This is a genomic window from Bradyrhizobium sp. Tv2a-2 (genome assembly GCF_000472425.1).
GTDB lineage: Bacteria > Pseudomonadota > Alphaproteobacteria > Rhizobiales > Xanthobacteraceae > Bradyrhizobium.
In genome coordinates this window covers 1-111,130 of record NZ_AXAI01000001.1, presented here as the reverse complement: position 1 = coordinate 111,130, position 111,130 = coordinate 1, and the positions used below count along the sequence as shown (strand labels likewise).

The window sequence follows — 111,130 nt, the reverse complement described above, 5'->3', positions numbered from 1 at the left end:
ATTTTGGTGGTCAGGGCGGTTGTCATCCTCAGAAAAATCCTCGAATTCAGCTGCTTGCGGTGGGCGAAACCCGACGCTATAAGCCGCGGACTAAAGTCGGAGTGTGGCTCAGCCCGGTAGAGCACTGCGTTCGGGACGCAGGGGTCGTAGGTTCGAATCCTACCACTCCGACCAATAAAATCAGGGGCTTACCCGATCTCCCTGGTCTGCGTGGTACTCCTACCCGGTCTTACCCCGTCCCACCCTCTATACAGGATCGCGCCGGGCCGGGAAGCTCCAGCTCAGAACTGGTCGGCCACGAGGGCAAATGCCGGGTGCTGGCGGTTCGTCACCCTAGCCCGAATCGCAGATTCGCGGCTGGTGGCAGTGTTCCCGGTGCTTCGACACCAGCCCCTCCAGGCCACAGAGGGTGAGGGCGCTCGCGACGAAGAAGAGTGCACGCCCCTGGGGGCCCGGAGCGCGGCTGCGCCGGCGCGCAGTTCATGTTCATGCCGGGCGGCCGTGCGCGCGGCGTGCGTTGCGCGCTTTGTGGCGCCGCACATAGGGTGCCCCGTTCACGGCTCTCGGGCCGTCGCCTGTTCGTGACTGCGTCCCTGCCCCGCCCTCACGCTGAGATCACGATACGCTTCGCACTATTGTCCTACCAAGGGTGGTTCAGGACCATCCGTCAGATGGGGCCAAAATGAGTGCTGAGTCAGTTATTTATTATCTGAATCGCCAGCCAGGCAGCGAGCCGGTTGAGGATACCGAATGGCTGTTTTCGGCTTTGGGCCAGTTCACGGGAGCCGAGCTCCGCGAACTGCTTTATGTTGCACAGGAGCCCGAGTTTTTTGAACTCATGCGCGGGCTTTTCGCACTGTCCGACGAGAGCCGGGCAGCCCTGCTGGAATTTCTGGCCGATTCCGACTCCCGGCCGCCCAAGGTGGTCATTGAGGGGGACGGTCGCTGTGTCCTGTCCCGCATTGCGCCCGGGGAGAATGGGAAAGCCTCGCTCAAGGTCGTCTCTTAGGACCTGCAACTCTTAAAGACCTGCAACGCCCTAGAGTTGTGCTAAGGTCGTTCCCTTAACACGAGCTCAGGAGCTTTAGCGATGCCAGGGAGGAAGCCTGATCCGCTCGACGCCATGGTGGGCGCCAAGATTCGTGTGATCCGCGTCAGTCGCGGACTGAGCCAGAGCGATCTGGCCGACCAGATAGGGATAACGTTCCAGCAGGTGCAGAAATACGAGAAGGGCGCCAACCGGGTCGGCGCCAGCCGCCTGTCGCAGATCGCCACTGTGCTCGGCATTTCCGTGGGTGAATTGTTCGAGCAGTCGCGGCAAAGGCCGGGTGATTCCGATTCACCATTCAAGCTGCTGGTCGAGCCGGGCGCGGTGCGCGTCCTCAAGGCCTATGTGCAGACAACAGACCCGCGGCTGCGGCGCGCCATCGTCAACCTGATTGAGGGGATTGCCAGTCGCTCGGCGTCGCGGCGGGGAGCGAGGCTTGGTGAGGAGCGCCGGCGAACGTCGCTGGCCCGGAACTGAGCCAGCGCAGGTCGCACATCATGCGGTGGCCCGCAGCGCGACCCGTTTGACCGGCCCGCTGGTCGGAAAAAACTCGCCGATCCAGCCGTGCCGCCGGCCTTCGATGTGCCAGGCCATCGCTTCCGCCGAGGACGGCGCGGGATCCGGAATATCCTTGCGGATTTCCTTGCCGTCGAGCCAGCCGCAGCTGTGCGAGTAGCGCGTCTCGCAGATCAGGCGGATGTCATCGCGCTGCTGCAGCACCGCGTAGCCATCGGCGGGAAAGAAGGTGCCGGCAAGCTCGATCGGCATCGGCAATTGGCGCACCAGGAGAAAGGTGCTGGTCGCGTCGGTCTCGGACTCCGATGCCAGCACCGCGACCATGCTGTGACGGGGCCGGATCGCCTCCGGCGCGCGCGGGCCGCTCCCGTCGAGCAGGGTTCCCGTGGTCGCAATCGACAGATACTCGCCTTCGGGTCCCCAACGGCAGGCGATGAGCCATTCCCGGCTGCGGGTGCGGATCAGGCTTGGCTTCGCATAGTCCGACCGGGCAATATCCGCAGACATGGCAATGACGAAGGCTTTGGCAGGCATACGTTCCTCCGACTCAGCGGTCGAAATTCACCCCGCCACAAAACTGTTCTGCCGGGCGTGAGAACACCGTGAGTGAATGCAAGATTGAATTTGATGGCTAGGCTATTTGCGACCGCGGCTGCGCTGCTGCGCGGTCTACAACCAGAAGATGCCGGGGTTCGAGAGGCAGAAGCCCTGTTGCAGGAGCTCGGCTATGCGGCGGGTCCTGACGACGAGGCGCTGCATCGCGCCCGGCTCCTGGAGGCGGTTGGCCAATTCGCCCGCTTTTTCGAGCTCGGCGCACCCGAGGCACCCGGCCTGTTCTGCTTCGGTGCCGAGGTCGATCCGGCGTCCATCGACCCGATCCATCGCGGCAGCGCAATGCTCGGCGTCTCCGGCGTCGGCCTTTCCATGCAGGAGGCGTTTCAGCGCTGCGCAGGCGAGGGGATCGAATATCTCTCGCAGTTGCAGAGTGGCGACGACCGGTTGCTGCCCTCGGGCGCGACCGCCGGACGGGCTCTCCTTTCGCCTGACGTCGTGGCGCGGCTTGCCGGCCGCCCCGACGCGCAATTGTCATGGTATCCGGCGCGGCGCCTCATGGACGGAGCCGAGGTGCTGCTCCCGGCAGACCTCTGCCTGCGGCGGCCGGAGGCGGAACGGGATTTTCTCGTCCCGTTCCCGCTCAGCATCGGCTCGGCGGCCGGCCCCTCGCTTGACGGCGCGTTGCTGCACGGCCTGCTTGAGCTGATCGAGCGCGATGCGGCGAGCCTGTGGTGGCGCGGCGGCCGGCTCCCTTGTGCGATCGACGCGAACGCCGTCGGCGGGGACGCGCTCCTGCGAAAGCTCCGACCGGCGGGCGTTGCGCGGCGGCGCAGCTGGCTGCTCGACATTACGACCGACATCGGGGTTCCCACGGTGGCTGCGGTGTCCTGCGGCTCGGACGGCCATGGCTTTGCCTTCGGGCTCGCGACCCGGCCGACGCTTGCGTCCGCCGCGCGCTCGGCGATGCTCGAGATGTGCCAGCTGGAACTCGCCTATTCAGTGATCGAAGCCAAGCGCCGCGAGCGCGGCGAAGCTGGGCTGAATGCCAGGGACCGCCTCCATCTCGACCGCGCGACGCGGATCGATGCAGATCGGTGCCAATTGCTGCAGCCTTCCGGTGAGCAGGCGGAGCATATCGCAATCGATGCTTCGGAGCCGGCTGCGGCGCGCGCGGCAATCGTGCGCCGGCTGGAATCGCTCGGAATTGAAGCGTACTTTATCGATCTGACGCGTCCACGTTTCGCCGTTCCGGTGGCGCGCGTGATTGTGCCGGCGCTGCAGATCGAGCCGTCCGAAATTGTGACACCGAGGCTTGCTGAAATCATCGCGCAGACTGGCGGTGGCGCGGTCTATACTGGCGGCGTTGCTCTGTTATAGCTGTTCCGATGCATGCACGCCGTGGCGAGATCGTTTTGGTAGAAGGTACGGCGGGCGCCTCCGCGGCAAAGCCGATGGAAGGCGCGCCCGACAGCGCGCCGCGCCTTGCGCTGTCGCTGGTGGGGCGCCTCTCGATCCGCTTCCGGGGGCGGCCGGTGGAGCTACGCACGCGCAAGGCCGCTGCTGTTCTCGGCTATCTCGCGCTGTCCGAGACCAAGCAGGAGAGCCGCGAGCGGCTGGTCGGCCTGCTGTGGAGTCGCTCGGACGAGGAGAAGGCGCGCGCCTCGCTGCGCCAGGTCATTCGCGAATTGCGCACCGTGCTCGGCGAGGCAGGCTTCGACGGCCTTGCCGCGGGGCGGCTCTCGGTCGGCTTCGATCTCGACCAGGTCGCTGTCGATGTCGACAGCGTGCTGCAGCTTGCCGAGCGCGCGCGCGTCCACACTTTGCTGCTCGACACGCCGAGGCTCGACGAGCGGATCCTTGAAGGCATGGACGACCTCGATCCGTCGTTCCGGGTCTGGGTGCTGGCCAAGCGCCAGACAATTCATGAGCGGCTGATGCGCGGCCTCGATGCCGGCCTCGGCACACCAGGCGTCGCGCCGGAGATGCGCAAGAAGATTGCATCCGCCATCGTCAATCTCGATCCGACGCATGAGCAGGCCTGTTGCTATCTGATGCAGGCGCATGCCGAAGAGGGCGACATTGCCGGTGCCTTGCGCATCTACAAGGCGCTGTGGGACCTGTTGGACCAGGACTACGGCATGGAGCCGTCGAAAGCGACCGAGGAGCTCGTCGCGTGCATCAAGCTCGGCGTCTTCGACAGGCCACTGTCCGAACGCCGCACGGCACTCGTGAGCGCCGGACGCGATGTGAGCCGGTCCTTCGAAATAGAGCTGCAACCGGCAACCTTTGCCGCTGCGCCCGCGGGCGCCACGGCCAAGCCGCGCCTGGTGCTGCAGCCCTTCGCGATGCATGGCATCGATGCCGGCCGCGCCCATCTCGTGCAGGGATTCAGCCTGCATCTGGCGGCATCGCTGGTGCGCTTCCGCGAATGGAGCGTGGTCGACCGTCCGCCTGCGGCCATGGTGCTGCCCAAGCTCGACTCCGCGCCGCAATACTGCATCGAAACCACCGCCTACCAGGCAGGCGACGAGATCAACATGGTGATGGTGCTCAAGGACGATTCCACCGGCATCTTCGTCTGGAGCGAAAGCTTTCGCCTGAGCCTGACCAACTGGTTCGAGGCGCAGCAGCGCATCATCCGCCGCATCGCGACCGCGCTCAATGTGCAGCTGTCGGCGGAACGGCTGAAGCGCCTTGCGGGCGAGGCCGACGTGTCGCTCGACGTCTACGATCGCTGGCTGCGCGGGCAGAGCCTGATGATGCGCTTCGATTCCGAAAGCTGGCACCGCGCGGTCACCATCTTCCGCGACGCGATCCGCGACGATCCGACCTTCTCGCCGGGCTACTCAAGCCTGGTGCAGATGAACAATATCGAGCATTTCGTGCATCCGGGCGATTTTCGCGACCTGGTCAAGGCGAGGGCGACGCTCGAACTCGCGAAGAAGGCGGTTGAACTCGATCCGGTCGATTCCAGGGCGCATCTGTGCTGCGGCTGGTCCTATGCGATGGCGCTGCGGGAGACCGAGGCTGCGGCACATATGGAGCTCGCCTGCGACCTCAACGACAACGATCCCTGGACGCTGTTGTCCTCTGCCCATTATGACGCGTTCTGCGGCTCGATCGAACAGGCGCGGCGGCGTGCCGAACTGTCGCTGTCCCTGTCGCCGATCCCCTCCTATCTCGAGTGGAGCTATCACGGCATCACGCGCTTCCTGTGCGGCGATTATGCCGGCGCCATCGAGGCCTGTGACCGCGCAAGCAATGCGGTGAAGATCCTGCCGGCCTGGCGGACGGCGGCATTTTTCCATCTCGGGCAGGCGGCCATGGCGCGCGAAGAGGCCGACCGTTTCCTCAACGGCATTCGTTCTTTCTGGGTCGGGGCCGAGGCCCCGACGGACGAAGCCGTGGTGCGCTGGGTGCTGCAGGCTCATCCGATCAGCGTAAGCTCGCGATGGGAAGCCCTGCGCGACGGTCTGGGCGGCGCAGGGCTTCCTGTCGATGGAATCGTACGATTATCTTCGCTTTCTGATTCGAATCACGCGCAGAGGCTGATCGTGTAGTCGCCGATGCGCTCGGCATGCACCTTGAACTTCTCGCTCTCCGGGATGACCGGGTCGGCGCCGTTGAACAGACGCTTGTAGAACGGCGGAATCGGATAGGTCGAGCCGGGCTCGCTCAGCATCGCCTCGGAATCCTCGATCATGACCTTGGGCGGCAGCTTGAGCAGCAGCGTGTCCTGCTCCGACGTCACGAACTGGATGTGCTTGAAGCGCTCCGGCACGGTCGCAAACACCTGTGCCTTGGCAAGCTGCTCCTTGAACTGCTCGACGGTTTCCGGCACCGGATACTCGTTGTCGTCATCTAGATAGTTCTTGCCTGTCGACCAGGTCTTCACCAGCCTGCCCCAACGCTCGTGATTGGTGATCTGCAGCCGTTCAATACGCATGTTCGACTCCTCCGGGGTTGCGTGAGGCGGAACAATTCCGCCTCACAAAAATGCGGGCACGGCTTGCTTCAAGTCGGCAATTTCAGCGGTCCATTCCACCAGCTGCGCCATGCTTGCGATGTCGGGGATTTCCGAGAAAACATTTGCGGCGTAGTAATTCCTGGAGAGTTGCGCGAGTTGCGCGGCAAGTGGTCCTGCGGCATATCCAACGGAGGCGCGCGCACCTTCGAGCGCAGCAAAGATCACCTCGGCTGTTATGATCGAGCCGAGCGGGCCTAGATGGAGGCCGGCTGCGCTCTCCTGTTGCATCGCTTCGAACAGGATGAAAAACGGCAGCGGCGGGTCGTTCGAGATGGTCTCGATGTCGTCGTCGCCGAGGTTGCCATAAGTCGGAGCCGAGCTAAGCCATTGGCGCAGAGCGCCGACCCGGTAGGCGCGATCGGCCAGCAGTCGCGATTGAGCGACGAAATCGGGCCTGCGCCGCCCGATCTCGGCGATCAGCGCATCGACCGACCACATGCCGGCGAGCGAAGCACCAAGGAGGTCGCGATAAAGCAGGCCGACGCGCTCGGTCGCATCGAAAGCATAGAAGATCTGGTCGTTGCCGAGTGCGTCGCTGAGGTAGGGACCGATGCGGCGGCTGAAATTCGGCTCGGAGTCGTTGATGGGAAAGAACCGCGACCACTGCACCATCCAGGTGTCGTCGAGTGGCATGTTGAGCGGATCGTTCGCGCTGGACTTTTCCAGAGTGTTGTTGAGGTCGTGCCTCGACTGGTCGTTGATGCGGTATTCTGGCCGCACCATGGCGTGGCCGAAGCGGAACGCGCCATGGGAGAACTCGAACGGGATCTCCCAGTCGCCGGCCGAATGCCGATCCATGAACCACGGATTGGCGCCGGCATAGGCGGCATGGATCGCAGGGTGAAGCACACGGCGCATCACATCGGTGCGGATGATGTGGTGGTAGATCGCAGTCAGCGCGTCGCGTGCGCAAAGGAAGCGCTTGTACGCTGCGCCGAAGCGGCCGTTCGCGTGGCTCACCGGTTCGCCGCGGCGGGCGATGTCGGTCAGGCCGTTATGCAGCAACGCAAACAGCGCCGTCAGCTGCGAAATGATGGCATGATCATCGTTGCGCGGGTCGGCGACTAGCGCCTCAGTCAGCGCGACGCGGGCGCCCCTGTCGCGATCGATTCCGGTGAGGTCTTCGACGCGCGTTCGTGCGATGTCGCGGAACGGGCATTTCATGTTGTTGGTGTTGTCCTTTGACCCATCGCCATTGGCGAACTTCCAACGCATGCGGCCCAATCGCAGCTTGGTGCGGCGGTCGTCGGTGGGGGCGTCGAGTGCATAGAGATGCGGCGATCCGACCGGGCCGTGGCCGTAGAAGCTCTCGAGCAGGAGCGGCGCGCGGCGTGCATTGGCAACTGCGCCAAGCTCGCCAGTGATCGACAGCGGCATCGCGGAGTGCACGAGATCGTGGGCGATGAACTGCAGGAGATATGTATAGCCCGAGGGAATCGTCGGATTTTCCCAATGCTCGATCGACGGGTCCCCGTGCTGCGGCCAGCGGATCTCGGCATCCATCCGCCGCGAGAGGCGGTTCATCAGCGCGCGAATTTCAGAAAGATGCGCCGGCGATACCAGCGGATCGATGCCGAACACGCGGAAGCGCTGTGAAGCAAGCGGCGTGTCGAGAAAATGGCGAAATCCGGAAGCCATTGCGGGTTGCGGATTTGCAGTGCCGGCATCGCTGCCAACCGATGCATCGGCGGCAGCTTTGAGAGAGGATGCATCGATGCTGTGCACGGTCATCACAGATCTTTCGCAATTGTCGCGCACCTTTGCGTGTTTCGCACTCCAACGTGTCTCTTGCTCGCCGGAGCGTTTGCTGCACGCAGGTGTGTCTCCTGCACGTTGGTGCTGAGATTGCGTAGCTTGCCGTGAAATTATCGTGATTTTTGGCCTGTTTTTTGACAGACTGCCCTTGACCTCATGCGGAGCGGCTCAGCGATGCGCGCCGCTTTGATGGCGCATTTTCGATCCGTGATGGCTCCGATGTGACGCGCAGTGTGATGTAGTCGAAAGGTGTGCGTCGTCGCGCACGAGATGCGTCCGACGGCGCGCGATCTGCTCTATTGCCTAATCAGGCTGCAGACCTCGTGCAGATTGCGGGCAATGCACAGGCACAGGCTCTGCATTTCGGAATCCGGCGCGAGCAGGTCGGGGACCATGACGGTCATCATGCCCGCGCGGGATGCCGCTCGTACGCCGTTGTGGGAGTCTTCGAGCGCAAGGCACAGCGCGGGATCGACGCCGAGCCGCTCGGCGGCCTTCAGAAATGGATCGGGATTTGGCTTGCCCTGCGCGTAGTCGCCATGCGCGACGATGGCATGGAAGCGATCATGCAGGCCGTGTGTGTCGAGATGGTGCCGCGCGTCCTCGTGGCGCGAGGACGTCGCGATGGCGCGCGGCAATTGCAACTCGTCCAGCAGGTCGAGCAGCTCGATCACGCCGGCCTTGAGGTAAAGCTGCGCGGCGGTGGCTTCGCGAAAGCGCTGCGTCGAAGCCGACCAGAAGCCGTCGAAGTCGAAGGCGTTACCGAACAGCTCGCCGAAGCGGGCCCGCGTCGCTTCGCCGGGCAGGCCGATGGTGGCCAGGTAGAAGTCGAGCGGCAGCTGATAGCCGGCTTCGCGCGCCACACTGATGGTCGCATCACGATAGATCGCTTCGGTATTGAAGAGCAGGCCGTCCATGTCGAAGACGACGGCCTGGGCCTTGCGGGGAAGGGTCATGTTTCCTTCAATCGCCTGTAGCGAAAATCGCAGTGGCTGGCGCCCTGCATGATGGTTTGCGTGCGCGTGAGCTTGATGTCGGGATCGAATCCCGCGGCCGTATCGAAATCCGCGCCGCAGACCAGCAGGAATCCGAGCTCGGGTTCGCCCAGTTCCTTGTAGAACTCGGCATATCTGCATCCCGTAACGTCGATCTCAAAGACATCCTGCGACTGCTCGATCACGCTATAATCAAGCGCGTCGTCGCGGGCGTAAGTGGCGAACGCAGATGCCATGGTCTTGCCGAGGTTCTTGTCGTTCTTCGCTCGCCAGAATTCTTCGCCGTAACGGCGATAGGTCTCACCGAGGGCACTCCGAACAAGGGCATTTGCCCGTTCCTCGCCCAATTCCACCTGCAACGTCTTAATGAGAGGGACCAGGATCTGGGCCTGGATTTTGGCTTGCTCAATGACGGGAACGCTCACGATCGATCTCCCGCGAATACTAGTTGAAGGCCATGCCGCCGCTCATGGCAACGGTCTGGCCGGTCATGTAGGGGTTGTCAATCAGCATCATCACCGCCTTGGACACCTCTTCAGGTTGGCCTAATCGGCCGAGCGGAATGCGGCTGGCGAGATTGGGCTGGCCCTTCATCATGTCGGTCTCGATCAGCGACGGCGCGACCGCATTGACGGTGATGCCTTCCTTGACGAGGCGCGCGGCATAGCCGCGCGTCAGGCCCTCCATGCCGGCTTTCGAGGCATTGTAGTGCGGGCCGATCGCGCCGGCGCCGCGCGCCGCGCCCGAGGATATGTTGACGATGCGTCCCCATTTCCTCTGCCGCATCATCGGCAGCACCGCCTGCGTGCACAGGAAGACCGACTTCAGGTTCACCGCGATGGTCTGGTCGAAGTGGGCCTCGGTGAGATCATCGACGCCGCGGGTGAGGGCGATACCGGCATTGTTGACCAGGATGTCGATCGGGCCAAGCTCGGACGTCACGCGCGCGACCATCTTTGCGACCTCGGCCGTCTGCGAGACGTCGGCCTGAACAGCGATCGCCTTCGCGCCGGCACGCCGCAGCGCTTCGACCACGGCATTGGCCTCGTCGGCCCGGGCGCGATAATTGACGGCGACAGCGGCACCTGCGCGCGCGAGGTCCTGTGCGATCGCCGCGCCGATCCCGCGCGACCCGCCGGTCACCAGCGCCACTCGTCCTTTTAATGTCTCTGCGGTCATCGTCCATCTCCCGGACAATCAAGATTGTGCCGCGTAATCTATGGCGGCGAGATGCATCGGCAAGGGCCGCTACCGCCAGCGGTCCCGCATCCGCGCGGCCAGATCGATCCGCGGGCCCTGGCTTGCGGCTCTTGCTGCGGCTTCCGCCGCCTTCGGCCAGCTGGTGCGCTCGAACAATTGCAGCAGGCCTTCCGGAATGAAGCGGGTGCGGGCAGCGTACAGGTGGCGGTCGCCTTGCGCACTCTGGTTATGAGTGAAGAAGCGCTGCGGCACGACCAGATGCAGATCATCCTTGGCGCGGGTCATCGCGACATAAAGCAGGCGGCGCTCCTCCTCCATCTCGGCCGAGGTGCCGACGCCGAGATCCGACGGGATGCAGCCGTCGACCACGTTGAGCACGAACACCTGCTTCCACTCCTGGCCCTTGGCGGAATGGATGGTGGAGAGGATGAGATAATCCTCGTCGAGCAGCGGCACGCCGGCCTGGTCGCTGGTGGCGTCAGGCGGGTCGAGCGTGAGCTCGGTCAGGAAGCGCTCGCGCGAGGCATAGCCGCTTGCGATCTGCTCCAGCTGCACGAGATCGGCGCGACGCGTTTCCGCGTCGTCATGGATGCGCTCGAGATGCGGCTGGTACCAGAGGCGGGCGAGCTCGAGATCGGTCGGCCAGCGGCAATCGCGCAAGCCCGTAACCGTTTCGACAAAACAGGCCCAGTCGCCGCCGGCGCGCTGCGGCGCAGGCATCGCGCCAAGCGCTGCGGCCGGGTCGGCGGCATCTGCGATGGCGTCGAGCACTTTCTGCGCGGTCGCGGGACCGACGCCGGGCAAGAGATGCAGGATACGGAAGCCTGCGATGCGGTCGCGCGGGTTCTCGGCAAAGCGCAGCAGAGCCAGCACGTCCTTGACATGGGCGGCATCGAGGAATTTCAGGCCGCCGAATTTCACGAAGGGAATGTTGCGGCGGGTCAGCTCGATCTCCAGCGGGCCCGAATGCGAGGAGGTGCGGAACAGCACCGCCTGCTGCTTCAACAGCGAGCCCTGCTCGCGATGCTCAAGCACCTTTTCGACTACATAACGCGCCTGGTCGGCCTCGTCGCGCACCGCGACGAGATAAGGCTTTTGCGCCGAGGTCCGCTCGGTCCAGAGGTTCTTGGTGAACCGCTCCTTTGCCAGGCTGATGACGCCGTTGGCGGCAGCGAGGATTGATTGCGTCGAACGATAGTTGCGGTCGAGCGTGACGATCTCGGCGCGCGGGGTGAAGTGGTCGGGGAAGTCGAGGATGTTACGTACGGTGGCGGCACGAAACGAATAAATTGACTGCGCATCGTCGCCGACCACTGTGAGGCCATGTCCCTGCGGCCGCAGCGCCAGCAGGATCGAGGACTGCAGGCGGTTGGTGTCCTGATACTCGTCGACCAGCACATGGTCGAAGCGTTCGCCGACTTCCGATGCGAGCGTTGCATCTGACATCATCTGCGCCCAGTACAGGAGCAGGTCGTCGTAATCGAGCACTTTTTGCGCCTGCTTGGCCTCGACATAGGCGGAAAACAGCTGCTTCAGCTCGCCGGCCCAGCCGGCACACCAGGGGTACGCGAGCCCCAGCACCTTCTCCAGCGATGTGTCGGCATTGACGCAACGGGAATAGATCGCAACGCAGGTGCCCTTGGCCGGGAAGCGTCGCTCGGTTTTGGAGAAGCCGAGGTCGTGGCGGACCAGGTTCATCAGGTCGGCGGAATCCTCGCGGTCGTGGATGGTGAAGACGGGATCGAGTCCGATCCGCTCGGCATGCTCGCGCAACAGCCGCGCGCCGATGCCGTGAAAAGTGCCGGCCCAGGTCAACGCGTCCGTCATTGCCGACGAGGTCTCGCCGATCACCTTGCGCGCGATGCGCTCGACGCGGGCCTTCATCTCGCTCGCCGCGCGGCGCGAGAAAGTCATGAGCAGGATGCGCCTGGGATCGGCGCCGTTCACCATCAGATGTGCGACACGATGGGCGAGGGTGTTGGTCTTGCCGGAGCCGGCGCCGGCAATCACGAGCAGGGGGCGTGCCACCGCGTCATCGCCGACGCCGTGCTCGACAGCACGGCGCTGCGCGGAATTCAGTCCATCAAGATATGTCGCTGCCGTGGCCTGCACGAATCGCCCCTTCGAACCAGAATCAGCGATTCCACCGGCGAGAGCAAATGCGCGTCGGGCGCCACGGATCTTTATCTTTCGTAAGACATCAGATCGCCATGCTGGCACGCTTTACGCGCGCGTGCCTCACGCATGTCGTATTTTCCCGCAAGTTAGCGGAATCGAAGCTGCGAGGCTCGTTGCAATAAGGCGGAAATGCGGCGTGACATCATCTGATGTCCCGTAATGATACTGGTTTCCGGCTGTTATAAATCGATTTGCGGATGTTGTTGCCTTGGCGTGACAGAAGCGAATCACGGTTGTGCTAGTCTCACTGTACTCAACCGGACAGATCGTGCGATCCCGGAAGGGGTTTGCGTCGGTCGGTTCGCAAGGGGGGGACCTCGGAATGAACCAGCTGTTCCGGCCGTTGCCTTGTCTGTTTGTGTTGGCCGTTCTCGCCAGTCCGTCGAGCGATGCGATCGCCGCGAGCCGCCACAAGCCAGTATCTCACGAGAAGAAAGCCGAGGCTGCGCGCGATGCGCGCCACGAGCACAGTTCTTCGCCGAAGCAAGAGGCCGGTCTCAAGAAGGGCAAGAAGGAACGCATCGCCGACAAGCGGCGCAAGAAGGACAAGTCCGACGAGGAAGACGCGCCGCGCTTCACCGGCGATCTCGGCGTGCTGAAGGACGTCATCGACCTGTCGCGGCAGGGCAAGACGTCGGACGCGACGGTCGCGGAAAAGACCATTGCCGATCCTGCTGCACGCAAGCTCGCCGAGTGGTTCATCCTGCGCCACCCGGACTCGCAGGCGCCGTTCGGCCGCTATGCGTCCTTCATTGTGGACAATTCGGATTGGCCCGGCGTCACCCTGATGCGCCGCCGCGCCGAGGCGCGGCTGTGGCAGGAGAAGGCCGATGCGGCTACCGTGCACAATTTCACCAGCGATCGTCCGTTCACCGCCAAGGGCAAGTTCGCGCTGGCGCGCGTCCGTCTGAACGAAGGCGACCGCGACGGGGCGCAGCGCCTGATAAGCGAGGCCTGGCGCTCCGAGGAATTGACCGAACGCAGCGAAGGCGAGGTGCTGGACGCGTTTGGTAATCTCCTGACACGTGAAGATTTCCAGGCGCGCATGGACAAGCGCATCGGCGCCAAGGACTTTGGCGCCGCGATGCGCGCCGCGCATCATGTCGACGACAATGCGGTCGCGATCGTGAAGGCCTGCAGCACGGTAAAGGGCAATGACGACAAGGCCGGCGACCGGCTCGAGGACGTCGCGTCAGGCGCTCGCGATGATCTCGGCTATGTCTTGTGCCGCGTGCAATGGCTGATGAAGAAGGACAAAATCGTGGAGGCGAGCCGGCTGGTGCTCGCGGCCCCGCAGGCGACCATGCCGCTGCAGGACACTGATGAATGGTGGCGTGTTCGGCGCCTGCTGGCGCGCAAGCTGCTTGATCAGGGTGACGTCCAGGGGGCCTACGAGCTGGCGCGCACGGCAGCGACGCCAGCCAGTGACAACTACCGCGCCGACCAACATTTCATGTCGGGCTGGATCGCGCTGCGCTACCTCAACGATCCGCGCACGGCGATGGCGCATTTCATCCATATCGACGAGGGCTGTGCCAACCCGATCACGCTTGCCCGCGCGAATTACTGGCGCGGCCGGGCGGCCGAAGCGGTCGGCGATCTCTTGACCATGCGGGCGAACTATGAGGCCGCCGCGCGGCAATCGACGGCTTATTACGGCCAGCTGGCGCGCGCGCGGCTCGGCATGAATCGCATGGAGGTGCGCGAGCCGCAGGGCGACGAGGCGCAGCGGGCACAGCCTTCGGACGAGATCGTCCGCGCCGCCGACATGCTCTATACCCTCGGCGAACGCGAGGTGCTTGTGAGCTTCGTCATCGACCTCGCCGAGGACTCCAACGACGTCGCGACATTGTCGGCGGTGGCCGACGTCACCGGCCGCCACAATGACGCGCGCGCCATGCTCGAGCTCGGCAAGACCGCGCTCGGGCGCGGGCTGCCGGTGGACGCCTATGCGTTCCCGACCATCGGTATCCCGGCGCACACGCCGGTGGGGCCGGCGATCGATCGCAGCATCATCTACTCGGTTGCTCGCACCGAGAGCGCCTTCAACCAGAAGGACAAGTCCTCGGCCAACGCCGTCGGCCTGATGCAGGTCACCCCGGAAGCCGGGCGCGACACCGCCAAGCGTTTCGGCGTCGAATATGACTGGGACCGCATGGTCTCCGATCCCGTCTACAACACCCAGATGGGTGCAGCCGAGCTCAGCGCGTTATTGTCCGAATACAAGGGCTCGCAGATCATGACCTTTGCCGGCTACAATGCCGGCCGCGGCCGGGTGCGCGACTGGATCAAGGCCTATGGCGATCCGCGCGATCCCAATGTCGATCCGGTCGACTGGGTCGAGCGTATCCCCTTCTCCGAGACGCGTAACTACGTGCAGCGGGTGATGGAGAATCTCGCAGTCTATCGCGCCCGCTTCGGCAACGGCGGTCCGCTGATCGCAAACACCGACCAGCGCGCGATCTCGCAGGAAGCGACAGCATCGGGCCAGACGCCGTAGCGGAGGGGCTGGCAGATCCGTCATCGGACGACACCCAGCTGCGCGAGCGCGACGCCGAGCACGGTCAGCTGGGTCGTCAGTGACGAGACGGCCAGGGAGAGCCCGCACGCCCCGACCGCAATTCCGATCGCATTGAGCATGCCGACGCGTCGGACAATGGCGCCGGCTCCGAGCACGCCGACAAGGAACCCGATCGCGTTGACCGCGTACAGCAGGCTGTGGGTCCGAGGCAGCAGCAAAACGCAAGCGAAACGGCAGAGACCAAGCGCAATCGTGGCCAAGCCGCAGGTTGGCCAGGCCGAACAAGAATAGATTTGCGAGTAATCGGTGGGCATTCGAAAGGTTCCTTGCTGGCAAAACTGACCCGGATTCGCGATGCGCGGCCGGGATCGACAAATGGAGTGTGAAGTGGTGAGCCGGCGAGCTTGGCTCGCGCGGATCATCGCGGCATCCTTTCTGGTTCCATGCGCAGCCGCGCGAGACGCGGGCGACGATGAACCGAACATGCCAGTCGATTGACCTAAAGACTCTGAGGGTTGCTTGATTTTACCTTCAGATCAGCTTGTTTGTTGCATGAGGCGCCGACCTGACGTGCAATTTCTCTTTTCCAATCATGTACTTGACACGGACCGTCGAGAGCTGAGCAGCGCAGGGCGGGTGATCCCCGTCGAACCCCAGGTTTTCGATCTGCTCGTGCATCTCCTTGAAAATCGCGACCGCGTCGTCAGCAAGGATGACCTGATCGACAAGATCTGGGGCGGGCGGATCGTCTCCGAGTCCACGCTGACCAGCCGCATCAATGCTGCACGTAAGGCGATTGGCGACAGCGGCGTCGAGCAAAACCTCATTCGCACGGTTCCGCGCAAAGGCGTTCGCTTCGTGAGCGCTGTCGTGACGCAGTTGCGCAGCGCGGGTGCGGAGGCAGCCGCGCCCGCGCCCGCAAATCAGGTCAGACCGGGGCTGCCGCTGCCGGACCGGCCGGCCATTGCCGTTCTGCCTTTTGCCAATATGAGCGGCGACCGCGAGCAGGACTATTTTTCCGACGGGATCAGCGAGGACATCATCACCGCACTATCCAAGCTGCGCTGGCTTTTCGTCATCGCCCGCAACTCGTCATTCATCTACAAGGGCAGGTCAGTCCAAATCGGCCTGATCGCGCAGGAGCTCGGGGTTCGTTACGTTGTCGAAGGCAGCGTGCGCAGGAGTGGCGAGCGCATCAGGATTTCCGTGCAGCTCACCGATGTTTCGACGGGCAGTCATATCTGGGCCGAGCGCTATGATCGCGAGCTGGCGGATGTCTTCGCGCTACAGGACGAGATCACCGAGTCGATCGTCGCAGCCATAGAACCGCAGCTTTACGTGGCAGAGAATTTCCGCGCGCAACGCAAGCCGCCGGGCAGCCTGGATGCCTGGGATCTTGTCGTGCGCGGGCTCTCGCACTTCTGGCGGGTCACGCGGCAGGACAACATGGTGGCGCAGGCGCTGCTGGAGAAGGCGATTGCCATCGATCCGCATTATGGCCAGGCACTCGGCGTGCTCGCGACGAGCCACATTTTTGGTGCCCATATGGGATGGTCGGACATGGGCTCAGTGGTACCGGTTGCCGAGCGCGCGGGGCTGGCGGCCGTCGAGGCCGATACCGAGGACGCGTGGGCCCACCATGGGCTGGCCTACACCTATCTCTTTGAGCGGCGCTTCGACGACGCAATCGCCGAATTCGAACTGGCGCTCCGCCTCAACCCGAATTTCTCTTTTGCGCAAGCCTTCCACGGGGTGGCGCTGTGCTATTCCGGGCGGTGGGAAGAAGGGGACCTGGCGGTTCGTCGCGCGCTGCGGCTGAGCCCGCGCGATCCATCCTCGACGCTGTATTTCGGCATCGCGGCCTATGCCCAATTCATCGGCCGCAACTATGACGAGGCGATTCGCCTTGCGCGCGAGTCGCTGCGTCAGCGCGGCGACTTCGTCGGCGGACACCGTGTGTTGACTGCCGCCGCCGCCATGGCCGGTTATGATGAGGTCGCAAGGACGGCGTTGCAGGAGCTTCGCCGCACCCAGCCCAACGTCTCGCTCGCCTGGATCGAGAGCGAACTGCCGATCAAGCAGCAGGCCGAGCGAGAGCACTATCTGGAAGGCTTTCGGCGCGCCGGGCTGACATAGCCCGACGCACCAACGCATCCAGCCGCCTTATTCCGCCATCATCTCGCCGGAGCCGCCGAACTCGGCTGGAAAATCCTTCAGCTTCGGTAGCCCATCCCGCATCGGCAGCACCGACTCGGCGTAGTTGACGTGAACGCCCGGCGCGAATGCCAGTGTCGGGATGGTCGCCGCGAACACATCGATCATGCCGAGCGGCGGATGGCGCGCCATCAGATGGCCGCCGCACTTCTTGCAGTATTGCCGCTCGCTCATCGGCGTCTTCGCGTAGGTTGCTACGTTTTCCGACCCGGCCGTGATCCTGACAGCCTCGGGCTTCCAGAGGCTGAAGGCGTTGACCGGACCGCCAGACCAGGAGCGGCAGGAACGGCAATGGCAATAACCCATTGCTTCCGGAGCTCCGCTGACCTCGATCTCGACGGCTCCGCAAAAGCAGTTGCCGATATGTTTTGTCATTCACTTCCTCCTGTTCTGCTTTTCTTGATCAAGGCCCGCTCAGGCCGACCGGCGCCATGGTATCAGCATGGACACTTGCTTGCGATAGCGCCGATATTGGTCGCCGAACAGCCCGATCAGATCGCGCTCCTCGAGGAAAATGCCGACGAAGATGTAAAGGGTGGTGACAGTCGCGAACAGGAGATGCCCGAAGCTCATTTCAGGTGTAGCCCAGAATGCGATAATGAAGCCGAGATAGATCGGATGCCGCACGAATTTGTAGTAGACTGGGGTCCGGAATTGCGGTGCCGGGATATCACGGCCGGCGAGATTGGCCGTGACTTGCTGCAGCCCGAACAGCTCGAAATGATTGATGAGGAAGGTGCTGGTGAATACGATGACCCAGCCGACCAGGGACACCGCTGCGACAGCGACTGCGACATCGGGGTTCCTGATCTGCCAAACAATTGCCGGCATCGGCCGCCACTGCCAGAACAACAGCATGAGGCACAGGCTCGCCAGCAGGACATAGGTGCTACGCTCTACCGGCTTGGGGACATATTGCGTCCACCACTCCTTGAACCGCTTGCGGGCCATCAGGCTATGCTGGACGGCGAACAGCAACATCAGGAGCAGGTTCACCAGGAGTGCTTCGGCAGGGGACGTTTCGGGGCCCGTATCGATGGACTTGGGCACGCCAAAGCCGCCGACGAAGCCCATGGCGTAAAGGATCGTGACGAAAAAGGCGAGGTAGGCAACAATTCCGTAGAGAAATGCGATGATTTTTGAAATTCGATGTCCCGATATCTCGGGGTTGATGGATTGAATCTGAGTCATCATTTGCTCCGCAAAGGGCGAAAATTGGGGCCCTGCAGAATGCCGCAACACGGCGCACGCGGCCTTGCCGGGCGCTTGATTTCTCGTTGAGACGGCAATGATTTTTTCTTGAGAGCGGACCCTGGTCCGGGATCGACGTGCGATTTGTCTTTGAAGACCACTCGCTGGACACCGAGCGCCGCGAATTGCTTCGCGGCGGGCTGCCGGTGCCGTTGCAGCCGCAGGTCTTCGACCTTTTGGTCCATTTGATCGGAAATCGCGAGCGTGTCGTCACCCGGGACGATCTGATCTCCGGAGTCTGGGGTGGTCGCATCGTATCGGACTCGACGCTGACCAGCCGCATCAATGCCGCGCGCGAGGCACTTGGCGACAGCGGTAAGGCTCAAAGGCTAATCCGCACCATCTCGCGCAAGGGTTTTCGTTTCGTGGGAGACGTGCGTGAGCAATCGGATGAGGCTCTGCCGGCGGAAACGTCCGAACAGCCGGCCTCACCGCCGCGGGAGGGCGCAGCCGCACCCGATCGGCCGGCAATCGCCGTGCTCGCTCTCGAAAACATGAGCGACGACCCTGAACAGGAATATTTTTGCGACGGTATCAGCGAAGACATTCTCACTGGGTTGTCGAGGGTGAAGTGGTTCTTCGTGATCGCGCGCAACTCGTCGTTCTCCTACAAGGGCCGGTCCGTTCATATCAGAGAGATCGCCCAGCAGCTTTCGGTGCGTTACGTCGTCGAGGGCAGTGTACGCAAGGAGGGCGACCGTGTCAGGATCACGGCCCAGCTCAATGACGTCGCGACCGGGAGCCACATCTGGGCGGAGCGATACGACCGGAATTTGACCGACGTCTTTGCCGTCCAGGACGACATCACCACGTCCATCGTGGCGGCGATCGAGCCGCAGATCTACGCCGCCGAGAATTTTCGCGCGCGGCAGAAGCCGCCGAGCAACCTCGATGCTTGGGACCTGGTCATGCGGGCCTTGTCGCATTTCTGGAAGGTGACAAGGCAGGATCACGCAACCGCGCTAGCCCTTCTGGAGCAGGCGATTGCCATTGATCCGAACTATGGTCAGGCGCTGTCGGTGCTTGCTGCCAGTCACATGCGTGGCGTTCACCTGGGCTGGACGGATATTTCAACCGCGGCGCCGCCGGCCGAACGTGCGGCGCTAAAGGCTGTCGACGTTGCCGGCGATGATGCATGGGCGCGCACGGCGCTCGGCAGCGTGTACTTCTCGACGCGGCGCCTCGAAGCTGCGATTTCAGAGTTCGAGCTGGCGCTGCAGTTGAATCCGAATTTCTGCATGGCCCATGGCTATTATGCGCTGGCGCTGTGCTACAGCGGAAGGACGCAGGATGCCTTCGAGGCGGCCCAGCGCGCAATCCGGCACAGTCCGCGCGATCCTTCGCTGGCAATCTACTATGGCGTCGCGGGCTATGCGCGGTTTATCGAAAAGAGGTACGATGAGGCCATTTCGCTTGCGCGCGAGGCTATCCGCCAGCGCGGCGATCTCACGGGAGCCTACCGCGTGCTGGCCGTCGCCGCCGGCATGGCCGGAGATACGGAGACGGCGGTTGCCGCGTTGCAGGAACTGCGGAGGATCCAGCCGAGCCTCTCGCTCGCCTGGATCGCAGGCCAGTTGCCGTGGGCGCGTGACGCCGATCGCGAGCACTATCTGGAAGGCTTTCGGCGAGCGGGACTTGCCTGAGTGGGAACTTGCCGGAATGCGAGATCAGCCTGCCGTTGTCTGCCTGCCTTGCTCGCCCGCGATCCTCTCCATCGCGATTGCGCGCAGCTTGCCGCGCTGGATCTTCACGCCATTGGCGCTGTCCGTGACGGGGAAGGCGTCGATGAGGAAGATGCGCGCCGGCACCTTGTAGCCGGCGAGGCGCTCGCGCAGCTTTGTGGTCAGCTGTTCCATTTGTGGCGCTTCGCTTCCCGCGATGACAAACGCCGCACAGCGGGCCTGGCCATTGAGCTCGACCGCGACGACCTGCGCGTCCGTGACGCCGGCGCAGGCCTTCAGCTCATCCTCGATCTCGCCCGGCGCGACCAGGAAGCCGCCGAGCCGCATCGCGTCTCCGCCCCGCGTCTCATAGATGAAGGAGCCGTCCTCGCGCATCCGGCCGATATCGCCGGTGCGGAAGAAGCCGTCTTCGGTGGTTGCCTCGCGAGTTGCTTCCGGATTGTTGAAATAGCCCAGGAAGCGCGACGGCGCGCGGATTTCGAGCTCGCCGGAGACGCCGGGACCTGCGATCTCTCCGCTCTCGGGGTCCCGCGCGCGCACGACCGCATCCTCCGACATCGGCCATCCCCCGCATTCGATGCGCTCGGCGAAGGGGGCGTCGCTCCTGCCGATCGAAAACAGCGCCTGCAATTCGCTCGAGCCATAGAGCCCGTGCAGCGGCAGCCCGCGCGCTCCGGCCGCTGCGGCAAACTCGCGCCAGCCCGGCTGGAACGCGGCAAAGCCGAATACCTTGGCCTCCGGGAACGGGCGCGGCGCGTCGGTCAGCGCCAGGATACGGCGGAACATCTCGTCCGAGCCGAAGCTGTGGGTGATCTTCTCCTCGGTCAAAATGCGCAGCGCTGGCGTCGCCTCGAACGCGTCGAGCACATGGACGCTCACGCCCGCAGCCATGAAGGCGAGCAGCGCGCTCATGCCGAACGTGCCGCAGAACGGCAGCATCGCCAGCAGTGAGTCCTGTTGCGGCGACAGCGCGAGCGCTTTGGCGACCGCGCGGGCGTGGCCGGCAAGCGTGCTTTGCGAATGCGCAACCAGCTTTGGCCCCCTGGTCGTGCCCGAAGTCGTGAAGAGCAGCACTGGAGCGTCGACGTCCTGCGGCGATATCGCGGCGGGCGGATAGGATTTTTCGAACGCATCGAAGCGCAGGGACGGCCAGGCGCAATTAAACTTGCCGGTGCCGACCACGGCGACGCGCGCCAGCGCCGGCAGCTCGACGTTGCCGATGCCGGCGAGGATCGCTGCGAAATCGATGGAGCGGAAGGCGGCCTCGACAACCAGCAGCTTCGCGCCCGACAGGCGAAGCAGGTGCGCGACATCGGCACTGCGATAGCGCGTGTTGACCGCGGCGACGATGGCGCCGAGCTTCGCCGCGGCAAACAGCAGCGTCACCCATTCCAGGCGATTGACCAGCCACACAGCGACCACATCGCCGCGTCCGATGCCATGCGCGGCGAGCCAGGCGGCTGTTTCCTCCACGTGCGTTGCGAAATCGGCAGCGGATACCGCGGTGCCGTCGAATATGAAGGCGGGCTCGGCGGCGGCGCCGCTTGCCAGCAGGGACATGAGGGATCGCGCTTCGCCAGGCATGATCCGGTTATAGCAGTGTGGTGGCGAGCAGGAGAAGGGTGGCTTCCGCGGCTTGCTCCAGCGCGCCGAGCACGTCGCCGGTCTGGCCTCCGATCTGGCGCTGCGCAAGCCGCGCCAGGAGGAGGCCGATTGCGGCGAGCGCGACGGCGCCGGTCAGCATCGCCTTGAGGCCAAACCCGATGGCAAGGGCTGCGATGCCAAGCCCCAGCGCGATGGCCGCGCTGACCGGCTGCGGCTGTCCGGCGCTGCTCGAAAGCCCCTCGCTGCGCGCCGGGGGGACAAGGCTCATGAAGGCCGGCAGGACCGCACGTGCCGCGGCATGGGCGACGATCAGCGCAATCGCAACGGACCGGGTGTCGTTCAGGGTGGCGAGCGCACTCCATCGTAACAGCAGCGACAGGCCGAGCGCACAGGCGCCGAACGTGCCGATCCGGCTGTCGCGCATGATCTCGAGCTTTTTCTCGCGCGTCCGGCCGCCGCCCAGACCATCGGCGGCGTCGGCCAGCCCGTCCTCATGCATTGCGCCGCTCAGAAAGATTGTTGCCGCTAGCGCAAGCACGCTGGCGGCGAGCGGCGGAAGATGCAGGCGGTCCGCGATCCAATAGACAGCAGCGCCAATCAGGCCGATCAGCGCACCCGCAATCGGAAAGGCCCAGCTGGCGCGGGCCAAGTCGCCTTCGCCGATCGCGCTGGAAGGAGCGACCGGCAGGCGCGTGCAGAGCGAGATCGCGATCCGTAGATCGCGCAAGAGACCTTCGAGCCGCGCCAGGTAATTTACCCTGTCGTCCGTTGCCATGCGCTACTTCACCCGCATCGGCAGTCCCGCGACCACGAGCTCGACCTCGTCGGCGGCACGCGCGATCATCTGGTTGAGGAAGCCTGCGGCATCGCGGAACTCGCGCGCCAGCGCATTGTCAGGCACGATGCCGGAGCCGACCTCGTTGGTAACCAGCACGACCGGGCTGCGTTGCGCTTTCAGCGCCTCGACCAGCGCTGCCGCTTCCTTCGTCCAATCGCGCCCCTCGTGCATGAGGTTTGAGAGCCAGAGCGTCAGGCAATCGACCAGCCGCGCGCCGCCGCCGTCCGTTGCGTTCAGCGCCGCCACCAGCTCCAGCGGCGTCTCATGCTCGATCCACTCATTGCCGCGGCGCGCGCGGTGTTTTGCGATCCGCTCGCGCATCTCGTGATCGAACCCTTCGGCGGTCGCGATGTAGACCGGCCTGCCGGCAAAATCCTGCGCGCGCGTCTCCGCCCGCGTGCTCTTGCCCGACCGCGCTCCGCCCGTAACCAGGATGGTTGGCATGTCTCCTCCACTGCACCAGACGGCAGTAATCCATTCCGCGCGCGATGACAAAGGACTAATTCGCGGAGCACGGGAGGCTTGCGTTGAGGATGCCTTCTCGCGCAGAGAGGGGGGCGGATACCAGGGGAGCGTGACTTGGATTTTGCGGCTGCCATGATTCTGGCGATGGTCATCGACGGCGTCGCAGGCTGGCCCGGCGCGCTCTACGCACGTATCGGCCATCCGGTCACCTGGCTCGGCCGGCTGATCGGAGCGCTGGATCATCGCTGGAACAGGGATGGCGACACCTTCGGTGCACGCCGTGTCGCGGGCGTGGCCGCCGCTTTGTCGGTGATCGCGCTTGCAAGCGTGGCGGCCTTCGCGCTGCAAGCTTTGATCTCGCCCGGCTGGCTGCGCATCCTGCTGGTCGGGATCCTTGCGTGGCCCTTTGTCGCGCTACGCTCGCTTCACGAGCATGTCGCCGCCGTCGCCAAGCCGTTGCAGGCCGGCGATGTGGACGGCGCGCGCCGCGCCGTGTCGATGATCGTGGGGCGCGATCCGACCAAGCTTGATGAAGCCGGCATCGCGCGCGCGGCGATCGAGAGCCTGGCCGAGAACACTTCCGATGGCGTGGTGGCGCCGATTGTCTGGGGCGTGCTGTTCGGACTGCCCGGTATCGTCGGCTACAAGGCGATCAACACGCTCGATTCCATGATCGGCCATCGCGACGCGCGGCACGAGGCGTTCGGCTGGGCCGCCGCCCGCATCGACGACGTCGCCAATCTGGTGCCGGCGCGCCTCACCGGGCTGTTATTCGCTTTTGCCTCATCACGGCTGCCTGACGCGCTTGCCTGCATGTGGCGCGATGCGCGCCATCACCGGTCGATCAATGCCGGCTGGCCGGAGGCCGCGGTCGCGGGGGCGCTTTCGGTGCGGCTGTGCGGGCCGCGCGTCTATGACGGCGAACTGGCGAAGGAGCCATGGCTCAATGAAGCGGCCCGCGATCCCGCCGGCGGCGATGTCGCGCTGGCGCTGAAACTCTATGGTCGCGCGATGGGGCTGTTCGCGGCCCTTCTTCTCATCCTCGCCCTGGTGTAAGCCTTCGCCCATGATCGACCATGGCGGAAATCTCGATGTTGCGCGCGCGCGCTTTGGCGGCCGGCTTGCGGACTGGGTCGATCTGTCCACCGGCATCAATCGGCGGCCCTATCCTGTGCCGCAACTGCCGGTGCATCATTGGCATGCGCTGCCGTCGCGCGCCGAGATCGAAAGCCTGCATGAGGCGGCGCGCCAGGCCTATCGCACCACCGCGCCGTTGCTCGCCACCGCCGGCGCGCAGGCGGCGATCCAGATGTTGCCGCGGCTGGCCCCGCCAGGCAGCGCCAGAATTCTCGCGCCGACCTATGGCGAGTTCGGCCATGTGCTGCGTGGGGCTGGCTGGACCGTGGAGTACGTCGCCGATCTTGACGCGCTCGTGGGCGCTGATCTTGCTATTGTCGTCAATCCGAACAACCCCGATGGTCAGCGCCATGATCCGGAAGCGCTGCTGGCGCTGGCATCGCGCGTCGGCCGGCTGGTCATCGACGAGAGCTTTGTCGATACCACGCCCGAATTGTCGCTCGCCCCGCAGGCGGGGCGGCCGGGATTTCTGATCCTGCGCTCGTTCGGCAAATTCTATGGGCTTGCCGGACTAAGGCTCGGCTTCGTGCTCGGCAGCGAGACCGATATCGCCGCGCTCGCAAGCATCGCAGGGCCGTGGCCGATCTCGGGCGTTGCCATTGAGATCGGCCGCGTTGCGCTGCTCGACCAGACCTGGGCGAGTGAGACGCGCGCACGCCTGTTTCATGACGCTAGGCGGCAGGATAGGCTCGCGCAGGCGGCAGGCTGGGAGTTGATCGGCGGCACGCCGTTGTTTCGGCTCTATGAGGCTGGCGATGGCCTGCTCGCGCAGGAGCGGATGGCGCGCGCGCAAATCTGGTCGCGCGTGTTCCGGGACATGCCGTCCTGGCTGCGTCTGGGACTGCCGGGCGACGAGACGGAATGGCAGAGACTGGACGCGGCGTTATCGCGCTAACTGTAACAAACCATCCACATTGAGATGCTTCTCGATGTGATCCGCGAGCGCGTCGAGCGCGCTCTCGACCCTGGCGCGGTAGTGCTCGCCCGAAGCTTCCACACCGAGCCGCGCGAGGTAGGCGCGGCGGAAAGTGTCCGATGTGAAGAGGCCGTGGAGATAGGTGCCGTGGACGAGGCCGTCGGCCGACACGGCGCCTTCGGGCTGCCCGTCGATGAAGGAAAACGGTTGCGCGAGGTCGTTACCTTCGCTGCGGCCGATGTGGATCTCGTAGGCATCGAGCGCGGCGCCCGTCGCCGCATGTACGGCGCTGACACGCGTCAGCGCCTTTTCCTGGGTCATCACGGTTGCGACATCGAGCAGGCCGAGCCCTGGCGTCTCGCCGGGTGGTCCCTCGATGCCGTCGGGGTCGGCGACGCTTTTGCCCAGCATCTGATAGCCGCCACAAATGCCGAGCACATGGCCGCCACGGCGATGATGGGCGGCGAGATCAATGTCCCAGCCCTGCGCGCGCAGGAAATCGAGATCGCCGCGCGTCGATTTGGCGCCCGGGAGGATCACAAGCCTCGCATCGCCCGGAATGGCTTCGCCGGGGCGCACCATCACGAGATCGACATCGGGCTCGAGCTTGAGCGGATCGAGATCGTCGAAATTGGCGATCCGCGACAGCGCCAGGAAGGCGATCTTGCAGCGGCCGGGCTTACGCGCGTCAGAAAGTCCGAGTGCGTCCTCCGCCGGCAGCTCCGTGGCGCGCGGAAAATACGGCAGCACGCCAAAGCCGCGCCAGCCGGTGCGGGTCTCGATCAACCTGTAGCCGTCGTCGAACAACGTGGGATCGCCGCGAAATTTGTTGATGATGAAGCCCGTGATCATTGCAGCATCATCCGGGTCGATCACGCTTCTGATGCCGACGAGCTGCGCGATCACCCCGCCGCGATCGATATCGCCGACGATGACGACAGGAACGTCGGCGCGGCGCGCAAAGCCCATATTGGCAATGTCGTTGGCGCGCAAATTGACCTCGGCGGGGCTGCCGGCGCCCTCGACCAGCACGAGGTCGGCCTGCGCCTTCAGGCGCTCAAAGCTTTCCAGCACCGCCGGCATGAGCGATGGCTTCATTTTTGCGTAATCGCGCGCGCGCAAGGTCGCGACGCGGCGGCCCTGCACGACCACCTGCGCGCCGACATCGGTCTCAGGCTTCAGCAGTACCGGGTTCATGTCCGTATGCGGTGCGATGCCGGCCGCGAGCGCCTGCAGCGCCTGCGCGCGGCCGATCTCGCCGCCATCGTCGGTGACCGCCGCATTGTTCGACATGTTCTGTGGCTTGAAGGGGCGCACACGGAGACCCCGGCGCGTCGCGAGACGTGCAAGGCCCGCGACAACAAGCGACTTGCCGACGTCGGAGCCCGCTCCCTGGATCATCAATGCGCGCGCCATGGCAAGCCGGTCGCAAGAATCAGAACTCGACGCCCGGCTGCGCCTTGATGCCGGAGCGGAAAGGATGCTTGACCAGCGTCATTTCCGTGACGAGGTCGGCGAGATCGATCAGCTCCTGCTTTGCGTTTCGCCCGGTGAGCACGACATGGGTGAGCGGCGGCTTCGACTCGCGCAGGAATTCCACGACCTCGTTGATGTCGAGATAGTCGTAGCGCAAGGCGATGTTGATCTCGTCGAGCACGACCATGCGCAAATGCGCATCGCTGATCAGCTCCTTTGCTTTTTCCCAGCCGGCTTTCGCGGCGGCGATGTCGCGGGCGCGATCCTGCGTCTCCCAGGTAAAGCCTTCACCCATGGCGTGGAATTGGCAGAGCTCGCCGAAATGGCCGGTCAGCAGCCGCCGCTCGCCGGTATCCCAGGCGCCCTTGATGAACTGCACGACCGCGCACGGAAAGCCATGAGCGACACAGCGGACGATCATGCCGAAGGCAGAAGAGGATTTTCCCTTGCCGGCGCCGGTGTGGACGATGATCAGGCCCTTCTCGCCGCTCTTCTCCGCCATGATGCGATCGCGCGCGGCCTTCTTCTTGGCCATTTTGGCGGCGTGGCGCGCGTCGAGGGAATCGGATGTCTTATCGTCGGTTTCCTCGGCCAGATCATGATCGGGAGCCATGTTCACTCCTTCGGCTTGACAAGTCACACGCTTGGGCGAATGGTCGCTCCGCGCTGGTTCCTGTCCTATGACAGGCGAAGAGGGAATGCGATAGGGCTTAAATCGCCCGAAAAGCAGCCGCCCCCGCGACCGTGACCGGAGAGATCCCAACTCGCCACTGATATCCCCCAGGGGATTCGGGAAGGCTGGGGTCGGAGGACCGATGTGTCCTGCTCCGCAAGCCGGGAGACCTGCCAGCGCGTGTTTTTGGACGACCGGCGGACGGGGTGTTCCGCGACGGGGAACGAACCGGTCATGCCGGTTCGTCTGCCTCATCGCCTCCGCCGATATCAATTGGGAAGGCGAAATGGCGGTCACGCTTCACGTCTGCATTACCTGCCGCGCAGGTCAAACCATTCCGGAGGGCGAGCCCACGCCTGGCGCGCGCTTGCGCGACGCCATCGTCGAGACGGGCGTGCCTGATGGCGTCAAGCTGGTGCCGGTCGAGTGCCTGTCCGCCTGCAGCCAGGGCTGCTCGGTCGCGCTGAGCGCGCCGGGCCGCTGGGCCTATGTCTATGGCCGGTTGTCCGAGGCCAATGCGCGTGATGTCGTCGCAGGCGCTGCGGCCTATGCGGCTGCGCCCGACGGGCTCGTGCCATGGCGCTCGCGGCCCGAAATTTTCCGCAAGCAATCGCTTGCGCGCATTCCTCCCATGACCGCTTTGCCCGAGGCCGCTGAATGACATCGCTTGCCAAGATTCCTGTTACCGTCATCACCGGCTTTCTCGGCTCGGGCAAGACCACGCTGATCCGCCATCTCATGACCAATGCCAATGGCAAGAAGCTCGCGGTGCTGGTCAATGAGTTCGGCAGCGAGGGCGTCGACGGCGAGATACTGAAATCCTGCGCCGACGCCAATTGTCCCGAGGAGAACATTGTCGAGCTCGCCAACGGCTGTATCTGCTGCACGGTCGCAGATGAATTCATCCCGACCATGCAGAGCCTGCTGGCGCGGCAGGTCCAGCCCGATCACATCCTGATCGAGACTTCGGGCCTTGCTCTGCCGAAGCCGCTTCTGAAGGCGTTCGACTGGCCGGAGATCAAGTCGCGCATCACGGTTGACGGCGTCATTGCGCTTGCCGATGCCGAGGCTGTCGCGGCCGGCCGCTTCGCGCCGGATCCGGCCGCGGTCGACGCGCAACGCGCCGCCGACGAAAGCCTCGATCACGAGACGCCGCTGTCGGAGGTGTTCGAGGACCAGATCGCCTGCGCCGACATCGTGCTGCTGACCAAGGCCGATCTCGCGGGCGAGACCGGCATTGCCGCCGCAAAGCAAGTGATCGCCGCGGAAGCGCCGCGGCCGCTGCCGATGCTGTCGGTCACCGATGGCGCCATCGATCCGCAGGTCATTCTCGGCCTCAATGCGGCAGCCGAGGACGATCTCGCCGCGCGACCCTCGCATCACGACGGCGAGGAGGATCACGAGCACGATGATTTTGCGTCCGTCGTGATCGAGCTGCCTGAGATCACCGACATCGATTCGCTGACCCGTGCCGTCGCACGGCTCGCGCGCGAGCACAACGTGCTGCGGGCGAAAGGCTATCTCGCGGTCGCCGGCAAGCCGATGCGGCTCTTGTTGCAGGCGGTCGGCGAGCGCGTGCGCCACCAGTTTGATCGGCCCTGGGGCGCGGCACCGCGCTGCTCGAAGCTGGTCCTGATCGGCGAGCAGGGCGACATCGACGAAGCGGCGATCAGGGCCGGGCTCGGAATTTAAGGGATGCACGTCGTCTTTCGCGAGAGCCATGGGCTTGAGGAGACCGCCGTACCTGTCGACCTTGCACAGGATACGGCCGATCTCGTCATGCTCTCGTTCTCCGACAGCGACCTTGCGGCCTTTGCAGCGGGATGGCGGCGTGGGCGCAACAGCCTGCCGACGCTGCGGCTCGCCAATCTCGCGAGCCTGAAGCATCCGCTTTCGGTGGATACCTATGTCGAGCGCACGCTTGCCCGTGCGCGCGGCGTGCTGCTGCGGCTGATCGGCGGCGAGAGCTATTGGGCTTACGGCCTCGCAGCATTGCACGCGCTGGCAAAACAGCGCGGCATCGCGCTTGCCGTGCTGCCCGCCGACGGCCGCGAGGATCGCCGGCTCGACGAGCTCTCGACCCTGCCGCGCTCGACGCTGCGGCAATTGAAGGCGCTGTGCGACGCCGGTGGTGCGGTCGCCGCGCAGGCCGCAATCGCGCAGCTCGCGTTGGCGTCCGGGCTTTATGCTGGGCCGGTGCTGGGCGAGCTGACCGTTCCCGAGATGGGCTTTTATGATCCCGTGCGCAGCGTGCTGTTGTCGCTGCCGCAAGCTGATGGCCGGCCGCATGCGCTGGTCACCTTCTATCGCGCCTATGTCACGGCGGCTGATACAGCGCCAATCGACGCGTTGATCACCGCACTCAGGCAAAAGGGCTTTGATGCCTATGGCGCGTTTGCGCCCTCGCTGAAGAGTAACGGCGTCGCTGGCTGGCTGCAGGGCCGCTTTGTAGAGCGGCCGCCTGCCGCTATCATCAATGCCACCGCCTTCTCGGCGATCGGCGATGATGGCGCAACACCGTTCGATGGCGCCTCCTGTCCGGTGTTTCAGGTCGCGCTGTCGACTGCGCGGCGTGAGGATTGGGCGGCATCGTTGCGCGGGCTGTCGGCGGCCGATCTTGCGATGCATGTGGTGCTGCCGGAGGTCGATGGCCGCATCTTCGCGGGCGTCGTCAGCTTCAAGTCACCAGGCGCGCGCGATGAAGATTTGCAAATCGCGCTGGCCGCGCACCAGCCGGATCACGCGCGCGTCAATACAGTCGTCGATCGCGTCGTGGCGTGGTCACGGCTTGCGGCGTTGCCCAACCGTGACAAGCGTCTCGCCATTATCCTCTCCAGCTATCCCGGCCGCCCGCACCAGATCGCGCATGCGGTGGGGCTCGATGCGCTGGCCTCCACCGGGGCGCTGCTATCGGACCTTCGCGCAAGCGGCTTCGACGTCGAACCTGGCGTGCCGCTCGCGCATGCGCTGCAGGACAACAAATTGACCTGGAGCATCGCCGACTACCGCGCGGTGCTGGCTGCGCTGTCGAAGCAGCTGCAGGACGATCTCGCCGGCGCCTGGGGCGCGCCGGAGAACGATCCACAAGCCGTTGACGGCTATTTCCATTTTGCGGCGATCCGGTGTGGCCGCGCGATCATCGCAGTGCAGCCGGAGCGTGGTGACGTCGCAAGCCGTGATGCCGATTATCACGATCTCGCCCGCATTCCCCGTCACGCCTATGTCGCGTTCTATCTCTGGATCCGCAGCCAGGGCATCCACGCGATGATCCATATGGGCGCGCACGGCACGCTGGAATGGCTGCCCGGCAAATCCGTCGCGCTGTCGGAGGCCTGCTGGCCAGAAGCGTTGACCGGCAATCTCCCCGCTATCTATCCCTTCATCGTCAATGATCCGGGCGAGGCGGCGCAGGCCAAGCGGCGGCTTTCCGCCGTCACCATCGGCCATCTTCCGCCGCCGCTCGCCGTGAGCCGATTGCCGGACAATCTGGTGCGGCTGGAGCAATTGCTCGACGAATATTCGACTGCCGACGGTCTCGATCCGGCGCGTCGTGGCCGCCTCGTTGCCGCCATTCGCGACGAGGCGCGCGCCGCGGGTGTGGAGCAGGACCTTGGTCTCGACGCTTCCGCCTCTGCCGCTGAGGCGATCCCGCGCATTGACCGCTTTGTCTGCGACTTGAAGGAAAGCCAGTTCGGCGACGGACTGCACGTGCTCGGCCGTGGCCAATGCGGCGACGACGAACGCCGCGCACTGCTCGATGCGCTCGAAGGGAAACGTGTCGCGCCGGGGCCGGCGGGCTCGCCATTCCGCGGACGGCGCGATGTGCTGCCGACCGGGCGCAATCTCTTTGCGGTCGATCCGCGCGCGGTGCCGACCCGCGTCGCGCATGCGCAAGGGATGAAACTGGCCGAGGAGTTGCTGCGCCGGCATCTGCAGGATCACGGTGACTGGCCGAAGCGCCTGCTGGTCGATCTCTGGGGCTCGGCCACCATGCGCACTGCTGGCGAGGAGTTCGCCATGGCCTTGCAGCTTGCAGGCCTTGCGCCGTGCTGGGACGGGGCGAGCGGTCGCCTCATTGGCTACGAGATCATTCCGCTTGCCCAGCTCGGCCGCCCCCGCATCGATGTGACGCTGCGCATCTCCGGCCTGTTTCGCGATGTCTTCGGAAATCTGGCGCAACTGTTCGAAGCGGCATCCGACGCGCTGGCTGCGCGCGATTTCGAGGGCGAGGAGAACCCATATGCGCGGCGCGGCGCACGCGTGTTCGGTCCGCGGCCCGGCCAATATGGCGTCGGCGGCTTCGCCGCCCGCGATGTGCTGACGCGCGAGGCGCGCAATGCCGCGGGTGAGGCGTGGCTCGCGGCCTCGTCCTGGTCGTTTGCGGCGGATGGCGAGATGAAGCCGGACCGCGCGGGCATCGAAGCGCGGCTCAGGGGCACTGACGCCTTCGTGCACATCCAAGACCTGCCCGAGACGGATTTGCTGCTCGCCGCCGATTATGCCGCGCATGAGGCCGGCCCTGCAGCCGCCGCAGCACGCCTCGGCGCGCCGGTGCCATCGCTCTACCATCTCGACGCGACCCGTCCCGACGCACCGCAGGCGCGATCGCTGCCGGAGGAGATCGCCCGCGTGGTGCGCGCGCGAGCCGCCAACCCCGCATGGATCGCCGGCATGATGCGTCACGGATTTCGTGGCGCTGCCGAGATCGCGGCGACGCTGGAGCATATGGCGGCGTTCGCGCATCTGGCGGATGCCGTGCCGGCGCATCTGTTCGACCTCTATTACGATGCGACGCTGGGCAATGACGAGGTCCGCGCCTTTCTCGGGCGCGAAAATTCGATGGCCTTGTCGGCGATCGAGGATTGCTTCAACCGCTTGCATGACGCCTCGCTCTGGGTCACGCGCCGTAATTCCATCGCCATTTCGCTGCGGAAGGCGTCATGACCGCGGTCGCGATCAAAGGCTGGTGCCCCAGCGCCCATCGCCCGATGCAATCGGGTGACGGGCTGGTCGCGCGCATCCGCCCGAGGGGCGGTCGGCTGTCGGCGGCGCAGGCCGTCGCCCTTGCCGAACTTGCGGAGCGCTATGGCAACGGGCTGATTGATCTGACGGGCCGGGCCAATTTGCAGATGCGCGGCTTGCGCGCGGAGGGCCATGAGCCGCTGGTCGAGGCGTTGGCCGAGCTCACGCTTGTCGATGCGGATGCTGCGATCGAAACCCAGCGTAACGTCCTGGTTGCGCCATTCTGGCGCGATGGCGACGACACGCAATGGCTTGCGGCGGCGCTGGAGCGTGCGCTGGGCGAGCGGTCGCTTGGATTGCCGGAGAAATTCGGTTTTGCGATCGATTGCGGCGAGGCGCGTCTGCTGGCGCAGGCTTCCGCCGATATCCGCATCGAACGCGGTGCGGACGGCGGACTGATCGTTCGTCCGGACGGTGCATCGCATGGTCGCACAGTGACAAGGGCGGATGCGGTCGATCTCGCGCTGTCGCTCGCAAGATGGTTCCTCGGCTCCGGCGGCGCCAGCGGCGGACGGGGGCGTATGGCGGCGCATATTGCTGGCGGTGCGAAACTGCCGGCTGCGTTGGCCGGCGATGCGATCCCGGCCCGCGCTTCGCCGCCGCCGGCTCCCGGCGTTCATGCGAGCGGCGCGCTGGTCGGGATTGCCTTCGGACAGATGCAGAGCGCGACCTTGAAATTCCTTGGCCAGCGGGCGGCGGGGCTGCGACTGACGCCCTGGCGCATGATCCTGATCGAGGGCTTGCGCGAGATGCCCGCGCACGACGGCATCGTCGCCGACGCAGGCGATCCGCTGTTGCGCGTCGTCGCCTGCACCGGTGCGCCCGCCTGCGAAGCCGCCCATGCCGAGACGCGTGCGCTTGGCGCAGCCTTGGCGCCGCATCTGCCGGCGGCGGCGCGGCTCCATGTCTCCGGCTGTGCCAAGGGCTGCGCGTATCCGGGGCTGGCCGACGTCACGCTGGTCGCGACCGGCGGCGGCTTTGATCTCATCCGCAATGGCACCACGCGCGATGCGCCGACACTGGGCGGTTTGAGCCGCGCCGATATCCTCGCCGATCCGCGCGCCGTGCTGGAGCCGCGCTGATGCCGCATGTCTATGAAACCGATGGCGCGGCCATATATAAGAGATCCTTCGCGACGATCCGCGCCGAAGCCGATCTGGCGCGATTTGCGGCTGACGAGGAGCCGGTGGTGGTGCGCATGATCCATGCCGCCGGCATGGTCGGCCTGGAACGCTTCATCCGCTTCACGCCGGGCATGGCGCGCGCCGCGCGCGAAGCGCTCGCTCTCGGCGCGCCGATCCTGTGCGATGCGCGCATGGTCTCGGAAGGCATCACCCGCGCACGATTGCCGCGGAGCAATGCGGTTATCTGCACCCTCGACGATCCGGCAGTCCCTGCGCTCGCGCAGTCCATGGGCAACACCCGCTCCGCGGCGGCGCTTGAACTATGGCGGCCGCATCTGTCAGGCGCGGTGGTCGCGATCGGCAATGCGCCGACGGCGCTATTTCATCTGTTGAACATGCTGGAGCATGACGACTGTCCACCGCCGGCGGCGATCATCGGCTGTCCGGTCGGCTTCGTCGGTGCCGCCGAGTCCAAGGCCGCGTTGATGGCAGCGCCGCCGGCGCCGGCACTCACCGTCGAGGGCAGGCTCGGCGGCTCCGCGATCACGGTTGCCGCCGTGAATGCGCTTGCAAGCAGGAGCGAATAGTCATGGGGCGGATCATCTGCTGCGGACTTGGTCCGGGCGATCCCGATCTGATGAGCGTGCGCGCCGACCGCGAGATCCGCGCCGCCACCCAAATCGCCTATTTCCGGAAAAAAGGGCGGCCCGGCCAGGCGCGCCGCATTGTCGAGGGGATTCTGCCACGCGGCGTCTGCGAATATCCGATGGAATATCCCGTCACGACCGAGCTTGCCTTTGACAGCGACGAATATGTCCGCCTGCTCGCCGATTTCTACGACGAATGGGCCGACCGTCTGGAGCAGCTCGCGCGCGGCAACGATGTCGTCGTGCTCTGTGAGGGTGATCCCTTTTTCTACGGCTCGTTCATGCATCTCTATTCGCGGCTGCAGGGCCGCGCGAAGGTTGACGTCGTCGCCGGCATTCCCGGCATGGCCGGTTGCTGGAACGTGGTCGGGCAGCCGATCGCGCTCGGCGACGATGTGATGACGGTCCTGATGGGGACGCTGTCGGAGGATGAGCTCAATCGCCGCGTCAACAATGAGGACGCGCTGGTAATTATGAAGACCGGACGCAATCTTGCAAAGATCCGCCGCGCGCTGGAAGCGGCGGGGCGTCTCGATGACGCCTGGCTGATCGAGCGCGGCACCATGCCGGGTGAGCGCGTGGCGCGACTGAAGGAGATCGAGCCGTCCGATTGCCCCTATTTCGCAATCGTGCTGGTGCATGGCCGCGGCCGGCGGCGGGAGTTTTGCGAATGACGGGCCGGCTTGCCATCGCAGGCCTCGGGCCGGGCGACGCGGCGCTGATCACGCCGGAGGTTTCGGCTGCGCTTGCGGAGGCAACCGATGTGCTGGGCTATGCGCCCTACGTCGCCCGCGTGCCGGCACGCGAGGGGCTGCGGCTGCATCCGTCCGACAACCGCGTGGAGCTGAACCGCGCGAGCGAAGCGTTGAAGCTTGCCGCAGAGGGACGCTACGTCGTGCTCGTCTCCTCCGGCGATCCCGGTGTGTTTGCGATGGCCGCGGCGGTGTTTGAAGCGTTGGAAGCCGCGCCCGAATGCGGCGACGTCGCGATTCGCGTGCTGCCGGGCGTCACCGCGATGCTGGCGGCGGCCGCGCGCGCTGGTGCTCCGCTCGGCCATGATTTCTGTGCCATGAATCTCTCCGACAATCTGAAGCCGTGGGAGCTGATCGAAAAGCGCCTGCGGCTCGCAGCGGAAGCCGATTTTTCCATCGCACTCTATAACCCGCGCTCGGCGAGTCGGCCCGAGGGCTTTGTGCGGGCGCTGGACGTGTTGCGCACGGCCGGCTGCGGCGAGCGGCTGGTCATCTTTGCCCATGCGGTGACGACGCCGAAGGAGCGCATCGAGACCGTGCCGCTCAAGGATGCCCGGCCCGACATGGCCGACATGGCGACACTCGTTATCATTGGCAATTCGGCGACGCGCCGCGTCGGCCGCTGGGTCTATGCCCCAAGGCGCGCATCATGAGCGAGCCACGCCAGGACATCCCCGACGCGCTCGACGCGCGGCCGCTCCGGCAATTCGGGCCGCGCGATCATGATGACGGGCAGACCGAACTCGCGCGCGGCGTCGATCTTGGCACGCGCTCCGTCGCCGCCGGCATTGCGGGCGACCAGCCATTTGATGCCGCGCGTCTGCATCAGTATACGGTCGTCTTCAAGCGTGAAGGGGCCGCGAGAGACGACAACATCGGCATTTGGCAACGGCAGTGCGGCGCCAGGTGCATCGACAAGGCGCAGCGTATAGGCATGCTGCGGTTTGGCGGCGAACGGCGCGAGATGCTGCCGCCCGATCGCGAGAAACACGCGGCTTGGCGCGTCGGGCAGCGCGGCGACGGCGCCGGCGATGTCGGCGACCTCGATCCAGCGATCCTCCGCGGTGCGCATCCACGGCGCGCGCTCCAGCGCAAGCAGCGGGGTAACAGTCGCGGCGCAGGCCTCGACTGCGTGCCGGCTCATTTCGGCTGCGAAGGGATGGGTGGCGTCGATCACATGTGTGATGGCTTCAGTGCGGATGAAGTCCGCAAGTCCCGCCGCGCCGCCAAAGCCACCAATGCGCGTCGGCAGCGTGTGCGGCAGCGGAATTTTGGTGCGCCCGGCATAGGAATAGATTGCGTCGATCCGCGCGCGCGAGAGAGCGTCGGCGAGCCGGTTGGCATCGCCCGTTCCGCCCAGAATGAGTGCGCGTGTCATGACTGAACCCTGGTTGACCATCATCGGCATCGGCGAAGATGGCCTTTCCGGGCTGTCGGAGGCAAGCCGAAAGGCACTGGCGAAAGCCGAGGTCGTGTTCGGCGGCGAGCGGCACCTGAAGCTTGCCGATATCGGCGGCCGCGGAAAGCCTTGGCCGGTGCCGTTCGACATCGCGCCCGTGCTCGCCTGCCGCGGACGGCCGACGGTGGTGCTCGCCTCGGGCGATCCGTTCTGGCATGGCGCGGGATCCGTACTCGCCGCGGCGCTGTTGCGGGAGGAATGGATCGCGCATCCCGCGCCATCGACTTTCTCGCTGGCTGCGGCGCGGCTCGGCTGGGCGCTGGAGGAGACGATCTGCGTCGCGCTCCATGCCGCGCCGTTCGAGCGGCTGGTGCCGCTGCTGGCGCGCGGTACGCGGATCATCTGCCTCGTTCGCGACGGCAAGGCGGCGGCCGATCTCGCGCAATGGCTCACCACACGCGGCTGGGGCGTATCGCGGCTGTGGGCGTTGTCGGCGCTTGGCGGGCCGCGCGAGCATATTGTCGAGAGCAGGGCGTCTGATTACGTGGATTCCTCTGCGCCGAGCCCACTCGCCATCGCGCTGCTGGCCGATGGCGCGGCCGGCCTGCCGCGCTGCTCGGGGCTATCAGACGATCTTTTTGCCCATGATGGCCAGATCAGCAAGCGCCCCATGCGCGCACTCGCGCTCGCCGCGCTGGCTCCGCGTCCAAACGAGCTGCTCTGGGATATCGGCGCCGGCTCGGGCTCAGTCTCCGTCGAATGGGCGCTCGCGGGTGGGCGCGCGATCGCGATCGAGGCGCGCGAGGATCGCGCCGCGAATATTCGCGCCAATGCCGCGGCCTTTGGGCTTGCGCATCGGATCCAGACGATCACCGGTCGTGCGCCTGACGTTCTGGCCGAGCTGGAGAAGCCGGATGCGGTGTTTTTCGGCGGCGGGCTCGATGCGGCGATGTTCGAGCGCGTCTGGGCGATGCTGTCTTCACACGCCCGCGTCGTTGCGCATTCCGTGACGCTGGAGACCGAGACTCTGCTGACGGAATTGCACAGCCGCCATGGCGGCACGCTCATGCGGATAGAGATCGCGCATGCGGCCCCGCTTGGCGGTTTCCGTTCCTGGGAGGCGTCGCGCCCGGTTGTGCAATGGAGCGCGGCGAAGGGAGCCAGCGCATGACGGTGCATTTCATCGGCGCCGGCCCCGGCGCGCCCGACCTCATCACCTTGCGGGGGCGCGACCTCATCGCGGCTTCTCCGGTTTGCCTCTATGCCGGCTCGCTGGTGCCGGCGGAAATTCTGGCGCATTGCCCTGATGGCGCGCGCATCATCAACACTGCGCCGCTCTCGCTGGATGAGATCATCGACGAGATCAAGGCGGCGCACGCGAAAGGGCAGGACGTCGCGCGGCTGCATTCGGGGGATTTGTCGGTGTGGTCGGCAATGGGCGAGCAGCTGCGCCGCCTGCGCGAGCTTGGCATTCCCTTCACCGTCACGCCCGGCGTGCCGTCCTTCGCTGCTGCCGCCGCTGCGCTTGAAGCCGAGCTAACGCTGCCGGGGCTCGCACAATCGGTGGTGCTGACCCGCACCTCGGGGCGGGCCAGCACGATGCCGGAGGGCGAGACGCTTGCAGCATTTGCCGCAACCGGCGCGGTGCTGGCGATTCATCTCTCCATGCATGTGCTGGACAAGGTGATCGCCGAGCTTACGCCGCATTATGGCGCGGATTGTCCGGTTGCGGTGGTCTGGCGCGCGAGCTGGCCGGACGAGAAAATCGTGCGCGCAACGCTTCGTACCCTCGATGCCGCGCTGGGCGAAAAGCTCGAGCGCACCGCGATCATCCTGGTCGGCCGCACCATCGGTGCGGATGATTTTGCCGAAAGCCGGCTCTATGCCGCCGACTACGACCGTCGCTACCGTCCCGTCGGCGCCGCGCCGCGTTTCCCGGAGCCGACATGATGCCGCGTGCGCTTGTCATCTCCGCGCCGGCTTCGGGCACCGGCAAGACCACGCTGACCCTCGCGTTGGCGCGCGCCTTCGGCGATCGCGGGATTGCCGTACAATGCTTCAAGAGCGGGCCCGATTACATCGATCCTGCTTTCCATGCCGCTGCCACGGGCCGCGTGTCGGTCAATATCGACAGCTGGGCCATGCCGCGTGAGACCATCGACGCTCTGGTCGCGCGGGGGCGGGATGCCGACCTCGTGCTCGCCGAGGGCTCGATGGGCCTGTTCGACGGCGTGGCCGTTCCGGGTCGTTCCGGCTCCGGCGCCAGTGCTGATATCGCGGAGATGATGGGCTGGCCGGTACTGCTGGTGCTTGATCCCGCAGGCCAGGCGCAGACGGCGGCAGCGGTCGCCGCGGGCTTGCGCGATTTTCGACCCGGCGTCCGGATCGCGGGCGTCGTGCTCAATCGCGTCGCAAGCCCGCGGCACGAAGACCTGATCCGGCGCGCGATGGCCGGCGTAAACATTCCGGTGCTCGGCGCGCTGCCGCGCCATGCGCCGATTGCGCTACCGGAGCGGCATCTGGGGCTGGTGCAGGCCGAGGAGCTGCATCGGCTTAACGAATTGATCGGCGAGGCGGCGCGGCTGGTAGCCGAACGCGTTGATCTTGATGCTTTGCTTGCGCTTGCCGGGAACGCGACGGGTTTCGCGAAGCTCAACCCATCCGACAAGGGGCGCATCACGCCGCCGGGCCAGCGGATCGCGCTCGCGCGCGATGCGGCGTTCTCCTTTATCTATCCGCATATCATCGAGGGCTGGCGTGCCGCCGGGGCAGAGATCATGCCGTTCTCGCCGCTGGCCGATGAAGGCCCCAATGGCAATGCCGATGTTGCCTGGCTGCCCGGCGGCTATCCGGAGTTGCATGCGGGCCGACTTGCGGCGAACGACGATTTCCGCAACCGCTTGCGTGTCTTCTCCGAAACGCGCCCGGTGCATGGCGAATGCGGAGGCTATATGGTGCTGGGCGCGGGACTCGTCGACAAGGAGGGGATGCGGCACGCGATGACAGGGCTGCTTGGTCTCGAAACCAGCTTTGCCAGGCGACAGATGCATCTCGGCTATCGCAAGGCCGAGCTACGGTCGCCGATGCCGGGCTTGCCTGCAGGTGCGCAGCTTCGCGGCCACGAATTTCATTATGCGATCATTCTCGTCCAGCCGGATGCGCCGCTCGCAAGCGTGCGCGACGCCAACGGCGCCGATGTCGTCGAGACCGGCTCGCGGCGCGGCAACGTCACTGGCACATTCTTTCATCTCATCGCGGAGGACAGGTGAGCGGCTTTGTTTCCTTTGTCTCGGCGGGTCCCGGCGATCCCGAGCTTCTGACCCTGAAGGCGGCGGCGCGACTGAAGGCAGCCGACGTGGTGCTGTATGACGATCTTGCGTCCGGCGACATCCTGCATCATGCCCGTGAGGGCGCGCGGCTTGTCTCTGTTGGAAAACGCGCCGGGCGGCCGTCCGCGAAGCAGGAGCATGTCAGCCGGCTCCTGGTCGATTATGCCGCGACCGGCGCGACAGTGGTGCGGCTGAAGTCCGGCGATTGCGGCATCTTCGGCCGGCTGGAGGAGGAGATCGAAGCGCTGCGCGCCGCCGGCATCGCTTACGAGATCATCCCCGGCGTCACCGCGGCCTCTGCAGCGGCAGCGGTTGCCGGCATTCCGCTGACGCGGCGGCATACCGCGCGCCGCGTGCAATTCATCACCGGCGCCGATGTGCGCGGCGAATTGCCCGAGGACCTCAACTGGGCGGCGCTGACCGATCCGCATTCGACTACCGCAGTCTACATGGGCAAGCGAACCTTCCCCGCACTTGCCGCGAAGCTGATCGCACAGGGGCTGTCGCCGGATACGCCGGCGCTGCTCGCCGAATCCGTCGGCCACGCTGATCAGCGCTTTGTGCGTTCCACTATTGCAAAGCTTGCCGAGCAGCTTGGAGGTGAGAGCATCACGGCGACCGCCATCATCCTGTTCGGCTCGCTCGCTGCCGAAGAACCATAATGCTCAAGCTCTCCTTGATTGGCATCGGTTGTGGCGATCCCGCGTATCTGACCGGCAAGGCGATCGATGCGATCAACGCCGCCGACCTCATCCTCATCCCGCGCAAGGGCGAGGAGAAGTCCGACCTGGCCGATCTCAGGCGGCAGATCTGTGCCGATGTGCTGACCAATGAAGCGACACGCATGGTCGAATTCGATCTTCCGGTGCGCGACAGCGCGCGCGAAAATTATCGCGCAGGCGTCGACGATTGGCATGACGCCGTTGCGGCGAGCTGGTCGCGCGAGATCGACAAGCATCTCGGCAAGGACGGGCGCGTCGCGCTGCTGATCTGGGGCGATCCCTCGCTCTACGATTCAAGCCTGCGGATCGCGCGACGGCTTGAATCTTTGCCGACGATCGAGGTGATCCCCGGCATCACCGCGATCCAGGCGCTGTGCGCGGCGCACGCGCTGTCGCTCAATGAGATCGGCGAGGCGTTCCTGGTCACCACCGGCCGCCGCCTGCGCGAAGGCGGCTGGCCTGACGGCGTCGACACCGTGGTGGTCATGCTCGACGGCGGCACGGCGTTTGAGGCGCTTGAGCCGGAGGGCATTCACATCTGGTGGGGCGCCTATCTCGGCATGGCCGATGAGATCATCCATTCCGGCGCACTGGCCGATGTTGGCGCCACCATCGTCGCTGCGCGGCGCGCGGCGCGCGAGCGCCATGGCTGGATCATGGACTGCTATATCCTGAAACGCGGATCGGTATGAGTGAGCCCATGCGCGAGAAAAGCTTGCCCGGCTGGGCCTATGACAAATGCCCCGAGTCTTCCGCGCTTCATCGCGAAGCCGCTCGTGCGCGGCAGGACCGATTGACAAAGCCTGCAGGTGCACTGGGGCGGCTGGAGAGTTTGGCGATCGAGCTGGCCGGGTTGCAGCACAGCGAGCGGCCACGTGCGGCCAGCGTGCCGATCACGGTGTTTGCCGGCGACCATGGCATCGTCGCGCAGGGCGTCTCAGCCTATCCGCAGGCCGTGACCATCGCCATGGTGGCGAACTTCTGCGCCGGCGGCGCCGCGATCTCCGTGCTGGCGCGCGAGCTCGGCTCGCGCCTCGAAGTCGTCGATGCCGGCACACTGGCGGAACAGCCCATGCGCGGCGTCGTCGCCGACAAGCCGCGCCGCGGTACGCGCGATTTCAGCCTGGAGGCGGCGCTCGCACCCACAGAGCTCGCCTTTGCCTTCGATTGCGGCAAGCGCGCGGTCGCGCGTGCAGCAGAGGGCAAGCCTGATCTTCTCATTCCCGGCGAGATGGGCATCGGCAACACCACCAGCGCAGCAGCGATTGCCGCCGCGCTGCTGCAGGTCAAAGCGGAGGCAATCGCAGGCCACGGCACCGGAATCGATGCCGCGGGCCGCGTGCACAAGGCGCGCGTGATCGATGCGGCGCTGGCACGGCATGGGCTGGCGGCGGAGATCATCCCCGAGCGCGTGCTGTGTGCCGTCGGCGGGCTCGAGATCGCCGCCATCTCCGGCGCGATCATAGCCGCCGCGCAACAGCGCACTCCGTTGCTCATCGACGGCTTCATCGTCTCGGTCGCGGCGCTTGCGGCTACGCGGCTCAATCCGTCCTGCCGACCCTATCTGATTTTTTCGCACCGCTCGGCCGAGCAGGGGCATCGTATCGTGCTCGACGCGCTGGAGGCGCGTCCCTTGCTCGATCTCGACCTGCGACTCGGCGAAGGCTCAGGCGCCGCGCTCGCGCTGCCGCTGGTGCGCGCGGCCTGCGCGCTCCACAACGGCATGGCGACCTTCGCTGAAGCCGCGGTGCCGGATCGCGGAAGCTAAGAATCGTCCGCGGGCCCGGCCGCGAGGGTTTCGCCGTTTTTCCGGCGGGCCAGCGCCGAGAAGATGTTCCGCTCGGTCAGATCCATCAGGCGATGCATGGCGCGGCGTGCGCCGTCGGGATTGCGAGCCCACAAGGCTGGGAGTGGGGAAAAATCGCGGCCGGCGGATCGCTTGTCATGGCGCCGGTCCTGATCTTCTCGCTCGCGGTCCGGCGTTATCTCGTGAGCGGCCTCACCGCCGGCGCCGTGAAAGGATGAGGTGCGGCGCGCTCAGCCCGCCAGAAAGCCGCCGTCGACCGCGACCACCGTGCCGATCGCCTATTGCGAGGCGGGCATGCACAGGATCACGACCGCATGGAATCCGGGCGCGAGCGAGAAGGAGAGATGCGTCACAATGAACCTCCGTTATTTCGGGGAGCGTGGCGGCGCGGTGGATTCGCGCACAATCAGGGAATAGTCGACCTCGTGGTGCATGATGGTCTGCTCGCCCGCGAGATGCCGCACCAGATATTCGCCGGCGCGCTGCCAGGTCGCGGCGGTCGGCACCTGGATGGTGGTGAGGCTGGGGCGCAAATGCCGGCTCCAGTCGAGATCGTCGAAGCCGACCACCGAGAGGTCGCGCGGCACGGCAAAGCCGGAGCGCTCGGCTTCAAGCAGCACGCCATAGGCGATGACGTCATTGCCGCAGACCACCGCGGTCGGTCTCTCCTTCAAGCTGAGCAGATAGCGCGCGGCCTCGCGGGCATCATCGAGGGTATAGGGCACCTCGACATGCCATTCGGGACGGATCGGCAACTTGTTTTCGGCGAGCGCGCGATGGAAGCCGGCGACCCGCGCGCCGGCGCGGTCGTTGTTGCGCTGGAGAGCGGAGACGATGCCGATCCGCTTGTGCCCGAGCTCGATGACGTGCGACGCGGCGCGATGCGCGGCGCCTTCATTGTCGGTGCCGACGCAGGGGTAAGGGCGATCGGGCCGGTAGACGCCGACATTGATGAAGGGAATCTGATAGTCGGCGAGCATCTTGCGCAGCGCGTCGTGGTGGCAATCGCCACGCAGCACCAGGCCGTCCACGCCGCGGCTGATCAGGCTGCGCGCCTGCTGCAGCTCGACATCGAGGTCGTAGCCGCTGGTGGTGAGGAACAGCATGTAACCGACGGAGGAAAGATATTTCTGCAAGGACGCGATGCCGCGCGCGAACATGGTGTTGTCGATGGTCGGCACGATCGCGCCCAGCGTACGCGAGCGGCGCGAGGACAGCGCACGGGCCGGCGCATGCGGGATGTAGCCGACGTCTTCCACCGCTTGCGCGATGCGCGCGCGCAACGACGCGCTCACCGTGTCGGGGGTGTTGAGCGCGCGCGAGACGGTCGCGATCGACACGCCGGCTTGCGCCGCGACCGCGCGGATGCCCTGCTTGGAAGCTTTCTCAGACGCGAAGGCCATTTCAGGTCAAGCAATGCCAAAAATGTAACGTTACATAGAAAATATTGATCCTCTGCGCTTGCATTGTCCATCAGTATTTCGCGCATAGGTCATGCTTTCGACTGCCTTGACAGTGAAGGCTTGCGGTCTACGATGAAACCGTTTTCAAAATGGCGGGTTAAACCGTTGAAGGGCGAATAACGCCCCGATCAGGGAGGACTGCAATGACAGCCAGGGCCGCTCTCGCGCGCTTCGCCTTTTCGTTTCTCGCGGCCGGCGTGGCCGCGACAGCTGCGCACGCGGCCGATTTCGACTGGAAGAAGTTCCAGGGCAAGACCGTCACCTTCCTCGCCAACAACAATCCGGTCTCGCAGGCGCTCTTGGCGCACAAGGCCGATTTCGAGAAGCTCACCGGAATCACGCTCAAGGTCGACAGCTACCAGGAGCAGCAGATGCGCCAGCGCCTGGTCACCGTGATGAATGCGCACAGCGACGAGGTCGACGTCTTCATGAGCCTGCCCTCGCGCGAGGGCCAGCAATTCGCCGCCGCCGGCTGGTATGCCGATGTCAGTGCGATGACCAAGAACGAGGTCGCGCCCGATTATGATTTTGCGGGGCTGAGCCAGGCGCTGCTGAAAGCCGCGACCTATGACGGCAAACTGACCAGCCTGCCGATGAATATCGAGGGCCCGATCCTCTATTACCGCACCGACGTCTTCAAGAAATGCGGCGTCGGCGAGCCGAAGACCATTGCCGATGTCGAGGCGGCCGCGAAGAAGATCAAGGCTTGCGACAACGTGCTGACGCCCTTCGTCTCGCGCGGGCTGAAGCCGGCGGTCGCCTACACCTTCAGCAACATGCTGCACAATATCGGCGGCAGCTACATCGTGGACGGCAAATCCGCGCTCTGTTCGGCGAAAGACAAGGAGGCGCTTGACACCTATAGCCGACTCTTGCGCGACTATGGCCCGCCCGGTGTCGTCAACTACAGCTTCTACCAGATCTCCGCGCTGTATCGTTCGGGCCGCGCCGCGATGGCCTTCGAATCCTCCAACGAGCTTCGCACGGTGATGGAAGGCGGCGAGCGGCTGAAGGACACCGCGCTGATCCCGTTCCCGGCCGGCGAGGCAGGGCAAGTGCCGACCGCGATCGGCTGGGGCATGGCGGTGTCCGCCTACAGCAAGCAGCCCGATGCCGCATGGTATTTCGTGCAATGGGCGACAAGCCCTGCCGTGCAGAAGCTGATGGCGGTGCAGGGCATCGCGCCGCCGCGCTCATCGGTGGCGAGCGATCCCGACTACCGCAAATGGATCGAGGAGGAGCCGGTGCGCAAACAATGGCAGGCCGCGCTGGATGTTCTGGCGGCAAAGGGTTCGTCCGAAGTCGGCTATCCCATCGTTGCAAACCCGGAATCGCGCGAGTTCATCGGCCAGGCGGTGCAGGATTTGATCCTGAAGCAGAAGAGCGTCGACCAGGCCTGCGCCGATGCCGACAGGGCGCTCGACGCGCTGATTTCCCAGAAATAACACGATGGCGGCGGTCGAAAGCGTCGCGATGGGGGATGGTGCCGATGCGGCAGGCGAGGGGCGGCAGCGGCTGGAGCTAGCCGCGCTGTCGGCGCCGGCCGTGCTGTTCACCGTCGGCATGATCGCTTTTCCGCTCGTCTATACCGTCTGGTTGTCCTTCCAGAGCTTTTCATCGACGGGCAAGCAGTCCTTCGTTGGCCTCGCCAACTACGCCAAGCTGATTTCGGACAACGAGTTCTGGCACGGGCTGTGGGTGACGCTCGCACTCTATGTGCTGTCGCTCGCGCTGCAGCTCGTGCTCGGCGTGTGGCTGGCGCTGGTGCTGTTCCATGCCAGGCGTCTGTCGGGCGTCGTGCGCACGCTCTTCATCTCGCCTTTCATGATGCCGCCGGTTGTTGCCGGCATGATGTGGCTCGTGATCCTCGATCCGTCGCTGGGCGCGGCCAACTACATCCTCACCTCGTTCGGCCTGCCGCCGTCGGACTGGCTGGCCTCGCCCACCTGGGTCATCCCGACGGTGGCGCTGATCGACAGCTGGCAATGGACGCCCTATGTCGCGCTGATCGTGCTGGGCGGCTTGCAATCGCTGCCGCCGAGCGTCTACGAGGCCGCGCAGATCGACGGTGCCTCTGCCTTCAAGACCTTTCAGCGCATCACGCTGCCGCTGTTGTTGCCGACCATCGTTACTGCGACGATCCTGCGCAGCGTCGACCTCCTGCGCTTTTTCGACATCATCTACATCACGACGCAAGGCGGTCCCGGCAATGCGTCGAACACGCTCAACATCTACGGCTTCCGGGTCGGCTTCGAGTTCTTCAACATCGGCTATTCGTCTGCTCTGATGCTGACACTGACCGCGATCGTATTCGGCGCGGTGCTGGCGTTCAACCGCCTGCGCGGCGCGGTGGCGTGGTGAGGGGCTGATGACGGAAAACCCGATCAGCGATGGTCTGCTGCGCCGGTTGAACACGCTGCAGCTCGTGCTTGCCGGCATCATCATCATGGCGCCGATGGCGTGGATGGTACTCTCCTCCTTGAAGCCGTCTTTCGAGGTCACGGCCTATCCGCCGACGCTGGTGTTTTCGCCGACGGCGGAGAACTACAGCCAGCTGATCAAGACCACGCCGTTCTTCTCCTATGCCGTGAACAGCCTGATCGTGACCATCGGCTCCGCCGGACTCGGCCTGCTCTTCGGCATCCCCGCGGCTTTTGCCGTGTCATGGACGCGCATCTCCTGGCCCGCGATCCTGACGCTTGCCGCGCGAATGGCGCCGGGCACGCTGTTTCTATTGCCCTGGTATGTGATGTTCCGGCAGGTCGGCCTGATCGGTTCCTACACCGCGCTGATCCTGAGCCACGCCGTGATCACGCTGCCGATCGTGATCTGGGTGCTCTTGCCGTCCTTCGACAACATTCCGCGCAGCGTATTCGAGGCGGCGCAGGTCGACGGCTGCAGCATCACGCGCATCCTGTGGCGCATCGCGCTACCGCTGGTCGGCTCCGGCGTCGCGGTCGCCGCGATCCTCGCCTTCGTGTTTTCCTGGAACTACTTCCTGTTCGCGCTGGTGCTGTCGAATGGCGACACCAAGACGCTGATCGCGGCTGCGTTCAATTTCGTCGGCGAGGGCTCGACCAATTGGGGCGTGCTGATGGCAGCTGCGACCTTGATCGCACTGCCGCCGCTGGTGCTGGCCACGCTGGTGCAGCGCTGGCTGGTTGCGGGCCTGACGTTAGGGGCGGTGAAAGGTTAGGTGATTGCGATGACGGCTCCTGTGCGTTCGAATTCCATCATGCAGGCCGCGGTCTTTCACGGCCACGAGCGCATCACCATCGAGCGTATCGCGATGCCCGATGTGGCAAAAGGCGAGGTCCTGGTGCGGGTGTCGCGCACCGCGCTCTGCGGCTCGGATTTCAAGCTTTGGCACAAGGGCACGCAGTTCACCGCCGGCCACGAGATATTCGGCGTGGTGGAGCAGCCCGGACATCCCATGCACGGCAAGCGCTGCGCGGTCTATATCCCCGTCCATTGCGACCGTTGCGCGGCCTGCAGGCGCGGCGACACCCAGATGTGCCTGGACGTCTCCAGTCTGATCGGCTGGAACAGGCCTGGCGGCTATGCCGAATACGTGCCGGTGCCGGAGAACTGCCTGCTGCCGGTGCCCGACGACATCGAGGACAGCCTCGCGCCGCTCTTGCTCGACGTGATCGGCACGAGCGGCCACGCCGTGCGCTTCGCAAGCCGCATCGTGCCGTCAGGGGAATCCGGCCCCGTGCTGGTGACGGGCGCGGGTCCCGTCGGGCTCGGCGTCGTGCTGGCGCTGAAGAGCTTCGGCTATGACGACATCCGCATCTCCGATCCCAACACCGCGCGGCTCAACATCGCGCAATCCTTCGGTGCCAGGCCGCACCCGGTCGGCGATACGTCGCAGCGCTTTGCCCTGATCGTGGAATGCTCCGGTGCGCACGCAGCGCGAAATCTCGGCATCGAAGTGGTCCTGCCGCATGGGGCGCTGGTTCTGGTCGGCGAAAATGCCGCGCCTTGGACCATCGCCGAGGGGCCGGTGTTCCGCCGCAAGGATTTCTACATGATCCGCACCTTCTATTTCCCGATCAAAGACTTCGCGCCGAATATCGAGCTGCTCCGTCGCTACAGGGAGGAATATCGCGTCCTCGTCGACGGCGAGTTCGGCCTCGCCACGCTGCCTGAGAATTTCGCCCGCTTCGCGCAGGGTGAGCTGATAAAGCCTGTGCTGGCGCTGGATTGACGACGATGGCTTCGATCTCGATCCGCAATCTCGTCAAGCGCTACGGCAATTTCACCGTGATCCGCGATCTGAACCTCGAGATCGCCGATCACGAGTTTGTCGTGTTCGTTGGCCCCTCCGGCTGCGGCAAATCGACCTTGCTGCGCATTATCGCGGGGCTCGAGCCGATCACATCGGGTGAGCTTTATATCGGCGACGACCGCGTCAACGGCGTGCCGGCGGCCCGGCGCGACATCGCCATGGTGTTCCAGGACTACGCGCTCTATCCGCATATGCGGGTCTACGACAACATGTCGTTCGCGCTGGAATTGCGCGGGGTACCCAAGGCCGAGATCGACGCGCGGGTGAAGCGCGCGGCAGCACTTCTGCACATCGAGCCCTATCTCGACCGCAAGCCGAAGGAGCTTTCCGGCGGTCAGCGCCAGCGTGTCGCCATGGGCCGCGCCATTGTGCGCAACCCGAAAGCGTTCCTGTTCGACGAGCCTTTGTCCAATCTCGACGCCAAGCTGCGCGGGCAGGTGAGGGCTGAGATCAAGGCGCTCTCGCAACAGCTCAAGACGACCATGGTCTTCGTCACCCACGACCAGGTGGAGGCCATGACCATGGCTGACCGCATCGTTGTCTTGCAGAGCGGCAACGTGCAGCAATATGACACTCCGGAAGCGGTCTATGAGCGGCCGTCCAACCAGTTCGTCGCCGGCTTCATCGGCTCGCCGACCATGAACTTCTTTCCCGTCGAGTTGCGCGGCGAGGGCGTGGCGCTGTCGCATGACGGCACGGCGGTTGCGCTCAATGGCGAGAGCAAGGCGCGCCTGAAGAATGCGGGCGGCAAGGGCGTGCTCGGCATCCGGCCCGAGCATTTTGCGATCGCGCCGGATGCGGCCGAAGGCATGCCGGTGGCCATCAAACTGGTCGAGCCGCTCGGCTCGGACACGCTGATCCATTTCGATCTGGCAGGCAGCACCGCGATCGCGCGGGTCGATCCAGCCTTGCGGCCCAGGGTCGGTGATCGCCTCGCACTCCGTCCGCAGCCCGGCAAGACGCATTTGTTTGATGCGGACAATGGTCAGGTGCTGTCGTGATGGCGCAGGCGCCCGCGATCGGCTGGGACGCGTTTGCGGCGCGCGCGGCGGGCGCGCGCATCATCTGCCTCGGGCTCTCCGCGCTTGACGAGGTCTGGCAGGTGGAAAAGCCGTTTGCCGGCGGCAGCGAGAAAATTCGCGCCGTCGAATATACGACAACGGGCGGCGGCATGGCTGCGAACGCAGCGGTGGCCGTGGCGCGGCTCGGCGGGCGCCCGGCGTTCTGGGGACGCGGCGGCGACGACCCCGCCGGACATGAGATGCGCGAGGGCCTGTCGCGTGAAGGCATCGAGGTCAGCCATTTCCGCCTGTTTGCCGGTGGGCGCTCCTCGGTCTCCGGTGTGATCGTCGATCACACGGGCGAGCGGCAGATCGTGAATTTCCGCGGCCGCTTTCCATCGGAAGCCGATTGGCTGCCGCTTGACAAGATCGCAGGCAGCGCCGCTGTGCTCGCCGATCCACGCTGGGTCGAGGGCGCGGTCGCACTGTTCTCCCGCGCGCGACTCTTGGGCATTCCGACCATCCTGGATGCCGACATGGCCGAGCGGGATGTGTTTGAACAGCTGTTGCCGCTGGCCGACCATGCCATCTTCTCCCAGCCGGCGCTGAAGAATTTTGTCGGCACCGCCAACGATGCGGCGCTGAGGAGCCTCACGCGCTTCAATTGCCGCGTCGTCGCGGTGACGCGTGGCCACGAAGGCGTGAGCTATGTCGAGGACGGTCGCCTGCGCGAGCTGCCTGCCATTGCAGTCGAGGCGATCGACACGACCGGCGCCGGCGACGTTTTCCACGGCGCTTACGCCTTTGCCATCGGCGGCGGGCTCACGGTGAACGAAGCCATGACGTTTGCTTCGGCCGCTGCCTCGCTGAAATGCACCCGTACCGGTGGCCGCGCCGCCATTCCCGTCGTTGACGACTGTCTTGCATTCATGAGGACCAAGCGATGAGAACCATTGGAAAGAACCGCGGCCTGGCGCGGCTTGCAGATGCCGACGGCCACTTCCGGATGGTTGCGCTGGACCAGCGCCCGCCATTGTTCGAGGCGATCGCGCAGGCCAAGGGCATCACCAGGGATCAGGTCGAATATGCCGATGTCGCTGCGGCCAAACGGCTGCTGGTCGAGGCGCTTGCGCCGCATTGCAGCTCGATGTTGTTCGATCCGAATTTTGCCGTGCCGGCCGCGATCGATCTGTTGCCGCCGCGCTGCGGCCTGATCGTGACGCTCGAGGAGCACCGTGTCGAGGAGACGCCGGCCGGCCGCAAATCGCGCGCGATTGCCAATTGGAGCGTGGAGAAGATCCGCGCCATCGGCGGCGATGCGGTGAAGGTGCTGGCCTGGTACCGGCCGGATGCCGACAAGGCGATCGTCGAGCATCAGAGGAATTTCGTGCGCGAGATCGGCGAGGATTGCGCGCGCTTCGACATTCCCTATGTGCTGGAGCTCCTGGTCTATCCGTTCCTCGGCAGCGCCAACCACACCGCCGACTACGTTGAATCGCCGGGCAAGCTGCCGCAGCTCGTGATCGACAGCGTGCGCGAGTTCGCAAGGCCTGAGTACGGCGTGGATCTCTTGAAGCTGGAGAGCCCGCTCGCCGCCAACTCGCTGCCGCCGCCTGACGGCGGTGCCGCGGCAGCGGTGGCGCAAAGACAGTTCGACGCCATCGGCGACATCTGCGCCGAGCGGCGCATTCCTTGGGTGCTGCTGTCGGCGGGTGCCGCGCCCGACAGGTTCGAGCGTGTGCTGGACTATGCCTATACGGCTGGCGCCGGTGGCTTCCTCGCAGGGCGCACCATCTGGCTTGATGCCGTACGGCGGCATTTTCCCGATCGCGCCGCAGTTGCGACCAGCCTGCGCAATGATGGCGTCAAGGTGCTGGAAGGCCTCAATGCGCTGACAAAGGCCAAAGCCAAGGCCTGGGCGGCGCATTTCCCGCAGTTCGCGGACATCAAGCAGGAAGGCGACTTCGCGCGGGCTTATTAATTTAACGGGCTTATTAATTTAATCTTCCTGTGCCCGCTCTTCGCGGGAAGAGGAGCGCGCAATCGACCTTAGTCAAATGTCTCCATCAAGAACGCGTGTTGTGCAGAGCACGCACCGAAGCGTTTTCTTGACAGACGCGGCGTGAGCCGTTTCTTTTGTCGCCCACAGGTTTGGGGCGATCGAAGATCAGATGCAGGATGAGCCTCTCACGGTCCGGCGACGGGACCTGCTCTCGTTGATCGGCACGATGGCCGGCAGCGCCGCGATGTACCACGCGATGACGGCGCTCGGTTTCGCCTCGGAATCCCGTTACGAAGGGCCAATCCGGCTGGAAGGCGATCCGAAAGGCGCCTCAGTGCTCATTCTCGGCGCGGGTCTCGCCGGCATGACGGCGGCGCTGGAGCTGCGCAAGGCCGGCTACAAGGTTCAGGTGCTGGAGTTCAACGGTCGCCCCGGTGGACGCAACTGGACGCTGCGCGGTGGCGATACTTTCGTCGAACTCGGCGGCTTCAAGCAGACCTGCGCCTTCGACGACGGCCTCTACCTCAACCCCGGGCCGTGGCGGATTCCCTATCATCACCGCGCGCTGCTGGATTACTGCAAGCGGCTTAACGTGATGCTCGAACCCTTTATCCAGCTCAATCACAACGCGTACTTGCATGCCTCGCGCGCCTTCGGCGGTGTGCCGCAGCGGATCCGCACGGTGAAAGCCGATTTCCAGGGCCAGATTTCGGAGTTGTTGGCGAAAGTCGCAGGCCAGGGCAAGCTGGACGAGGTCGTCTCCAAGGAGGACAAGGAAATCCTTTTGCTCGCGCTGAAATCCTGGGGCGCACTCGATCGCGACTTCAAGTACAAAGCGAGCCTGCTCGCGTCCGAATATCGCGGCTATGCCAAGCCGCCGGGTGGCGGGCTGTCGGCCGCGCCTTTGCCGAGCGACCCGCTGGCGTTGTCGGATATTCTGAGGTCGCGGCTGTGGCGGTATTTGGAGAATTTCGCCAGCTACAATTTCCAGACCACGATGTTCCAGCCGGTCGGCGGCATGGACATGATCGGGAAGGCGTTTGCGCGCGAGGTTGGCGATGTCATTCGCTATCATGCCAAGGTCACGGAGATCTGGCAGAATGACCGCGGCGTCACCGTGACCTATGTCGATGCCAGGGATCCCGCACAACCGCAGAAGGCGACCGCCGACTGGTGCCTGTGCACGATTCCGCTGTCGATCCTGAGCCAGTTGCCGATCAATGTGGGTGCCACGATGAAGGCGGCGATCGACGCCGTGCCTTATGCGGGATCCGTGAAGGTCGGGTTGCAGTTCAGGCGGCGGTTCTGGGAGGAGGATGACGCGATCTATGGCGGCATCAGCTACACCGATCTTCCAATCCGACAGATCGGCTATCCCAACACTGGCTTCAACAAAAGCGGGCGCGGCGTCCTGCTCGGCGCCTACCTGTTCGAGGGCGCCAACTCCTTCGAGTTCACCGCCATGCCACCGGATCAACGCGTGGAGCGCACGGTCGAGTTCGGCGCGGCGATCCATCCGCAATACAAGTCGGAGTTCGAGAACGGCATCGCGGTCGCCTGGCATCGGGTGCCGTTCACGCTTGGCTGCGCCGGCTACTGGTCGGAGGAGGCACGCAAGCAGCACTATCGCAATCTGTGCGAGATTGACGGCCGCATCCTGCTCGCGGGCGAGCACGCCTCAGCGCTGCCAGCCTGGCAGGAAGGCGCGATCCTCTCCTCGCTTGATGCCATCGGCCGGCTGCATGAGCGGGTGATCAAGACATGATGTGGCACGCCAAGACCATGTGGCACGCCAAGACCGGTATGAGACAGGCCGCAGGCGTGGCGTTGGCGGCGCTGTCGTTGCAGCTGATCTGGCCGGCGCAGGGCGCGGACGATTCCCTAGCCCCGAAAAGCCACACCTTCTCATCAGGCTATCGCTTCGTCGAAATGAGCGGCGAGGAGCTTTACGTCAATGTGTGCCGCGGCTGCCACATGGTCGATGCGATGGGAGCGAGCGGCGCCGGCAGCTATCCGTCGCTCGTCGCCAACCGCAATCTCGAAGCGAGCGGCTATGCGATCGATCTCGTGCTCAACGGCCGCCGCGCCATGCCGCCCTTTGGCGAGATGATGAGCGACGACCAGATCGCGGCGGTCGTGAACTATTTGCGCACGCATTTCGGCAACAGCTATCAGGATGCGGTCACTGCGAGGGACGTGCAGAGCGCGCGCAGGTAGCCGTGCCGTGGCGCACCGGCTGGAGCTAAAGCGCGATGAGGTTTGGTTGAATCGTCATCGCGCTTTAGGTCTTTGATTGAGCATGATCTTTTCGGAAAACCGCTACACACTTTTTCCGGATCATGCTGTAGTGTCGCGCGAAACGAAATGAGGTTCGGTTAATCGCCGTTAGGCGTCACCTCTCCCCAGCGGGGAGAGGTGCAGGAGCGTCCCGTTCCCGACTCGAACTGGCTCAAGTTTAAGATGGCTGCGTCCGCTTCTTGCGCCGGCCTGGCTTGGGTTGGGGCTTGGCATAATACGGATTGACCACGCATTGGGCGGCCCGGCCGGATGCCGACGCCTGACACTGTGGGATCGATGTATAGCCGCACTCGAAATAGTAGTGCACCATGTCGTCATAGACCTGAAGGCAGACCGGGTAGTTCGGATCGTAGGTCTGGGAACGCGCAGGCGCGGCCATTGAGACTGCCGCGGCCAGGGTGATCCAGGCCAATGTTCGGACGAGGGTGTGAGGTCGTGTTCGATTCATGCTGAGGTACCGCTTGTTGGCTGCTGGATTCCTGGCTGCCGATTCCAGCTGCTGATTCCTGGCGCCCGATGTAGCGCGCAGTCTAAGCCTGTTCGGAGTGCGTGTTAATTTTTTGTCGCGACGAGCGCGGCGAGCTCCGCGCGCGCCCGCTCGACCACGCTCGCATAGTCGCGGGCCTCGTTCTGCCGGAACAGGCGAACGCTCGGATACCAGGGGCTGTCGTCGCGATCGAGCAGCCAGCGATAGTCTGGCGTGTGGCACAAGAGAACCCAGGTTGGACGGCCGAGGGCCGCGGCGAGGTGGGCGACGCTGGTACAGACCGTGATCACGAGATCGAGGCAGGAGACGAGTGCGGCCGTCTGCACAAAATCGGTGAGATCCGCGCTAACGTCGATGATGGTGGACTCGGCCAGCGCGGCCTTGTCCTGCGGCCTCGGCTCTTTCTGCAGGCTGACGAAGGTGGCATCGACGTCGAGGATCCTGGCTAGTGTCGCAAGCGGCATTGATCGGTTGTGGTCGTTCGCTTGCCGGGGATTGCCTGACCAGACGAGGCCCACGCGCAGCCGGTTTCGGCAGCCGAGGCGGTCTTCCCAGGCCTGCACGCGATCGGCCGGCGGAGGCGGAAGATAGCCGAACCCGTCCGGAATCGTCGTAAGCGTGGTGGCGAAGGCCAGCGGCAGGCTCGAGATCGGGCAATGCAGATCGAAGGCCGGCAGCGCGCCTGATTTCGACACGCATTCCGCGACGCCGGAAATGCCGGAAAGCAGCGGACGGACCGCGTCCGCAACCGCGACAACGACGCGTGCGCCGCGCGCGGCAACGGGCTGAAAATAGCGCGCGAACTGGATGGTGTCGCCAAGTCCCTCGTCGGCATAGAGCAGGATGGTCTTGCCGGCGATATCGCCCTCGCCGAGCCATAACGGCTGGCGGAATTTCGGGTAGGGCGCAGCATGCGAGGGCAGCCGAAAGCGCGCCTCGCGTCCCGCCCAGCCTTCCGCGAAATTCCCCAGCAGCAGGTTCAATAGCGCAAGGTCCCAGGTGGCCTGGGCATTCTCAGGATCGATGTGTCTGACGCGGCCATAGACGGCGACGGCCTCATCGAAGCGATGCAGCTGGGTCAGCGCGAAGGCCTTGTTGTTGAGCGCCTCGACGAAATCGGGCCGCACCTTCAGGGCGGAATCGAACCAGCTCAAGGCTTCCTCGGGACGCCCGAGCTCCGCGAGGTCACGTCCGAGATTGTTTTGAATATGGGGATTTTGCGCATCGAGCGCCTGCGCACGCCGGTTGTCGCTCAAGGCGTCGTCGAACCGCTTGAGGCCATGCAGCGCCATCGCGCGAATGTGCAGTGTCGGGGCATCGTCCGGCTTCAGCCTTTTGCAGATGTCGAGACAGGCCAACGCTTCGTCGAAACGCCGCTGCTGCTGCAACATCACGCCGGCCTTATACGCCGAATCCCAATGGACGGGATCGATCGCAAGCGCGCGCTGAAAGCTGGCAATCGCGTCCGAAAGTCGGTTGCTCTCGATGCAGGCGTTGCCGAGATTGTTCCACAGCGATGCGTCGTCCGGCCTGAGCTGCACCGCCTTGTCGAACACAAGCAGCGCGTCGTCGTGCCGCCTGAGATTGAGCAGCGCGGTGCCAAGCAGCGTCAAATAGGCCGGCCGCGGGTCTTTTCGGATCGCCTGCGAAATCCATTCGATGGCATGGTCGAACTGCCCGGCGTTGAAGCAGACCAGCGCCATGAGATGCAGAGTCTCGGCGTTTTCAGGATCTCGTTCAAGCGCCTGCCGGCAGCTGAGCCGGGCGTCCAGATGCCGCCCCGCACGCAAATGGCCGAGAACGGTCTGGTAGAGGGTAACGCCCACGGCCGCCGCAGGAGCGGCTTCCACTGCCTCGGCGATGGCCTGACGGTCGCGACGGTCCATGATTTCAAGCGTTTCGAGACGGCCCTGGCGGGCGATCTCCGGGTGATTCTCCGCCCGATCATAAACGATCCGACTGCTGCGCGCGCCAATCCTTCAGAAAGAACGCCCGCTGCTTCATTTTTTTGCAAATCCGGATCTCAAATCCGAGTTCTCAAATCCGAGTTCTCAAATCTATGTCAAACTGATCCAATATGCTTTTGCCGACATCGCCCGGCCACCCCATCAAGAGCAGGAGAACCTGATGAAGTCCAGATTCCTGACCGCGCCGATAGCGCTTCTCGCTTGGCTATCGGCCTTCGACGCTGCCTCCGCCGATGTCGTCAGGCACCCTATTCCCAACTCCACCTTCCCGATCGCGCAGGCGGTCGAGGTCCCGGGCAACGTCACGACCTATTACATCAGCGGCCAGGTGCCGCCCGTCGTCAGCAAGGATGCCGATCCCGCCACCCCGGCCGCCTATGGCGACACCAAGACTCAGACCATCGGCTCCCTCAGCCGCATCAAGTCCATCCTGGAGGGCCTTGGGCTTTCCATGGGCGACGTGGTCAAGATGCAGGTGTTCCTGGTGCACAGCGCCTCGGCGCCGATGGATTTCAAGGCATTCATGGAGGGCTACACCCAGTTCTTCGGCGGCAGTCAGCCCAATCTGCCGGCGCGCTCGGTGGTCGGCGTCGCAGCGCTTGCCAATCCCGGCTTCCTGGTCGAGATCGAGGTGATCGCGGTGAAGAATGCGAAATAGGCGGTCCGCGCCTGCACAAACGATTGGGCTTGCCGGCTTGCCAATGCACGCGGCTGCAGCCACAAATTGTTCAGAGTTCATTGACCGGAGTCTCCGATGTCCCGATCCGCCGCCCACCTTGCCTTGGTCTCGACCGCGCTTGTCGCGCTTGTGTTCGCTGCACCTGTCCAGGCGGACGAGCTGAGCCCGCAGCAGCAATTCGCCCGCGACATCTACAAGGAGCTGGTCGAGATCGACACCACGACCGCGACCGGCGACACGCTGCTCGCGGCGCAGGCGATGGCGGCGCGGCTGCGGGCTTTCCGGATGAGGACGTCCAGGTGTTTTCGCCGGCACCTCACAAGGGCAATCTGGTGGCGCGGCTGCATGGCAGCGGCGCGCGCAAGCCGATCCTGCTGCTGGCGCATCTCGACGTTGTGCCGGCGCTGCGCGAGGACTGGTCGGTCGATCCGTTCAAACTGACCGAGAAGGACGGTTACTTCTACGCGCGCGGCTCAAGCGATGACAAATACATGGCGTCGGCCTTCGTCACCAACCTGATCCGCTACAAGCAGGAGGGCTACAAGCCCGACCGCGACATCATCGTCGCGCTGGAAACGGACGAGGAGATCCTCGATGCCAACGCGCTCGGCATCCAATGGCTGATCAAGAACCACCGCGACCTGATCGACGCCGAGTTCGCGCTCAACGAGGGCGGCGGCGTCGGCCTGGAGAACGGCAAGGCGACCCGCGTGTCCGTGCAGACCACCGAGAAGGTTTCGGTGAGCTTTGCGCTCGAGGTGCGCGACCGCGGCGGCCATTCGTCGGTGCCGCGCAAGGACAATGCGATCTACCGTCTCGCCGAGGGCCTGGTGCGGCTGTCGAACTTCTCCTTCCCGCTACACCTCAACGACACCACGCGCGCCTATTTCGACCATGTCGCGCAGCTCGAGGGCGGCCAGACCGCGACCGACATCCGCGCCATGGTGGCGGACAAGCCGGACACGGACGCGGTGGCGCGGCTGTCCCAGAGCGCGGGCTACAACGCCCAGCTCCGCACCACCTGCGTCGCCACCATGCTGAGCGGTGGACACGCCGTAAACGCGCTGCCGCAGACGGCTGGCGCCAAGGTGAATTGCCGGATCATGCCGGGTGAGCCGGTCGAGGAGGTCAAGGCGACGCTGGAGCGCGTGCTTGCCGACGACAAGATCGCGGTGACCCAGATTGACAAGGGCGTGATCAGCCAGCCCTCGGCGCTGAACGAGGAAATCCTCGGATCGATCGAGAAGCTGTCGGCGGAGTTCTGGCCGGGCGCGGTCGTGGTTCCCATCATGAGCGCGGGCGCCACCGACGGCAGCTATCTGCGCAATGCCGGAATCCCGACCTACGGCCATTCCGGCATGGCCAATGACGTCAGCGACCTCCGCGCCCATGGCAGGGACGAGCGGGTTCCGGTCAACTCTTTCTATCGGGGCGAGGAATATCTTTACCGGCTGGTCAAAATGTTGTCGGGTGGCACGTCTTAAATTGGGTGCGTGGCAGGGCATTCCGCTGCCTCGCACGGGGCGCGTGCGTAAGGTCAGTTGCGATGCGGATCAGTTTCAAAACAATCGCGGCGCTCCTGCTGCTTGCAGTATCGTCAGGCAATCCCGTCGTTGCGGGTGAAGTCCTCGACGTCGACATCCGCATCGGCAATGTCATGCCCTATACCGGAGAGCTCGCCGCCTTTGGTACCATCGGCAAGGCCGAAGCTGCCTATTTCTCGATGATCAACGCGCAAGGCGGAATCAACGGCCGCAAGGTCAGGTTCATTTCCTATGATGACGGCGCGGATCCGGTGAGGACGCGGGAGCAGACCCAAAAGCTCGTCGAGATCGACAAGGTGCTTCTGATGTTCGGCTCGTTCGGCACGCCGGAAAATCTCGCGGTTCGCTCCTATCTCAACGAGCGCAAGGTCCCACAGCTCTTCCTCGCTTCAGGCGACGACGAATGGAACCACCCGAAATCATTCCCCTGGACCATGGGTTTCCCGCCGAGCTTCCGCTCCGAGGGGCGCATCTACGCCAATTATATCCAGGCCTCCTATCCGGAACGCCGCATCGCGGTGCTCTGGCAGAACGACCAGTTCGGCCGCGACCTGTTTCGCGGCCTGCAGGAAGGGCTCGGTGACTGGTCACGCATGATCGTCTCCGATATCGCGGTCGACGGTACGGAGAAGTCGATGGACGCCCAAGTCGACGTCTTGCAGAGCTCGGGCGCAGAGATCGTACTGCTCGATGTCGCGCCGCCAATGGTGGCGCTGGCGCTGCGGCGCATGAACGACATCGGCTGGCATCCGGTGCTCATGCTCGACAATGCCTCGGCCTCGATCGCGCATTCGCTGCGGCCCGCCGGACTGGAGAACGCGATCGGCGTGATCTCGACGGCCTTCCTGAAAGACGCCAGCGATCCCGCCTGGAAAGACGATCCGGGCATGCAGGCCTGGCGGGCGTTCATGGACAAATATTATCCCGATGGCGACAGGGCCGACGGCAACGCCATATTCGGCTATGCCGCGGCAGAGACGCTGACCGAGGTGCTGAGGCAATGTGGCGATGACCTGTCGCGTGAGAACATCATGCGCCAGGCGACTGCGTTGAAGAATTATAGCCCCTCCGTCGCACTGCCGAGTATTTCCATCAACACCGGGCCGTCCGACTACCGCCCGATCAAGCAGATGCGGCTGGTGCAGTTCGACGGCTACACTTGGCAGCCGATCGGCGAGGTCGTTGAAAGCGCCTTTGTCGGCACCACCACGGGGCAGGATCGGCCCAATTGAAACCCCTTGGGTCTCAAGCCGTTAATACGGATGCCTAAATTTGCCTGCTGCGGCAGGGCCGCACAGCAACCCTTGACGGCATGTTTACGTCTGGCAGGCGGCGGCTTGCCTTCCTAACTAGGGCATAGTTTCCTTATTGCACGTTTCAGGAGGCCGGAATGGTCCTGAAAGCTATTGTCCCGGTCCTGGTCGGCGCCGCGCTGGTCGCGTGCAGCGTGGCCTCGGCGGCTGATGATCATCCGGACGAGTTCCTGGGCCTCGACCTGTCGAAGGCGTTGCTGTCGCCGAAGCCGCTGGGTCCCGTGAGCACCTTCGCGCCGGTACCGGTGGAGGCCAGAAGCGATACGAAGAGCGATACCGTATCCGGCGTATTGCCGCACAGTGACGCCAGGAAGATCGCGGTCGAGCGTGTGAGGGGCGTTCCGGTGCGTAACAAGCTGACCTCCGCTGCACGCCATGACGGCCGCCTCGCGCGGGCGCAAGGCGAGAAGCCGCGCGGTGCCGCACGCGCGCGTCTTGCGCACCGGCACGGCGATCCGTTGAACGCCCAGGCCATGGACACCCGCATCCAGAAATGGCCCTGCAATCCCGACAATGGCGGCATCTGCGCCTGGCAGCGCTAGGCCAGTAGCCGCCCCTAGATCCCGGAAGGCTTGATCCGCCTCGCGCGCTCCGGCCACACTGGCTTTAGCCGTCCCGCCGGCTTAATCATCTTCAATCGTTGTTTTCGCAATTGGTGCCGGCTTTTCCGGCGCTGAAAATCCGGCTTTCGGGGAGTGACCATGGATCATCTGCAAACTCAGGGTATCAACCTGCCGCGGCTCGGGCTTGGCACCTATCGCATGCAGGGCGATGCCTGCCGCGCGGCGGTCGAGAGCGCGCTGGCGCTGGGCTACCGACATATCGACACCGCCGAGATGTATGCCAACGAGGAGGCGATCGGTGCAGCGATCGCGTCGTCCGGCATCGCCCGCAGGGATCTGCATGTCACCACCAAGGTCTGGGTCGAAAACCTCGCCCCCGACGCGATCCGGCGCGCCTTGGATACGAGCCTGAACAAACTCAGGCTGGAGGCAGTCGATCTCTATCTGGTGCATTGGCCCTCGCGCAGCATGAATTTGCCTGATGTGTTCAAGACGCTCGGAAAGCTGAAGGAGGAGGGCCGCACCCGCGCCATCGGGGTTGCCAATTTCACGCTCAAACTTCTGAAGACGACGGTCGAGGAGATCGGGGCGCCGATCGCCTGCAACCAGATCGAGCATCACGTCATGCTCGACCAGTCCAAGGTCAAGGCCTATCTCGACGTCAGGAAGATTCCGCTGATCGCCTATTGTCCGCTGGCGCAGGGCCGCGCTGCGTCCGACGAGACGCTGATCCGCATCGGCAAGAAGCACAATGCGGCGGCCGCGCAGGTCGCGCTGAGGTGGCTGCTCGACCACGACAATGTCGCCGCAATCCCCAAGGCCTCGCGCAGGGAAAGCCAGCAAGCCAATCTAGACGCCTTGAAGATTGCGCTCGACGACGACGACCGCAAGGCGATCGCGCGGCTGCCGAAAGACAAGCGCTTTGTCAGCCCCGGCTTTGGGCCGGACTGGGATTAGAGAAACCTGACTTCGCGATTGCACCAAAAAGAATGGCCCCTTGTGGGGCCATTCTCATGTCGTGCCTCAACGTCAGTATGTGTCGTGCCGACGCTCGACAACCACGCCGCGGTCGCGGTGACGCCAACCCTCGTGGAAGCCGTAGTCGCGATGCACGCGATACTCGGCCCGTGCATCGAACGGGTGATAGTGGTGCCGCTTGATCACGACCGTCTCGGCGCTCGCGATCGAAGGCAGAGCCAAAGCCAAGGCGCCAAGCGCGGCGACGGCGTATCCAATCTTCTTCATTGTGTCCTCCTCCAACTGAATGCAGCGTCAACTCCACGGCGAGGTGCAGCGTTCCGAAGGAACTGCAGGAAAATGCAGAAGAATTCTGAACAACCGTTCAGCTTGGCAGCGAGGCAGCACCTTCGAGGAAGGCCCGCGCCACATCAAGAATGCCCGGGGCGTCGGGCAGCGTGTCGTGGGTGGCCGGCGGCAAGGTCGCCTTTCCCTGGCGGTGCAGCACCCCGCCGACTTGCGAGCAACGGCGGCTATTCGCGCAAAGCGGATACCACACGTCTCTGCTTTTGTAGTGCTGCTCCCGCTGATGCAGGTGTTGACGCCGTCGCGAGCTGTTAGAGGCGCCGAGGCGCGAAATATTCCGCTCCCCACATGCACACGGTTGTGAACCGCGAAAATCTGGATCTGCGTAATGGCGGCGCTCCCAATGCGTAAAGACTCTAACGGACGCACTTCGCGCTCGTCAGTCGAAATCAATCAAGGAGTGATCCACATGAAAACATCTTTCAACATCGTCGAAATGGGACCGTCGGCCTCTTGGCGTATTGGAGCACATGCGATGCGTTTCGCTTTGGCTTTAGGACTATCGATCGTCCTGAGTGCTTCCGCCGAAGCCGCAACCATGCATCATCATCACACGCGCCATTACGTCATCATTCCACCAAACGTGGCCTCGAGCTTCGCGACCGTTCCGGGTTGGGCATCAGCACCGCCGCCGGCCCACTACGACGGCGCCCCTAGCTACAACGACCCGTCGAAAAACGGATGTTGCGGCTGAACGCAGTCCGGGAAAATCTCGACCTCTGCGGGCTCATTCGGGCAACCCCGCTTTCCGAAGGCCCTCGATCATCAGCCTTCCGTTTGATCGGCCGCCCCGGGGCGATACGCGAGCAATCGTCCGCCGACATTGGAAGGCAACGGTTAGCTTCCGTCGGGGATGCTATCTGTCTTCAATCAACGGCCAAACGAAGATCGTTAGACACAGCATGGCGGAGCCGATTGCGATGCCAAGTAAACGCTCCAGCCCAGGGGTAATATCGGTGATCGGAGCTGGTCCCTGAACAAGAGTGATGAGGAGCCCAAGCGTGAATTGCGTTCCGAGATAGTTGATCTCCCGTCCTGTCTGGATATGGTAGCCGACCCAGGTGCCGGCAGCGAGGGTAAGGACGGTTACCGGCAATCCTGTGCCGAAGAAACCAATAGAGATAAGTGCGACCGCGCTACCAAGGAGGCATCCGAGCGTCCTGTGGACCATCCTCTGGTGGATCGTAGCATATCGACGTTCCCCTGCCGCCGTCGCCGGGACGATCATAATGACGTATGATGTGATAGCGGTTTGCGAGAAATCCTCAATGCTGAACCATCGCCAGACAAGGGGAAGCAAGGCGACGGCCAGCGCAGCGCGCGTACTATGCTCAAACAGCGACCAATGCTCTCGCAACCAGTCCTCATGCAACACATCGCGCAGAGGTCCGCACCAGAGCATGCCGTTGGCGCGTTGTTTCTTGCGGCTTGCCGTATCTGAGAACAGGCTTGAAACAACAAGGCAGGCGCACGTGCCGACTGTGATTTCTGCCACTCGCGTGGCTGCAAAATGTACGACCAAGTCCGGCGCAGCCAGCGCCTCGGTGATTACCATGCCGGCCGTAAGGCCAAAGAACAGCCATGCATAACTGTATTTGGTCGCCAGGGACTGAAAGGTTCCGACCCACGACACGAAGAAGAGGAACACCATCAACAACAATGGGTCATCCGCCGCCCCGGGCGCGAGCACGAGGCCCAGGAGCGCTCCTCCGGCAGTGCCGGCGATGCGCATTAGTCCCCGCGGGAATGTCTCGGCGACACTGCCACGCATCACCATGAAGCCGCTGAACGCCGCCCAGGAGAGATCATCAAGGTTGAGAACGGTGGCCGCCGCGACAGCGACCAGCACCGAGAGCACCGGTTTTGCTGCCTCTCTGGCGCGTGGGCCACACAGCTCGAGCGACTTGAGCTCACGTACCAGCGCTCGCGGTATGGGACGCAGGGCCGATATCAGGAGCGGCATCGTCGATTGCACCCTCTCGTTTCAGTAAATGACAAGGACCCGGGCGTCGGCCCCCATGAAGAGCTGGTCACCGCCGGGAGAGTCGAGAAGCGTGAAACGAACTGGAATCCGTCGCTCCAGGCGAATCCAGTTCACGGTTGGAGACACGTAAGGCACCAGTGCCTCGCTTCCCGGCTGACGACTGATGCCGTGCGCGATACCCTGGATGCGGGCTCGGTAGAGATGCCAGGGATGGCTATCGAGCCAGATCCAGGCGAGGCCGCCGGGACGCAGGTGTCGCAGATAATATTCCTTGTAGTTGGCAACGACGCGCCAGGCATTTCCATCGACGATCGCAACCGCCGCCTGGCTCGTGGAAACCATGTCGCCGGATTGAACGGCAAGATGCGTCACGTAGCCGTCAACGGGCGCCACGACTTTGGTTCGGCTCAAGCGCCATTCGGCGAGAAGACGTGCGGCATGGGCCGAGGTGGCGGCAGCCTTATCCACACTGAGGGTCTCTTTCGCCTTCTGCATGGCGGCTTCGGCCGCATGTTGCTGGGCCACGCTTTGCTCCTCCGTGGTCCGCGTCTGGTCGAGCGCCTGGATGGAGATCGTACCGGACTGGCCAAGCGGCGTGTCACGGCGCAGATTTGACGCGGCAAACCTGGCTGCGGCATCCGCCGATTGCTTCTGCGCCCCGAGAACCTGCAGCTGGGCCCGGTCAACCGGCAGCTGCGCCTGACTGCGGGCCTCCTCCGCGCGCGCCTGCTCGACAGCCAGCCTGAAGGGAACCGGATCGATGGTAAAGAGAATCGTTCCTCGCGCCACCCATTCGTTGTCCGTCACATGGACGGCTTCGATCGGGCCCATTACTTCCGGCGTGATCGATACGATATCGGACGTCAGGTATGCGTCGTCCGTGTAGGCAAACAGATAGCCAGATATCCACCACGCGAAGGAAGCCGCCGCAAGCACGAGCAGAAACAGCAACGCGTGCTGGCGGTGCGAAAGAACGCGTGATCGATCGAACTCAGGTCTCGCGGGTAGCGATGGTGCAGCAACCGGGAGACCAGGTTCCTTGTTCCTGACCGCTGGCTCAGGGACTTGCCTTTCAGGCCGGGCTTTCAGCTTCTGGTCCAATTTCGATCATCCAGATCAATCGGGGCCCCGGATAAGCGATATTTGATTTCAATAAACATGCAGTCAAATATATAGCGAATACGTTCTTGATAGCTTTTGGCACTGGCATGGAACTGCGCCACGTCCGCTACTTCCTCGCGGTTGCCGAGGAGCAAAACTTCACACGCGCCGCTGCGCGCGTTGGAATCGGGCAGCCGCCGCTGAGCCAACAGATCAAAGATCTTGAGGCCGAAGTCGGGGCTCTGCTCTTCCATCGCATTCCCCAAGGTGCCGAACTGACCGAGGCAGGGCGCGCATTTCTAGAGAACGTACGGGTCATGCCCATGCAGGCGGAGCGCGCCATTCGAGCCGCGCAAAGAGCTGCGCGGGGTCAAATCGGCTCATTGCGGGTGGGCTTTACAAACTCGGCACCGTTTAATCCGGTTGTCACCTCGACAATCCGATCGTTTCGACGAGCTTACCCCGATGTGCATCTGACACTGGAGGAAGCAAACACATCCCGCCTCGTTGTTGACCTTCGGGAAGGGGAACTGGACGCGGTGTTCCTGCGCCCCGATGAGGGCGGGGACGATCTGCAGTTCCGGCGTCTCTCCAACGAGTCGATGCTCGTCGTATTGCCTGCAAACCATCCGGTGGCGAAGTCGAATGAGATCGATCTTATCCGGCTGAAGGGGGATCCGCTCATTCTGACGCAACGCGGATCGGCTTGGGTTGACACCGTGATCAGGGCCTGTCGGCGGGCAGGCTTCGAGCCGACCCTCGGGCAATCCGCGCCGCAGATCAGCTCTGTCGTCAGCTTGGTGGCAGCTGAGCTTGGCTTTTCGCTCGTGCCGGCGTCAATGCGCCAGCTTCATGTAACGGGCGTCACCTATCGTGAGGTCAAAGGGGACGCTCCAATCGTGCACTTGGCTCTGGCGTTTCGGCGTGGCGAGACCTCGAAGATCGTCCGCAACTTCATTGCCCAGGCCGTGGCCTGAAGGCAGGTAACCAAGTCGGACCGAAAGCTCAAATCCTGATCGTTTACACCAGCGCTTTTGTTCGGTCCGCCATGCCGCTGTGGCGTCGCTCACTCGCATTTGTGTTGCACGGACGTGGGCCTCCTGGTGGCGACGATCTTGCTGTCCTTGATGGAATATTCGCCCTTCTCGCTACGGTTATAGATCGCGCGCAGAGTGCCATCCTCGAGCATCATCAAGCCGTATTCGCGTTTCTGCCTGATCGTGGGGAAGTAGACCTCGAGCTTCAACAGACCATCGGTCGACACCTCGGCCGCCAGCACCTGGTTCTCGTCCTTGATGTCGCCGAAGTCGCGGCGGAACAGAACGCCGCCGTCGGGGCCGATCTCATAGGCCAGCACCGTGCCGTCGGCGTGATCCGGCGCCAGCGAGCAGTCGATCGACCACGGTCCCAGCAGCCCGAATTGGCGCACGGTCTCGGCGATCGGATCATCGGCAAATGCAGAAGATGCACAGCTTCCAAGCAAAGTCAGTCCCAGCGCGAGCCGGATGAAGCGTCGGTTCACGTCTTGCGTCCCCCTGTCCGTCCTGCCGTTCGACGAAGTCCAGCATCCACTCGCGGACGCACATGTCGGAATTTTGGCGAGAGCGCAGGGGCGATCTATCGCTCCCCGGTAGGCTGTTAGCGGGCTTACCGCGAATTTGATCCGCATCAATGCGGAAGCCCCGGCGTTGCCGATGATGTCGATCGAACTCCACGGCCACACTTGACCAACCACACTTGACCAACCAGCCAATGTCCTCGCTTGCATCGGTGCTTTCCGGTCCAACCGCCCGGGTCTCGCTCGACGGCCGGCCTCTCACCTATTCCGAAAGCCTGTTTCTGAAACAGCTCGGAGACCGCGTGCGTTCGACGCGCCTGCGTCGGGGCCTGTCGCGGCGCGAGCTCGCGCGCCGGTCGGACATTTCCGAACGCTACATCGCCCGCATCGAGGGCGGCACAGGCAATGTTTCCATCGTCCTGTTGCTGCGCATCGCTCAAGCGCTGCGCGGCGCCGAGGCGGTCTCAATACTGGGAGGCGCGTGTTGGGAGAGCTGGTTTTAAAGCTTCGGTTTTGATTGAATCAGAACCGAAGCTCTAGATTCTTGTTTTGACGCGTTTCCTTCACGCGAACCGGTGTCCACTTCGCTCGAAAACGCTTTAGAACCGAAACGAGATCCCCGAATAGATCTGCGCTTTCGGTGAAGTCTTGTTCAGGCCGAGATTGAGGCCGACATCGACAATGGTGTGCTCGTCGAGCTTGTAATTTGCGCCGAGATCGAAGGTGTAGACCGGCGGCGTTGCCGGGTCGGTGCCGGTGGATGAAAAGAGCTCGACCACTGCATTGGCACCGTCGAGGCCGGGGACGGGGTGGCTGACGCCGATCAGGTTGACGAAATTGGTGTAGCGGCCGTTGCCGGTGGCGGTCTTCAGCACGTCGACTTCGGTCATCAGGGTGATGATGAAGTCCTCCGGGCGCAGGGCGAACGGCGCGATCAGGCCACCTTCCACCGCCCCGTTGCTGATGAACGGCGCCGATGACGGCAGCTTGACATAGGGAATGAGCGCAAAGCCTGCTGGCCCGGCATCATTGCCGAACAGGTTGATCTTGCTGCGCAGAAACACGTCGCCAAAGTCGGTGCCCGCGAACGTATTGCGGCCGGAAGCGATGTCGAACAGACGCGAATATTGCAGGCCGTTGAACTGGACCTCGACATCCATCCAGTTGGTCACGCCGAGCTTGACGGTCGGGTCGAGCGCCTGGATGCTGCGGGTGATCGTGCCCTGATAGTTCGAATAAGTGGTATTGACGAAATCGGTCTCGATCTCGACATGGCCGGCATCCACGGTGCGAACCGAAAAGCCCTTTGCCGGGCGGTCCGGCGTGAACTTCCGCAACTCGTCATCGGGCGTCGGGTTGAAGAGGGTGTAGCCGCTTTTATCGGGAGGTGGGGCTGAGGGTGATGTGGCATCATCCGCGCGCGCCGGTTGCGCGGCCGCCAGCCCGCTGATCGCGAGACCGGCGAGTGCCGCCGCGAGCCGCGCAGAGGCGCAGTTTCGCCTGTTAACGACGTGCACCACCGATGGCCGTCCCAGTTTCGTACCGGTTTCGACCATATCGCACAGCGCAAGGCAAATAGCTTTTCCGTATTTACCGTTGGACCGCCTGCCTGGGGATATCGGGGGGCGCTGCACAGAGCCCGTGCGCACCGGCCTGCATCAGCTCATCCCGGCTGCCGTAACCGTAGAGCACGCCGAGCGTGCGCAATCCGTTGTTCCTCGCCCCGACGATGTCGTGGCTGCGGTCGCCCACCATCAGCGCCTCCGCCGGATCGATGCCCGTCGTCCGCAGCGCGTATTGCAAGAGTTCGGTCTTGTCGACGCGCGTGCCATCCAGCTCCGAGCCGAACACCTGCTCGAAATACGAGTCCAGCTCGAAGTGCTCGATGATGCGCCTGGCATAGACATGGGGCTTGCTGGTCGCGACGAACATCCGGCGGCTGCCGTCGGCGAGCGACGCAAGCGTGCCCTCAATGCCGGCATAGACGGCGTTCTCGAACATTCCGACATCGCCGAAGCGCTCGCGGTACAGCAGCAGGGCCCGATCGGCGAGACTGCTCTCACCCAACAGCTTGACGAAGCTTGCATGCAGGGGAGGGCCGATGCACCAAGTCAGCTCGTCCTGGTGCGGCACGCCGCGGCCCAGTTGTTCCAGGGCATACTGGATCGATCGCGTGATGCCGATCTTTGGATCGGTCAGCGTTCCGTCGAGGTCGAAAAAGATCGTTTTCATAGGGCCCGTGCGGCGCGGGAGATGCCTGTCATGTCATCTCCTCGCACGGACCGGCATGGGACCGCAATGGGCAGGTGGCTGCCGCGGGTCACCTCTCCGCGCTGAGGAGAGGTGATGAGAGATCGTGCTAGTCAGAGACAATCTGTCTCAACCCCGCGCTTTCTCCACATTGGCGATCCTGACCGGTACCCCGAATTCGCGGCGGCAGACGTCGGCGAGCACGGCGATACCTTCGCGGATCTGGGCGTGCGAGGGGCTGGCGAAGCAGAGCCGCAGGCGGCTCCTGGAATGGCTGCTATTGGTCGACCATTCCGGGCCCGGATTGATCGAGACGCCGCTGGCGAGCGCAGCCTGGTACAGCTTCAGCGTATCGACATTGTCAGGCAGCTTGACCCAGAGGAAAATACCGCCCTTGGGGGACTCGAACTCGGCCGCAGTGCCGAATTGTTCGTTCAGCGCCTCCATCAGCGTGTCGAGCTTCTTGCGCAAGGCGCGCGTCAGCTCCGGCACGTGGGTCGCAAAATGCGGCGCGCAGAATTCGGCGAGCACCATCTGTTCCAGCGCGCCGGAGCCGGCATCGGTCTTGAGCGCCAGCATGCGCGACATGATCTCCCAGGGCGCGACGACGAAGCCGACGCGGAGCGCCGGCGCAATCGACTTGGAGAATGAGCCGATATGGATGACGCCGCTGTTTGTCGCCATGGCGTGGATCGCGGGCGGTCGTTTGCCGTCCCAGATCAAATCGGCATAGCAATCGTCCTCGAAGATCGGCACGCCATAGGCTTCCGACAGCCGGAGCAACTCGGCGCGGCGGACCTCCGGCATGATCGAGCCGGTGGGGTTCTGCACGGTCGGGATGGTGTAGATATATTTGGGGCGGATGCCGCGTGCCTTGAGGTCGGAGAGCGCGGTGGCGAGGGCGTCCATCCGCATGCCATCGCCGTCGAGCGGGATGCCGACCACGTTGACGCCAAGCCGGGTCAGCCGGTTCAGCGATCCCTGATAGGTCTCCTGCTCCACGATCACTGTGTCGCCGCGCGCGAGCAGGGTCTGGTTGACGAGGTCGAGCGCCTGCAGCGAGCCCGAGACGATCATGATGTCGTCGGCGTTGCAGGTGATGGCCGCATCGCGCTTCAATTTCGCTGTGAGAAATTCGCGCAAGGGGTGGTAGCCTTGCGGACCGTGGGCGAGGTTATAGGTGGCGAGCCCTCGGCCCTCGCGGCGGAGTGCCGCATCGACGGCTGCGATCAGGCCGTTTACCGGCACCTGGTCGGGATCATTGTTACCTCCGACAAAGCTGAATTTTGCGAGCCCCGTCCATTTTGCCGCAGGTGCGGGCAGCCCCGCGGGCAGCAGGGGCGTGAAGTCGAAGGCAGTCGAGGTCATGGACGGGCGTCTCCCTATATTCTTGGTTGGGAGCAACCTTGGCGAGGGAGAGCGGAGCTCGTCAATGATTTTTCCAAAATGTCGGGCTCCGGCAGAACAGGCATTCTGCGGGGACATTCGGCCCTGCATCATTGGGCTGGCATAGGGTTCCCATTCCGGCTAATCCTCCGGGCCAGATAAGCGAGATTTTGCAAACCATGGCCGATACGATTCAGGAAGTTCTGGAAGCCTTTGCCAAGGGCGAACTGGTCGTCGTGACTGATGACGACGATCGCGAGGGCGAGGGCGATCTGATCGTCGCCGCGTCGCTATGCACGCCGGAAAAGATGGCGTTCATCATACGCCACACCTCCGGCATCGTCTGCGCCCCGGTTACGGGCGCGGAGGCGCGGCGGCTGCGACTCGATCCGATGGTCGCGCATAACGATTCCGCGCACACCACGGCGTTCACTGTCTCGATCGACTACAAGCCGGATGGCGGTACCGGCATTTCGGCCGAGGAGCGCGCCTCCTGCTGCCGCGCGCTGGCCAATCCCAATGTCGGCGCCGACGACTTCGCGCGGCCCGGTCACGTCTTTCCGCTGATCGCGCGCGAGGGCGGGGTGCTGTTCCGCTCCGGCCACACGGAAGCTGCGGTCGATCTCTGCCAGCTCTCAGGCCTGCCGCCGGTCGGCGTCATCAGCGAATTGATGAACGACGACGGCACGGTGATGAAGGGCGCGCAGGTCGCCCGTTTCGCCGCCGCGAACAAATTGAAGCACGTCACCATCGCCGACCTGATTGCCTACCGCCAGGCGCGCGAGAAGCTGATCGAGCGGGTCTCGACCTTCACCATGGAGAGCCCGATCGGTCCCCTGCAGGGCTATGCCTACCGCTCGCCTTTCGACGAGATCACCCATGCCGCCTTTGTCTATAACGGCGTCGGCGACGGCAAGAAGGTGCTGACCCGGCTGCACAAGCCCAACATCGTGAAGGACCTGTTCACCGGCTCGGTGCGCATGCAGGCGGTGCTGCAGCATTTCCAGAAGGCCGGTCGCGGCGTGCTGGTGTATTTGCGCGACGGCGCGGCCGGCGTTCCGGTCGAGCCGGTGGACGGGCGGAAGACGGCCGAGGTCGATCGTAATACGCAATGGCGCGAGGTCGGCGTCGGCGCGCAGATCCTGCGCGATCTCGGCGTGACCTCCATCGTCAATCTCACCTCCTCGGTGCATGACTACAAGGGCCTGTCCGGTTTCGGAATCGAAATCGTCTCCAATGAGCGGCTGGAGATGTGAGCGTCGTTACCTCTAGCACCGTCATTCCGGGGCGATGCGAAGCATCGAACCCGGAATCTCGAGATTTCCGGGTTCGCGCTTCGCGTGCCCCGGGATGACGTCGGAACAGCAGGAAGGCAACGCAATTGCGCTTGGGCCGAGAGCGATCTAATTTGGATGTCAATTCCGTTAAAGTCTGAAGCGAAAGGATAACCCATGAGTGTACGCCCTCAGGCGAAGGACAAGCCGGCCGCGGCCTCTTTCAAGTGGGACGATCCGTTCCTGCTCGACGAGCAGCTTACCGAAGACGAGCGCATGATCCGTGACACCGCGCGTGCGTACGCGCAGGAGAAGCTGTTACCGCGCGTGATCAAGGCCTATCTCGATGAGAAGACCGATCGCGAGATCTTCAACGAGATGGGCGAGCTCGGGCTGATCGGCGTCACGCTGCCCGAGGAATATGGCTGTGCCAACGCGAGCTATGTGGCCTATGGCCTGGTGGCGCGCGAGATCGAGCGCGTCGATTCCGGCTACCGCTCGATGAACTCGGTGCAGTCCTCGCTCGTGATGTATCCGATCTATGCCTATGGCGACGACAGCCAGCGCAAGAAATACCTGCCGAAGCTCGCGACCGGCGAATGGGTCGGCTGCTTCGGTCTCACCGAGCCCGATGCCGGTTCCGACCCCGGCGGCATGAAGACCCGTGTCGAGAAGGTGTCCGACGGCTACCGGCTGACCGGCAGCAAGATGTGGATCTCGAACGCCCCGATCGCCGACGTGTTCGTGGTGTGGGCGAAGTCCGCCGCCCATGACAACCAGATCCGCGGCTTCATTCTCGAGAAGGGCATGAAGGGCCTGTCCGCGCCGAAGATCGGCGGCAAGCTGTCGCTGCGCGCCTCGATCACCGGCGAGGTGGTGATGGACGGCGTGGTGGTTCCGGAGAGCGCGCTGCTGCCCAACGTCTCGGGGCTGAAGGGGCCGTTCGGCTGCCTCAACCGCGCCCGCTACGGCATCTCCTGGGGCGCGATGGGCGCCGCCGAGGACTGCATGCATCGCGCCCGGCAATATACGCTGGATCGCAACCAGTTCGGCCGGCCGCTCGCGGCCACGCAACTCGTGCAGAAGAAGCTCGCGGACATGGAGACCGAGATTGCGCTCGGGCTGCAGGCCTCCTTACGCGTCGGCCGTCTCATGGACGAAGGCAAGATGGCCCCGGAAATGATCTCGATCGTGAAGCGCAACAATTGCGGCAAGGCGCTCGACATCGCCCGCATGGCGCGCGACATGCACGGCGGCAACGGCATCCAGATCGAGTATCACGTGATGCGGCACGCCGCGAACCTGGAAACCGTGAACACCTACGAAGGCGCCCACGACGTCCACGCGTTGATCCTGGGCCGTGCCATCACGGGCATCCAGGCGTTCTCGTAATCCCTTGCTCGTCACTTCGGGGCGCGCGGAAAGTGCGAACCCGGAATCCTGGGACGCAGGTCTCGTCCCGCGATGACGTCGGAAGGTAGGGTGGGTAAAGCGCAGCGAAACCCATCGCGATGGGGCGAGTCCGTTTGATGGGCTTCGCTGCGCTCTACCCAACCCTACGCAATCTCAGGATAGCTATACGTCATGGCCGATAACGACGACGTCCCGTTCAACCGCAATTTCCCGCTCAAGCCCGGCGTGGTCGAGGAGGTACGGCCGGGGGTGCGGCGCGTGCTGTGCGACAATCCGAGCCCGTTCACCTTCACCGGCACGGTCAGTTACATCGTGGGCCAGGGCAAGGTCGCCATCATCGATCCCGGCCCGGACAGCGAGGCGCATGCCAAAGCATTGCTCGACGCGGTCAAGGGCGAGACCGTGACGCATATTGTCGTCACCCACACCCATCGCGACCATTCGCCGAACACCGCGCGCATCAAGGCCGCGACCGGGGCGGCCGTCTATGCCGAAGGCCCGCATCGCGCCTCGCGCCCGCGCTATGAGAGCGAGAAGCACAATCCGGAATCCGGGGCCGACCGCGATTTCGTCCCCGACGTCAGGGTCGCCGATGGCGACGTGATCGAGGGCGTTGGCTGGCGGTTGGAGGCAGTGGCGACGCCCGGTCACACCGCAAACCACATGGCCTTTGCCTGGCCGGAGCGGAAGCTCACCTTCGTCGGCGATCATGTGATGGGCTGGTCGACCTCGATCGTGGCGCCGCCGGACGGCTCCATGGTCGATTACATGGCCTCGCTCGACCGGCTCGCCGCTCGCGACGAGGACCTCTATTTCTCGGGCCACGGCCCGGAGATCCTGGAAGGGCCGCGTTATACGCGCTTCTTGATCCGCCATCGCAAGGCGCGCGAGGCCTCGATCCTGCATCGCCTGGCCAAGGGCGCGGGCGACATTCCCACCTTGGTGCGCGCCATCTATATCGGCATCGACCCGCGCCTCATGACCGCCGCCGGCTACTCCGTGCTCGCCCATCTGGAGGATCTGGTCGCTCGCGGCGTGGTCGCGACGGATGGTGATCCCGTGATCGGCGGGACGTATCGGTTGGTCTAGAGCTTCGGTTCTGATTGAATCATAACCGAGCTCTAGATTCTTGTTTTGGGCAATGAATTATTAACCATACGTTGGGACGCTGGAGGGTACGGCTTCGACGTGTAATCACATTTCGTTATTGGAAGATTTTAATGTGGCATCCGCGACTTTCAGTCGGATTTCGGATCTACGGCATCATTGGTTTCAGCTTCTGTGTGCCGATTTGCCTTTGGTTTGTGCAGACCGGCAATCTTGACGCCTCTCCGAAGGTGCTCGCTGTTGCATTGCTGGTGATGCTCCTGATGGGCGTCGTGTCATTCCTGACGGTACGGAAGATAACCACGGCCCTGGTTGCGATGACATCTGCCCTCGATCGCTTGGAGCAAGGTGATTTCAGCACAGGCCTGGCGAACCTTGATCGGGACGATGAGCTGCGCGATATGGCGCGCGCAATCGAGCGGCTCAGGCTCAGGGCATCCGACAGCGCGCGTCAAGACGCGCACCAGAGCATAGAGCAAGATCGAATGGTCGAACGTGCGAAGGTGAAGGCTCTGCAAGCCATGGCAGAGACGGTCGAACGAGAGACCAATATTGCCATCGGAAAGGTTGCCGCGGGCACCGGCCGAATGGCGGACAATGCAACCCATATGACCGATAGCGTGCTGGTCCTGGGCCAGAACAGCAATAGCGTGGCGGCCGCAGCCGAGGAAGCGCTGGCAAACGCCCAAACTGTTGCCGAGGCATCGTCCCAACTGGTCAGCTCAATCACGCAGGTCGCGGCTCAGGTCAATTCGGCGCGCGCGCTAGCCTTGCAGGCCGTGACCCGGTCGACCGAGGCACAATCCACCATCGGAAGGTTGGCGGACGCGGCCGAGCGGATCGGCGCCGTGACGAGGCTCATCAGCGAGATAGCCGATCAGACGAACCTGCTCGCGCTCAACGCCACCATCGAGGCGGCGCGGGCAGGCGAGGCGGGCCGGGGGTTCGCGGTCGTCGCGGCCGAGGTCAAGTCTCTGGCGGAGCAGACAGCACGCGCAACAGGCGAGATCGCGCAGCAGATCACGGAAATGCAGAGTTCAACCAAAGCATCCGTCGTTGCCATCGGCGCGATCGGCGAAGTGATCCACAATGTTGAATCCGTTTCTTCGGTCATAACGACCGCGGTCGAGGATCAGAACATCGTCACGTCGGAGATATCCCGCACGGTCGAGGAGACCTCGCAAGCGGCGCGTCAGGTCGCCGCCCAAATTGCTTCCGTATCCCGAGAGGCCAATGAAACCGGCCGCCGGGCGTCGGAAATGCGCGATGGCTCTCTTGAAATTGCCAAAATGGTCGATGACCTCCGCTCAACCCTTGTTCGGGTGATCCGAACCTCGACGAGCGATGTCGACCGTCGAACATCGGCTCGTATCGCGCTCCACTGCCCCGGAAAATTGACGGTGGCGGGTAAACCGATGACCGTCACGGTCCGTGACATAGCCCTGGGCGGCGCGATGCTCGATCAGGCGATGCCTGAACTGTCAATCGATACGCCGACGACGCTGAATATCGATCGTGTGCCCGTCGATCTCGTTGGCTTTGTGGCGCGCAAGGATCGGAATATGACGTTGATCAAGTTCAATCTGCCGGATGCGGCTGCTGAGGTTCTGAAGGCGAAATTCGCGGCGTTGAACGCCGCATAGCCGCCGTTTCGCTGAGCAGGATTCAAGCGCCCGCGTTATTTCTTCACCGTCTTCGCCGGTGCCTTCGGCGGCGGCATGGGGGCGGCCTTCTTCGCCGGCTTGAGCGCGTCGGCTTCGGCGGCGGTGCTGAGGTCGTCCATCAGCTTTGACACGCGCGCGGCGTTGCTTCCAAGGTCGCTGTCGAAATAGCGCGAGGAGGAGCGGATATCGACGCGCGAGTCCTCGCCGTCGGGCTGCACCCGGATCGAGACGTCCTCGCGAAAACCCATGATCGGCGTGCGCGCTACCGCCTCGATCCGGCCGATGCGGCGCGGCGGCTGCGGCGGTCGCTCATCGATGACGAGCCATTTGCGCCTGGTCACCAGCCGCAGCGCGATGTCAAAGGCGCGCTCGGGCGTGATCTCGAGCTGCACCGGCTCGATGTCGGGGTAGGCCTTGCGCTGCAACTCGGCGGAATAAAGCCCGGCATAGGCGGCCGTGTTGGTGCCGTCGCCGGTGCGCAGGCGACTCAAGGCCTCGAAGCGCGGCGGATCGATCGGGTCGGTGGTTATGTCGTGGATCGGCGGCAACCTGCGGTACTGGACCGCGAGATAGGCGGGATAGGCGAGCACCAGGCCGGCGATCAGGAAGGCCATCAGGATGCGGCCCATGCCGCGGGTTCCGTTCTGCCAGATCGCGGCAAAGCCCAGGAAGCCGATCAGGATGGAGAGCCCTGCGAGCGCCAGCGCGCCGAAAAAAGTCGCGAGCGCCGGCTTCACCTCGAGAAAGCCGAAGCGGACGATGATGATGGAGACCGCGACCGCGACGACGGAGAACACCGCGAGATTCCGCGCCCAGTTGGCCAGTCCCGAAACAGGCTCCTCAAGATAGGGCGCGGAAAATCTGCGGGCCATCGTCACATCCAGTTGCGGACAAGGCCGCCCGTTACCGGTCGGACGGGCAGCCGCGCGCAAGCTGGGTAGCGCATTTTCCGGCCTGTTGTGAAGGCTTTATGCCGGCCTTTTAACGTCCCAAATAGGATGCGCAACGCTGGCGCGCCCGGCTGTCGCGGGCGCGCCAGTCTTGATCAATGCGAGGCCGTCACCAGCGGGCAGGCCGAATCGGACAATTTGCCGAAGGCTTCCTCCCCCGACATGGTCTGCACCAGCTTGTAATAGTCCCACGGCCCCTTGGACTCGTCCGGCTTCTTCACCTGCATGATGTACATGTCATGCTCCATCAGGCCATCGGCGCGGATTTTGCCGTTGGAGGTGAACATGTCGTCGATCTTCATCTTGTGCAGCTCGGCCATCACCTTGTCGGAATCGGTGGTGCCGGCGGCCTTCACTGCGTTCAGATAAGTCAGGGTGGCGGAGTAGTAGCCGGCCTGGTTCATGGTCGGCTCGCGCTGGGTCTTGGCGAAATAGCGCTTGGCGAAGGCACGGGTCTTGTCGTTGAGGTCCCAGTACCAGCCGGTCGTGAGATAGAGGCCGCCTGCGGATTTCAGCCCAAGACTGTGAATGTCGCTGAGGAAGGCGAGCAGCGCCGCGGGCTTCATCGTGCTTGCAATGCCGAACTCATCGGCCGCCTTCATCGAGTTTGTGAAGTCGTTGCCAGCATTGGCCAGACCCAGCACCTGGGCGCCGGAGTTCTGCGCCTGCAAGAGGTAGCTCGAGAAATCGGAGGTCGACAGCGGCACGCGGACCGCGCCGACCACCTTGCCGCCGTTCGCTTCCACCACCTTGGTGGCGGCTTCCTGCAGCTGGGTGCCGAAGGCATAGTCGGCGGTGAGGAAGAACCAGGTCTTGCCGCCCTGGCTCACCATCGTCTTTGCCGTGCCGTTGGCGAGCGAGGTGGTGTCGTAGACATAGTGGATGGTGTAGGGCGTGCAGTCCTTGCCGGTCAGCGAGGCGCCGGCCGCGCCGATTGCGATGAAGGGGATTTTCTTTTCCTTGGCCGCATTGTTCATGGCGAGGCTGACGCCGGTGTTGGAGCCGCCCAGAATCATGGTCACGCCGTCGCGGTCGGCCCATTCGCGGAATTTCTGCGCGCCGACGTCGGGCTTGTTCTGGTGGTCGGAGACCATGAACTCGATCTTGTTGCCGAGCACGGTGCCGCCGAAATCCTCGATCGCCATCTTGACGGCCTCGACGCCACCCGGGCCGATCACATCGGCATAAAGGCCGGACATGTCGTCGATGTCGCCGATCACTACCTTGTTGCCGGCTGCCTGCGCGGCCGGCGCCACGAGCGACGCGGCGACCAGCCACGGCAGGGTCCGGGTTACGAACTTCTTCATAAGGGCGTTCCTTGATTGTTTCGCTTGAAGGTGGCGGCAAATTAGGGAGGCGAAGGCCTTGTTCCAATTCGCCTTTGGTCGCTATGCGAGCCCTCGGCCGCTGACAGCGTTAACCGTTCCCGAGGGCTTTCGCCGCTAATGAAACGGCCTCCGCCCGGAAGGGAGTGGAGGCCGGATCAATGGCGGGTGGGCGTACCGCCTACGCCGCTGCGTTCGGGAAGCTGTAGCTCTTGAACTGGTCGCGCAATGCGGTTTTCAGGATCTTGCCGGTGGCGGTGTGGGGGATGCCGTCGACGAAGGCGACGTCGTCGGGCATCCACCATTTGGCGATCTTGCCTTCCATGAACTTGAGGATGTCCTCGCGGCTCGCGTTCTGGCCCTGCTTGAGCTGCACGATCAAAAGCGGCCGCTCGTCCCATTTGGGATGGTGCACGCCGATGACGGCCGCTTCGGCGACGGCCGGATGGGCGACCGCGAGATTTTCCAGGTCGATAGAGGAAATCCATTCGCCGCCGGACTTGATCACGTCCTTGGAGCGGTCGGTGATACGCATATAGCCGTGCTCGTCGATGGTCGCGACGTCGCCGGTGTCGAAGAAGCCGTCCTCGTCAAGGATCTTGTTGTCGATGCGGTAATAGGCCTTGGACACCGCGGGCCCAGAGACCTTGAGCCGGCCAAAGGTCTTGCCGTCCCAGGGCAGTTCGCGGCCCGCATCGTCGGTGATCTTCATCTGCACGCCGAACGGCGGATAGCCCTGCAGCTGCAGCACGTCGAGCCGCTCCTCGCCTGTTGCCGACGAGAATGGCGGCTTCAGCGCGCCAAGCGTGCCGAGCGGGCTCATCTCGGTCATGCCCCAGGCGTGGCGGACCTCGACCCCCATGTCGACAAAGGCCTTGATCATCGAGCGCGGCATCGCCGAGCCGCCGCACACGAGGAACTTCAGATGCGGCAGCTTCAGATTGTTCTGCGACATGTAGTTGAGCAGCATCAGCCATACCGTCGGCACGCCGGCGGTGCAGGTGACGTTCTCGGTGTTCAGGAGCTCATAGACCGAGGCGCCGTCGAGCTTCGGGCCGGGCATCACCAGCTTGGTGCCCATCGCGGGCGCGGAGAAGGCAATGCCCCAGCTGTTGGCATGGAACAAGGGCACCACCGGAAGCATTGCGTCGGCTGACGATGTGCCCAGCGCGTCCTTGGAATTGGCCATCAGCGAATGGATGACGTTGGACCGGTGCGAATAGAGCACGCCTTTGGGATCGCCGGTTGTGCCCGAAGTGTAGCACATGGCTGCCGCGGTATTTTCGTCGAAGGTCTTCCATTTGAAGTCGCCATCGCATTCGCCGATCCAGTCCTCGTAGGCGATCGCGTTCTTCAGCGACGTCTGCGGCATGTGCGCCTTGTCGGTCAGAATGACAAAGCGCTCGACGCTCGGCAGCTTCGCGGCGACTTGCTCCAGCACCGGCACGAAGGTCAGGTCGGTGATGACGATACGGTCCTGTGCATGGTTGACGATCCAGGCGATCTGCTCTGGAAACAGCCTGGGATTGACGGTATGGCAGACCGCGCCGATCCCCATGATGCCGTACCAGCATTCGAGGTGGCGTGTGGTATTCCAGGCAATGGTAGCGATGCGGTCGCCGAGCTTGATCCCGTCCTTGTCCAGCGCCTGCGAGACCTTCAGCGCACGTTCATAAACCTGTTTGTAGGTTGTTCGGACGATTGGCCCTTCGACCGATCGCGTGACGACCTCCTGGTTGCCATGAATGGCCGCCGCATGTTCGAGAATGCGGTGGCAGAGCAGGGGCCAGTCTTGCATCAAACCAAGCATACGTACGCTCCTCCAAGTGTATCAAGCGGATCCCGTATTCGTATTTCCCGTACGGGTGTGTCCAGTGACGTGTCGGTATTTCCTTCTGTCAAGGAACTGCCATGAACTTTAGCGCGCGCCAAGGGGCGGGCAAATGGCGTTTTGGCGCAGCCGGGCCGGGAGGCGCGGCCTTGGTTACCGCAGCCACCGTGCTGTGCCTGTTTAGCGCACGGCCTGAGGCCGCACAGGGGCGCCGGCACGCCGACTTCAGCCTGGAGAACCTGTTCGGTCGTCCGCCGCGGCCGCACCGGGCCGCGCGCGCCGCCAAGGTGCCGTTGCCTCTGCCGCGCCCGCCGGAGGCGCCGCGAGAGGAGACCGAGGAGGCCAAGGGCGAGCCGGAGATCGTGCCCAATATCGAGGCGCCGGCCAAACCGGCCGCACCAGCGGAACAGGTCGTGCCCGGGACTCCGGCACCGTCCGTTGCACCTGCCGCGCCGCAGGTCTCGGCCTGCCGGCAGGCGCTGACCGAGGACATCGCGATCGCGCCGTCGCTTCCCTCGGTGCATGGACCCGGCGGCTGCGGCGGCGACGACCTGGTGCGGCTGGAGGCGATCGTGCTGCCGGACAAGCATCGCGTGGCCGTCAGCCCGCCGGCGACGCTGCGCTGCCAGATGGCCGCAAGCATTGCCGACTGGGTGCGCAGCGACGTCGCGCCGCTGACCGAGAGGCTCGGCAGCGAAATCGCCTCGCTCGACAATTTCGATTCCTTCGAATGCCGTGGCCGCAACCGCATCAAGGGTGCGCCGCTTTCCGAGCATGGCAAGGCCAACGCACTCGACGTGCGCGCCTTCAAACTCGCCGACGGCCGCAGCATCGGTCTCACCGACCGCAGCCAGCCGCGCAACCTGCGCGAGGACGTGCTGCACAATGTCTGCGCCCGCTTCATGACCGTGCTTGGGCCGGACTCCGACGGGTATCATGAGGACCACATCCATCTCGACCAGATGGAGCGGCGCAACAATTACAAGATCTGCCAGTGGGACGTGCTGGACCCATTGCCGTCGGTCGCGCCCCTGATGCCCGCCGAGCGTCCGACCGATGCGCCCCCGCGGGAGGTGGCGAAGCACGAAGGGGCGAAAGGCGATACGGCGGCTGAAGAAGGCGACAAGGTGGAGGAGGCGAAACCCGCCGAAGCGCAATCAGCGGAAAAGGAGCAGCCGGCAAGCAGGCCGCGCCGGTCCGCCAAGCTGAAACATTAGAGTGTTTTCGAGCGAAGTGGACACCGGTTCGCGTGAAGAAAACGCGTCAAAACAAGAATCTAAAGCACGATCCGGAAAAGTGTGTAGCGGTTTTCCGAAAAGATCATGCTCAATCAAAGACCTAAAGCGCGATGACGATTCAACCAAATCTCATCGCGCTTTAGAGCTCCGGTTCTGATTCAATCAGAACCGGAAATGCTCTTGGCGGTTGCTCACCTCTCCCCGCCCTGCGGCGATAGGTAAAGGAGAGCACGCCACAATCGGCAACAAAAAAGCGCCGGCAAAGCCGGCGCTTTTTCACCCCAAGCCCCCAAACCGGAGTCCCCAAACTCCGGCTTATTGCATCATCGGCGAGTTGCCGCCGCCCTGCAGCGCAATCGTCGAATTGTACGGCGAGTCGCCCTTGTGCGGCTCGAGCACCACCACGATGGTGCCGACTTTGACCCGGCCGTAGAGGTCGATCGCGTCCTCGTTGGTCAGGCGAATGCAGCCCGACGAGATCGAAGCGCCGATATATTCCGGCTGGTTGGTGCCGTGGATGCGGAACAGCGTGTCTTTGCCATTGGCATAGAGATACATCGCCCGCGAGCCCATCGGATTATCGGGACCGGGCGCGACGAAGGTCGGCACGCCGAGCCGCTCGATCTCGCCCTTGGTCGGGTGCCAGGCCGGCCATTCGGTCATGGCGCCAACCTTGGCGACGCCGGACCAGGCCATGGCCTCTTCACCGACGGTGATGCCGTAGCGGATCGCCTTGCCGCTATCCAGCACGTAGTAAAGGTAGTGATTGTCGGAATCGACCACGATGGAGCCAGGCGCTTCCTTGCGGTGATATTCGACAATCGCGCGCCGGAATGGCTCCGCCACCGGAACATTGGTATAGCGGATCTTGGCCAGCAATTCCTTATCATGCGGTTTGAAGGCCGACGTGTTGGTAGCCTCATAGGTCGTGGCCTGCATGCAGCCCGACAGGAGGAGACCCGAAGCCAAAATAGCAAGTTTTACTCTCAGCGACGACATCATGTACTTCCGAAGGTCTGAAAGACAAAAGGCCCCAAGACGTCAACTTTGCGCCTCAAACGCCACGATTCAGTTAAGCCATTATCGTTGGAATACCGCCACAATTCCAGCATTGAGAGCGCCCTGCCGCGCTGCGGAAGGCTACCTGTGGCATTTCTGCCGCAAGGCCGGCGCCGGCAGGTTCATTTTTGGGCAGAACGGCGAATGGTCCCCTGAAATCGCCACCCTGCAACCGTTCCCGCGCCGCAGATCGACGTGGATGGTTAACGCCGCTGTCATTTGCTAGCTGGCATAGTGAGGATAAGTCGCGCAATTCGTTAGGCCACTCATAGGCCTGTGCATGACGCTGCTTATCAGTCTGCTTCTGTCCGGAGTTCGTGTCTCATGTTTTCGGTGTTTGTTCCGACCGAGTCGTCGCTGAAGAAGGCCGTCATCGAGGACCTGACCCGGCTCCCCGACAACGCGGTGTGGATCGACCTGGTCAACCCGTCGGCGGTCGAGGACAGGGCGGTGGAGCGGCTCGCCGGCATCGCGGTCCCGACCCGGGAGGACATGCAGGAGATCGAGGTCTCCAGCCGCCTCTATATCGAGAACGGAGCGCGCTACATGACGGCAACCCTGATGTGCCAGTCCGACACCGACATGCCGCGCACCACGGCCGTGACCTTCATCCTCGCCGGTCACCGCCTGGTCACCGTTCGCTACGACACGCCGAAGCCGTTTCCGCTGGTGGAGCACAAGCTCGGCCGCTCCTGCTCGCCTGCGATCACCGGCGAGCTGGTGCTGATGGAGCTTCTGGATGCCGTGATCGACCGCTGCGCCGACATCCTGGAGCGGGTGGGCATCGACCTCGACGAGGTCTCCCACGACATCTTCGAACCCGAGAGTGCGCGGCACGGCAACTCCAGGCGCTATTCGCAGATCCTGGCTGCGATCGGCCGCAAGGGCGACCTCACCTCGAAAGTGCGTGAATCTCTGGTCTCGATCGGCCGCCTCGTCGCCTTCATGTCGGCGGTGGTGGAGGGTGTGAAATGGTCCAAGGACATGCGCGAGCAGCTCAAGACCATGCAGCGCGACGTGGGCTCGCTGTCCGACCACGCCTCCTACCTCTCGGGCAAGATCACCTTCGTGCTCGACGCGATGCTGGGCGTCGTCAATCTCGAGCAAAACAACATCATCAAGCTGTTCTCGGTGATGGCGGTGGTGCTGATGCCGCCGACCCTGATCGCCTCGATCTACGGCATGAACTTCAAGGACATGCCCGAGCTCGAATGGGTCCACGGCTACCCGATCGCCCTGCTCGCCATGGTCGCCGCAGCTGTCGTGCCGTACTACATCTTCAAGATCAAGAAGTGGCTGTGAGAGCGCTGCGCGCTAGAGTGCCCTCGCTCCTTGTGGGGGAGGGCGGCTCCGCAGTCAGACGCAGACGCGCTCGAGTGAGGGACTGCCTCCCGAGGCACGCGATTGAATGCGCGACGACGCGACTCGACGATCGCAGCAACGATTCGTTAGCCTGCCCCATGTTCACCCGTAAAATTTGAGCGGACTTCAGAAGCTTTGATCTAATCTTTGTCGCTAGGGTTCGCGCCCAGCATGGTCGGGAAGCCCAAGGGACGCGTCAGCGCGGAGCGGGAACCGGTCCTCCAGACGGTCATGCGCCAAGAGTTAAGCATGCGCGCGCTTCTGCCAGTGCGAGAAGCGCGCCAGCCGCGCGAGGATCCGATGGTTGACAAAACCGTAACGCAATCGCCCGTAGTCATCGAGCTGTCGCGCTACCGCGATCGCGCCGCCTCTTCTCGTGCACCGGCCCTGTCAGTGCGCCTCTGTCGCCATTGCGGTGCCAAGCTGATGGAAGGCGAGCGCGAGGACGAATGCTCGGCGATCCCCAATGTCGACGTCGCGAGGATGCAGCTGCGGTGGCAGGCCGCGCAGATCTTGCGGGGGTTGAGTTAAGGGGGCAGGCCGCGCTATTTGCTGCGCGTCACCCCTAACGCCGCGCGTCCATCTCTCCACAATCATTTGCGAGCCCGAGCGAAGCGAAGCAATCAGAGCTCGCCCAAGGCTATGGATTGCGTAGTCGCTGCTTCCCGCCCAGACGACTTGCAGCGCTATCGCCTCACCACCTGCGCGCCGGCGACAAACACCTCAGTGATGATGCCGTCCCGGCTGAACGGGAGAAGGCGCTGCTCGACATCGGCGAGCATCGCCTCCACCTTGTCGCCGAGCGCCTCGGGCGACGTCGAGGAAAAGGTGAGCACGCGGCGTGCCAGGTCCTGGACGCGGATATCGTGGCTCCCCTCGGTCCTGATCATCTCGGCGAGGTGAAAAGCGCTGTCCCTGAAAAATGGCGCGGGATCGCGGCGACCGGGATTGCCCGTGCCGGACTCCGCCCACAGCTTCGGCGGCGACCAGGAGCGGCGCGCGGCGGTGTAGTCGTCGAGCCAGGGGTTGCGGCCGTCGCTCGCGGTCGACGACGCGCAGATCAGGACGACGCCGTCGCGCGCAACGAGTTGCTCGAACCGTTTCAGCGTGGCCTCGCGGTCCATCCAGTGCAAGGCACGTCCGATGGTCACGGCATCGAAGGCGCCGATCTCGGGTGGCAGCGTCTCGACCTTGCCCTCGATCAGCGTGAAATCGACGTGTGCCCGCGCCGCCGCCTCGCGCGCGGTGGCAAGCATGCCAGGCTCGGGATCGACGCCGACGACGCGGCCGACATAAGGCGCAAAGCCGAGCGCGAGCAGTCCGGGACCGGTACCGAGGTCGATCAGCGCCTCGTGCCGCGAAAATTTCAGCTGCTCGGCGACGCTACGGAAGAAGGCCGGCGGATAGGGCGGTCGCAGCTCTTCATACAGGCCGACAGTCGAGGCGAAGCGTCCCATGGTTCTGCTCCTTCAGGATGCAGTGCTGTTCTCCGCTGTCATCGTCCGCGAAAGCGGACGATCCAGTATCCCAGAGGCGACTGTGATTGAGCCGGGACAGCACGGCGTTGTGGATACCCCGCTTGCGCGGGGTATGACGACTCACAGTGTGGAGAGCGCGCACCCCTCACACATGTTGCCCGCCATTGATGTGGATCTCCGCGCCGTTCACGTAGGAGCCCGTCTCTGTGCACAGCACATAGATGATCTTCGCGACCTCGTCCGGCGTGCCCAGCCGGTGCATCGGGATCTGCTCGGCGACGATCTTCTCGGTGCCGGGCGACAGGATCGAGGTGTCGATCTCACCCGGTGCGATGGAGTTGACGCGGACGCCGACGCGGCCGAAGTCGCTCGCCATCTCGCGCGTCAGTGCGGCCAGCGCCGCCTTCGAGGTCGCATAGGCCGCGCCGGCAAAGGGGTGCACGCGCGAGCCCGCAATCGAGGTGACGTTGACGACGCTGCCCTTGACCTTCTTCAGTTCCTGGATCAGCCCGCGCGCCAGCATGATCGGCGCAAAGAAATTCACCCGGAACACGTGGTTCCAGGTGTCGAGGTCGGTATCGACGGAGCCGAGCCGCGAGCCGTCCGGGCCCTTGGGCGAGATCGCCGCATTGTTGACCAGCGCATGCAATTCGCCGCCTTCGAGCCGCTTGCGGATCTCGGCCACCGCGCGCAGCGTGTCCTCGGGGTCGGCGAGGTCGACCTGGATGTGGTCCTCAGGGCCTGCGTCCCACGGGCACTCCTCGGGGAAGGCATGCCGCGAGCAGGTGATGACGCGCCAGCCCGCCGAGGAAAAGCGGATCACGGTGGCGTGCCCGATGCCGCGGCTGGCTCCGGTGAGCAGCAGCGTGCGCCGCGGCAGGTTGGATGAGTTCGGCATGTGCTACTCTCTCATTCTCGCTCCGTCATTCCGGGGCGATGCGCAGCATCGAACCCTGAATCCCGAGATTCCAGGTTCGGTCCTGTCGGACCGCCCCGGAATGACGGAGACAAAATCGGACGCCCGGGCGTGAGGGGCAATCAGGGCTCACGGATACATCCGCACCTTGCTCCACGCGCCATCTGTCGTATCGCGGCGGAATTCGATGCGGTCGTGCAGACGGAAGGGGCGGTCGTGCCAGAACTCGATACGCAAGGGCGCGATGCGCCAGCCGCTCCAGCCCGGCGGCCGCGGCACCTCGCTGATCACATACCTCGCCGCGACCTTGGCAATTGCCTGCTCGAAGGCAAAGCGGCTCTCGAGCGGCTGCGATTGTTTGGAGGCCCAGGCGCCGATCTGCGCCTGTTTCGGGCGGGTGGCGAAATAGGCGTCGGCCTCGTCGTCCGTTACGGGCGTGACGATGCCGCGGATCCTCACCTGCCGGCGCAGCGACTTCCAATGGAAGAGTAAGGCGGCCTTAGGATTTGTGGCGAGTTCGCGGCCCTTCTGGCTTGCAATGTGGCTGTAGAACACAAAGCCGTCGGCGTCGTAGCCCTTCATCAGCACCATGCGCAGGTCGGGCAGGCCGTCGGCATCGACCGTGGCCAGCCCCATCGCATTGGGATCATTGGGCTCCGACTTCACCGCTTCGGCGAACCAGTCCGCGAACAGCGCGAACGGCTCCTCGGCCGCGGTAAAATCACCGGATGTTAAGGGTGCCTGGTGTTTGATGGAGGTGGTGTCGTTCATGCAACTGGAGCCGATGTTTGCGCCTCACCGGGGCAGAAAGCCAGCCGAGGTGCCGCCACGCCCTATATAGGGCATGGGGCCGCGTTGGCCTATTGCCGATCTCGGCCAAAGGCGCGGCACTTACATTGATTCTCATCGGGCTCGGGACTGGCGGCTGCAGCGTGTCGCGCCCCGAAAAGGCCTTCGCCAGATATTCCGATGACGACGTCACCGGCTTGATCCCACTGCCGGCGCAGCCGAAGGCGCCGACCGAGACCGATCTCGCCTTTACCCGGACCGCCGCCTCCGACGTCCTGACCAAGGGCGACAAGGATGCAAGCCAGCCCTGGGAAAATCCGGAGACCGGCGCGCGGGGTTCGGTGACGCCGATCGCCTCGTCCTACGCCGACGACGACGGCCGCACTTGCCGGGACTTCCTGGCCAGCTATGTCAATGGCGGGACGGAAAGCTGGCTGCAAGGCGCCGCCTGCAAGGGCGGCAATGGCAGATGGGAAATTCACACGCTAAAACCCTGGAAGAAGGGGTAGAGGCAATCCACAAGGCACGGCTTCACAGCCGTTGCAAAAATGCAACGAAATCCCCACATGAAAGCCGACTGGGCGAGACGGCCCCTGGGCTATAATTGGGACATCCGAAAAGGAGTTTTGAGGGATGCGCGACCCCTATGAGGTGTTGGGGGTGCCGCGGAGCGCGAGCGCTGCGGCCATCAAGAGCGCCTATCGCAAACTCGCGAAGAAGCATCACCCCGACAGCAACAAGAACGATCCGAAGGCGGCCGAGCGCTTTGCCGAGATCAACTCGGCCAATGAGATCGTCGGCGACGAGGACAAGCGCAAGCAGTTCGACCGTGGCGAGATCGATGCCGAGGGCAAGCCCCGCTTCACCGGATTTCCGGGCGGCGGTGCGCGTGGGCGCGCGAGTGGCGGCGGCGGGTTCGAGACATACACCTTCCGCTCCGGCGGCGGTGGGGCGGGCGGCCCCGAAGGCAATGCGTTCGAGGACATCTTGAACAGCATGTTCGGCGGCGCGGGTGCCCGCGCACGCCGGTCGGCGGGGGCTGGCGCAGGGGCCGGCGCGCATCCGTTCGAGTTCGACACCGGCGGCGTCGGGGTCGATCTCGACCTCAACGTCTCCATGACAGTGTCGCTGGAGGAGGCGGTGAAGGGCGGCGAGAAGCGGGTGCGGCTGCCGAGCGGCAAGGAGCTCAATGTCAAGATTCCGGCCGGCGTCGCTGCCGGCCAGACGATCCGGCTGAAGGGCCAGGGCGAGACCGCGCCCGGCCACCCGCCGGGCGATCTCCTGATCACCGTCAGCATCGCGCCCCATCCGCATTTCAAGGTCGATGGCAATGATTTGCGGCTCGAGCTGCCGGTCACGCTCTATGAGGCGGTGCTGGGTGGCAAGGTCCGCGTGCCGACACTGACCGGCGCTGTCGAGTTGTCGATTCCGAAGAACACCTCGTCGGGCCGCACCTTCCGCCTCAAGGGCAAGGGGCTCCCAAAGGCGGGCGCCAATGGCGACCTCTTCGTGACCGCCCGGATTATGCTACCGGACGGGAACGATAGCGAGCTTGAAGCATTGATGCAGAAGTGGCGCGACACGCGTCCATACAATCCGCGCAGCGATCTCTAGGTTGCGCCCTTGAGGGGCAGCACCCGGTTTGAAGAAGATTTGAAGAACACGTGAAGGGTGCGGCCTCGAGGGGGGACCAGCGCGGTACAAAACCCCGACTCGAGGCCGCTTGCGTCGATCGGCGGATCGAACGCACGCTCATCTTCTCGTGAGCAAGCGGTGCGATAATGAGACGCACCCAAGGCTTGATTCCAGATTTTCAATGTCGGAATTGGGACGTGGCTTTTTGACCACGCGCGCAACACGCGACATGCCATGAGCATGCCGCCGCAAGGTTGCGCGGCTTCGAAGGGCTGGCTTTGCAAAATGCGTAGGCGCGAATGAGAAAGGCGGTCTCAGCCGCCGCTCTTCTCAACCTGCTCGTAAACCGCCCGCGCCACCTGCGCGAGACGCTCGCGGTCGTTGCCGCCGCTCACGACATAGCCGACGCCGCGGTCGGCCCAGAACATCGCGCTGTCATGGTCCAGCGCGATGTAGCGCATCTGCGCCGCTTCGGTCGCAGCCTTCGCCGTGTAGACGGTGAAACGTTCGCCGGAGGCGCTCTCATACATCAGAAACGACGCCGGCCCCTTCGGTCCCGGCAACAGCCGTCCGCCGACCAGTTTCAACCCGGCGGACGCCAGTTCGGGAGCGCGCACGTCCCAGCCGCAGCGCTTGGTCAGCCATTGCTGCAGATGGGCGCGCTCGCTACCCGGTACTTCGACCGGGTGCCGCACCTCGACCACATAGAGCCGGTGCGCATCCAGCGCATCCTCGGTGAAGCTCTGCAGCGTCGCGGGCGTATTGGCCTCGCCGCGCGCGAACCAGCCGACGCCGCCGCCGGCCACGAAGGCGATCAGTGCCGCCGCAATCGAGCCATAAATCCAGCGGCGCGGCTCTCGCTCCAGCCGCTCCAATTCCAGCCGCTGCGGCACCGGCTCGTTGGCGACCTGATCGTAGCGCGCATGCAGCGATTCCGCCATCGCGCGCCAGGACTGCACCCGCTCGGCATCCTCGGGGTGCGCTGCAAGCCAGGCCTCGACGTCGCCGCGACGTTCGGTCGGCAGCTCGCCGTCGACATAGGCGTGCAGCTCGTCCTCGGTGACGGGAATGGTGCGGTCGATCATGGGCAAAGTCTCATCGCAATCATCTCAGAAAAATTCTTTTGCATCATTTCACCCGGCGCAGCGCTGGCCGCTCACCCTCGAGCGAAGCTTTGACATGGGCCCGCGCCCGCGCAAGCCGGGACATCACGGTGCCGATCGGCACCCCCTGGATATCGGCGACCTCGCGGTAGCTCATTCCTTCCAGCACGACGAGCAGGAGCACGGCGCGCTGCTCCTCCACCAGCGTCGACAGCGCCCGCGCGATGTCGCGTCCCTCGGCTTCAGTGCCGCTCGCATCGGGATTGTTGTCCAGCAGCGGCATGAATTGCGGTCGCCGCGCCAGCGATCGCCTGCGGTTCTTGTTGAGGTTGGTCAGGATCGTGTAGAGCCAGCTCCTGATGTCGCCGCCGAGAAACAGCCGTTCCGAGCGCAGCGCCCGCACCAGCGTGTCCTGCACGAGGTCGTCGGCAATATCGGCGTCGCGCGCGAGCGCGCGGGCATAGCGGCGCAGGGCCGGGATCATGGCTTCCACACTCTGGCGAAACGCACTCATTAGCGGCTCGGTCTCGAAACTTTCGGCAGGCCGCGCGATGCGCGCGCTCGCCCCGTTTTGATAACCCCCAAATGCCCTGTCTATTCCGGGAGTTAGATTGGGACTGTACCCCAGCGGGGCGCTGGTGTACCTCCAGATCTCAATCACTTTCGAAGCGAGAAGGCGTAAATGGCGCAGATTTCAGGTCTGATGCAAGGCAAGCGCGGGGTGGTTCTCGGGGTGGCCAATAATCGCTCCATCGCCTGGGGCATCGCGAAAGCCTGCCATGCGGCGGGCGCAGAGATCGCGCTGACCTGGCAGGGCGATGCGCTGAAGAAGCGGGTCGAGCCGCTGGCCAACGAAATCGGCGGGCTCCTGCTCGGCCACTGCGACGTCACGGATGCCGCGACAATCGATCAGGTGTTCGACGTGCTCAAGGAGAAGTGGGGCAAGATCGACTTCGTCGTGCACGCCATCGCCTTTTCCGACAAGGACCAGCTCGACGGCCGTTATCTCGAGACCACCGCGGAGAATTTCTCCAAGACCATGCTGATCAGCTGCTACTCGCTGACTGCGGTCGCACAGCGCGCCGAGAAGCTTCTGACCGACGGCGGCTCGATCCTGACCCTGACCTATTACGGTGCCGAGAAGTGGATGCCGCATTATAATGTCATGGGCGTGGCGAAGGCCGCGCTCGAGGCAAGCGTGCGCTACCTCGCCGCCGATCTCGGCGAGAAGAACATCCGCGTCAACGCGATTTCCGCCGGTCCGATCAGGACGCTGGCCGCCTCCGGCATCGGCGATTTCCGCTATATCCTGAAATGGAACGAGTATAACGCGCCGATGCGGCGCACCGTGAGCATCGAGGATGTCGGCGACAGCGCGCTGTATCTGTTGTCCGACATGTCGCGTGGCGTCACCGGCGAGGTGCACCACGTCGACTCCGGGTATCACGTCGTCGGCATGAAGCGGCCCGATGCGCCCGACATCTCGCTGGCGAAGGATTAGACCGTAACGCCGCGATGCCCGTGCCCACGATCTACTATCTTCGCCACGGCGAGACCGACTGGAACAAGACGGGCAGGCTGCAGGGTACGCTGGATATTCCGCTCAACGCGCGCGGTTGCGAACAGGCGGTGCACGCGGGGCGGGTGCTCGGCGAACTGATCGCGCACGAGGGTCGAGACAAGAACACCCTGCCGTTCGTTGCCAGCCCGCTTGGGCGCGCCCGCATGACCATGGAGCTGGCGCGGGCCGAATTGCAGCTGCCGCTCGCCGACTATCGCATCGACGACCGGTTGCGCGAAATCGGCTACGGCACCTGGGAGGGCCGGACGCTGGCCGAGAGCGAGGCACTCGATCCCGAACTCTATGCAAGCCGGATGCTCCACAAGTGGACGGTGGGCGCGCCCGGCGGCGAGACCTATCTGGACGTGCAGCGCCGCATGCAGGCCTGGTACGATCAGTTGCGCGGCGACACGGTCGCGGTCGCCCATGGCGGCACCGCCCGGGCGCTCATGGTGGCACTCGGCTTCGAGACGCCGCAAAGCGCGGCAGAGCTCTATATCGAGCAGGGCGTGGTCTATGTGTTCGGCTCGGGCGGGCTGAAGAAGTATGGTTAAGGGGTCCGATCGGCGCACTCCCTCGTCATGCCGGGGCTCGCATGTGCCTCCGTCATTCCGGGCGGGTCCGAAGGACCTGACCCGGAATCTCGAGATTCCGGGTTCGATGCGTCGCATCGCCCCGGAATGACGTTGACATTCAACAATAGTCCGCACCAATAACGGCCATCATGTCGTTCAATACCTTCGGCCACATGTTCCGCGTCACCACCTTTGGCGAGAGCCATGGGGTGGCGATCGGCTGCGTGGTCGACGGCTGCCCGCCGCTGCTTCCGCTTACCGAAGCCGACATCCAGCGCGACCTCGATCGCCGCCGTCCCGGCCAGTCGCGGTTCACCACCCAGCGGCAGGAGCCGGACCAGGTGAAGATCCTGTCCGGGGTGATGGCCCATCCGGAGACCGGCCTGCAGGTGACGACAGGCACGCCGATTGCGCTCCTGATCGAGAACACCGACCAGCGGTCCAAGGACTATTCGGAGATCAAGGACAAGTTCCGCCCCGGGCATGCCGACTTCACCTATGAGGCCAAATATGGCCTGCGCGACTATCGCGGCGGCGGGCGCTCGTCGGCACGGGAGACCGCGATGCGCGTGGCTGCGGGCGCGATCGCGCGCAAAATCCTGCCCGGTGTGACCGTGCGCGGCGCGCTCGTGCAGATGGGCCCATACAGGATTGATCGCGAGAACTGGGACTGGGACGAGGTCGAACGCAACCCGTTCTTCTGTCCCGACAAGGACAAGGCGGCTTTCTTCGAGACCTATCTCGACGGCATCAGAAAGAAGGGCTCCTCGATTGGTGCAGTGATCGAGGTGGTGGCGGAAGGCGTGCCGGCAGGTCTTGGCGCGCCGATCTATGCCAAGCTCGACTCCGATCTCGCCGCCGCGCTGATGAGCATCAATGCGGTGAAGGGCGTCGAGATCGGTGCGGGCTTCGCCGCGGCTGAGCTCTCGGGCGAGGAAAACGCCGACGAGATGCGCAGCGGCAATGACGGCACGCGCTTTCTCTCCAACCACGCCGGCGGCGTCCTCGGTGGCATCTCGACCGGCCAGCCGGTGGTCGCGCGCTTTGCGGTAAAGCCGACCTCCTCGATCCTCACCCCGCGCGAGACCGTCGATCGGGCCGGTCACGAGACCGAGATCCTGACAAAGGGCCGCCACGACCCCTGCGTCGGCATTCGCGCCGTGCCCGTTGGCGAGGCCATGATGGCCTGTGTGCTGGCCGATCATTTCCTGCGCCATCGCGGGCAGGTCGGACGGTAACAGCCAGCTCCACGTCCGCGCGCGACAGCGGCTATTGTTCCGCCGCGTGATGGCATAGTCTCCAGGCCATGGATTCATCACGCCTGCAGGACACCATCGACTGGCTCACCGATGGCTCGCCGTCCGCGCCGACGCCGGTCGCCCTGATCGCGCAGACCTGCGAGCGGCTGGCCGAGGCGGGCATACCGTTGTGGCGGGTGGCCGCCTTCGTGCGCACGCTGCATCCCGACATGTATGGCCGCAGCTTTGTCTGGAAGCGGGGCGCCGAGGTCGTTGTCAACACCGCCGATTTCGATATCGAGGAGAGCCCGGAGTTCAAGCGCAGTCCGATTGCGATCGTCTACAGGACAGGGAAGGAGCTGCGCTACCGGCTCGACGATCCCGAAAGCCGCCGCTTCCCCTTTCTCGACGACATGCGCGCTGAGGGCGTGACCGATTACATCCTGCTGCCTCTGGTTTTTACCGACGGCTCGGTTCATGTGTCGAGCTGGACCACCAAGCATCCCGCGGGTTTTTCCGACGAAGAGCTCGCTGCCTTGCGCAGGGTTTCGAGACCCTTCGCGCGGCTCGGCGAAATCTTCGCGCTGCGCCGGACAGCGGCGACCCTGCTCGACACCTATGTGGGCAATCGCGCTGGCGAGCGCATCCTGGCCGGCGATATCCGCCGTGGCCACGCCGAAACCATGCAGGCCGCGATCTGGCTGTCCGACCTGCGCGGCTTCACCGCATTGTCGGACCGGTTGCCGCCGGAAATCGTGGTCGACATCCTCAATCAATATTTCGATTGCCAGGTGCCGGCGATCCGCAAGCATGGCGGCGAGATCCTGAAATTCATGGGCGATGGCCTGCTCGCGGTGTTCCCGATCGCCAAGGATGGCGGCAATCTCGGTGAGGTGTGCGGAAGGGTGCTGGAGGCTGCGCGCGAAGCCCGTATCAATGTCGATGCGATGCATTTTCCGAGCGGGGAGGCGGTTGAGCGCTTCCGCTTCGGGGTGGCGCTGCATATCGGCGGCATCCTGTTCGGCAATATCGGCGGCATGAGCCGGCTCGACTTCACCTGCATCGGGCCGGCGGTGAACCTCGCCGCGCGGCTGGAGAAGATCGCGGGACAGCTGAAGCGCACGGTCGTCGCGTCGGCGGCCTTTGCCGGCGTCATGGACAGTGGCTGGAGCGATCTCGGCGAGTATCCGATCGCAGGCTTCTCCAGGCCGCAACGCGTGTTCGGCCTGTCCGACGAGGCCTCGCTCTGATCCAGCTTCCGGCTACTCTTCCGGCTCGGTCGTGAACAGGAGCGGATAGCCCTTGGCGCGGCCGGCGTCCGTGGCGCGGGTGGCCTTGGTTTCGGCGACGTCCTTGGTGAAGACGGCGACCACGCAGACGCCGAGGCGGTGCGCGGTGATCATGACCTTGTACGCCTGGTCCTCGGTCATGCGGAATTCGCCCTTGAGCACGGTGACGACGAAGTCGCGCGGGGTGTAGTCGTCATTGACCAGGATCACCTTGTGCAAGCGCGGTCGTTCGACCTTGGTCCGCACCTTGGTCTTGACTTTGGTCTCGGGCTTGGTGACAGGGTCGATCATGTGCGGGCAGCACCTCCGACATTCTTCCGCCGCCAAGAATATAGCCTTCAAGTGCTTTTCGGAACCGCCCGTTTGCGATTGGCCTGCCTGCATCGGTGGCGCAGGCAGCTCTGCCTGCGCGATCACCACCGAGCTAACTCGAATGTGAAGGCCGAGCGCTGTTCCTGCTTTGCGCGGCCGCATTTGCATGTCACCATCATATCACGACATTGGAGGGCGGCTGATGCGCTGGTTTGCTTCGATGGGGGCCGTGCTTTTCGCCGGTGTGCTGGCTGGCGGCGATGTGGCAAGCGTCGCGGCGCCGGGGCCGCGGTCCGAGGTGCCCGCGCAATTGGCCGACAAGGACAATGCAGCGACGGTCGATGTCGAACTGATCCTGGCCGTCGACGTTTCCTACTCCATGGACATGGACGAGCTTGCGATCCAGCGCGAGGGCTACGCCCAGGCGATTGCCTCCAAGGAGTTCATGCAGGCGCTCAAGACCGGCCCGAACGGCAAGATAGCCATCACCTATTTCGAATGGGCCGCCTCCAATGACCAGAAGATCATCATTCCCTGGCGGATCATCGACGGTCCGGAAACCGCTGATGCCGTCGCCGACGAAATATTGAAGACGCCGATCCGCCGCGCCTCACGCACGTCGATCTCGGGCGCGATCTATTTCGCGATGCCGCTGTTCGACGAGAGCCCGTACAAGGGTCTGCGCCACGTCATCGATATTTCCGGCGATGGCCCCAACAACAACGGCGCGCCGGTCACGCCGGCCCGGGACGAGGCGCTGTCGAAGGGCATCGTCATCAACGGCCTGCCGATCATGGTCAAGGAACCGTCCTACTCGACCATGGATATCGACAATCTCGATTGGTACTACGAGGACTGCGTCACCGGCGGCCCAGGCTCCTTCGTGGTGTCGATCAAGGATCGCGAGAAATTCAAGGAGGCGATCCACACCAAGCTGATCCAGGAGGTCGCCAGCCGCACGCCCGCGAGGAAGGTCGTGCCCGTGGCCGATAAAGAGCCGCGTGTCTCCTGCCTGATCGGCGAGAAGATCTGGCAGGATCGCTGGGGACGGTAGGGCCTGATCCGCCACCGAGACCATTCGCCTCACCCTGGTCGCATCAGCGATTAACCGTACCTTAACCAGGCGGCGGTCCTATCGGCTGTACTTCTCCTGATTGTCCGATCGCGCGCCTGAACGCATTGGGCGTCGGATCTTGCAGTATTCGGGACTTGAGCCGGCAATGACCTCGATCAGCAACACCACCAGTCAGATCTCACCGGTCAACGAGCGCGTCTACCATCAAAGCAACCTGCTCGGTGACTGGAAAGGCACGTGGACAAAGGGCGGCGCCCCGGTCGAGTTCAAGGTCATCAACATCAGGGGCACCACGGCCCAGATCGAATATACCCATAACGGACATACCGAACGAGGGACCGCCGAGGTCGACGGTGCTACAATCACTTTCGGCAACGTCACCATCGGGACCAAGGACGGACAGAACGCGGCGCTGGAGTTTTCGATAGGAACCGCGAAGCAGTCGGCGATCCTGCAGAAGCAGGCTGCGGACACCGATCAGAACAAGCTCGTCGGAAAGTGGAGCGGCGCTTCGAGTTCCAACGGACAGAGTGCGTTTTTCACGGTCGCGTCAGTCGATGGCAGGGATGCCCAGGTGACCTACACCGCGAACGGGACGACCCAGAAAGGCACGGGCATCGTGTACAAGAACACGGTGATGTTCGGTAAGGCCCAGATCACATCCAACGATGGCCAGAACGGAAACGTCATCCTCCAGGTCGGCCGCAACTTCTATTCCATCCCGGTGACGAAGCAGAAGCCGGCGTCGAGCTCTTCATCGGCGGTGAACAAGCTGGCGTGATGGAGGCCTTCGCAGAGCGAGGCTACAACATCTCGTCAATCCGATAACGGACGGTGCTCAGCGCCTGAACCGCGCCACCAGCTCCACATGCGGTGTGTGGCGGAATTGGTCGACGGGCGTCACCGCCTCGAGCCGGTAGCCGCCATCGACCAGGAGGCGGGCGTCGCGGGCGAAGGTGGCGGCGTTGCAGGACACGGCGACCACCGCCGGCACTCGGCTCGCCGCAAGCTTTTCCGCCTGCGCCTGCGCGCCCTGGCGCGGCGGGTCGAACACGACGCAGTCGAACTCACGCAATTCCTGCGGCACCAGCGGGCGGCGAAACAGGTCGCGTGCTTCGGCCTTGACCGGCTTCAGCCCCGGTGCATGTGCGGCCTTCTGCAGCGAGGCGATAGCGGCTGCGTCGCTGTCGAAGGCGGTGATCCGCGCGCGCGCCGCAAGGCGCAGCGCGAACGGCCCGACGCCGCAGAAGAGGTCGGCGATGTGCTTGGCGCGGCCGCAATGCTCCGCGACCAGCGCGGCCAGCGTTTCCTCGCCGGCGATCGTTGCCTGCAAAAACGAGCCCGGCGGCAGGGGCACCGTAGCCGCGCCCATTTTCACCGTCGGTGCGCTGCGCATCAAGACCAGCTCGCCGTGCCGCGTCAGCCGCGCCAGGCGATGTTTTTCGGCGATGCGCGACAGCGAAGCGACGGTTGCCGGCTTGAGCGGGCCGGAGCCGCGAATGTCGATATCGAGCCCGTTGTCGGTCGCGGTGACCTGGATATCGAGCGGCTTGCCGTTCGCGATCAATGGCTCGGCGAGTGCCCAGGCGGCCTCCAGCGCGCCGTCGAGCGCAGGATCGAGAATCGGGCAGCGGTCGATCGGGACGATGTCGTGGGTCGATGCCGCGGCATAGCCGACCTTGAGCACCTCATGCGTCCCCATCCGCGCGTGCAGCGTGATGCGGCGGCGGCCCTTGCCGTGGGCATCGATCAGCGGCGCCACCGCGCAGTCGAGCTTGGCCTGCTTGAGCGCCTCGACCACCAGTGCGTGCTTCCAGGCACGATAGTGCTCAATCTCCCAATGCTGGATGGCGCAACCGCCGCAGACGCCAAAATGCCGGCAGAACGGCGCGATGCGCTCGGGGCTCGGTTTCTCGACGTTGAGGAGGCGGCGGCGATCGGGATGATGGCCGGGTAGGTCGGTGACCTCGACGGTCTCGCCGCCGAGCGTGTAGGGCACATAGATCGCCTGTTGACCTGCGAACGCGACGCCGTCACCGCGATGGCCGACATGATCGATGAGGAGACGTTCAACCACGCCGGCCGCCGAGGAAGAACTCGGCGTTGCCGTCGCCGCCGGAAATTGACGAGGGGAACACCTCGATATCGGTGCAGCCGAGCGAGGCGGCAAAGGACGCGATGTCGTCGCAAACTCGGCGGTGCACGGCCGCGTCGCGGATGATGCCGCCCTTGCCATGCTGGCCCAGGGCCTCGAATTGCGGCTTGATCAGCGCGAGCAGATGCATGGGAGCCGCGGCAAGCGACAGCGCGACCGGCAGCACGTGCTTCAGCGAGATGAAGCTGACGTCGATGGTGACGACATCGGGGCGCGCCTGCAGGCGCTTGCCCTCGTATTTGCGGATGTCGGTCTGCTCCATCGAGACGATCCTGGGATGGCCGCGCAGCGAGTGATGCAGCTGGTCGTGCCCGACATCGATGGCGAAGACGAGGGCGGCGCCGTTGGCGAGCAGCACCTCAGTGAAGCCGCCGGTGGAGGCGCCGACGTCAAGGCAGACATGGCCATCGATATCGATAGGGTAGCGCTCCAACGCGCCCGCGAGCTTCACGCCGCCGCGCGAGACGTAAGGATGCGCCGGTTGCGCCTGCAGCACGGCGTCCGTCGGAACGGTTTCGGAGGGCTTTGCGACCTGCCTGTCATTGGCGACCACCAGACCCGCTTCGATGGCCGCGCGCGCCCGCGCCCGGCTCTCGAACAGGCCGCGCTCGACCAACAGCGTATCGATGCGTTTGCGCGGAGCCGACATCGTCTCAACCCGAGTTAGGGCCGGGTGGCACCAAGCCGCTCGGCCGCGAGCCGCACACATGCCTCGAACGCGGTCAGGTCGTGCCAGATATCCGCAAGCCGTTGCCGCGGCGTCACCAGCGCGCAGCCATAGCTCTCGAGAGCATGAATCATCATGAGATTGTCACTGAGGCCGAAATCTTCAACCGTCAATCCGTCCGCATCGACTAAGTGGCCGTTGCGGGAGATAACGTCAGTCAACCGCCGCACGCGGTCGGCATAGACAGCGGGATCATTGGAATAGCCGAGGCAGAGTTTTCGGCGTCCCGCTGCATAGCCGAGCTCGTACACGGTGCCGGGGTCGGCGCCCGCGCCGCGGAACGGCGTCAGGTTGGCGATGATGGCGTCGGCTGCATCCATCATGGCCTCATTGGCCTTGAAGATGGCGAGCGAGGCGTCGGCGGCCGAACGGTCGACCGCATTGTCCAGCGGATAGAGGCCGGTCAAGCCGTGGCGGGCGCAGATGTCGGTCTTCTGCCGGCCGATAGCAACTGCATCCGGCAGGAACACGTCCGGTCCTGCCAGATACACTTGCATGGTTGAGCCCGCCGGTCAGGCGAGCTTGACGGTTTCGGTCTTGAAGTCCCTGCCAAGCGCCTCGAACACCTTCTTGACGATGCTCTTGGCGTCCAGGCCTGCGCGGGCATACATCGCCGCCGGCGTGTCATGGTCGAGGAACACGTCGGGCAGGATCATCGCGCGCACCCGCAGCGCGCCGTTGTCGAGCGCGCCGTTGTCGGTGAGCGTCTGCAGCACATGGGAGCCGAAGCCGCCGACCGAGCCTTCCTCGATGGTGATGAGGATCTCGTGGTCGCGCGCGAGCTTCATCACCAGCTCGACGTCAAGCGGCTTCATGAAGCGCGCATCGGCGACGGTGGTGGAGAGACCATGCGCGGCAAGCTCGTCGGCCGCCTTCTCGCATTCGGCAAGGCGCGTGCCGAGCGACAAGAGCGCGATCTTGGAACCCTGGCGGATGATGCGGCCCTTGCCGATCTCGAGGGGAATGCCGACTTCCGGCATCTCCACGCCACGGCCTTCGCCGCGCGGGTAGCGCAGGGCGCTCGGGCGGTCGTTGATCGCGACCTGGGTTGCCACCATGTGCACGAGCTCAGCCTCATCGGACGCCGCCATGATCACCATGTTGGGCAGGCAGCCGAGATAGGCGTTATCGAAGGAACCGGCGTGTGTTGCGCCGTCGGCGCCGACGAGACCGGCGCGGTCGATGGCAAAGCGCACCGGCAGGCTCTGGATCGCAACGTCATGGACGACTTGATCATAGCCGCGCTGCAGGAAGGTCGAATAGATCGCGCAGAACGGCTTATAGCCTTCAGTGGCGAGACCCGCCGCGAAGGTCACGGCATGCTGCTCGGCGATACCGACGTCGAAGGTGCGGTCCGGGAAGGCTTTGTTGAAGATATCGATGCCGGTTCCCGACGGCATGGCGGCGGTGATTCCGACGATCCTGTCGTCCTTCTCGGCTTCCTTGACCAGGCTCTGGCCGAAAACGTTCTGATAGGCGGGCGCGTTCGGCTTGGCCTTGGCCTGGGTGCCGGTCGCGATGTCGAACTTGACGACGGCATGGTACTTGTCGGCGGAGGCCTCCGCCGGCGGATAGCCCTTGCCTTTCTGCGTCACGACATGAACCAGGATCGGTCCGGTCTCCATGTCGCGGACGTTCTTGAGGACCGGTAGCAGGTGGTCGAGATTGTGGCCATCGATCGGGCCGACATAATAGAAGCCGAGCTCCTCGAACAGCGTGCCGCCGTCCATCATGAAGCCGCGGGAGTATTCCTCGACGCGGTTGGCGCGGTTGGCGAACACCTTCGGCAGCCGCTTGTTGATCTGCTTCGCCGCCTCACGCAGCGTCCGGTATGTCTTGCCGGAGTAGAGGCGCGACAGGTAGGCCGACATCGCGCCGACAGGAGGCGCAATCGACATGTCGTTGTCGTTGAGGATCACGATCAGTCGGGAATTCATCGCTCCGGCATTGTTCATGGCCTCGTAGGCCATGCCGGCCGACATCGCGCCGTCGCCGATCACGGCAATGACGTTGTTCTTGCCGCCGGAGAGGTCGCGCGCCACGGCCATGCCAAGGCCGGCCGAGATCGAGGTCGAGGAGTGCGCTGCGCCGAACGGATCGTAATCGCTTTCGCTCCGCTTCGTGAACCCGGAGAGGCCGCCACCGGTACGCAACGTACGGATGCGGTCGCGCCGGCCGGTCAGGATCTTGTGCGGATAGGCCTGGTGACCGACGTCCCAGATCAGGCGGTCGCGCGGGGTGTCGAAGACATAATGAATAGCGGTGGTCAGCTCGACCACGCCCAGGCCGGCGCCGAAATGCCCGCCCGTCACCGACACGGCGTCGATGGTTTCCTGGCGCAGCTCGTCGGCGACCTGCCGTACTTGCTCCACCTTGAGCCGGCGCAGATCGTCCGGCGTGCGAATGGTGTCGAGAAGCGGCGTTTGACTAAATACGGTCACGGCGTGATTCCAATTTTGCATGCCGGAATTTCAAGCTCCGGCAGGAGAAGGGTGGACAGTATCATCGGCGCAGCAGAGGCTTACCTCGCGGTGTTGGTCGCGTCGGGCACGATCCCGATTCAAAGTCTTAGCTGCGCCCCAGGAACGGTCAGTGTGATGTAGGTCACTTCGGCCGGCTTTGCCCGCCTCAGCCATTTCTTGAGCTTTTGCAACGGATTAGCCTCGCCGTACGGCGGCGGCCCATCCTTTGCAGGCGCCCATGCATAGGACAGCTTTACACCAAACTTCGTCGCAAAGCCAACCCGTGAGGCATACCAGCGGCATGCCAAGGGAGGGCTGGACAACCGCCCAGGCAATACCCATGGGCGCGAACGGCTTAACCGCTGTGGTGGGCAGATGGTTCCATGGGGGCGGGTCGGGCAGCCTCGGGAGCGGCGCGTACGGCAGATTCGAGGGTTTTCCAAGCCTCGTACCGCGCTTCGGCATTACCGGTGGCCACGGCGAGGGCGGCATCCATGTGGTCAATACGCTCGCGCAACGGGATGGGACCGCAGACGATCATGAAAAAGTCATATGGATGCGGCCGTTCATTGGCCATCACAAATTGGAAGTGCACCCGGAAGAATTGCCAGCGCCAGAGGTTGTAATGTTCCGGCTTGATGGTCTCCCGGAACCGGACCGGCACGATGGTCGGGTTGCGCTGCGCGCTCCCGACGTCGATACCGTGGCTCTTGATCGGGTCCAGCTGGAAGAAGTTCATCACGTCCTTGCGCGCCTGGCAGTCGACCCAGTCGATCGAAGGCTCGACCGCAAGCTCGCGCAAATGCTCGCGAAAGTATTGTGCCGCCCTGTGGAAGCCGATGATCGGGTAATTTCCGCCGAGGGTCAAAAGGACGATGCGCCGCCCGTGCTTGCCGAGCGCCGGATCGAGCTTCAAGGCGCGCGCCAGGATTTCGGTGCCCAGGAACGATCCCGAGCTATGGCCGACCAGGACGATCTCCTCGGCGTCGCTCTCGCGCGCCACCTTGCAGAGGTGGGCGGCAAAGCGGTCGATGCGCCGGTCCCATTCGGCGCGCTGCCGGTGCGCGAGATCCCAGGTCCAGATCCAGTCGCACAGGAGGTAAAGCACATAGGTACGCTGCTCGGTATATTTGAGCATGGCTCCGAGCAGCGCGACGAACAGCGCGAAGGCCGCGGCGATGCTGAGCGCCTTTGGCAGCCCGAGCGCATCAAGGCCTTTCTCGAACACAAACGCGAATGTCGCGATGCACAAGACCTGCAGCAGCAGCACGAAATGCGGATAGGTGATGAAGGTCGCAAAGCGCCAACTGGCCCGGGTGAAGCGTGCCATGGTCCCGTTGCACACCAGTCGCCAGTAGATGAACACCGCCTGGAAGACCGTGCGCCAGATCGGCTGCGCGAGGTCGTGCTGGATGAAATCCTCAAAACGCAAGAAGTCGTAGGTCGTGCGGGTCTGCCAGTCCTCCGCCCTGGTCTCGATGCTCCAGGAGGCGAGCTCGTCGTCGGATGAGCTAGTCGGACGGCCGATCGTGGCAGTGAGCTGATAGAGCCGCGAAAACTTGCGCAGCTCGGTGCGGAACATGCGGTAGTATTGCGCCAGCCCGCGCGGGTCATATCCCTGCACATAGATGATGTGGCGATGATGAACGCGCACGAGACCGGCTGACCCCCTTCGACGAAAGCCGTCGCTGGTGCCGTTCACGTCTCCCTTTCGAAGAGGTGAAGGTCGCTGCGGCCGCAGGACCTAATGGTCAGGCCCTGACGAGGGCACTATAGCAGGCCGCATCTTTGGCCAAGAGCTAATTCGCTTCTTGGCTGCGCGGATTTGCCGCCAATGCTGTTTCAATTGCAACGCAGAGCAGCAAGGGCTCACCGCGCCCTCGCCGTCAAGATTGTTATTGCACGTCGAGCGGCTCGGTGCCGCTGACCTGGCCGCTTGCGTCGGTGGTGATCTTCTCGACCCGCGCCTCGGCTTGGCGCAACAGCTCTTCGCAGCGCCGCTTCAGCGCTTCGCCGCGTTCATAAATCGCCACCGATTCCTCCAGCGGCACCTTGCCATCCTCAAGCCGCTTCACGATCGTTTCCAATTCCTCGATCGCACGCTCGAAACTGAGCTGCTTGACGTCTGCCTGGATATTTTCGGCCATGCTGCCTTCCCAAAAGAATACGCGCGGAACCTGCCGCTGAAGTTAAAGGAGATTACTGCGGACGGAATGTGGCGGGAACTTCAAGGACCCGCCGGGGTGGTCACCCCATCAGAGCAGTGACATGGGCTGCGACCGATTCCTTGAGACCCTGCAGATCATAGCCGCCCTCGAGCACCGAGACAATTCGTCCGCCAGCGCTCCTGTCGGCAAGGTCCATCAGTTTGCGCGTCACCCAGCCGAAATCCTCAGCCTTGAGGTTGAGGGAGGCGAGGGGGTCGCGGTAATGCGCATCAAAGCCGGCCGAGATGATGAGGAACTCGGGGGCGAATTTCTCCAGATGGGGCAGGATGCGTCGCTCGAACGCGGCGCGAAACTGCGCACCACCGTCTTCGGAGGCAAGCGGCGCGTTGACGATGGTGTCATGCTCGCCGCGCTCGCCAGTTGCGCCCGTGCCGGGAAACAGCGGCATCTGGTGGGTCGAGCAATACATCACGCTTTTATCGGACCAGAAGATCTCCTGGGTGCCATTGCCGTGATGCACGTCGAAATCGACGATCGCCGCGCGCGCGATGCCGTATTTGCGCTGCGCGTGGCGCGCGGCGATCGCGGCATTGTCGAAAAAGCAGAAGCCCATCGGGCGCGCGGTCTCCGCGTGGTGACCGGGCGGGCGGACCGCGACGAAGGCGTTGCTGTGTTCGCCATTCATCACCGCCTCGGTCGCCTTGACCGCACCGCCGACGCCGCGCATCACCGCTTCCCAGGTGCCCGGCGACATCGAGGTGTCGCCATCGAGATAGATCAGGCCCTGGTCGGGCGCGATGTGGCGGAGCTCCGTGACATAGTCCTCATTGTGGCAGAGCGTGACCAGGTCGAGCGAGCCTTCCGGCGCCTCGCTGCGCACCAGGGCGTTGAAGCGCTCCTCCGACAGCACCTCCTTGACCGCACGCAACCTGTCCGCGCGCTCGGGATGTCCCGCAGGCGTCGCGTGGTTGAGACAGGCGGGGTGGCTGAGCAGCAGCGTGGTCATGAAAAATCCTTCCCTCGCAAGCGCGGTCCCGCGCGCTTGCGACAAGCGGCTAACTTAAGCGGTCAGGCCCCGCCGGGAAAGGGTTTCGGGAGGTGAAATGGGCCGCCGTCTCAATTGCCTTGCGTGATGCGATCTGACGGGGGCGGCCCGACCGGGCTGCTTTTCCGGAAGTAGGCGAACAGCGCCTCATCGTCATAGACGCCGAATTGCGGCTTCAAGCCCTGCTTGAGCACGGTGAAGCCGTCGCCGCCGAGCGCGAGATAGTTGTTGACGGTGACGCGATAAGACGCGGCAGGGTCGATTAGTACGCCATTCAACCTCATCGAACTGGCTGCGACGCGTTCGCCGTCGGGCTTGGCCGGATCGTAGCCATACGCAAAGCCCCTGGAGACAGGCAGCACCCGCGGCCGCGTCGGGTCGCGCCATTGCTGCTCCAGCATGGCCTTGATCTGGCTGCCTGTGAGCGTCAGCGTCACCAGCTGGTTGCGGAACGGCTGGCTCGCGAAAACATCGGCAAAGCTGACGACACCATCATCGTGCTTGTCGATATCGGTGCGGATGCCGCCGGGATTGGTGAAGGCGATCACCGCGCCGCCATTGACCTCGTCGCGCGTGGCGGCAAGCTGCGCATCGGCAACGACATCGCCGAGCGTGCTCTCGCCGGCCGCATTGGGCACGCGCGACAGGGTCGCGGACACAGTGCCGGCGAGGCGGTTGGCAATCGGCGCGGCGAGCTTCTCGTAAGTTTCGATCAGCGCGGTCTGCTCGGGGTCCTTGGGCAACGCGCCGATGCGCACGATGTTGTTGTTGGCCTTGGCGCTGATGATGTCGCGGCTCTGCGGATCAAGCTTGAGATCGATTGCCGTGACCAGCGTGCCGTATTTGTCCCCTGACGTGACAAGACGCCCGTCGATCTCGCAATTATACGCCTGATGGGTGTGGCCCGAGATCACGACATCGACCGCACGGTCGAGCTTCTTCACAATATCGACGATGGGGCCGGAGATACCGGGACATTCATTGTAGTCGCCGGTCGGAAAGCCGCCCTCATGGATCAGCACCACGACGGCCTCGACGCCGCGCGCCTTCAGTTCGGGAATGAGCGCATTCACCGTATCGGCCTCGCCGCGGAATTCGAGGCCCTGTGACGCGGCGGGCGAGATGATGTCGGCGGTGCCCTTGAGCGTCAACCCGATGAAGGCGATGGGAATGCCGTCGAATTCGCGGATCTCGTAAGGTGGGAACACGGTCTTGCCGGTGCTTTTGTCGATCGTGGACGCCGCGAGATAGTGAAACGCCGCACCGGCAAACGGATGCGGCCCTTTGCATCCTTCGGGATGACAGCCGCCGTTCTGCATCCTGAGCAGCTCATCCTTGCCCTCATCGAACTCGTGATTGCCGACCGACGAGATCGCAAGCTTCATCATCGACAGCGACTCGATGGTCGGCTCGTCGTGAAACATCGCCGACAAGAACGGGCTCGCGCCGATCAAATCGCCGGCCGCGACAAAGATCGTGTTCTTGTGACCCTCGTGCAGCTGCTGCACCAGGCTCGCCATGGTCTCCGCGCCGCCGGCCGGCACGGTGATCTTCCTGGTCTTGTCGTTGGGATCGTTGATGCGGATGCCGCCGGGCGGCGGCTTCAGATTGCCGTGGAAATCGTTGATCGCAAGGATGCGCAATTCCACCGGCGCTTTATCGGCGCGGGCGGAATATGTTGATACGAAGGAGCAGGCGAAGGTGAGGGCGACCGAGGCCCGATAAAGCAGATGTCTCATGACCGCATCATACATAAAAAGCGTGGTCGCGACGATTTCACGAAGCTTCGGCGATGTTCACGGCCTTGCGACGACCGCCGTGACTTGCGTTACTATGCGAGCCGGGGCGCGGGAGGCGCCTTGCGGCAGGGTCGCGAGAAAGAGCACGAAAAAGGCACGAAGAAAAGCAACACGCACGAGAACCCGCGATGAAAATCAAAGCCATCCGCACCCACATCCTCCAGGCCGCGCTGTCGCAGCCCTTCGCCTATTCGCGCGCCTGGTACGACAGCCGCACCGCCATGCTGGTCGAGATCGAGACCGACCACGGCCTCGTCGGCTGGGGCGAATGCTACGGTCCGGCAAAGATGACGGCCGCCGTGGTCGAGAGCATCGCGCCCTGGCTGATCGGCGAGGATCCGCTGCGCACCGACTATCTCTGGCAGATGGTTTATGGGCGGCTGCGCGATCACGGCCAGAAGGGCGTGGTGATCCAGGGTCTCAGCGGCATCGACATTGCGCTGTGGGACATCAAGGGCCGCCATTTTGGCGTGCCGGTGCATCAACTGCTCGGCGGCGCGTTGCGTACCGAGGTCACCGCCTATGCGACCGGGCTCTACCGGCGCAAATCGGGTGATCCGGTTGCCTATCTTGCGGAGGAGGCGGCCGGTTATGTCGCCGAGGGTTTTTCCGCGGTGAAGCTGAAGGTCGGCTTCGGCGTGCATGAGGACGCCGCCACCACGCGCGCGGTGCGCGAGGCGATCGGGCCGCGGGTGGCCCTGATGGTCGATGCCAATCATGCCTATGATGCCGTCGCCGCGGTCAAGCTCGGGCGCATGATCGAGCCTTGTGACATCGGCTGGTTCGAGGAGCCGGTGCCGCCGGAAGACGTCGCCGGGTATCGCGCGGTGAAATCGGCGTTATCGATTCCCGTCGCCGGCGGCGAATGCGAGTTCACCCGCTTTGGCTTTCGCGATCTCTTCGTTAAGCATGCGCTCGATATCGTCCAGCCCGACACTTGTGCAGCCGGCGGCTTGTCCGAATGCAAGAAGATCGCCGACATGGCGGAGGCCTTCGGCATCCGCTACAATCCGCATGTCTGGGGCACCGGCATTGCGATCGCGGCCTCGCTGCAACTGCTTGCCGTGCTGCCGCCGCACACGCCGCTTTCGCTCAAGCCCCTCGAGCCGATCCTCGAATTCGACCGCACCGAGCATCCGATCCGCCAGGCGATCCTGATCCGGCCGATCGAGCATGATCACGGCATCGTCCGCGTGCCCGACGGAACGGGGCTCGGCATCGAGATCGACCGCAAGGCGCTGGCGCGATTTGCCGTGGGTTGAGCACGACACCATCCGGCAAAAATCTCAGCTGGCTTCGAACGCAGGTTCCGTTGCGCGCGATCAAGGTTCGCGGCTCGCATCTGTTTGCGAGGGCCGCATCTGGTCGGGCGCTGACGCGCGCCGAGGTTCCCGGCAGGACGGGCAGGTGCGCTGACGGAACGTCGGTGTACCTGCGTCGTTGTCACTGCGTTACTGGGAACAATGCAAAATCTGTGAGTTCGCCCGGTCCTGGATCCGTTTTCGCGAAAATCGAGCCGTTCCGCGCGATTTGTCCTGGTTCGTGACGGCTTCGAATGAAGCGCCGTCAATTCCCCCTTGCACCATACGAATTTTCACCTACGTTAAAAAACGAAACGGTTTCGTTTTGTTGTGGAGTGTAGCATGGCCGAACATGCAGCCCCTGCCGCCGAAGGCCCGGTGCCCGGGAGTGCTCCCGATGGCGCCAAATTGGCGCGGGAACGGGCACTGGAGGACTGGCGCGGTCAGGAGGCCGAAGATGCTTCCCGGCCGGTTCCATTTCGTGGTCGAAAGACCGGTCCTAACGAACCCGCTGAGCGCCGTGTGGAACGGCCCGGCGAACGCGAAGCTCCGCAAGGCGAGGGAACGGATCAGCCGGCCGCGCCGCGCAAGGGCCTCCTGCGCGGGCATCCCTTCGCGTCCCTGCTCGGTGGCCTTGCACTCGCGGCCCTGGCTGCGCTCGGCTATCTCTATTACGACTATGCTGCGCGCTTCGAGAGCACCGACGACGCCTTCATCGCGGCGCGGCAGTTCTCCATCGCGCCGAAAGTCTCGGGCTATATCACCGCCGTGCCCGTCACCGATAACCAGCATGTCAACGCCGGCGACGTCATCGCGCAGATCGACCAGCGCGACTATCGGATCGCGCTGGCGCAGGCCGAGGCGCAGGTCAATGCGGCGCAGGCCGCCATCAAGAACATCGATGCCCAGCTCGACGTGCAACAGGCGCAGATCGCCTCCGGCGAGGCGCAGGTCGACCAGGCGCAGGCAGGCCTCGTCTTCGCCCAGCAGCAGGCCCAGCGCTACCAGGATCTCGCCCGCACCGGCTCCGGCACGGTGCAGAACGAGCAGCAATATAGCTCGCAGCTGCGCCAGCAGCAGGCCGCGCTGACCAGCGCGCAGGCCGCCTTGCAGGTGGCGAAGCGCCAGCTGGAGTCGCTGAAAGCCCAGCGCGAGAACGCCGACGCCAATCTCGCGCAGGCCGAAGCGCAGCGCGACCAGGCCCAGCTCAATCTGTCCTATACGACCGTCATCGCCGCGCAGGCCGGCCGTGTCGTCAATCTCGGCGCGGCGAAGGGCCAATTCGCAGCCCAGGGCACTGCGCTCACACAATTCGTGCCCGACGACCTCTGGGTCACCGCAAATTTCAAGGAAACCCAGCTCGATCACATGCGGCCCGGGCAAGCGGTGACGCTGAGGATCGACGCCTATCCGGAGCGCGCCATCCGCGGTCATCTCGATAGCGTGCAGAGCGGATCGGGTCCGGCCTTCTCGCTGTTGCCGCCGGAAAACGCCACCGGCAACTATGTGAAGATCGTGCAGCGTGTGCCGGTCAAGATCGTGATGGACAATCCGCCCGCCGACGTGGCGCTAGGGCCGGGCATGTCGGTGGTGCCGAGCGTGCGGATCAATCCCGCGCCATCGCTCTATGAACGTTTGCGGAGCGCGCTATGAGCGGCCGCGCCACCACCGCCAGCGGCTCGGCGGCACAGGGCGCAACGACAAATCCCTGGCTGATTGCCGTACTGGTCGCGGTTGCGACCTTCATGGAGGTGCTGGACACCACCATCGCCAATGTGGCGCTGCCCTATATCGCGGGCGGCATGGGTGTCTCCGAGGACGAAGCCTCCTGGGTGGTGACGACCTATCTCGTCTCGAACGCCATCATCCTCACCGCCTCGAGCTTTCTGGCAAGGCGTTTCGGCCGCAAGGCCTTCTTTCTGACGTGCCTCGCACTGTTCACGGTCAGCTCGGTGCTGTGCGGCTTTGCCTGGAATCTGCAGTCACTATTGTTGTTCCGGATTTTGCAGGGGCTCGGCGGTGGCGGCATGGTGCCGGTGTCGCAATCGATCCTCGCGGATTCGTTCCCGCCGGCCAAGCGCGGCCAGGCCTTCGCGCTGTTCGGCGTCGCCGTGGTCGTCGCGCCGGTGGTCGGGCCAACGCTCGGCGGCTGGCTGTCGGACAATCTGTCCTGGCACTGGTGCTTCCTCATCAACGGCCCGGTCGGGGTAATCGCAATCGGACTGATCGCTCTGGTTCTGAAAGAGTCGGAAGCGGCAATTGCGGAGCGGCGGCGGCTGATCGCCGCTGGGCACAGCTTCGACATCATCGGCTTCGTGCTGGTCGCGACCTTCCTTGGCGCGCTCGAGCTCATGCTCGACCGCGGCCTCGAGGATGACTGGTTCTCCTCGCATTTCATCGTCGCCGTCGCCGTCATCTGCGCGACGGCCTTCGTGCTCATGATCCCCTGGGAAATGAGCCGGAAAAACCCGATGATCGACGTGCGCATGGTCGGCTCGCGCCAGTTCGGCGCAAGCTTCCTGGTGATGCTGGCGACCGGCATGATCCTGCTCGCCACCACGCAACTCCTGCCGCAGATGGTGCAGCAGAATTTCGGCTACACCGCGACCTGGGCGGGCCTCGTGCTGTCGCCGGGCGGGCTCGTCACCATGCTCATGATGTTCGTGGTCGGCCGCCTCTCGGGGAAGGTGCAGCCGAAATACATGATCATCGCAGGCGCGCTGGTGGTCGCCGCCGCCATGTACGATCTCACCCGCGTCTATGCGGATGTCGGCTTCTGGTTCTTCGCGTCGTCGCGCATGCTGCTCGGCATCGGTTTGCCGCTGATCTTTCTCTCCATCATGGCGGCTTCCTATGACGGCATTCCGCCCGACAAGACCGACCAGGCGTCGGCCCTGATCAACGCCGCGCGCAATACCGGAGGCTCGATCGGCGTGTCGCTCGCGGCCAACGTTTTGCAGCATCGCGAGCAGTTTCACCAGGTGAGGCTGGTCGAGCACGCACTGCCGTCGAGCTCGCAATATCAGGACACGTTGCACCAGATGACGAATTATTTCGCCGCGCATGGGGCGTCGCTGGCGCAGGCACAGAGCCAGGCAATCGCCTGGATCGGACAGACCGTCCAGGCGCAGGCGGCGCTGCTCGCCTATATCGACGTCTATTGGGTGTTGATGCTGGTCTCGCTCTGCGCCGTTCCGCTCGCGCTCTCCTTGCGCAACGTCAAGCCGGGTGCGGCGCCAGCCATGGCCCATTGAGTTGGCCCATTGAGTTGGCGGATTGAGGCGGGCAGGGAGCGGGCGACGCGGAGCCATGCACGCGACGTGTTGCAGCTCACCGCAGGGCGGCGCTTTGCGGGGGGCGGTAGCCCCCAAGCGGTAAGCGAACGGGCGGCTGTAGGCCGTCCTCTAGCCCGCCAGTAAGGGCGGCGTCATCACCATTTCGGATGACGTCGCGGGCGTAACGTGTGATTGTCGCGGCCAGCGGAATTAATGCGGCAGCTCGGTATCGAGCAGCAGCTTTTCCGGCCACCTGTGGTCGGAATGGATGCGGATGTTTAAATCCTCGGCCTGCGGCAGTGCGGGCGCGTATTCCACAGGAAGCGTCGAGGAACCAACAGGTCCTTCGGCGAAGTACCAGTTTACCGCGAACAGGAGCGCAAGGAGCGTGCCTCCGACAACAACGAAATATCGGGCGACCGGCATGACGAGCTCTCTTGATGAAGGGCGGCGCCCGTCGAACTAAACGGCACCGTACTGTTTTGTATGGCGATCGAAACATGGCAAAGGCAAGGCGGAAGGCACCGGAGTGGCATCTTGGCGCAGTACGCGTGGTCGTCTCCGTTTGCCTTATCATCGCGACAATTGCGTTGTCGCGGGTTGCGCCGCAATCGCAGCTGACCGCGGGCGATGCGGGTGATCGCGAATCCGTGATACCTGCTGGACCTGTGTCTCGTGTTTCCTGGAGAGTTCATGAGCCCGCACCGCTGTTCGGCCTGACGACCGAGCCCGTTGCCGGACAGGTCGGCGCGAAATGGCGTGGGGTCGCGGCCGATATCGAGGCTGAGCTTGACGTGCTGGCGCGCTGCCGGGCCGGCGAGGCCTGTCCCGACGCGGCGCTGGCGCTGATGAAGATCGTCGATGCAGGCGCCGGTCGCAACGGCCTTGCCCGCGTCGGCCTGATCAATCGCGCCGTCGATCTCGCGATCACGCCGACCAGCGACCAGGCGCAGTGGGGCGTCGCCGACCGCTGGAGCCCGCCTTTCGAGACGCTCGCAACCCATCGCGGCGACTGCGAGGACTACGCGATTGTGAAATATGCCGCGTTGCTCGCGGCGGGCGTCTCACGTGACGACGTGAAGGTCGTCATCCTGCACAATCTGTCCCACGATGAGGATCATGCGGTCGCCGCGGCGCGCGTCGACGGCGCCTGGCTGATCCTGGACAACTCCAAGCTCGCGCTGGTCCGTGACACCGACATGACAGGCGCGCTGCCGCGTTTCGTGCTCGACGCCGGCGGCGCCCGCCGCTTTGTCGATGCCGGGCGAAACGGGCAGCGCCCGAGCCTCAGCCGCCGCATCGAGGTTGCGGTGATGCGTGAAGCGCTGGCGCGAGACCGGGGATGGCGAGCGCCTTAAACCTTCGTATCGGTGGGTCATCCGTTTGGATGCCCGACGTTTACCGACGTTCAATTGAGCCGCCAGTCGCGATCGTCTTATCTACAGGCTGTGCGGTAGTGCTCCCGCTATCGCTGCCCTCCTCGGGCGTTTCCTCCCTGACCTGGGCCGCTTGTGGCAACGCAGGCGGCCTTTCTTTTTGCGTGCAGCACCCCCTTCGGTTTCTCGGGCCCTTTGGGCTCGTGGGCGACCGGGTAAGCGCGACGGCATCTATCGAGGATATTCGGTGCGGGAATGGTTGCAGTTATGCTGAAGGCAGTGCGTCATACTCGATGTCCGCTATGCCCGGTGGACTCAACCGGTCGGTGCAACACTCTAATCTTTTAGCAAAAGATGGAGTGTGGGCATGAAGCGGCGACGTAGCATCTATTATTCTGCGGTTCAGCGGTCTGAGATCTGGGATCGCTGGCAGGCTGGCGAGTCCATGAGGTCCATCGGACGTCGATTTGACCGGGCATCGTCGTCAGTTTTTTCCGTGATTTCGCCAACGGGTGGCATTCGTCCACCGGTTCGGCACCGCGCCAAGCAGGCGCTTACGCTCTC

General features: G+C 64.2%; 104 protein-coding genes, 1 tRNA gene and 1 riboswitch (1 of these 106 cut by a window edge). Of the genes, 59 read left to right on the top strand and 46 right to left on the bottom strand.

Features of this window, described 5'->3' with window-relative positions:
• Positions 1–26 carry the start of an L-threonylcarbamoyladenylate synthase gene (locus A3AI_RS0100535; protein ID WP_024513688.1) on the bottom strand. The gene continues 967 nt to the left of window position 1, outside the view, so the window shows 26 of its 993 coding nt (coding positions 1–26); its start codon is at positions 24–26; its stop codon lies beyond the left edge, outside the window.
• Positions 27–97: 71 nt separating this feature from the next.
• On the opposite strand from A3AI_RS0100535, the gene A3AI_RS0100530 reads away from it, so the two are divergent.
• From A3AI_RS0100530 to A3AI_RS0100520, 3 genes are all read left to right on the top strand, one after another.
• Positions 98–174 (top strand) — tRNA-Pro (locus tag A3AI_RS0100530).
• A 508-nt stretch (positions 175–682) separates the two neighbouring features.
• On the top strand, positions 683–1,009 hold the full coding sequence (locus A3AI_RS0100525; protein ID WP_024513687.1) for a hypothetical protein: 327 nt from the start codon (positions 683–685) through the stop codon (positions 1,007–1,009).
• 81 nt (positions 1,010–1,090) lie between these two features.
• A complete protein-coding gene (locus A3AI_RS0100520) occupies positions 1,091–1,525 on the top strand; it encodes a helix-turn-helix domain-containing protein (RefSeq protein WP_024513686.1) in 435 nt (144 codons plus the stop codon).
• Between the two features lie 18 nt (positions 1,526–1,543).
• Here A3AI_RS0100520 and A3AI_RS0100515 read toward each other — a convergent pair whose 3' ends face one another.
• Positions 1,544–2,098: a hypothetical protein gene (locus tag A3AI_RS0100515; protein WP_024513685.1), complete on the bottom strand. Its 555-nt coding sequence runs from the start codon at positions 2,096–2,098 to the stop codon at positions 1,544–1,546.
• A gap of 93 nt (positions 2,099–2,191) precedes the next feature.
• Between A3AI_RS0100515 and A3AI_RS0100510 the strand changes: the two genes are divergently transcribed.
• Both A3AI_RS0100510 and A3AI_RS0100505 read left to right on the top strand, forming a co-directional pair.
• Positions 2,192–3,496 carry a YcaO-like family protein gene (locus A3AI_RS0100510; protein WP_084800791.1) on the top strand — a complete coding sequence of 435 codons (1,305 nt, stop codon included), beginning with the start codon at positions 2,192–2,194 and terminating at the stop codon, positions 3,494–3,496.
• Between the two features lie 8 nt (positions 3,497–3,504).
• Entirely contained in the window at positions 3,505–5,679 is a 2,175-nt protein-coding gene (locus A3AI_RS0100505; protein ID WP_024513683.1) for a BTAD domain-containing putative transcriptional regulator, read from the top strand.
• Here the strand turns inward: A3AI_RS0100505 and A3AI_RS0100500 are convergent.
• The 6 genes from A3AI_RS0100500 to A3AI_RS0100475 form a co-directional block, all read right to left on the bottom strand.
• Entirely contained in the window at positions 5,655–6,065 is a 411-nt protein-coding gene (locus tag A3AI_RS0100500) for a hypothetical protein (RefSeq protein WP_024513682.1), read from the bottom strand. The two genes, A3AI_RS0100505 and A3AI_RS0100500, sit on opposite strands and share 25 nt — an antisense overlap.
• 42 nt (positions 6,066–6,107) lie before the next feature.
• Positions 6,108–7,877: a peroxidase family protein gene (locus A3AI_RS0100495; protein ID WP_024513681.1), complete on the bottom strand. Its 1,770-nt coding sequence runs from the start codon at positions 7,875–7,877 to the stop codon at positions 6,108–6,110.
• A 320-nt stretch (positions 7,878–8,197) separates the two neighbouring features.
• Positions 8,198–8,857 (bottom strand): HAD family hydrolase, encoded by a 660-nt coding sequence (locus A3AI_RS0100490; protein ID WP_024513680.1) that lies wholly within the window; start codon positions 8,855–8,857, stop codon positions 8,198–8,200.
• Positions 8,854–9,321 carry an L-2-amino-thiazoline-4-carboxylic acid hydrolase gene (locus A3AI_RS0100485; protein ID WP_024513679.1) on the bottom strand — a complete coding sequence of 156 codons (468 nt, stop codon included), beginning with the start codon at positions 9,319–9,321 and terminating at the stop codon, positions 8,854–8,856. Before A3AI_RS0100485 ends, A3AI_RS0100490 begins: the two co-directional genes overlap by 4 nt.
• Positions 9,322–9,340: 19 nt before the next feature.
• Positions 9,341–10,075, bottom strand: a complete 735-nt coding sequence (locus A3AI_RS0100480; protein ID WP_024513678.1) for an SDR family NAD(P)-dependent oxidoreductase — start codon at positions 10,073–10,075, stop codon at positions 9,341–9,343.
• A gap of 69 nt (positions 10,076–10,144) precedes the next feature.
• Positions 10,145–12,208, bottom strand: a complete 2,064-nt coding sequence (locus tag A3AI_RS0100475) for an ATP-dependent helicase (RefSeq protein WP_024513677.1) — start codon at positions 12,206–12,208, stop codon at positions 10,145–10,147.
• Between the two features lie 388 nt (positions 12,209–12,596).
• Between A3AI_RS0100475 and A3AI_RS0100470 the strand changes: the two genes are divergently transcribed.
• A complete protein-coding gene (locus A3AI_RS0100470; protein ID WP_024513676.1) occupies positions 12,597–14,774 on the top strand; it encodes a transglycosylase SLT domain-containing protein in 2,178 nt (725 codons plus the stop codon).
• A gap of 20 nt (positions 14,775–14,794) precedes the next feature.
• Here A3AI_RS0100470 and A3AI_RS0100465 read toward each other — a convergent pair whose 3' ends face one another.
• Entirely contained in the window at positions 14,795–15,217 is a 423-nt protein-coding gene (locus tag A3AI_RS0100465; RefSeq protein ID WP_156927583.1) for a hypothetical protein, read from the bottom strand.
• 148 nt (positions 15,218–15,365) lie between these two features.
• On the opposite strand from A3AI_RS0100465, the gene A3AI_RS0100460 reads away from it, so the two are divergent.
• On the top strand, positions 15,366–16,931 hold the full coding sequence (locus A3AI_RS0100460; protein WP_024513674.1) for a winged helix-turn-helix domain-containing protein: 1,566 nt from the start codon (positions 15,366–15,368) through the stop codon (positions 16,929–16,931).
• A 27-nt stretch (positions 16,932–16,958) separates the two neighbouring features.
• Here the strand turns inward: A3AI_RS0100460 and A3AI_RS0100455 are convergent, their stop codons facing one another.
• Together A3AI_RS0100455 and mddA are read right to left on the bottom strand one after the other, a co-directional pair.
• Positions 16,959–17,384 carry a GFA family protein gene (locus A3AI_RS0100455; RefSeq protein WP_024513673.1) on the bottom strand — a complete coding sequence of 142 codons (426 nt, stop codon included), beginning with the start codon at positions 17,382–17,384 and terminating at the stop codon, positions 16,959–16,961.
• A gap of 39 nt (positions 17,385–17,423) precedes the next feature.
• Positions 17,424–18,200, bottom strand: a complete 777-nt coding sequence (gene mddA / locus A3AI_RS0100450) for a methanethiol S-methyltransferase (RefSeq protein ID WP_024513672.1) — start codon at positions 18,198–18,200, stop codon at positions 17,424–17,426.
• 137 nt (positions 18,201–18,337) lie between these two features.
• Between mddA and A3AI_RS0100445 the strand changes: the two genes are divergently transcribed.
• A complete protein-coding gene (locus A3AI_RS0100445; RefSeq protein WP_024513671.1) occupies positions 18,338–19,903 on the top strand; it encodes a winged helix-turn-helix domain-containing tetratricopeptide repeat protein in 1,566 nt (521 codons plus the stop codon).
• Positions 19,904–19,927: 24 nt separating this feature from the next.
• Here A3AI_RS0100445 and A3AI_RS0100440 read toward each other — a convergent pair whose 3' ends face one another.
• The 3 genes from A3AI_RS0100440 to cobU are packed head-to-tail and all read right to left on the bottom strand — an operon-like array spanning position 19,928 to position 22,829.
• The gene (locus tag A3AI_RS0100440; protein ID WP_024513670.1) at positions 19,928–21,526 is read right to left on the bottom strand and encodes an AMP-binding protein; all 1,599 of its coding nucleotides are present in this window, start codon (positions 21,524–21,526) and stop codon (positions 19,928–19,930) included.
• A 7-nt stretch (positions 21,527–21,533) separates the two neighbouring features.
• Entirely contained in the window at positions 21,534–22,322 is a 789-nt protein-coding gene (gene cobS / locus A3AI_RS0100435) for an adenosylcobinamide-GDP ribazoletransferase (RefSeq protein ID WP_024513669.1), read from the bottom strand.
• Positions 22,323–22,325: 3 nt separating this feature from the next.
• Positions 22,326–22,829 carry a bifunctional adenosylcobinamide kinase/adenosylcobinamide-phosphate guanylyltransferase gene (gene cobU, locus A3AI_RS0100430; RefSeq protein ID WP_024513668.1) on the bottom strand — a complete coding sequence of 168 codons (504 nt, stop codon included), beginning with the start codon at positions 22,827–22,829 and terminating at the stop codon, positions 22,326–22,328.
• Positions 22,830–22,964: 135 nt separating this feature from the next.
• Between cobU and cbiB the strand changes: the two genes are divergently transcribed.
• Together cbiB and cobD are read left to right on the top strand one after the other, a co-directional pair.
• Entirely contained in the window at positions 22,965–23,906 is a 942-nt protein-coding gene (gene cbiB, locus A3AI_RS0100425) for an adenosylcobinamide-phosphate synthase CbiB (RefSeq protein WP_024513667.1), read from the top strand.
• Positions 23,907–23,916: 10 nt separating this feature from the next.
• Entirely contained in the window at positions 23,917–24,882 is a 966-nt protein-coding gene (gene cobD, locus A3AI_RS0100420) for a threonine-phosphate decarboxylase CobD (RefSeq protein WP_024513666.1), read from the top strand.
• Here cobD and A3AI_RS0100415 read toward each other — a convergent pair.
• Together A3AI_RS0100415 and cobO are read right to left on the bottom strand one after the other, a co-directional pair.
• The gene (locus A3AI_RS0100415; protein WP_024513665.1) at positions 24,871–26,319 is read right to left on the bottom strand and encodes a cobyric acid synthase; all 1,449 of its coding nucleotides are present in this window, start codon (positions 26,317–26,319) and stop codon (positions 24,871–24,873) included. The two genes, cobD and A3AI_RS0100415, sit on opposite strands and share 12 nt — an antisense overlap.
• Positions 26,320–26,338: 19 nt before the next feature.
• Positions 26,339–26,992 (bottom strand): cob(I)yrinic acid a,c-diamide adenosyltransferase, encoded by a 654-nt coding sequence (gene cobO / locus A3AI_RS0100410; RefSeq protein WP_024513664.1) that lies wholly within the window; start codon positions 26,990–26,992, stop codon positions 26,339–26,341.
• 37 nt (positions 26,993–27,029) lie between these two features.
• A riboswitch (cobalamin riboswitch) is annotated at positions 27,030–27,244 on the top strand.
• A 94-nt stretch (positions 27,245–27,338) separates the two neighbouring features.
• Here cobO and A3AI_RS0100405 point away from each other — a divergent pair.
• From A3AI_RS0100405 to cobJ, 7 genes are read left to right on the top strand one after another with little or no spacing between them, the layout of a single operon-like run.
• Positions 27,339–27,713, top strand: coding sequence for a DUF1636 family protein (locus A3AI_RS0100405; protein WP_024513663.1), 375 nt, complete (start codon positions 27,339–27,341; stop codon positions 27,711–27,713).
• Positions 27,710–28,744, top strand: coding sequence for a cobalamin biosynthesis protein CobW (gene cobW, locus A3AI_RS0100400; protein WP_024513662.1), 1,035 nt, complete (start codon positions 27,710–27,712; stop codon positions 28,742–28,744). The genes A3AI_RS0100405 and cobW overlap by 4 nt, the downstream gene beginning before the upstream one ends.
• Before the next feature lie 3 nt (positions 28,745–28,747).
• Complete coding sequence (gene cobN, locus A3AI_RS0100395; RefSeq protein ID WP_024513661.1) at positions 28,748–31,996, top strand: cobaltochelatase subunit CobN; 3,249 nt, start codon at positions 28,748–28,750, stop codon at positions 31,994–31,996.
• The gene (cobG, locus tag A3AI_RS0100390; protein ID WP_024513660.1) at positions 31,993–33,156 is read left to right on the top strand and encodes a precorrin-3B synthase; all 1,164 of its coding nucleotides are present in this window, start codon (positions 31,993–31,995) and stop codon (positions 33,154–33,156) included. The genes cobN and cobG overlap by 4 nt, the downstream gene beginning before the upstream one ends.
• A complete protein-coding gene (locus A3AI_RS0100385) occupies positions 33,156–33,785 on the top strand; it encodes a precorrin-8X methylmutase (RefSeq protein ID WP_024513659.1) in 630 nt (209 codons plus the stop codon). The genes cobG and A3AI_RS0100385 overlap by 1 nt, the downstream gene beginning before the upstream one ends.
• 2 nt (positions 33,786–33,787) lie before the next feature.
• Entirely contained in the window at positions 33,788–34,519 is a 732-nt protein-coding gene (locus A3AI_RS0100380) for a precorrin-2 C(20)-methyltransferase (protein WP_024513658.1), read from the top strand.
• Entirely contained in the window at positions 34,516–35,250 is a 735-nt protein-coding gene (gene cobJ / locus A3AI_RS0100375; protein ID WP_024513657.1) for a precorrin-3B C(17)-methyltransferase, read from the top strand. The genes A3AI_RS0100380 and cobJ overlap by 4 nt, the downstream gene beginning before the upstream one ends.
• Here the strand turns inward: cobJ and A3AI_RS0100370 are convergent.
• Complete coding sequence (locus A3AI_RS0100370; RefSeq protein ID WP_024513656.1) at positions 35,226–35,975, bottom strand: cobalt-precorrin-6A reductase; 750 nt, start codon at positions 35,973–35,975, stop codon at positions 35,226–35,228. The genes cobJ and A3AI_RS0100370 overlap by 25 nt on opposite strands.
• On the opposite strand from A3AI_RS0100370, the gene A3AI_RS0100365 reads away from it, so the two are divergent.
• From A3AI_RS0100365 to cobT, 6 genes are read left to right on the top strand one after another with little or no spacing between them, the layout of a single operon-like run.
• Positions 35,974–37,167 carry a bifunctional cobalt-precorrin-7 (C(5))-methyltransferase/cobalt-precorrin-6B (C(15))-methyltransferase gene (locus A3AI_RS0100365; protein WP_024513655.1) on the top strand — a complete coding sequence of 398 codons (1,194 nt, stop codon included), beginning with the start codon at positions 35,974–35,976 and terminating at the stop codon, positions 37,165–37,167. The genes A3AI_RS0100370 and A3AI_RS0100365 overlap by 2 nt on opposite strands.
• Positions 37,164–37,946: a precorrin-4 C(11)-methyltransferase gene (cobM, locus tag A3AI_RS0100360; RefSeq protein ID WP_024513654.1), complete on the top strand. Its 783-nt coding sequence runs from the start codon at positions 37,164–37,166 to the stop codon at positions 37,944–37,946. The genes A3AI_RS0100365 and cobM overlap by 4 nt, the downstream gene beginning before the upstream one ends.
• Positions 37,946–39,265 (top strand): cobyrinic acid a,c-diamide synthase CobB, encoded by a 1,320-nt coding sequence (locus A3AI_RS0100355; RefSeq protein WP_024513653.1) that lies wholly within the window; start codon positions 37,946–37,948, stop codon positions 39,263–39,265. The genes cobM and A3AI_RS0100355 overlap by 1 nt, the downstream gene beginning before the upstream one ends.
• Entirely contained in the window at positions 39,262–39,987 is a 726-nt protein-coding gene (gene cobA, locus A3AI_RS0100350) for a uroporphyrinogen-III C-methyltransferase (protein WP_024513652.1), read from the top strand. Before A3AI_RS0100355 ends, cobA begins: the two co-directional genes overlap by 4 nt.
• A complete protein-coding gene (cobF, locus tag A3AI_RS0100345; protein WP_024513651.1) occupies positions 39,987–40,739 on the top strand; it encodes a precorrin-6A synthase (deacetylating) in 753 nt (250 codons plus the stop codon). Before cobA ends, cobF begins: the two co-directional genes overlap by 1 nt.
• Before the next feature lie 8 nt (positions 40,740–40,747).
• The gene (cobT, locus tag A3AI_RS0100340; RefSeq protein WP_036047234.1) at positions 40,748–41,815 is read left to right on the top strand and encodes a nicotinate-nucleotide--dimethylbenzimidazole phosphoribosyltransferase; all 1,068 of its coding nucleotides are present in this window, start codon (positions 40,748–40,750) and stop codon (positions 41,813–41,815) included.
• A 404-nt stretch (positions 41,816–42,219) separates the two neighbouring features.
• On the opposite strand, the gene A3AI_RS0100325 is transcribed toward cobT, so the two are convergent.
• Positions 42,220–43,257 carry a LacI family DNA-binding transcriptional regulator gene (locus A3AI_RS0100325; RefSeq protein WP_024513649.1) on the bottom strand — a complete coding sequence of 346 codons (1,038 nt, stop codon included), beginning with the start codon at positions 43,255–43,257 and terminating at the stop codon, positions 42,220–42,222.
• Between the two features lie 203 nt (positions 43,258–43,460).
• Here A3AI_RS0100325 and A3AI_RS0100320 point away from each other — a divergent pair, with 203 nt between their 5' ends.
• The 9 genes from A3AI_RS0100320 to A3AI_RS45900 all read left to right on the top strand — a co-directional run bounded on the left by A3AI_RS0100320 (position 43,461) and on the right by A3AI_RS45900 (position 52,828).
• A complete protein-coding gene (locus A3AI_RS0100320) occupies positions 43,461–44,762 on the top strand; it encodes an ABC transporter substrate-binding protein (RefSeq protein WP_024513648.1) in 1,302 nt (433 codons plus the stop codon).
• 4 nt (positions 44,763–44,766) lie between these two features.
• A complete protein-coding gene (locus tag A3AI_RS0100315) occupies positions 44,767–45,678 on the top strand; it encodes a carbohydrate ABC transporter permease (RefSeq protein ID WP_245286796.1) in 912 nt (303 codons plus the stop codon).
• A 7-nt stretch (positions 45,679–45,685) separates the two neighbouring features.
• Complete coding sequence (locus A3AI_RS0100310) at positions 45,686–46,513, top strand: carbohydrate ABC transporter permease (protein WP_024513646.1); 828 nt, start codon at positions 45,686–45,688, stop codon at positions 46,511–46,513.
• A 9-nt stretch (positions 46,514–46,522) separates the two neighbouring features.
• Positions 46,523–47,527 (top strand): alcohol dehydrogenase catalytic domain-containing protein, encoded by a 1,005-nt coding sequence (locus A3AI_RS0100305; protein ID WP_024513645.1) that lies wholly within the window; start codon positions 46,523–46,525, stop codon positions 47,525–47,527.
• Between the two features lie 5 nt (positions 47,528–47,532).
• Positions 47,533–48,609: an ABC transporter ATP-binding protein gene (locus tag A3AI_RS0100300; RefSeq protein ID WP_024513644.1), complete on the top strand. Its 1,077-nt coding sequence runs from the start codon at positions 47,533–47,535 to the stop codon at positions 48,607–48,609.
• Entirely contained in the window at positions 48,609–49,556 is a 948-nt protein-coding gene (locus A3AI_RS0100295) for a sugar kinase (RefSeq protein WP_024513643.1), read from the top strand. The genes A3AI_RS0100300 and A3AI_RS0100295 overlap by 1 nt, the downstream gene beginning before the upstream one ends.
• The gene (locus A3AI_RS0100290; protein ID WP_024513642.1) at positions 49,553–50,590 is read left to right on the top strand and encodes a tagatose 1,6-diphosphate aldolase; all 1,038 of its coding nucleotides are present in this window, start codon (positions 49,553–49,555) and stop codon (positions 50,588–50,590) included. The genes A3AI_RS0100295 and A3AI_RS0100290 overlap by 4 nt, the downstream gene beginning before the upstream one ends.
• 190 nt (positions 50,591–50,780) lie before the next feature.
• Positions 50,781–52,376, top strand: a complete 1,596-nt coding sequence (locus tag A3AI_RS0100285; protein WP_024513641.1) for an NAD(P)/FAD-dependent oxidoreductase — start codon at positions 50,781–50,783, stop codon at positions 52,374–52,376.
• Positions 52,373–52,828 carry a c-type cytochrome gene (locus A3AI_RS45900; RefSeq protein ID WP_245286795.1) on the top strand — a complete coding sequence of 152 codons (456 nt, stop codon included), beginning with the start codon at positions 52,373–52,375 and terminating at the stop codon, positions 52,826–52,828. Before A3AI_RS0100285 ends, A3AI_RS45900 begins: the two co-directional genes overlap by 4 nt.
• Before the next feature lie 238 nt (positions 52,829–53,066).
• On the opposite strand, the gene A3AI_RS0100275 is transcribed toward A3AI_RS45900, so the two are convergent.
• Both A3AI_RS0100275 and A3AI_RS0100270 read right to left on the bottom strand, forming a co-directional pair.
• On the bottom strand, positions 53,067–53,357 hold the full coding sequence (locus tag A3AI_RS0100275; protein WP_084800790.1) for a DUF3551 domain-containing protein: 291 nt from the start codon (positions 53,355–53,357) through the stop codon (positions 53,067–53,069).
• A gap of 104 nt (positions 53,358–53,461) precedes the next feature.
• Positions 53,462–55,282 (bottom strand): tetratricopeptide repeat protein, encoded by a 1,821-nt coding sequence (locus tag A3AI_RS0100270; protein WP_024513638.1) that lies wholly within the window; start codon positions 55,280–55,282, stop codon positions 53,462–53,464.
• A gap of 241 nt (positions 55,283–55,523) precedes the next feature.
• On the opposite strand from A3AI_RS0100270, the gene A3AI_RS0100265 reads away from it, so the two are divergent.
• From A3AI_RS0100265 to A3AI_RS0100245, 5 genes are all read left to right on the top strand, one after another.
• Positions 55,524–56,021, top strand: coding sequence for a RidA family protein (locus A3AI_RS0100265; protein WP_024513637.1), 498 nt, complete (start codon positions 55,524–55,526; stop codon positions 56,019–56,021).
• 320 nt (positions 56,022–56,341) lie between these two features.
• Positions 56,342–57,526, top strand: coding sequence for a M20/M25/M40 family metallo-hydrolase (locus A3AI_RS41930; RefSeq protein WP_198030040.1), 1,185 nt, complete (start codon positions 56,342–56,344; stop codon positions 57,524–57,526).
• A 62-nt stretch (positions 57,527–57,588) separates the two neighbouring features.
• Positions 57,589–58,818, top strand: coding sequence for an ABC transporter substrate-binding protein (locus A3AI_RS0100255; RefSeq protein WP_024513636.1), 1,230 nt, complete (start codon positions 57,589–57,591; stop codon positions 58,816–58,818).
• A 158-nt stretch (positions 58,819–58,976) separates the two neighbouring features.
• Positions 58,977–59,441, top strand: a complete 465-nt coding sequence (locus A3AI_RS0100250; RefSeq protein WP_024513635.1) for a hypothetical protein — start codon at positions 58,977–58,979, stop codon at positions 59,439–59,441.
• A gap of 159 nt (positions 59,442–59,600) precedes the next feature.
• Entirely contained in the window at positions 59,601–60,419 is an 819-nt protein-coding gene (locus tag A3AI_RS0100245) for an aldo/keto reductase (protein WP_024513634.1), read from the top strand.
• 72 nt (positions 60,420–60,491) lie between these two features.
• On the opposite strand, the gene A3AI_RS0100240 is transcribed toward A3AI_RS0100245, so the two are convergent.
• Positions 60,492–60,707 carry a hypothetical protein gene (locus tag A3AI_RS0100240; protein WP_024513633.1) on the bottom strand — a complete coding sequence of 72 codons (216 nt, stop codon included), beginning with the start codon at positions 60,705–60,707 and terminating at the stop codon, positions 60,492–60,494.
• A gap of 487 nt (positions 60,708–61,194) precedes the next feature.
• Here A3AI_RS0100240 and A3AI_RS47150 point away from each other — a divergent pair, with 487 nt between their 5' ends.
• On the top strand, positions 61,195–61,479 hold the full coding sequence (locus tag A3AI_RS47150; RefSeq protein WP_156927581.1) for a hypothetical protein: 285 nt from the start codon (positions 61,195–61,197) through the stop codon (positions 61,477–61,479).
• A gap of 162 nt (positions 61,480–61,641) precedes the next feature.
• Here the strand turns inward: A3AI_RS47150 and A3AI_RS0100230 are convergent, their stop codons facing one another.
• Both A3AI_RS0100230 and A3AI_RS0100225 read right to left on the bottom strand, forming a co-directional pair.
• Positions 61,642–62,748, bottom strand: coding sequence for an FUSC family protein (locus A3AI_RS0100230; protein ID WP_024513632.1), 1,107 nt, complete (start codon positions 62,746–62,748; stop codon positions 61,642–61,644).
• A gap of 21 nt (positions 62,749–62,769) precedes the next feature.
• Positions 62,770–63,720 carry an HlyD family secretion protein gene (locus A3AI_RS0100225; protein WP_024513631.1) on the bottom strand — a complete coding sequence of 317 codons (951 nt, stop codon included), beginning with the start codon at positions 63,718–63,720 and terminating at the stop codon, positions 62,770–62,772.
• A gap of 257 nt (positions 63,721–63,977) precedes the next feature.
• Between A3AI_RS0100225 and A3AI_RS0100220 the strand changes: the two genes are divergently transcribed.
• Positions 63,978–64,847, top strand: coding sequence for a LysR family transcriptional regulator (locus tag A3AI_RS0100220; protein WP_024513630.1), 870 nt, complete (start codon positions 63,978–63,980; stop codon positions 64,845–64,847).
• 89 nt (positions 64,848–64,936) lie between these two features.
• Here the strand turns inward: A3AI_RS0100220 and A3AI_RS0100215 are convergent, their stop codons facing one another.
• Positions 64,937–65,392, bottom strand: a complete 456-nt coding sequence (locus tag A3AI_RS0100215) for a hypothetical protein (RefSeq protein ID WP_245286794.1) — start codon at positions 65,390–65,392, stop codon at positions 64,937–64,939.
• A gap of 230 nt (positions 65,393–65,622) precedes the next feature.
• Between A3AI_RS0100215 and A3AI_RS41925 the strand changes: the two genes are divergently transcribed.
• Positions 65,623–65,931 carry a helix-turn-helix domain-containing protein gene (locus tag A3AI_RS41925; protein ID WP_024513628.1) on the top strand — a complete coding sequence of 103 codons (309 nt, stop codon included), beginning with the start codon at positions 65,623–65,625 and terminating at the stop codon, positions 65,929–65,931.
• Positions 65,932–66,027: 96 nt separating this feature from the next.
• Here the strand turns inward: A3AI_RS41925 and A3AI_RS0100205 are convergent, their stop codons facing one another.
• The 3 genes from A3AI_RS0100205 to A3AI_RS0100195 all read right to left on the bottom strand — a co-directional run bounded on the left by A3AI_RS0100205 (position 66,028) and on the right by A3AI_RS0100195 (position 69,046).
• Positions 66,028–66,948 (bottom strand): transporter, encoded by a 921-nt coding sequence (locus tag A3AI_RS0100205; protein ID WP_198030039.1) that lies wholly within the window; start codon positions 66,946–66,948, stop codon positions 66,028–66,030.
• 70 nt (positions 66,949–67,018) lie between these two features.
• Complete coding sequence (locus A3AI_RS0100200; RefSeq protein ID WP_024513626.1) at positions 67,019–67,660, bottom strand: HAD family hydrolase; 642 nt, start codon at positions 67,658–67,660, stop codon at positions 67,019–67,021.
• Positions 67,661–67,807: 147 nt separating this feature from the next.
• The gene (locus A3AI_RS0100195) at positions 67,808–69,046 is read right to left on the bottom strand and encodes an aminotransferase-like domain-containing protein (RefSeq protein ID WP_024513625.1); all 1,239 of its coding nucleotides are present in this window, start codon (positions 69,044–69,046) and stop codon (positions 67,808–67,810) included.
• Positions 69,047–69,243: 197 nt separating this feature from the next.
• Between A3AI_RS0100195 and ribB the strand changes: the two genes are divergently transcribed.
• From ribB to A3AI_RS0100175, 4 genes are all read left to right on the top strand, one after another.
• The gene (ribB, locus tag A3AI_RS0100190) at positions 69,244–70,320 is read left to right on the top strand and encodes a 3,4-dihydroxy-2-butanone-4-phosphate synthase (protein ID WP_024513624.1); all 1,077 of its coding nucleotides are present in this window, start codon (positions 69,244–69,246) and stop codon (positions 70,318–70,320) included.
• 195 nt (positions 70,321–70,515) lie between these two features.
• Positions 70,516–71,730 (top strand): acyl-CoA dehydrogenase, encoded by a 1,215-nt coding sequence (locus tag A3AI_RS0100185; protein WP_024513623.1) that lies wholly within the window; start codon positions 70,516–70,518, stop codon positions 71,728–71,730.
• A 192-nt stretch (positions 71,731–71,922) separates the two neighbouring features.
• The gene (locus A3AI_RS0100180) at positions 71,923–72,840 is read left to right on the top strand and encodes an MBL fold metallo-hydrolase (RefSeq protein ID WP_024513622.1); all 918 of its coding nucleotides are present in this window, start codon (positions 71,923–71,925) and stop codon (positions 72,838–72,840) included.
• Between the two features lie 131 nt (positions 72,841–72,971).
• Positions 72,972–74,501, top strand: coding sequence for a methyl-accepting chemotaxis protein (locus A3AI_RS0100175; protein ID WP_024513621.1), 1,530 nt, complete (start codon positions 72,972–72,974; stop codon positions 74,499–74,501).
• A 35-nt stretch (positions 74,502–74,536) separates the two neighbouring features.
• On the opposite strand, the gene A3AI_RS0100170 is transcribed toward A3AI_RS0100175, so the two are convergent.
• The 3 genes from A3AI_RS0100170 to A3AI_RS0100160 all read right to left on the bottom strand — a co-directional run bounded on the left by A3AI_RS0100170 (position 74,537) and on the right by A3AI_RS0100160 (position 78,607).
• Positions 74,537–75,394, bottom strand: coding sequence for a DUF1499 domain-containing protein (locus tag A3AI_RS0100170; protein WP_024513620.1), 858 nt, complete (start codon positions 75,392–75,394; stop codon positions 74,537–74,539).
• Between the two features lie 173 nt (positions 75,395–75,567).
• Positions 75,568–76,779 (bottom strand): ABC transporter substrate-binding protein, encoded by a 1,212-nt coding sequence (locus A3AI_RS0100165; protein WP_024513619.1) that lies wholly within the window; start codon positions 76,777–76,779, stop codon positions 75,568–75,570.
• Positions 76,780–76,978: 199 nt separating this feature from the next.
• Positions 76,979–78,607, bottom strand: coding sequence for a fatty-acid--CoA ligase (locus A3AI_RS0100160; protein WP_024513618.1), 1,629 nt, complete (start codon positions 78,605–78,607; stop codon positions 76,979–76,981).
• Positions 78,608–78,708: 101 nt separating this feature from the next.
• On the opposite strand from A3AI_RS0100160, the gene A3AI_RS0100155 reads away from it, so the two are divergent.
• A complete protein-coding gene (locus A3AI_RS0100155) occupies positions 78,709–79,845 on the top strand; it encodes an extensin family protein (protein WP_024513617.1) in 1,137 nt (378 codons plus the stop codon).
• A gap of 336 nt (positions 79,846–80,181) precedes the next feature.
• Here A3AI_RS0100155 and A3AI_RS0100150 read toward each other — a convergent pair whose 3' ends face one another.
• Positions 80,182–80,865, bottom strand: coding sequence for a L,D-transpeptidase (locus tag A3AI_RS0100150; RefSeq protein WP_024513616.1), 684 nt, complete (start codon positions 80,863–80,865; stop codon positions 80,182–80,184).
• A gap of 384 nt (positions 80,866–81,249) precedes the next feature.
• On the opposite strand from A3AI_RS0100150, the gene A3AI_RS0100145 reads away from it, so the two are divergent.
• Positions 81,250–82,227 carry a magnesium transporter CorA family protein gene (locus A3AI_RS0100145; RefSeq protein WP_024513615.1) on the top strand — a complete coding sequence of 326 codons (978 nt, stop codon included), beginning with the start codon at positions 81,250–81,252 and terminating at the stop codon, positions 82,225–82,227.
• Positions 82,228–82,536: 309 nt separating this feature from the next.
• Entirely contained in the window at positions 82,537–82,818 is a 282-nt protein-coding gene (locus A3AI_RS0100140) for a hypothetical protein (protein ID WP_245286793.1), read from the top strand.
• Positions 82,819–82,973: 155 nt separating this feature from the next.
• Here A3AI_RS0100140 and A3AI_RS0100135 read toward each other — a convergent pair whose 3' ends face one another.
• The 3 genes from A3AI_RS0100135 to pdxH all read right to left on the bottom strand — a co-directional run bounded on the left by A3AI_RS0100135 (position 82,974) and on the right by pdxH (position 85,452).
• Complete coding sequence (locus A3AI_RS0100135) at positions 82,974–83,744, bottom strand: class I SAM-dependent methyltransferase (protein WP_024513613.1); 771 nt, start codon at positions 83,742–83,744, stop codon at positions 82,974–82,976.
• 166 nt (positions 83,745–83,910) lie between these two features.
• Entirely contained in the window at positions 83,911–84,663 is a 753-nt protein-coding gene (locus tag A3AI_RS0100130) for an SDR family NAD(P)-dependent oxidoreductase (protein WP_024513612.1), read from the bottom strand.
• A gap of 147 nt (positions 84,664–84,810) precedes the next feature.
• Positions 84,811–85,452 carry a pyridoxamine 5'-phosphate oxidase gene (gene pdxH / locus A3AI_RS0100125; RefSeq protein WP_024513611.1) on the bottom strand — a complete coding sequence of 214 codons (642 nt, stop codon included), beginning with the start codon at positions 85,450–85,452 and terminating at the stop codon, positions 84,811–84,813.
• A gap of 161 nt (positions 85,453–85,613) precedes the next feature.
• On the opposite strand from pdxH, the gene A3AI_RS0100120 reads away from it, so the two are divergent.
• Together A3AI_RS0100120 and A3AI_RS0100115 are read left to right on the top strand one after the other, a co-directional pair.
• Positions 85,614–85,979, top strand: coding sequence for an RT0821/Lpp0805 family surface protein (locus A3AI_RS0100120; protein ID WP_349509678.1), 366 nt, complete (start codon positions 85,614–85,616; stop codon positions 85,977–85,979).
• Positions 85,980–86,103: 124 nt separating this feature from the next.
• Entirely contained in the window at positions 86,104–87,084 is a 981-nt protein-coding gene (locus tag A3AI_RS0100115; protein WP_024513609.1) for a DnaJ C-terminal domain-containing protein, read from the top strand.
• Between the two features lie 335 nt (positions 87,085–87,419).
• Here the strand turns inward: A3AI_RS0100115 and A3AI_RS0100110 are convergent, their stop codons facing one another.
• Both A3AI_RS0100110 and A3AI_RS0100105 read right to left on the bottom strand, forming a co-directional pair.
• Entirely contained in the window at positions 87,420–88,190 is a 771-nt protein-coding gene (locus tag A3AI_RS0100110; protein ID WP_024513608.1) for an anti-sigma factor family protein, read from the bottom strand.
• Between the two features lie 43 nt (positions 88,191–88,233).
• Positions 88,234–88,722 carry an RNA polymerase sigma factor gene (locus A3AI_RS0100105; protein WP_024513607.1) on the bottom strand — a complete coding sequence of 163 codons (489 nt, stop codon included), beginning with the start codon at positions 88,720–88,722 and terminating at the stop codon, positions 88,234–88,236.
• 168 nt (positions 88,723–88,890) lie between these two features.
• Between A3AI_RS0100105 and fabI the strand changes: the two genes are divergently transcribed.
• The 4 genes from fabI (at position 88,891) to A3AI_RS0100085 (ending at position 92,832) form a co-directional block, all read left to right on the top strand.
• Complete coding sequence (gene fabI / locus A3AI_RS0100100) at positions 88,891–89,709, top strand: enoyl-ACP reductase FabI (RefSeq protein WP_024513606.1); 819 nt, start codon at positions 88,891–88,893, stop codon at positions 89,707–89,709.
• A gap of 14 nt (positions 89,710–89,723) precedes the next feature.
• Positions 89,724–90,323 (top strand): histidine phosphatase family protein, encoded by a 600-nt coding sequence (locus A3AI_RS0100095; protein WP_024513605.1) that lies wholly within the window; start codon positions 89,724–89,726, stop codon positions 90,321–90,323.
• Positions 90,324–90,493: 170 nt separating this feature from the next.
• Positions 90,494–91,582 carry a chorismate synthase gene (gene aroC, locus A3AI_RS0100090; RefSeq protein ID WP_024513604.1) on the top strand — a complete coding sequence of 363 codons (1,089 nt, stop codon included), beginning with the start codon at positions 90,494–90,496 and terminating at the stop codon, positions 91,580–91,582.
• 68 nt (positions 91,583–91,650) lie between these two features.
• Positions 91,651–92,832: an adenylate/guanylate cyclase domain-containing protein gene (locus A3AI_RS0100085; RefSeq protein WP_024513603.1), complete on the top strand. Its 1,182-nt coding sequence runs from the start codon at positions 91,651–91,653 to the stop codon at positions 92,830–92,832.
• Positions 92,833–92,844: 12 nt separating this feature from the next.
• On the opposite strand, the gene clpS is transcribed toward A3AI_RS0100085, so the two are convergent.
• Entirely contained in the window at positions 92,845–93,162 is a 318-nt protein-coding gene (clpS, locus tag A3AI_RS0100080; protein WP_024513602.1) for an ATP-dependent Clp protease adapter ClpS, read from the bottom strand.
• Positions 93,163–93,385: 223 nt separating this feature from the next.
• Here clpS and A3AI_RS0100075 point away from each other — a divergent pair, with 223 nt between their 5' ends.
• Positions 93,386–94,237, top strand: a complete 852-nt coding sequence (locus A3AI_RS0100075; RefSeq protein ID WP_024513601.1) for a DUF1194 domain-containing protein — start codon at positions 93,386–93,388, stop codon at positions 94,235–94,237.
• 166 nt (positions 94,238–94,403) lie between these two features.
• Positions 94,404–95,039 (top strand): hypothetical protein, encoded by a 636-nt coding sequence (locus A3AI_RS0100070; RefSeq protein WP_024513600.1) that lies wholly within the window; start codon positions 94,404–94,406, stop codon positions 95,037–95,039.
• A 57-nt stretch (positions 95,040–95,096) separates the two neighbouring features.
• On the opposite strand, the gene A3AI_RS0100065 is transcribed toward A3AI_RS0100070, so the two are convergent.
• The 8 genes from A3AI_RS0100065 to A3AI_RS0100030 all read right to left on the bottom strand — a co-directional run bounded on the left by A3AI_RS0100065 (position 95,097) and on the right by A3AI_RS0100030 (position 104,554).
• A complete protein-coding gene (locus tag A3AI_RS0100065; RefSeq protein ID WP_024513599.1) occupies positions 95,097–96,335 on the bottom strand; it encodes a class I SAM-dependent RNA methyltransferase in 1,239 nt (412 codons plus the stop codon).
• Positions 96,328–97,062, bottom strand: coding sequence for a TlyA family RNA methyltransferase (locus tag A3AI_RS0100060; protein ID WP_024513598.1), 735 nt, complete (start codon positions 97,060–97,062; stop codon positions 96,328–96,330). Before A3AI_RS0100060 ends, A3AI_RS0100065 begins: the two co-directional genes overlap by 8 nt.
• Before the next feature lie 14 nt (positions 97,063–97,076).
• Complete coding sequence (locus A3AI_RS0100055) at positions 97,077–97,637, bottom strand: nucleoside 2-deoxyribosyltransferase (protein WP_024513597.1); 561 nt, start codon at positions 97,635–97,637, stop codon at positions 97,077–97,079.
• 15 nt (positions 97,638–97,652) lie between these two features.
• A complete protein-coding gene (dxs, locus tag A3AI_RS0100050; protein WP_036047228.1) occupies positions 97,653–99,602 on the bottom strand; it encodes a 1-deoxy-D-xylulose-5-phosphate synthase in 1,950 nt (649 codons plus the stop codon).
• A 355-nt stretch (positions 99,603–99,957) separates the two neighbouring features.
• Positions 99,958–101,304, bottom strand: coding sequence for a hypothetical protein (locus A3AI_RS0100045; RefSeq protein WP_036047226.1), 1,347 nt, complete (start codon positions 101,302–101,304; stop codon positions 99,958–99,960).
• Positions 101,305–101,497: 193 nt separating this feature from the next.
• The gene (locus A3AI_RS0100040) at positions 101,498–101,749 is read right to left on the bottom strand and encodes an exodeoxyribonuclease VII small subunit (protein WP_024513594.1); all 252 of its coding nucleotides are present in this window, start codon (positions 101,747–101,749) and stop codon (positions 101,498–101,500) included.
• A 100-nt stretch (positions 101,750–101,849) separates the two neighbouring features.
• Positions 101,850–102,776: a histone deacetylase family protein gene (locus A3AI_RS0100035; RefSeq protein WP_024513593.1), complete on the bottom strand. Its 927-nt coding sequence runs from the start codon at positions 102,774–102,776 to the stop codon at positions 101,850–101,852.
• Positions 102,777–102,886: 110 nt separating this feature from the next.
• The gene (locus tag A3AI_RS0100030) at positions 102,887–104,554 is read right to left on the bottom strand and encodes a bifunctional metallophosphatase/5'-nucleotidase (protein ID WP_024513592.1); all 1,668 of its coding nucleotides are present in this window, start codon (positions 104,552–104,554) and stop codon (positions 102,887–102,889) included.
• A 188-nt stretch (positions 104,555–104,742) separates the two neighbouring features.
• Between A3AI_RS0100030 and A3AI_RS0100025 the strand changes: the two genes are divergently transcribed.
• From A3AI_RS0100025 to A3AI_RS0100015, 3 genes are all read left to right on the top strand, one after another.
• Positions 104,743–105,876 carry a mandelate racemase/muconate lactonizing enzyme family protein gene (locus A3AI_RS0100025; RefSeq protein ID WP_024513591.1) on the top strand — a complete coding sequence of 378 codons (1,134 nt, stop codon included), beginning with the start codon at positions 104,743–104,745 and terminating at the stop codon, positions 105,874–105,876.
• A 381-nt stretch (positions 105,877–106,257) separates the two neighbouring features.
• Positions 106,258–107,568 carry an HlyD family secretion protein gene (locus A3AI_RS0100020; RefSeq protein ID WP_024513590.1) on the top strand — a complete coding sequence of 437 codons (1,311 nt, stop codon included), beginning with the start codon at positions 106,258–106,260 and terminating at the stop codon, positions 107,566–107,568.
• A complete protein-coding gene (locus tag A3AI_RS0100015; RefSeq protein WP_024513589.1) occupies positions 107,565–109,169 on the top strand; it encodes a DHA2 family efflux MFS transporter permease subunit in 1,605 nt (534 codons plus the stop codon). The genes A3AI_RS0100020 and A3AI_RS0100015 overlap by 4 nt, the downstream gene beginning before the upstream one ends.
• Positions 109,170–109,400: 231 nt before the next feature.
• Here the strand turns inward: A3AI_RS0100015 and A3AI_RS0100010 are convergent, their stop codons facing one another.
• Complete coding sequence (locus tag A3AI_RS0100010) at positions 109,401–109,616, bottom strand: hypothetical protein (protein WP_024513588.1); 216 nt, start codon at positions 109,614–109,616, stop codon at positions 109,401–109,403.
• A gap of 74 nt (positions 109,617–109,690) precedes the next feature.
• Between A3AI_RS0100010 and A3AI_RS45040 the strand changes: the two genes are divergently transcribed.
• Complete coding sequence (locus A3AI_RS45040; protein WP_024513587.1) at positions 109,691–110,548, top strand: transglutaminase-like cysteine peptidase; 858 nt, start codon at positions 109,691–109,693, stop codon at positions 110,546–110,548.
• Positions 110,549–111,130 lie beyond the last annotated feature (582 nt).

What these genes read in the sequence shown, in the direction of transcription:
- A3AI_RS0100525 (WP_024513687.1), top strand. Translation starts at nt 683, where the DNA reads ATGAGTGCTGAGTCAGTTATTTATTATCTGAATCGCCAGCCAGGCAGC.
- A3AI_RS0100520 (WP_024513686.1), top strand. Translation starts at nt 1,091, where the DNA reads ATGCCAGGGAGGAAGCCTGATCCGCTCGACGCCATGGTGGGCGCCAAG.
- A3AI_RS0100515 (WP_024513685.1), bottom strand. Translation starts at nt 2,098, where the DNA reads ATGCCTGCCAAAGCCTTCGTCATTGCCATGTCTGCGGATATTGCCCGG.
- A3AI_RS0100510 (WP_084800791.1), top strand. Translation starts at nt 2,192, where the DNA reads ATGGCTAGGCTATTTGCGACCGCGGCTGCGCTGCTGCGCGGTCTACAA.
- A3AI_RS0100505 (WP_024513683.1), top strand. Translation starts at nt 3,505, where the DNA reads ATGCATGCACGCCGTGGCGAGATCGTTTTGGTAGAAGGTACGGCGGGC.
- A3AI_RS0100500 (WP_024513682.1), bottom strand. Translation starts at nt 6,065, where the DNA reads ATGCGTATTGAACGGCTGCAGATCACCAATCACGAGCGTTGGGGCAGG.
- A3AI_RS0100495 (WP_024513681.1), bottom strand. Translation starts at nt 7,877, where the DNA reads ATGACCGTGCACAGCATCGATGCATCCTCTCTCAAAGCTGCCGCCGAT.
- A3AI_RS0100490 (WP_024513680.1), bottom strand. Translation starts at nt 8,857, where the DNA reads ATGACCCTTCCCCGCAAGGCCCAGGCCGTCGTCTTCGACATGGACGGC.
- A3AI_RS0100480 (WP_024513678.1), bottom strand. Translation starts at nt 10,075, where the DNA reads ATGACCGCAGAGACATTAAAAGGACGAGTGGCGCTGGTGACCGGCGGG.
- A3AI_RS0100470 (WP_024513676.1), top strand. Translation starts at nt 12,597, where the DNA reads ATGAACCAGCTGTTCCGGCCGTTGCCTTGTCTGTTTGTGTTGGCCGTT.
- A3AI_RS0100465 (WP_156927583.1), bottom strand. Translation starts at nt 15,217, where the DNA reads ATGATCCGCGCGAGCCAAGCTCGCCGGCTCACCACTTCACACTCCATT.
- A3AI_RS0100455 (WP_024513673.1), bottom strand. Translation starts at nt 17,384, where the DNA reads ATGACAAAACATATCGGCAACTGCTTTTGCGGAGCCGTCGAGATCGAG.
- mddA (WP_024513672.1), bottom strand. Translation starts at nt 18,200, where the DNA reads ATGACTCAGATTCAATCCATCAACCCCGAGATATCGGGACATCGAATT.
- A3AI_RS0100440 (WP_024513670.1), bottom strand. Translation starts at nt 21,526, where the DNA reads ATGCCTGGCGAAGCGCGATCCCTCATGTCCCTGCTGGCAAGCGGCGCC.
- cobS (WP_024513669.1), bottom strand. Translation starts at nt 22,322, where the DNA reads ATGGCAACGGACGACAGGGTAAATTACCTGGCGCGGCTCGAAGGTCTC.
- cobU (WP_024513668.1), bottom strand. Translation starts at nt 22,829, where the DNA reads ATGCCAACCATCCTGGTTACGGGCGGAGCGCGGTCGGGCAAGAGCACG.
- cobD (WP_024513666.1), top strand. Translation starts at nt 23,917, where the DNA reads ATGATCGACCATGGCGGAAATCTCGATGTTGCGCGCGCGCGCTTTGGC.
- A3AI_RS0100415 (WP_024513665.1), bottom strand. Translation starts at nt 26,319, where the DNA reads ATGGCGCGCGCATTGATGATCCAGGGAGCGGGCTCCGACGTCGGCAAG.
- cobO (WP_024513664.1), bottom strand. Translation starts at nt 26,992, where the DNA reads ATGGCTCCCGATCATGATCTGGCCGAGGAAACCGACGATAAGACATCC.
- A3AI_RS0100405 (WP_024513663.1), top strand. Translation starts at nt 27,339, where the DNA reads ATGGCGGTCACGCTTCACGTCTGCATTACCTGCCGCGCAGGTCAAACC.
- cobW (WP_024513662.1), top strand. Translation starts at nt 27,710, where the DNA reads ATGACATCGCTTGCCAAGATTCCTGTTACCGTCATCACCGGCTTTCTC.
- cobN (WP_024513661.1), top strand. Translation starts at nt 28,748, where the DNA reads ATGCACGTCGTCTTTCGCGAGAGCCATGGGCTTGAGGAGACCGCCGTA.
- cobG (WP_024513660.1), top strand. Translation starts at nt 31,993, where the DNA reads ATGACCGCGGTCGCGATCAAAGGCTGGTGCCCCAGCGCCCATCGCCCG.
- A3AI_RS0100385 (WP_024513659.1), top strand. Translation starts at nt 33,156, where the DNA reads ATGCCGCATGTCTATGAAACCGATGGCGCGGCCATATATAAGAGATCC.
- A3AI_RS0100380 (WP_024513658.1), top strand. Translation starts at nt 33,788, where the DNA reads ATGGGGCGGATCATCTGCTGCGGACTTGGTCCGGGCGATCCCGATCTG.
- cobJ (WP_024513657.1), top strand. Translation starts at nt 34,516, where the DNA reads ATGACGGGCCGGCTTGCCATCGCAGGCCTCGGGCCGGGCGACGCGGCG.
- A3AI_RS0100365 (WP_024513655.1), top strand. Translation starts at nt 35,974, where the DNA reads ATGACTGAACCCTGGTTGACCATCATCGGCATCGGCGAAGATGGCCTT.
- A3AI_RS0100370 (WP_024513656.1), bottom strand. Translation starts at nt 35,975, where the DNA reads ATGACACGCGCACTCATTCTGGGCGGAACGGGCGATGCCAACCGGCTC.
- cobM (WP_024513654.1), top strand. Translation starts at nt 37,164, where the DNA reads ATGACGGTGCATTTCATCGGCGCCGGCCCCGGCGCGCCCGACCTCATC.
- A3AI_RS0100355 (WP_024513653.1), top strand. Translation starts at nt 37,946, where the DNA reads ATGCCGCGTGCGCTTGTCATCTCCGCGCCGGCTTCGGGCACCGGCAAG.
- cobF (WP_024513651.1), top strand. Translation starts at nt 39,987, where the DNA reads ATGCTCAAGCTCTCCTTGATTGGCATCGGTTGTGGCGATCCCGCGTAT.
- cobT (WP_036047234.1), top strand. Translation starts at nt 40,748, where the DNA reads ATGCGCGAGAAAAGCTTGCCCGGCTGGGCCTATGACAAATGCCCCGAG.
- A3AI_RS0100325 (WP_024513649.1), bottom strand. Translation starts at nt 43,257, where the DNA reads ATGGCCTTCGCGTCTGAGAAAGCTTCCAAGCAGGGCATCCGCGCGGTC.
- A3AI_RS0100320 (WP_024513648.1), top strand. Translation starts at nt 43,461, where the DNA reads ATGACAGCCAGGGCCGCTCTCGCGCGCTTCGCCTTTTCGTTTCTCGCG.
- A3AI_RS0100315 (WP_245286796.1), top strand. Translation starts at nt 44,767, where the DNA reads ATGGCGGCGGTCGAAAGCGTCGCGATGGGGGATGGTGCCGATGCGGCA.
- A3AI_RS0100310 (WP_024513646.1), top strand. Translation starts at nt 45,686, where the DNA reads ATGACGGAAAACCCGATCAGCGATGGTCTGCTGCGCCGGTTGAACACG.
- A3AI_RS0100305 (WP_024513645.1), top strand. Translation starts at nt 46,523, where the DNA reads ATGACGGCTCCTGTGCGTTCGAATTCCATCATGCAGGCCGCGGTCTTT.
- A3AI_RS0100300 (WP_024513644.1), top strand. Translation starts at nt 47,533, where the DNA reads ATGGCTTCGATCTCGATCCGCAATCTCGTCAAGCGCTACGGCAATTTC.
- A3AI_RS0100295 (WP_024513643.1), top strand. Translation starts at nt 48,609, where the DNA reads ATGGCGCAGGCGCCCGCGATCGGCTGGGACGCGTTTGCGGCGCGCGCG.
- A3AI_RS0100290 (WP_024513642.1), top strand. Translation starts at nt 49,553, where the DNA reads ATGAGAACCATTGGAAAGAACCGCGGCCTGGCGCGGCTTGCAGATGCC.
- A3AI_RS0100285 (WP_024513641.1), top strand. Translation starts at nt 50,781, where the DNA reads ATGCAGGATGAGCCTCTCACGGTCCGGCGACGGGACCTGCTCTCGTTG.
- A3AI_RS45900 (WP_245286795.1), top strand. Translation starts at nt 52,373, where the DNA reads ATGATGTGGCACGCCAAGACCATGTGGCACGCCAAGACCGGTATGAGA.
- A3AI_RS0100275 (WP_084800790.1), bottom strand. Translation starts at nt 53,357, where the DNA reads ATGAATCGAACACGACCTCACACCCTCGTCCGAACATTGGCCTGGATC.
- A3AI_RS0100270 (WP_024513638.1), bottom strand. Translation starts at nt 55,282, where the DNA reads ATGGACCGTCGCGACCGTCAGGCCATCGCCGAGGCAGTGGAAGCCGCT.
- A3AI_RS0100265 (WP_024513637.1), top strand. Translation starts at nt 55,524, where the DNA reads ATGAAGTCCAGATTCCTGACCGCGCCGATAGCGCTTCTCGCTTGGCTA.
- A3AI_RS0100255 (WP_024513636.1), top strand. Translation starts at nt 57,589, where the DNA reads ATGCGGATCAGTTTCAAAACAATCGCGGCGCTCCTGCTGCTTGCAGTA.
- A3AI_RS0100250 (WP_024513635.1), top strand. Translation starts at nt 58,977, where the DNA reads ATGGTCCTGAAAGCTATTGTCCCGGTCCTGGTCGGCGCCGCGCTGGTC.
- A3AI_RS0100245 (WP_024513634.1), top strand. Translation starts at nt 59,601, where the DNA reads ATGGATCATCTGCAAACTCAGGGTATCAACCTGCCGCGGCTCGGGCTT.
- A3AI_RS0100240 (WP_024513633.1), bottom strand. Translation starts at nt 60,707, where the DNA reads ATGAAGAAGATTGGATACGCCGTCGCCGCGCTTGGCGCCTTGGCTTTG.
- A3AI_RS47150 (WP_156927581.1), top strand. Translation starts at nt 61,195, where the DNA reads ATGAAAACATCTTTCAACATCGTCGAAATGGGACCGTCGGCCTCTTGG.
- A3AI_RS0100230 (WP_024513632.1), bottom strand. Translation starts at nt 62,748, where the DNA reads ATGCCGCTCCTGATATCGGCCCTGCGTCCCATACCGCGAGCGCTGGTA.
- A3AI_RS0100220 (WP_024513630.1), top strand. Translation starts at nt 63,978, where the DNA reads ATGGAACTGCGCCACGTCCGCTACTTCCTCGCGGTTGCCGAGGAGCAA.
- A3AI_RS41925 (WP_024513628.1), top strand. Translation starts at nt 65,623, where the DNA reads ATGTCCTCGCTTGCATCGGTGCTTTCCGGTCCAACCGCCCGGGTCTCG.
- A3AI_RS0100200 (WP_024513626.1), bottom strand. Translation starts at nt 67,660, where the DNA reads ATGAAAACGATCTTTTTCGACCTCGACGGAACGCTGACCGATCCAAAG.
- A3AI_RS0100195 (WP_024513625.1), bottom strand. Translation starts at nt 69,046, where the DNA reads ATGACCTCGACTGCCTTCGACTTCACGCCCCTGCTGCCCGCGGGGCTG.
- ribB (WP_024513624.1), top strand. Translation starts at nt 69,244, where the DNA reads ATGGCCGATACGATTCAGGAAGTTCTGGAAGCCTTTGCCAAGGGCGAA.
- A3AI_RS0100185 (WP_024513623.1), top strand. Translation starts at nt 70,516, where the DNA reads ATGAGTGTACGCCCTCAGGCGAAGGACAAGCCGGCCGCGGCCTCTTTC.
- A3AI_RS0100180 (WP_024513622.1), top strand. Translation starts at nt 71,923, where the DNA reads ATGGCCGATAACGACGACGTCCCGTTCAACCGCAATTTCCCGCTCAAG.
- A3AI_RS0100175 (WP_024513621.1), top strand. Translation starts at nt 72,972, where the DNA reads ATGTGGCATCCGCGACTTTCAGTCGGATTTCGGATCTACGGCATCATT.
- A3AI_RS0100170 (WP_024513620.1), bottom strand. Translation starts at nt 75,394, where the DNA reads ATGGCCCGCAGATTTTCCGCGCCCTATCTTGAGGAGCCTGTTTCGGGA.
- A3AI_RS0100165 (WP_024513619.1), bottom strand. Translation starts at nt 76,779, where the DNA reads ATGAAGAAGTTCGTAACCCGGACCCTGCCGTGGCTGGTCGCCGCGTCG.
- A3AI_RS0100160 (WP_024513618.1), bottom strand. Translation starts at nt 78,607, where the DNA reads ATGCTTGGTTTGATGCAAGACTGGCCCCTGCTCTGCCACCGCATTCTC.
- A3AI_RS0100155 (WP_024513617.1), top strand. Translation starts at nt 78,709, where the DNA reads ATGAACTTTAGCGCGCGCCAAGGGGCGGGCAAATGGCGTTTTGGCGCA.
- A3AI_RS0100150 (WP_024513616.1), bottom strand. Translation starts at nt 80,865, where the DNA reads ATGTCGTCGCTGAGAGTAAAACTTGCTATTTTGGCTTCGGGTCTCCTC.
- A3AI_RS0100145 (WP_024513615.1), top strand. Translation starts at nt 81,250, where the DNA reads ATGTTTTCGGTGTTTGTTCCGACCGAGTCGTCGCTGAAGAAGGCCGTC.
- A3AI_RS0100140 (WP_245286793.1), top strand. Translation starts at nt 82,537, where the DNA reads ATGCGCGCGCTTCTGCCAGTGCGAGAAGCGCGCCAGCCGCGCGAGGAT.
- A3AI_RS0100135 (WP_024513613.1), bottom strand. Translation starts at nt 83,744, where the DNA reads ATGGGACGCTTCGCCTCGACTGTCGGCCTGTATGAAGAGCTGCGACCG.
- A3AI_RS0100130 (WP_024513612.1), bottom strand. Translation starts at nt 84,663, where the DNA reads ATGCCGAACTCATCCAACCTGCCGCGGCGCACGCTGCTGCTCACCGGA.
- pdxH (WP_024513611.1), bottom strand. Translation starts at nt 85,452, where the DNA reads ATGAACGACACCACCTCCATCAAACACCAGGCACCCTTAACATCCGGT.
- A3AI_RS0100115 (WP_024513609.1), top strand. Translation starts at nt 86,104, where the DNA reads ATGCGCGACCCCTATGAGGTGTTGGGGGTGCCGCGGAGCGCGAGCGCT.
- A3AI_RS0100110 (WP_024513608.1), bottom strand. Translation starts at nt 88,190, where the DNA reads ATGATCGACCGCACCATTCCCGTCACCGAGGACGAGCTGCACGCCTAT.
- A3AI_RS0100105 (WP_024513607.1), bottom strand. Translation starts at nt 88,722, where the DNA reads ATGAGTGCGTTTCGCCAGAGTGTGGAAGCCATGATCCCGGCCCTGCGC.
- fabI (WP_024513606.1), top strand. Translation starts at nt 88,891, where the DNA reads ATGGCGCAGATTTCAGGTCTGATGCAAGGCAAGCGCGGGGTGGTTCTC.
- A3AI_RS0100095 (WP_024513605.1), top strand. Translation starts at nt 89,724, where the DNA reads ATGCCCGTGCCCACGATCTACTATCTTCGCCACGGCGAGACCGACTGG.
- aroC (WP_024513604.1), top strand. Translation starts at nt 90,494, where the DNA reads ATGTCGTTCAATACCTTCGGCCACATGTTCCGCGTCACCACCTTTGGC.
- A3AI_RS0100085 (WP_024513603.1), top strand. Translation starts at nt 91,651, where the DNA reads ATGGATTCATCACGCCTGCAGGACACCATCGACTGGCTCACCGATGGC.
- clpS (WP_024513602.1), bottom strand. Translation starts at nt 93,162, where the DNA reads ATGATCGACCCTGTCACCAAGCCCGAGACCAAAGTCAAGACCAAGGTG.
- A3AI_RS0100075 (WP_024513601.1), top strand. Translation starts at nt 93,386, where the DNA reads ATGCGCTGGTTTGCTTCGATGGGGGCCGTGCTTTTCGCCGGTGTGCTG.
- A3AI_RS0100070 (WP_024513600.1), top strand. Translation starts at nt 94,404, where the DNA reads ATGACCTCGATCAGCAACACCACCAGTCAGATCTCACCGGTCAACGAG.
- A3AI_RS0100060 (WP_024513598.1), bottom strand. Translation starts at nt 97,062, where the DNA reads ATGTCGGCTCCGCGCAAACGCATCGATACGCTGTTGGTCGAGCGCGGC.
- A3AI_RS0100055 (WP_024513597.1), bottom strand. Translation starts at nt 97,637, where the DNA reads ATGCAAGTGTATCTGGCAGGACCGGACGTGTTCCTGCCGGATGCAGTT.
- dxs (WP_036047228.1), bottom strand. Translation starts at nt 99,602, where the DNA reads ATGCAAAATTGGAATCACGCCGTGACCGTATTTAGTCAAACGCCGCTT.
- A3AI_RS0100040 (WP_024513594.1), bottom strand. Translation starts at nt 101,749, where the DNA reads ATGGCCGAAAATATCCAGGCAGACGTCAAGCAGCTCAGTTTCGAGCGT.
- A3AI_RS0100035 (WP_024513593.1), bottom strand. Translation starts at nt 102,776, where the DNA reads ATGACCACGCTGCTGCTCAGCCACCCCGCCTGTCTCAACCACGCGACG.
- A3AI_RS0100030 (WP_024513592.1), bottom strand. Translation starts at nt 104,554, where the DNA reads ATGAGACATCTGCTTTATCGGGCCTCGGTCGCCCTCACCTTCGCCTGC.
- A3AI_RS0100025 (WP_024513591.1), top strand. Translation starts at nt 104,743, where the DNA reads ATGAAAATCAAAGCCATCCGCACCCACATCCTCCAGGCCGCGCTGTCG.
- A3AI_RS0100020 (WP_024513590.1), top strand. Translation starts at nt 106,258, where the DNA reads ATGGCCGAACATGCAGCCCCTGCCGCCGAAGGCCCGGTGCCCGGGAGT.
- A3AI_RS0100015 (WP_024513589.1), top strand. Translation starts at nt 107,565, where the DNA reads ATGAGCGGCCGCGCCACCACCGCCAGCGGCTCGGCGGCACAGGGCGCA.
- A3AI_RS0100010 (WP_024513588.1), bottom strand. Translation starts at nt 109,616, where the DNA reads ATGCCGGTCGCCCGATATTTCGTTGTTGTCGGAGGCACGCTCCTTGCG.
- A3AI_RS45040 (WP_024513587.1), top strand. Translation starts at nt 109,691, where the DNA reads ATGGCAAAGGCAAGGCGGAAGGCACCGGAGTGGCATCTTGGCGCAGTA.